This window comes from Parafrankia irregularis, assembly GCF_001536285.1.
Taxonomy (GTDB): domain Bacteria; phylum Actinomycetota; class Actinomycetes; order Frankiales; family Frankiaceae; genus Parafrankia; species Parafrankia irregularis.
This window is the reverse complement of record NZ_FAOZ01000026.1, coordinates 1-115,343: the sequence shown is the minus strand read 5'-3', so window position 1 is coordinate 115,343 and position 115,343 is coordinate 1. Positions and strand designations below refer to the sequence as shown.

Genomic DNA, 115,343 nt, shown 5'->3' with positions numbered 1-115,343 from the left:
TCGTCGACCTGTCGACCTTTCTCGCCGGCCCGCTGATCGGGGCGCTGCTCGCCGACTGGGGCGCCAACGTCATCAAGGTCGAGCCGCCGAAGGGCGAGCCCTATCGCGGATATTCGATCTCGGTGCTCGTCGTGAACCAGTACAAGCGGGCGCTCGCGCTCGACCTCGCCCGCCCGGGCGGCGCGGAGGTCCTGCTCCGGGTGCTGGGCGACGCCGACGTGTTCGTCGAGAACCTGCGGCCCGGGCGCCTGGAGAAGCTGGGCCTGTCCGACGAGCGGATCGCCGCGGCGCGGCCGGGCCTGGTCCGCTGCTCGGTCTCCGCCTACGGCCACGCGGGTGCCTACGCCGACGCCCCCGGGTTCGACCCGGTCTTCCAGGGGCTGTCCGGGCTCGCCGCGGCGCAGGGCGGCGACGGCGAGCCGGTGCTCGCCCCGGTCCCGCTCAACGACATCGGCACCGGGGCACTGGGTGCTCTGGGCGTGCTCACCGCCCTGCTGGCCCGTGACCGCGGTGCGGTCGCCGACGGCGTCGGGCAGCGCCTGTACCTCTCGCTGGCGAACACCGCGACGTACCTGCAGGCCCTCGAGTTCACCGAGTTCGCGGGGCGAACCGCGCCGATCCGCGGGGCCACCGACTTCCAGGGGCCGTCCGCCGGGCATCGCTTCTACCAGGCCGCGGACGGGTGGCTCGCCGTCGCGGCCGACACCGCCGAGCGGTTCGCCGGCCTGCGGGACGCCCTGGGGATACCGGCCGCCGGCGCGGACGGCACGTCGGTCGGGGACCTCGCGCTCGCCTCGGACATCGCGGCTGCCTTGGCTGCTCTGCCGGTGGCGGCAGCGGTCGAGCGGCTGCGCGTCCGGGGCGTGCCGGCGGTGCGCGCGCTGCTGGGCGAGGAGCACGCCGACGACCCGCATCTGCTCGCGAACGGCTTCCAGCACGTGGCCGGCGACCCGCGGTTCGGTCGGGTCAGCATCGTGCGCGGCTACGCCGACTGGGCCGGCGCGGCGCGGGAGCGCACGCCGCGGGCGGTCCTCATCGGGCATGACACCCGGCCGGTGCTCGCCGAGGCCGGCTGCTCCGAGGCCGAGGTCGAGTCCCTTCTCGCGGCCGGGGTCGTCGCCGACATCGATCTGTCCGACGTGGCGGAGGATGCCCTGGCCCGGGTCGCTCCGGCCCGCGAGGTGGCCCGGAGACGGGCGGACTGACGAAAACGGGCGGACTGACGGCAGGCAGACGGGGCGGCCCGGTTCGGGTAACGTCCAGGCGACTCGGAAACATCTGGCTTTTTTCGGTGGCGGGTCCGGCCTCAGCGTCACTCAGGGCGTCCGGGCGGCCGCATGGAGGGCAGACGGATCAGCATCAGGGTCGTGCACTGGGGAACGGGCGCCGCCGGGCGGGAGGCGCTGCGGGGGATCATCAACCACCCGGGGCTGGAGCTGGTGGGCGTGTGCGTGAACGCGGCGGAGAAGGAAGGGCGGGACGCGGCGCAGCTGTGCGGGCTGGCCGAGCCGACCGGGGTCGTCGCCACCCGCGACAGCGCCGCTCTGCTGGCGTTGCGGCCGGACTGCCTGTCCTACTTCGGGCCCGGCCCGGGCCGGGAGAAGGCGGTGGTCGCCGACCTCGTTCCCTTCCTGTCGGCCGGCGCGAACGTGGTGACGACGTCCCTGGCCGGCATGGTCTACCCGCCTGCCGCGGATGCCAGAAGCCGCGAGCCGCTGGCGGCCGCGGCGGCCAGCGGGCAGAGCTCCTTCTTCGCCACCGGCATCGAACCGGGCTTCGGCAGCGACCTGCTGCCGCTGAGCCTGCTGTCGGCCTGCGACGACGTCGAGTCGGTCCGGATCCAGGAGATCGCCGACTACAGCACCTACGGTGTCGAAGAGGCCATGCGGTTCGCGTTCGGCTTCGGTAATCCGCCCGACCAGCCCGGGATCCTGTTCACCGGCGACCTGCTCGTCAACGAGTGGGGGGCGGTGATCAGCCAGCTCGCCGACGCCCTCGGCCTGCGTCTCGACGGCATCGACACTGTGCACGAGGTGGCCACGGTCAACACCGACCTTTCCACGGCGATCGGCACCCTGCGCGCCGGTGAGGTGTCCGGCGTGCGCTTCGAGGTGCGTGGCCTGCTGGACGGCCGGCCGGTGATCATCCTGGAGCATGTGAACCGGATGGGAGCCGCGGTCGCCCCGGACTGGCCGCACGGGAGCACGACGGACACCCTCGTCTACCGGGTCGAGATCGAGGGCCGCCCGGCCATGCGCTGCGAGCTGACCTTCGACCAGGTGGCCGGTTCGGACCACGGTCTCATCGCCACGGCCATGCGTGCCGTCAACGCCATCCCGGCGGTGTGCGCGGCGCCCAGTGGGCTGCTCAGTGCCCTTGACCTGCCGGTGATCGCGGGGCGCAACGTGGTCCGCCGGGCCCCGTAGCGGCGCGCCTCCCGCCTCGTCCATCCGCCGGACCCGGCGGATGGACGAGCCGAGAGCGGGTCTCTCATGATTTGTATGCCGTGGATCCGGCTCGTAGTTCGACGGCGGCGTTGATCTCGTTGCGAAGCGCGGCGCGGCCGGGATCAGTGGTCGGCATGGCTGTTCCCGCTGTGGGGGAGTGTCCTTCCCGCAGAAGACGCTTGGCGACGGCCAGCGCCGGCGCGGGCTGCCGGGCGATCTCGCGGGCGAGGGTGGCGGTGGCGGCGGCGAGGTCCGGCTCGGGGTGGTCGCGCAGGGCCAGGCCGTATTCGACGGCCTGGCCGCCGGTCAGCCAGCGGGCCGTGAACAGTAGCTCGGCGGCGCGCATGGGACCAATCCTGCGCGGTAGCAGCACGCTGCTCATCGCCTCTGGCGCGGTACCGAGCTCGACGAAGGGCAGCCGCAGCCGGGCCGAGTCCGCCACGAGCACCAGGTCGCAGTGCAGGAGAAGCGTCATGCCGAAACCGACCGCGGCTCCGTGCACGCCGGCGATCAGTGGTTTCGTGAAGTCAGCGAGCGTGAGCACCAGTGACTCGAACGCGGCGCCGACCTGGCGCAGGCCGGTCGCGTCGGTCTCCAGACGCTCCCGCAGGTCCGCGCCTGAGGAGAAGGCGCGGCCCGCGCCGGTCAGCACCACCACTTTCACGTCAGAGGCACGGTCCGCCGCACGAAGCGCGCTGTCGAGCCCACGGTAGGACTCGGCGGTGAACGCATTGAGGCGATGCGGACGGTTCAGGGTGAGGGTTCGCACCGGTCCGTCGTCCCGCTGCAGGACCGGCCCAGCCAAGGCATCGGTGGAGGTCATAGGCGGGGTCTCCGGTCCACGAAGGTCCCTTTTCCGGCCCGAACCTGGAAGTCCCGTGCGGGGGACCGTGCCGTCGACGAACTCGGCCGCCTGATCCACAGCCGGGTGTCGTCGCTGCTACTGCTACTGCTCAACGGGCTGCTGGGGCACGGCCCCGCGGTAGACGACCTTGGCCATGATGCGGGTCATCAGCCTGGCCGAGTTGTTCATGCCGGCCAGCCGGAAGAAGCCCATGGTCCTGCGGTTGCCCGCGCCGATGACGCGGACGGGTTGCCTGCCGAAGCTCGCGAGGACCTCAGCTGCGACATCGGCCGGCCGGGCCAGCTTCGTGCCGGAGAGGAAGTCGGGCTGCATCATCTCGCGCAGACCGGGAGTGTCCGTCGCTCCGACGATCGCGGTGAAGACGTCCACGTCATACGGCTTCAGCTCCGCCCACATGCCGAGCCCGAAGTTCGTCACCCATGCCTTCGACGCGGAGTACGCGCTCAGGTAGGGCTGGGCGGTCATCCCCGCGGCCGAGGAGATCAGGATGATGCCGCCCCGGCGCTGCCGCACGAGGCGTGGTGCGAGACGGTGGATGAGTTCGAACGGGGTGAGCATGTTGACCGCGTTGAGGGATCGGTAGTAATCGAGATCCTTGCCCCAGAACGGGCCGGAGAACGCGATGGCTGCGTTGTAGACGAGGAGCCCCACCTCCAGATCCGCGGTCGCTGACTCGATGCGCTCCGCGGCCTCGGGTGTGCTCAGGTCGACCGGAAGCACGACCGCTTCGACTCCGTAACGTGCGCGCACGCTGTCTGCGCGCGGTTCGAGCTCCTCCTTCGTCGGCGCGATCAGGACGAGGTCGAAACCCCTCGCCGCGAGCTGGTCAGCCAGCTCCGCTCCGATTCCTCGCGACGCACCGGCGACGATGGCGTATCGCCCGTATCTCCTCGGTTCCAACCGCTCGCCTCTGGCCATACTGACTCACCCGTCCATCTGTGTTCTGCCCGACGGTCCGTCGGCTCCGTTCGCGCGGCAGGTGCCTATTGCAGCGCACGTATGGTGTTGCGCTGGATCCGCCATGTGCTGCCTGGGTCGTCGCGAACCAGCAGCGCCGTGCTGACGGCGAGCATGACGAACTTCGTCCCGTCGTTCCAGGCCGCGATCTGGTTGTAGAAACGAGCCACCAGCGTTTCCGAATCATCCCCGTACTCGACGAACAGGTTGCTCAGCTGGTGCCGCAGTCGGCCGTCAAAGAAGGCGTTCAGCTCGCCAGGAACCTTGGCGAGTGCCTCGCGACCGATCACAGGCTCCGGGCGAGTGCCCTCGAAGACACCGTCCTTGGTATACAGTTCGGACCATTCCTCGCCCAGATTCTCGTCGACGTACCAGCAGTAGCGGGCGAAGATGTCCTGGACCGTCAGGACGTCTTCGACGGGAACCTTCTTCGCTGTCCCGGAACTGGCCATGTTTTCCCCCTGTAGAATCGCGGATCTTGTTCAGGCGACGTCGAGATGCACGGGAAGGCGCTTGTGCCCGCCGACGAACAGGGTCTGGATGAGTTCAGGCTCGCCCGCGAGCTCGGCGTGCCGCAGGCGTGGGATCAGCTCGCTGAAGAACATCCGTGCCTCGAGCCGAGCCAGCCGGGCGCCGAGACAGAAGTGGGTTCCGTGGCCGAACGCGAGGTGGCGGTTGGGCGTCCGGCCGACGTCGAAACGGTCAGGGTCGCCGAACACATCGTCATCCCGATTGGCGCTCGCATACAGGAGCAGGACCGCTTCACCCTCGGCTATGGTCTGGCCGCCGATCTCGGTGTCCTTCGTCGCCACCCGCATGAAGGACTTGACCGGTGTCACCCAGCGGATCATCTCCTCGACCGCGGTGGGGATGAGCCCAGGCTCGGTCTGCAGGCGCCGCAACTGGTCGGGATGCTCGACAAGAGCCCGCAGGCCGCCGGCGATTGTCGCCGCCGTCGTGTCGTGACCAGCGGTGGAAATGATCACGAGGTAGCCGATCAGGTCCTGCAGCGGTAGCGGCTCGTCCTTCACCTTGGCGTGTACCAGCAGCGACGTGATGTCGTCGGTCGGGGCCGCTTTGCGGTCTTCGATCACCTTGAGGAAGTAGTGGGCGAAGTCCATCACAGCTGCCCGGTCATCAGTGGTCGTGAGCGGCCGGAAGTCGGGATCCTCCGAGCCGAAGTTCTCCAGGGTCAACCGCAGGATCAGCCCGCGGTCCGCCTCGGGGATACCGACCATCGAGCAGATGACGTCGAGCGGGTACAGCATGGCGATCTCGGAGACGAAGTCGTAGGCGGTGTCCCGGCGGGCCATCGAGTCGACCGCAACCAGTGCACGAGCCCGCACTGTCTCCTCGAAGTTTCTCAGGTTGCGCGGATGGAACCATGGAGCTGCCACCGCACGGTACTCGGTGTGCTCGGGTGGGTCCATGCTGACCAGAGACCGCGCCGCGGTGAACCGCTCCTCGTCTCGTCTGCGGTAGAGCTTGTAGCGAGGGCGTGCCTGGAAAAGGTCGGGTCGGCGTTCGACCTCCAGGATGTCCTCGTGTTTGGTCAGAGCGTGGAACGGGAGGAACTCCTCGGCCTCCACCCACGAGACCGGAGCATCTCTTCGGAGCACCGCACAGGCCTGTTCGAGCCGACCATCCGCGTATGCCATGGGGTCGACGAGAACACTCCTCGCCTCAGCCGTGGTCATCGATCGGTTGTCTACAGTATCTCGGGACACGCCAGCTCCCTTCAGTTCTTTGCGTGCCGAACACCTGGTTGGCGCCGACAGCGGGTCTCGACATTTGAAATGGCTCGGGGTACGGTTCCGGCCATGAGCGACTCATTCGAGATGAAGACCATCAAAACCCTTCTGGTCGGCGCGGTCGAGTACACGATCAGCTCGGCGGAAGTCGGCGTCGCAACTGCCCGGTACGTCTCTTCTGGAAGCATGGTCATGGGGGCGGGGACTATTTGCAACGGTCGCGCCGAAGGTGATTTCTCAAATGGATTCGCCGGCCAGCACCTCATCCGGTACTACGACGTCAACGGCGACCTGGGTGGTGAGTATGACTGGCACATCGAGTCGGTTGGTGACTGCTTTTTGATCAAGTGGTACTCGCGTAGCGACGAGGACCGGCTGGCGGCAAAGGGCGAGCTCGTGTTCGAGGGATTCGGTTTCTCGAACAGCGAGCGGTCGATCGTTGCGTCCTACTGGTTCGCCGAGCCGGTGAGTGAGCGAATCGCGCAGGCGTTGCGCTGAGGCGGGCCGGGTGGCCGGTCGGGTCGACCGGCCACCCGGTTCGGTGGGCTTCCGAGGCTCGGCCCGGATCAGGGCTCCGATCAAGTAGTGAACGATCTTTACTTTATTGAAGATCATTCACGAAGTCAATGCCTCGGATGGTGATCTCTGCAAGACTGGACGGCGTGTCAGCAGCCGCGGAAGACGAGGCCCCTCCTGCCCATGTGGCGGTCCGCGTACCACCGGCGGCTCCATCGGCCCAGCCGCTCCCGGTGGCAGGGACCCCAGGGACGGCGTCCGTGCGGGAGGCCCGGCGGGCCCAGCGGCTGGCGGCGCGGCGGGAGGAGATCCTCACGGTCGCCGAACGGCTGTTCGCCTCGCATGGCTATGAAGGAACGAGTGCCGAGAGGATCGCGGCCGGCGCCGGTTACTCCGTCGGCGCGATCTACAAGTTCTTCCCGAGCAAGGACGCGATCTACCTCGCCGTCCTTGAACGCAACGCGCTCTCGCTCGCGGACCGCCTGCGAGAGTGCGTCCAGTCGTCGGGAACCGGCCTGGAGAAGCTGCTCGCGATGGCGTCGACCGTCATTCGGACTGTCCGGGCCCATCCCGACCGGGCGCGCCTCACCTTCGGCTCCCTGGCGCCCGAACGCAACTCGTCCGCCAAGGCGGCGAGCACCGAAGCGCTCCTGGAGGTCTACTCCACGGGCATCCGCGAAGGGCAGCGTGACGGGACGATCCGGGCCGGCGACCCCGACCTGCTGGCGTACTACGTCGGTGGTCTGGTCACCGCGCACCTCGGTGTCGACGCCGAGATCTCCCACCGTCCCGTGGGGGTGCCGCTGGAGGAGTTCCTCGAGATCGTGCGCCAGGCTTTCGAGCCACGTTCGCAGTAGCGCGGCGCCGCACGCCGGCCAGCGGAAACGCTCCGCCGCGCGGAATCCCTCACCGGCTGCCCGGACGGCACCCGCCGCAGGGCGCAGGCGGGGAGCGGCCTACTGGAAGTCGGTGAAGCCACTGGGGCCGTGGCGGCCCAGGGTGCCATGCTCGAACAGCCCCCAGCCCCCAGCCCCCAGCCCCCAGCCCCCAGCCCCCAGCCCTCGGCGCCGTCGCAGACGGCGTGGCAGGCGTGGTCCACGACGCCCCGGCCGATCCCGGCCGCGACCTGAGGGTCCGTGAGGTCGCCGCCGGTGCCAGCTCCGTGCGGACCGGCCGGCCGCTGTCGCCCGCTGCGCCGCGTAACCAATGCCTCATCGCGCTCGTCCTCCGGGTTCCTCTCCCGCGGCTCCCGGCGTGCTCGGCGATTCCTGCGCAGGTGCGGGGCGCCCGGGACGCCTTGTCGACAGCTTGACGCCAGCGCCCTCCGGGCCCAAGGTAAACGAAACCGTGTCGTAAATTTTGGGCGAGGGATGGCGCCCGGAACGTGGCGCGGATCGGTGCGCGGAGGAAGGGAGCAGCTGTGCGGGTGAGTGGCCGTGAGGTGAGTCGGGTGGGGAGTGGCCTGGTATGAGCGAGGGCTACCCCATGACGCTGGAGACGGGAAAGATCCGGGAGTTCGCGCGGGCGACCGGGAGCTCGGCGCCGGAGTACCTGCGGGAACCGGCGCCCACGATTCCGGTGACCTTCCTGCGCACCTCCATCTTCTGGATGCCGCCGGACGGCCCGTCGCTGTTCGGCGACCTGCAGCTGGACCTGCGCCGCATCCTGCACGGCGAGCAGGAGTTCGTCTTCTTCGGGCCGCCGCCGCGCGCGGGTACGGAGCTGACCGTGACCTCGCGTCTCGGCGGGGTGACCGAGAAGGAGGGCGGCCGCGGTGGCCGCATGCGGTTCGTCGAGATCGTCAACGACTTCCTGGACGAGTCCGGGCGCCTCGTCGCGCGCAGCAACCAGACCCTGATCGAAACGGGCAAGGCCCCGTCCTGACCCGTGCGACCGACCGTGATCCGTGTGACCGACCCTGACTCGTGCGGCGGAGGGAGCCCCGTGGCGCAGACGCCGGCGGGTCGAGCGGCCGGAGGGTCACCGCCGGCCGCTCCCGGCTCAGCGGGCCCTGAACCGCGGCTCGCGTCGCTCGGCCGTCGCCTGGATCCCCTCGCGGGCGTCCTCCGTCCGCAGCAGGCGCTTCTGTTCGGACAGTTCGCGGTCGAGTGCCTTGCGGACCCGGCCGGCGAGGTCGCCACGCATCGTCTGGCGGACGGACTCGACGGCGAGCGGCGCCGACGCGGCGATGTCGGCGGCGAGCCCGCGGGCGGCTCCGCGGATCTCGGCGGCTGTCGGGGCCAGCAGGTCCACCAGCCCGAGCCGGGCGGCCTCGGTGCCGTCGATGCGCCGGCCCCGGTAGAGCAGGTCGAGCGCGTGCTGCTGGCCGACGATGCCGGGCAGGGTGACCGACAGGCCGAATCCGTGGTGGAAGCCGAGCCGGGCGAAGTTGGCCGTGAAGCGGGACTCGGGGGAGGCGACCCGGAAGTCCGCCGAGCAGGCGAGCCCGAGGCCGCCGCCGATCGCGCCGCCCTGGACCGCGGCGACCACGGGCTTGCGGGTCTCGAACAGCCGGATCGCCTCGTGGTACAGCGTCTCGTCGCTGTCCTCGCCCGGACCGGTCTTCGTGGTCTGCCCGGTCTGCCCGGTCTGCCCGGTCTGCGGGGTCTGGCCTTCGGCGGGCCGTGGCCGGTTGAAGTCGGCACCGGCGCAGAAGTGCCGGCCCTCGGCGGCCAGGACGATCGCGCGGCAGGACGCATCGAGGTCGAGCGCCTCGTACGCACTGGCCAGAGCCCTGATCAGGTGGATGTCGAAGAAGTTGTTCGGCGGCCGGTGCATCTCGACGACCGCCACATGGTCGTCGCCGATCGTGACCGTGACGTCGCCCCGCGCCCCGAACGTGCGCTGCGGTGACTCGCTCATGGTGCTCCTTGCCCGGTAATGGCGACCGCCTGGCGGCGGCCGGGCCCCCGTGGCCCGCTGGGCCAAAATATCTAGATATTTTACGTAGGCTACGTATCGGATCTGAGAAGGGACACCCACGATGGACGCCTTGAAGGACAGGGTCTGCATCATCACCGGTGCCGGGCGCGGCATCGGGCGTGAGCACGCCCTGCTGTTCGCCGCGGAGGGTGCCAAGGTCGTCGTCAACGACCTCGGTGGCGCCCGCGACGGCGCCGGTGCCGACGCGACGCCGGCGCAGCAGGTCGTCGACGAGATCAGGCAGGCCGGTGGTGAGGCCGTCGCCAACTACGACGACGTCTCGAGCACCGATGGGGCGCAGAACCTGATCGACCAGGCCGTCGAGACCTTCGGCGACCTGCACGTGCTCGTGAACAACGCCGGCATCCTGCGCGACCGCATGCTCGTCTCCCAGTCGGACGACGACTGGGACTCGATCATGAAGGTCCACCTCCGGGGCCACTTCGCCCCGAGCCGGGCCGCGGCCAACTACTGGCGGGCGCAGTCCAAGGCGGGCAAGGATGGCAAGCGGTCGATCATCAGCACCTCGTCGACGTCCGGCCTGTTCGGCAACGTCGGCCAGAGCAACTACGGCGCGGCGAAGAGCGGGATCGCCACCTTCTCGATCATCGCGAACCTGGAGCTGAAGCGGTACGGCGTGCGCGTCAACGCCGTGGCGCCCGCGGCCTCGACCCGGCTGACCGCGACCGTCCAGGGCAAGCTGGACAGCGCCGAGAGCTTCGGGGCGTCGAAGAGCGAGACCTGGACTCCGCTGGATCCGGAGAACATCTCGCCGTTCGTGGCCTACCTCGCGACCCAGGACTGCCCGATCAACGGACGTGCGTTCTTCGTGATGGGCGGGGAGGTCCACCTCTTCCAGCCGTGGGTGATCGTGGACGGCCTCCGCAAGGACGGGAAATGGACGGTCGAGGAGCTGGCGGCCCAGGCGGGGCGGTTCCAGGACTACAAGTTCGACTACGGCCACGCGGCCGGCCAGCGGATCTTCGACCAGTGAGGGCTCAGGCGACCGGCAGCGGCCTTCGGCGGGAGGTGCCATGGATTTCGCGATGACCTACACGCCGGAGCAGGAGGCGTTCCGCGCCGAGGTGCGTGCCTGGCTGGCCGAGAACATCCCCGCGGGCCTCGGCTCCGAGCCGGCGGGCGAGGACGAGGCCGCCCGGCAGTACCAGCTCAAGCGGGAACTCGGCCGGCTGCTCGGCGAGAAGGGGTGGCTCTACCCCGCGGCGCCCCGGGAGTTCGGCGGGGGCGGGCTCGACATCGGGTCGACCCTGATCCTCGACGAGGAGATGCGCCGCCAGCACCTGACCCTGCCGCCGTACTACGACAGCGGCGGCATGATGGGCAGCCACACCATTCTCGTCTGGGGGACCGACGAGCAGAAGCGGCGGATGCTCACCCCGATCTACCGGGGTGAGGTGCGGACCTGGCAGCTGCTGACCGAGCCCGAGGCCGGCTCGGACCTGGCCAGCGCCCGGCTCGCCGCCCGCCGCGACGGCGACCACTACGTCCTGAACGGCCAGAAGATCTTCGTCGGCAGCGCGCACGGCGCCGACCGGTTCTGGATGATCACCTGCACCGACCCCGCCGGCGCCCGCCACCAGAACCTCAGCTGGTTCATGGTGGACGCGCACCTGCCCGGCATCACGGTCGAGCCGCTGCCGGTGCTGGCGGACGTCGCCGAAGGCCACAAGAACACCGTGTACTTCGACGACGTCCGGGTGCCGGCGGACTGCCTGGTGGGCGGCGAGAACAACGGGTGGAAGGTCGCCAACACCCACCTGCAGCTCGAGCACGGCGCCATCGGCAGCCTGCGGCGTGACCCGATCGTCGACAGGCTCGTGGAGTACTGCCGGGCGCACACCGGCGCCGACGGCCGCCCCCTCATCGAGGACCCCGACGTCCGCGACGGGCTGGCCGACATCCACATCCGGATCGAGACGCTGCGGCTGCTGACCACCCGGAACTTCTGGCGTACCTACAACCGGAAGACCGAGCACTACAACGGCCCGCAGCTGACCTACCTGCGCAAGACGACCGGCCTGTGGCTGACCACCGCGATCCTCGACCTGATCGGGCCCGCGGCCCTGACCAGCGACGAGGTGTGGGGCGCGCTCGACGGCCACGCCGAGCGCCAGCAGCGCGACGGAATCGTGGACATCATTCCCGGCGGGACGGTCGACGTCCAGCGGGTGGTCATCGCCCGGGCGCTCGGCGTCGGCGGGCGCAAGCCGAGGGGAGGCTGAGCCGATGGACCTGAGCCTGTCCGACGACGAACTGCTGCTGCGTGACAGCGTGCGGTCGTTCGTCGCACGCGAGGCCAATACGGAGACGCTGGTCGGCCTTCAGCCCAGCCGGCTTGGACTGCGCCCCGAATGGACGGCGCCGATGGCGGACGCCGGCTGGCTGGGCGCGCTCGTCCCCGAGAAGCTGGGCGGGTCGGGTGCCAGCACGCTGGAAGCGGCGATCATCTGCGAGGAGCTGGGCCGTGGCCCGGTCCCCGGCCCGTTCCTGGTCTCCAGCGTGCTGGCAGTCGGGCTGCTGCGGGTCGCGGCGGCCTCTCCGGAGCGGGATCATCTGCTGTCCGCCATCGCGACCGGGAACGCGACGGTCGTCCCGGTGACGGCCGGGTCGGGGCGGGACTGGAACGGCCTGCGCGCTGGCGGCGGCTTCGCGCTCGAACCGTTCGGACCGGTCGGCGAGGGTGGCGAGGGTGGTGGCGTGCTCACCTGCACCGCGCCGTTCGTGCCGTACGCCGCGGCCGCGACGCATCTGCTCGTCCCGGTCACCCGTACCGGCGCGGGAGACGACGCCGGGGCTGCCGGGAATGGCGGAGTCGAACTGGCCGTCGTCCCGGTCGGGGCGGAGGGTGTCTCGGTACGGCGGCTGAAGGGCTTCCTCGCCTGGAACGACGAGGTCACGTTCACGAACGTGACGATCGAGCCGGGAAACCTGCTGCGCCTGGCGGGCGGAGGCGGCAGCCAGAGCGGTGCGGTCGGCCTGGACGGCGAGGACGGCGAGGCGGGCCTGGACGACGTGCTTACCCAGGCCTATGTGCTGTTCGCCGCCTACCAGGTGGGTGGGTGCCAACGGCTGTTGGAGCGCAGCATCGACTACAGCAACACCCGGCAGCAGTTCGGCCAGGCGATCGGCCGCTTCCAGCGGGTTCAGGACCACCTCGTGGAGTTGCTGAACGCCACCGACGCGGCCCGCTGGACGATGTACGAGGCGATCTGGCGGATCGACTCCGGCCAGCCGGCCCGCGCCGCCGCGCACCTGGCCAAGGCGGTCGCGAGCGAGTCCTATCTCACCGCGGCCGACTACGCGCACAAGGTGCACGGCGGCATCGGCGTGGATCCGACATCCGGGATCACGTTGTTCACCCAGATGTCCCGGTCGCTCTACGAGCTGCTCGGGACCCCCAGATGGCACAAGCGGCGGATGGCCGACGCGCTCGAGTGGAGTACCTCATGAGCTATCAGGTGGGTGACGCGCTCCCGGAGCGCACCTTCGGCCCCCTCAGCCGGACCGACATCGTCCGATACCAGGGCGCCAGCGGCGACTTCAACCCGATCCACCACGACGAGAGCTTCGCGAAGTCCGCGGGTTTCCCGACGGTTTTCAGTGTCGGGATGCTGCAGGCCAGCTACCTCGCCACCTACGCGACGGACCTGCTCGGCCCGACGGCCGTCCGTCGTTTCCGGACCAGGTTCCGGGAGCAGGTCTGGCCCGATGACCTGCTGACCTGCACCGGCACGGTCACCGCGCTGCGCACCGACGAGGACAGCGGGGAGAAGGTGGCCGACCTGGAGCTGGTCGTCACCCGCCAGACCGGCGGAGTGGCGATCCAGGGCTGGGCCACCTTCGCACTCTGAACAGGAGCAGGTGCTGCTCGGGGGCGTGATCTCCCGGCCCCGAGCAGCACCTGCCGTCCGCGTCCTAGGTGAAGTTGGTGAGGGTGGGCTCGGACCAGGTCCGTTCCTTGGTCACCGGCCAGCAGATGAAGGGCTTCTTCGGGTCGCCCACGGGCTCGAACCTGCCGTTGTGGACCTTGACCAGGGTGATGCATTCCTGCTTGTAGCCGTGGGTCACCGGGTCCGCCTCGGTGGGTGGCTCGTGCTGGCGGCTCCAGTCGATCGGGTCGATCAGCCCGTCCGCGCTGTAGTTCGTCATCTTGTTGGTCGCGGCGATGACCGACGCACGGGTGAACGACGGGCCGGCGGCCTTGATGCCCTGGAACGCGAGGTCGGCGTCGATCCAGCCGAGCATGGCGTATTCGGTGAGCTCGGACCCCGTCTTCTTCATCCAGGCCGAGAAGGTCTTCAGGCCGGACGAGCCCGCGTCGGCCTCGAACGGGCGGAATCGGGGCAGCACGTAGTCGCCCTCGAAAAGGTCTCCGCCGGCGGCCACGAACTTCTGGTCGTAGGTGTTCTGGTGCACCATCGGGACGTCGCCGATGCCCTGGCGTTCCATCTCCTGGGAGAAGGTCTTCATGGAGTTCAGGTCGATGCATCCGATGACCAGCTGGACACCGGCGTTCTTCATCGCCGTCACCTCGGGGCCGGCGCCGTTGGGCAGGCCGTACGGCAGGCTGTCGTTCATGTAGACGACTTTCTGGCCGAACTTCCCGCCGAAGGTCTCGATCGACCGGACGACCCCGTTCGCGCAGTTCTTCGACGGTGCCGCGACACCGATTCCGAGCGCCGCGATCTTGGTGGCGCCGGCGAGCTTCGCGATATAGGACCAGTAGGTCTGGGTGCACTCGATGCAGAAGGAGCCGGTGCTGGAGAAGGTCGATTCCTTGCCGACCATGTCACTGGCGTTCGCTGGCAGCCCGTAGAGCGGGACCCCGGCCTCGGCGAAGGCGCCGAACCCGGTGGCGAGAAGCGGTGCCGAGAACGCGCCGAAGGTGTCGTTCGCGGAGATGATCTTCAGTGCTTCCTGCTGGTTTTTGCCCAGCTGGTCGTCCACCGTCTGGGAGACCACCAGTTTGCGGCCGTGGACCCCGCCCTCGCTGTTGCGGTAGGCGAAGTACGCGTTCACGCCGCTGGCGAAACAGTCCAGGATGCAGGTGCCCAGCGGATTGTTGCTCTTCGTGCCGAGCATCGCGAACCGGATCTCGCTGTCGGTCACGCCGGGCCCGCTGGCCGTTCCCTGTGCCCCGCCGGACGCCCCGGTGCCAGAGGTGTCCGCGACCTTGCCCGACGAGTTCGAGCACGCCGTCACGGCCAGGAGGATCCCGGCCACCAGGACCGCCAGGCCGCGCAGACGACGGCCCTGCGGGCTCCTGCTACGACGCCTTCCGGGCGCGCCGGGTAACAAGTTGTCAGACCTTTTCACCGTTGTTCCTCCCGGAGGGCGTGCTCGTTCGCGGCTCGTGCAGGCGTTCGCGGCTCCGCGGCGAGGCGCGGCACACGTCCCACCTCCCGCTGATATGGGGCTGCGGGATACTGTGTGACGTCCACCACGCCGTGTCGATCTCCGGCAAAATATATAGAGATTAACGCGTCCGTCAAGGGGTAGCTGCCCGTCGGAGTGGCTCTGCCAGGCCGGACCGGTGAGGCCGTGATCGTGTCAATCCGCAGGCGGCCCCGCGGTCTCGCGGCCAGCGCTCACGCGGGCGGCAGCTGCCTGAGGAAGCTCACGATGGCGTCGTTCACCTCGTTCGGACGCTCCTGTTGGGTCCAGTGGCCGCAGTCCGGCACCTCGATCACGTCGCGTAGGGCAGGGGCGAGCGCACGCATGCGCTCCAGGGTGGGGATGCGGCAGAAGGTACGGACGTTGTCGCGGTCTCCGACGACGTAGAGGGCCGGCGGCGTGATCAACGCGTCCTGCCAGGGCGCCATCAGTTCCCAGTTGCGGTCGATGTTGCGGTACCAGTTGAGCCCGCCGGCGAAGCCCTTTGTGGCGTACTGGTCGACGATGACCGCCAGGTCGGCATCCGTGATCCAGCTGGGCTTCGCGGCCGAGACGCTTCCGGGAGTGACATCCCTGTCGATCGACGGAGCCGCTTCGTGATCCGTCGCCTCGGTGCCCGTGAAGACACCGCGGAAGGTGGTCGCAAGATCCTTGCCCAGCCAGGACTCCGCGAAGCCGGGCTCCTGAAAGTGGAGCACGTAGAAGTCGTCGCCGTGTTCCTCCCGTGCGGCGACCAGGGGCGGGACGGGACCCCGGCGCGCGGGCGGCAGGCTCAGGCCCACCACACCACGGACGAGGTCGGGACGAAGCTGCGCCGTGCACCACGCGATGGGCGCGCCCCAGTCGTGCCCGACGACGACGGCGTTCTTCTCCCCGAGCGCGTCGATCAGGGCGACGACGTCGCCCACCAGATGCATGATCGTGTACTGGTCGACCGCGCTCGGGGCGTCGGTGGCGCAGTAACCGCGCTGATCGGGGGCGACCACGTGGTAGCCCGCCTCGGCGATCGCCGGAATCTGGTGCCGCCACGAGTACCAGCTCTCCGGGAACCCGTGCAGCAGGAGTACCAGAGGCCCCTCGCCCTGCTCGGCGACGTGCATGGTAATGCCGTTCACATGGAGGTGACGGTGCTGCGGAGTCATGATCGCGGGCCTCCCGGTCGCGCTGGGTCGGTTGCCGGCACCGCGTCGGCCGCCGCGAGCGAGGCCCAGGCGTAGTCCGGCTTGCCGTTGGCGTGCCGGGCGACCCGGTCACACAGCAGGACGGCGCGTGGGGCCTTGAACCGGGCGACGGAGCGGGCCGCGAACTCCCGGACGCCGGCCGGCGTGAGCTCGGCGCCGGGCCGCGCCTGCACGAGCGCGACCACCTCCTGCCCGAACCGCTCGTCTGGCCGGCCCACGACCAGGGCATCCACGACGTCGGGATGGCGGCGGATCGCCTCCTCGACCTCCTCGACGAACACCTTCTCGCCGCCGCTGTTGATCACCATGGAGTCGCGGCCGAGCAGGACCAGCCGACCGTCCGGGTCGAGCCGGGCCCGGTCCCCGGGCACCGCCATCCGCCGGCCGCCGACGATCGGGAAGGTCTGCTCGGTCCGCGCCCGGTCCCCGAGGTAGCCCAGTGGGACCCGGCCGGCCCTGGCGGTCCAGCCGATCTCGTCCTCTCCAGGCAGCAGCTGGCGCGACCGGTCGGCTGCCAGCACGACCGTACCCGGCGACAGGGTGAAGCTCGCCGGTGTGGCGGCGGACCGGCTGGAGGCGGCGAAGGCCATGCCGCCGGTCTCGGACGAGCCGTAGCCGTCCACGATCGTGACGTTCGGCAGCGCCTCGAGCAGCTCGCGCTTGACCCGCGGGTTGGTCGCCGCACCGCCGGTGCCGATCTGGCGCAGCGCCGGCAGGTCGTACCCACCGGCGCGCAGCTCGTCGACCATCGGCCGGGCGTAGGCGTCGCCGACGACCGTCATCACACCTACGCCCTCGCGGGCGACCGTCGAGAGGATCTCACGGGCGTCGAAGGGCCTGGCATCATCGTGCAGGACCGCGGTGGCGCCCCTGGTGACGGCGGCGAGGACGGTGCGCTGCCCCGCGGAGTGCATGAGCGGCGACGCGGCGAACCACACGCCCGCGCCGGTCCGCGCGAGCTCGGCGATCTGCTCGGCGGTCCCCCCGTCAAGGCCGCCGATCCCGGACACGTAGAGGTCGGCCTGCCGCCACAGCACGCCCTTCGGCGCGCCGGTCGTGCCGCCCGTGCAGATCAGGTACAGATCGTCGGGTGACGGCTCCGGCAACGCGCTGACGTCCTGGGCGGTCGCTGCGGCTTCCTCGAAGGACACGCTGCCCGGCAGCGCCGGCACGCCGGAGCCGTCGTCGATGTCGAGCAGCAGGCGGCGGCTGCCGCCCGGCGTGCCCGCCGTCAGCGCCAGTGCCTGTGCCAGTGGCGGGCCGAGCCGGCGGTGGTAGACCACCGCCTCGGCGCCGATCGCCTCCAGCAGCGCCGCGACCTCACGCGGGTGGTAGTGGTGGTTGACGTTGAACGGAACGGCCCGCGCCCGGTAGGCACCGAGCATCGTCTCGACGTACTCCGGGCAGTTCGACGCGACGACGGCCACCGGGCTCTGGCCGCACTCCCAGCGTTCCAGCTCCGCGCGTTCACGGCGTACCCCGATCCCGTTCGCGACCAGGAACGCCGCGAGGCGCCGGGAACGGTCCGCGACCTCGGCGAAAGTCCGCCGTACCGTCCGCCGGGCCGTCGTCCAGACCAGCATCTCCCGGTCGGGAACGGCGCCGGTCACAATGTCGAGAACCGCGGGCAGGGACCACTCCCCGCCGGGATCGTCGACCCCTGTCTCCATCAGAGCCTTTCTTGTCGTTTCCGCGTTCACCGGGGTCAGTCCGAGAAAGCGCCGGTGGCGATCATTTCGGACAGGACGTCCCAGTAGGAATGCAGCCCTCGTACGTGCTGGCCGCCGTCGACGGGGATGAAATGGCCGGTGATGCGCTGCGCGGCGGGTGACATGAGGAAGAGGACGACGTCGGCGATGTCGGAGGGCTCCTGGTGGCGGGGCGGGTGCACGAGCGTCCGGTCGAGGAACTCCTGGCCCATGCGGCCCATCCGGGCACCGACGGACATCGGGGTCGCGGTGGTGCCTGGGCCGACGGAGTTGACGCGGATCCCGTACCGGCCGAACTCCGCCGCACACACCTCGCCCAGCACCTTCACCCCGGCCTTCGCCGCGCAGTAATGGGCCATGCCGTCGGTCACGGCGACGGCGTTCAGGGAGGAGATGTTGACGATCGAACGCCCTGCCCCGTTCGGAATGACATGCCGGGCGAACGCCTGTGTGCACAGGAAGGTGCCCTTGAGCAGGGTGTCGATCATGGTGTCCCACGCCGACTCGGTCATGTCCTGTACAAGCGCCATGTCGGCGATTCCGGCGTTGTTCACCAGGTGGTGAATGTCCCCGAAGCGGTCGACGGCCGCGGCGAAGGCGGCTTCCACGTCTGCTTTGACCGCGACCGATCCCTCGTACCAGGCAATCCGGTCTCCGCCGCCGAGTTCCTCGGTCGCCGCCGCGATGTTCTCCGCGTTGATCTCCAGGGAGAAGACGTTGCCTCCCTTCTCCAGCACGGCCGCCGAGATGGTCCTGCCCATCCCGCTGCCCGCACCGGTGACGAAGACCGTCCTGCCGTGCAGATCGGGAACTGGTGAGGAGAGGCCCGCGTTCATCAGGCTCTCCCGTCCGGGTGCCCGCGGCGGACGGTCACGGAATCTGAGGTCATCGACCTTGCCCCTTCGGTGTGGTCCGACGCGGGCCGCCTGACCGCGGCCGCGTCGTTGTCTGTTCGCAACCGCCGTCTGTCCGCGTGTCGGTTCGCGGCGCGGCCGTCACCACCGCTGGGCCGGCGGGCCGCCGCCGTTGATGGCGATGACCTGGCCGCTGACATAGGAGGACTCATCCGAGGCCAGGAACACGACGACGTCGGCGATGTCGCGCGGGATCCCCATCCGGCCCAGTGCCACCCCGGAGGCGAACTGCTGGAACTGCTCCTCGGTGAAGATCCGTTCCATGCCCTCGGTGCGCACCGTGCCGGGCGCGACGGCGTTGCAGCGGATTCCCTGGGGCCCGAACATGCCGGCGGTGTAGAGCGTGAAGGTCTCCAGGGCCGCCTTGCAACTGGCGTAGGCGATGCGGCCGCTCGCATGACGCGAGGCCAGCGAGGAGGTGTTGATGATCGACCCGCCGCCGCGTTCGGCCATGGCCGGAATCGCCACCCGGCACGCGTAGGCGGCGGCCATGATGACCACGTCGAAGGTCCGGTGCCAGGCGTGGTCGGTGGTCGCGACGGCGTCGCTGTCCTCGGGGATGGCCATCACCGCGTTGTTGTGCAGCACGTCGAGGCGGCCGTGCGCGGTCAGCGCCGCCTCGATCAGCGCGCGAACCTCGGCCTCCACCGTCACGTCCGTGTGGACGGCGATCCCACCGGTCTCCCTGGCGACCGATTCGAGCCCGGCGTCGTTCACGTCGCCGAGGACGACCCTGGCGCCCTCGGCGGCCATGCGGCGCGCGGTCTCGGCCCCGATGCCGCTGGCCGCCCCGGTGATGACGGCTACCTTTCCCTGCAGTCGGTTGGTCATCCACGGCTCACTTTCGCTTGACGAGGTTGTCGTAGTACGGGATGACGATCACGTCGGGGTCGTCACTGACGTCGATCACCATGGGTGCGACGGGGTGCATCACGTCGGCGACCGCCACGTTGATGACGGTCGGCCCGTCGACGGCGAACGCGCGGCGTATCGCGGGCGCGAGATCGTCGATCCTCCGGACCCGCTCGCCGTGACCGCCGTAGCCGACGGCGACCTGGTCGTAGTCCGTGTCGGCCAGCCGGCTCGCCACGACCGCCTCGTCGCCGTAGTGCAGCTGCTGGCCGTGGATCGACGAGCCCCACACCTCGTTGGTGAACACGACGATCACGACCGGCAGGTGGTGGCGGACCATCGTGTCGATCTCGGAGGCGTGGAAGCCGAACGCGCCGTCACCGGTCACCAGCACCGGCCGCCTCGACTGGTCGGCGATCCGTCGGCCGATGGCGAATCCGAACCCGATGCCGAGATGGGCGAGGTAGCCCCCGAACCCCGAAGCGCTGCGGAGATCGCCGTCGTGCAGCACGTCGGACAGCCACTGGATGACCTCGCCGCCGTCGGCGATGAGATCGGTACCGGGCGGAAGCGCCCGGACCAGTTCCCGGGCGGCGTGGTACGGGTGGAGTCGGCCAGCGGTCTCGGTCTCGGCCCCGGCGTGCGGGCGTGGGTGGCGGTGCAGGGCGGTGACGGCCCTGGCCCAGCCGCCGCGGTCCGGCCACGGCTGCTCGTCCGCGAGGAAGGCGGCCAGCGTCTCACCCGCGTCGGCCGTGATCCCCACCTCGGCGGGAAGGATTCGCCCGATCTCGGCGGCGTCGGCGTCGACGTGGACGATCGTCGCGTCGTCGGGGATGATCCGCCCGCTGCGCGCGAGGGAGAACGCCCCGGTCCGGGCACCGAGGAGAAGGAGGGCGTCGGGCGGTTCGAGGCCGGTGTGCGCCACCATCGCCAGGGAGCCGGCGCCGCCTCCGCTGAGCGGGTGGCCAGGAGGTATGACCCCGTAGCTGCCCGTCTGGCTGAAGACCGGGATCCCGCTGCGCTCGGCGAACGCGACGAGCCGGTCACCGGCCTGCCGGGCACCGCCGCCAACGATGATCGCCGGGCGTCGGGCGGCCCGCAGGACGCGCAGCGCGTCCGCGACGGCGGCCGGGGCGGGGGCCGGGGGCGCGGCCAGCTTCGGCCCGCCGCCCCAGTGCACGGTGTCCTCGTCGACCGGCGTGAACAGCACGTCGATGGGGATGTCCACCACGACGGGCCCAGGAGCACCGGCCAGGGCCTTGCGGATCGCGAACCCCACCAGCCGCGGGATCTCCTCGACGACGGTCACCCGGTGGGCCCACCTGGCCATCGGAGCGGCGACCGCGACCTGGTTGATGAACCCCTGGGCGGCGTTCATCTCGGCATCCCGCAGCGGCGGGGAACTCGTGAGCACCAGCACCGGCGAGCGGTCGGCATAGGCGACGGCGAGACCACCGAGGGCGTTGGAGAAACCCGCTGCCGCCGTGGCGAAGGCCACTCCCAGCCGACCGGTGGTCCGCGCGAAGCCATCGGCGGCGTTCACGGCAACGGTCTCGTGGCGCGTGTCGACGACCCGGATCCCGTTGCGGGCGAAACCCAGCAGCAGGGAGTTCAGATGGCCGCCATGCAGGCCGAACGCGACCTCCACCCCGAACGAACGCAACGTGCGCGCGACTAACTCGCCGCCGTCAACCTGTTTTCCCATCTGGGTCCCCTCACGTTCTTCTGAGACCGTAGTCTCAGATACTTGTGAGATCGGAGTATCAGTTCCTTGCTTGTGAGAGTCAAGTCTCGATATCGTCCGGTGGCGATGACAGCTGCCGAAGCCATGGACGGTCGGGTCCGCCGCCGGGAGCGCAACGCCGCGCTGCTCTACGACGCCGCCGCGGAACTGCTTGCCACCCGCTCCCTCGACGAGATCAGCGTCGAGGAGATCTGCCGGCGCGCCGGCGTGGGCCGAGCCACCTTCTTCCGCATCTTCGAGACCAAGGAAGGCCTGCTCCGCGAGTTCAACCGCCGGCTGACCGCCGATGCGGCGGCCCGAATCGACGCCGCCGGTGATATCGATCTCCGCGCGGCGCTGGGCCACGTCCGCGACGCGATCATCGAGGCATGGGGTCATGCCGGCCCCGGCCACGCGAGCATGGCCCTCACCTACGCGTACCACGCACCCGAGCGCATCCACGATCCGCACCCCGAGCTCTATGCCCTCGTCCGCCAGCGGATCGAGCGTGCGATGGCCTCCGGCGAGATCCCTGGCGTCGTCCCCGCGTCGCTGGCCGCGTCGCTGGCGGTGATCAACCTCACCGCGCCCGTCGCCTGGACGCTTTCGCACCGTGCCGACGAGCTCGACGAGCTCTCCGGTGTTCTGCTCGACCAGTGGTATGCCGGCATGATCTCGACCCCGAAGCCCGACCGCCGACGAAACGGGCCCCGGCCATAGGCGACGCACGGCGGCCGATCGGTAGTGCGCTCGGTCCGGGTTCTGTCTGGTCAGGCGGGCCGGGCCGGTCCCGCCACCACCACCGAGGGGATGGTCGCCCCGGCGCGGTTGTCCAGGATGTCGTGGACGACCCGGGCCAGCGCGTCGGGCTCCACGAATGATCCGTCGAGATAGCCCTTGGTAGTCCAGGTCGTGATGAGAGGGCCGGAAATGTCCGGATCCCACTCGTCGGCGAACCGGGTGCGGTCGTCGCCCTGCCCACCGGCGCTGATCCCGACGGCGACCCGGGTGAACCCGATGGTCGGGTGCTCGACGCGCCAGGCCTCAGCCAGCTTGTCCAGCGCCGCCTTGCTGACCGCGTAGGCACCGAGGCCCGGCCACGGCGGCGTCTGCGACGCGCTGATGGACGACAGATAGACAACGGTGCCCATCGACTCGGTGAGGTACGGCAGGGCGGCGGAGGTGATCAGAGCCGCGCCGGTCACGTTCGTGGCGAAGACACTGTGCCAGGTCTCGGCATCGACCTCCGCGAGCGGAGCCATCGGGCCGACACCCGGTGCGTATACGAGGGCGTCGATCCCGCCCAGTTCCCCGGCGGCCTTCTCGATCGCGTTCCGGCACGCGGCCGGGTCCGTCACGTCGCAGGCGATCGCGACGGCGCCGGACCCGGCCTCGCTCGCGGCGGCGAGGAGGCGATCGTGACTGCGGGCGAGTAATGCGGTCCGGGCGCCGCGGTGGGTCAGGTAGACCCCCAGGTGGCGGCCCAGCCCGCTGGAGGCGCCCACGACGACGACGCGTCTGTTGGTCTGCATGCGCTTGACGGTAGCCTCGAAACGCTCGATGGTAAACGAAACGGTGTCGTTTTAAGTGCTCGTGAAGGTGCTCGGGCAGCTCTGCAGCGTCACGGCTGGTGCGCCCCGGCAGGCCATCGCGAAGCGTGGCACGAGAGTCGGATGAGGGTAGGTGGGGCGGTGCGGCTGTCGCTGGACGCTGACCAGGTGTTCTTCCGTGACACCACGTCGAAGTTCCTGGCCGATCAGGTGCCGGTGGCGCAGGTGCGCCGGTTGCGGGACGACCCGGCCGGGTTCGACGGCGACTACTGGCGGCGCGGAGCGGAGCTGGGCTGGACGTCGCTGCTGGTCGGTGAGGAGCACGGCGGCGGCACGATCAGTGGTGACGGTGTGTCCGACCTGGTGCTGGTCGCCGACGCGTTCGGCCGGCACGCCGCACCGGGTCCACTCGTCGCCACCAACGTCGTCGCCGCGGCTCTGGCCCGGGCGCTGCCGGCGCAGGACGGCACCGCCACGGCCACAGCGCTGGCGGCGCTGGTGGAGGGTTCGGCGACGGCGGCGTGGTGCGTCGCCGAGCCACGCCCGAACGACCGGCTCGGCTCGGTCACGGCGCAGGCGCGGATCGACGGCGGCTCCATCGTGCTCAGCGGTGTCAAACGGCCCGTCGAATCCGCCGCCACCGCGTCGTACCTGCTCGCTACGGCGCGCACCGACGGCGGGCTGACCCAGGTGCTGGTGCCGGCGGGTACGACCGGGCTGTCGGTCGCGCCGCTGCGCACGGTGGACCTGACCCGCCGGTTCTTCACCGTGACCTTCGACGATGTGCGTCTCCCGCTCGACGCGGTGGTCGGCATGGTCGGCAGCGCGGCCGGCGAGGTGGCCTACCAGCGCCAGCTCGCCGCGGTGCTGGGAACGGCAGAGTCGGTGGGCGCCATGCAGGCCGCGTTCGACCTGACCGTGCAGTGGGCTTTCGACCGCTACTCGTTCGGCCGCCAGTTGGCCTCCTACCAGGCCCTCAAACACCGGTTCGCGGACCTGCGCACCTGGCTCGAGGCCAGCCACGCCATCAGCGACGCCGCCGCCGCGGCCCTCGGCACGGGGGCGCCGGACGCGCCCGCGCTGGTGAGCGCCGCGAAGGCGTTCGTCGGTGACTACGGCAGCCGGCTGCTGCAGGACTGCGTCCAGCTGCACGGCGGGATCGGTCTCACCTTCGAGCACGACCTGCACCTGTTCCTGCGCCGGCACACCGTGAACCGGCTGCTCGACGGCACGCCGGCCGAGCACCGGGCACAGCTCGCCGACCTCGTCGAGAAGGTGGAGGACGAGGCGGCATGACACCCGGGTCGACGACGGACGGTGCGACGACGGAAAGCGCGACAACGGGGGGTGCGATGACCGAGGCGGGCGAGTCGGTGGACCTGGAGGCCTTCCGGGAACGGGTGCGCGCGGTCCTGCGGGCCAACCTGCGGCCGGGGGACCCGAACCTGCTGTCCTGGCGGAACCCGCTGAGTGAGGAGCTGACGCTCCAGGTCGTCGCCCGTGAGCGCGAGGTCCAGCGGATCCTGTACGACGCGGGCCTCGCCGGGCTGTGCGTGCCGCGTGCGTACGGCGGCCAGGGGCTCACCCCCGCCCACCAGCGGGTGCTCAACGAGGAGCTCGCCCCCTACGAGTACCCGATGCGCCTGCAGATCCCGACTTTCGAGCCGTGCCTCGGGGTGATCCTCGAGTTCGGTACCGAGGAGCAGAAGCTCCGGCACATCCCGCGCATCCTCACCGGCGAGGAGGTCTGGGTACAGCTGCTGTCCGAGCCCAGCGGTGGCTCGGACCTCGCCGGCGCCCTCACCACCGCCGTGCGCGAGGGTGACGACTGGATCCTCAACGGCTCCAAGATCTGGACCACGAGTGCCGTGTGGTCCGACTGGGGGCTGTGCCTGGCCCGGACCAACTGGGACGTCCCCAAGCACCGCGGCCTCACCGTCTTCATGCTGCCGCTTCGCCAGCCGGGCATCGAGATCCACCCCATCGAGATGCTCAACGGCAACAAGGAGTTCTGCCAGGAGTTCCTCACCGATGTCGTGGTGCCCGACAGCTGCCGGGTCGGCGAGGTCGACGGCGGCTGGGAGGTGTGCGTCCGCTGGATGTTCCACGAGCGGATGCTGCACAACTCCCCGCTGGTGACCAGCCCGCCCGGGGCGATGCTCGGCGGCAGCGCCGGTCTGACCGCGGCCCGGGACACGGCCCGGGCGGCCGGGCGCCTCACCGACCCGACCGCGCGTGACCTGGTCGGCGAGGCCTACATGCTCGCCCTGGTCAAGGAGGAGCTCGACCTCAGGGTGCGGGACGGCGTCGCCGCCGGCGCCATGTCCGACCAGACGGCCGCCGTCGGTCGTCTGTTCTCCTCGATGGTTGGCACCCGCAGCACGGACATCGCGCTGGAGCTGGTCGGCGTCACCGGGGCGGCCTGGGCGGACGACGACGGCGAGCTGGGCGCGGTCGGGACGAGCTTCCTCATGCGCCAGTCGGGCTCGATCGGCGGCGGCACCGTGGAGATGGCCCGCAACGTCGTGAGCGAGCGAGTCCTCGGTATGCCCAGGGAGCTGGCAGCGGACCGCGGCATCGCGTTCCGGGACGTCCCCCGTGGCCGGCCCGCGCGCGAATGACCGCCGGGGAGATCTGAGGCCCTGACCGGCCCGCGAGCCGGCCGGACCTGTGCGCTGGACGACACACCCCCTGCAGTGACGTGATTGGACGATTCCCATGCCCCCGCGCCCGCGCGCCTCGGAGGAGCTCATCCTCCGCACCACCATCGACCTGATCGCCGAGCATGGGGTGGCCGGGGTCAGCGTGGACGCGGTGGCATCGGTCGCCGGGGTCAGCAAGCCGACGCTCTACCGGCGCTGGCCGTCCCGGGCGAGGCTTCTGCAGGCGGCCTTCACCTATGGGCAGCACGAGGCCGTCGCACCCGACACCGGCTCGCTGCGCGAGGACCTGATCACCCTGCTGGGCGAGCTGGTCAGATATCTCAACCGGCCCGACTTCGGGCGTGCCTACCGGTCCTTCATCGAAGCGGCGAGCCGTGACCCGGAGCTCGCGGCGCTGCGGGGGGCCAGCATGCGTTCCGCGTTCGGCATGTTCCACCGGGCGGTCCGCCGGGGCATCGAGCGGGGTGAGCTGCCGGTCGGCACCGATGTCCGCCTTTTCATCGACATGGTCTCCGCTCCCTTCATGGCGCAGCGGCTGGTCGAGGACCTACCGGTGCGCGGGGCCGACATCGAGCCGGTCGTCGACCTTCTCCTCGCCGCCTTCAACAGGGTCAGAACTCAGAAAGTGGAGGAATTCGGATGACCGCGGTGATGCAGGGCGTTCGGGTGCTGGAGGTCGCCGAGCACACGTTTGTGCCCGCGGCCTCCGCGCTGCTGGCGGACTGGGGCGCCGACGTGATCAAGATCGAGCATGTCGAGCGGGGTGACGCCATGCGCGGCCTCGCCTCCACCGGCGTCGTGTCGGTCTCCGGCGACGTCCATGTCCTCCTCGAGCACTCCAACCGGGGAAAGCGCAGCCTGGGGCTGGACCTGACCTCGCCCGACGGCCTGGACGTCCTGTACCGGATCGCCGCGACGTCGGATGTCTTCCTGACGAACAAGCTTCCGCGGGTGCGGGCCAAGCTGGGGATCGGCGAGGATGACATCCGGGCGCACAACCCGCGGATCATCTACGCCGCGGGGACCGGGCAGGGTGAGCGTGGGCCGGACGCGGATCGGGGCTCGTACGACTCGCTCGCGTTCTGGTCGCGTTCCGGAGTCGCCGTCGGAACCATGCGCCCCGAGTACGAGTACGTGCCGGTCCCGCCGGCGCCCGGCTTCGGCGACTCGCTGGGCGCGAGCGTGATCGCCGGCGGGATCATGGGTGCTCTGTTCCACCGCGAACGTACGGGCGAGGCACCCACGGTGGACGTGTCGTTGCTCGGCACCGGGCTGTGGGCCATGGGCCAGGCGCTCGCGCTCTCGCTGCAGCAGGGCGTCCCCTGGACGGCGCGGCCGGGCAGCGAGCCGCGCCTCAACCCGCTCGTGGAGGAGTACCTGACCTCCGACGGCCACTGGCTGGCCTTCTGCTGCCTGCAGGCCGGGAGGTACTGGCCGCCGATGTGCGAGGTGATCGGCCGGCCCGATCTCGTGACCGACCCCCGGTTCGCCGACCACGCCGCGCTGATCGCGAACAACGCCGACGCCAGGGACATCCTGCGCAAGGCCTTCGCGCAGCGGTCGCTGGCACAGTGGCGGGACCTGCTCGCCGACTTCTCCGGTCAGTGGACGGTGGTCCAGGACACCCTGCAGGTCGCCGACGACCCGCAGACTGTCGCCAACGGCTATGTCCAGGAATGCAGGACAGCCTCCGGGACCCCGTTCCGGCTGGCCGCCGCGCCGGTGCAGTTCGACCACGCGCCCGCGGCGCCCCGGCGGGCGCCGGCCTTCAACGAGCACGGCGACGAGATCCTCGCCGATCTCGGCCTCGACCTGGACGCCGTCCTCGACCTCAAGATCCGCGGTGTCGTGAGCTGACCGCTCCGCCATCCAACGCCGAAGGAGCGCCAGATGTCAGTCAGCCGTGTGATCGAGGAGCTGGGCCACCTCATCGATGGCGAGATCGTTCGCGGCGGCGAGCTCTTCCCCGTCGAGAACCCGGGCACCGGTGAGATCGGCGCGCGGTGCCCGGCGGCGTCCGCCGAGCAGCTCGACGCCGCCTGCAGGGCCGCCGCCGCGGCGCAGCCGGCGTGGGCTCAGGTCGGCGAGGCAGAACGCCGCGAGGTGATCCGTGCGATGGGCGCGGCGCTGACCGAGAACGTCGACGTCCTGAACGAGCTGGCGGAGATCGAGAAGGGCGTTCCGTTCGGCCCCGGCGGCCTGCCGGTCGCGACCGGTGAGGTCTTCCTCGCCCACGTCTTCGCCGAGGAGATCGCGAACACGCCGCTTCCGGTCGACCTCGTCGAGGACTCGGACGCCCGGCGGGTTGAGGTCGTACGCGTGCCGGTCGGTGTGGTCGCGGCCATCTCCGCGTGGAACGGGCCGATCTTCCTCGCCGCGCAGAAGGCCTTCCACGCGCTGCTGGTCGGGAACACCGTCGTGGCCAAGCCGTCACCTTTCACCCCGTTGACCAGCCTGTACATGGGCACCGTCTGGAAGGACATCGTTCCGCCCGGCGTCGTCAACATCGTCGCGGGCGGAAACGACATCGGCGCCGCCCTCGTGTCGCACCCCGCGGTCCGGTTGGTGTCGTTCACCGGCGGCGTCGCCGGCGGGCGGGCCGTCGCCGTGGCCGCGGCGGGCGCGCTGAAGAACGTGGTCCTGGAGCTCGGCGGAAACGACGCGGCGATCGTCCTGCCGGACGTCGATGTGTCAGCGGTGGCCAGGCGTGTGTACGACGCGGCGTTCACGATCGCGGGGCAGGCCTGCCTCGCGATCAAGCGGTTGTTCGTCCATGAGTCGATCTTCGATGCGATGGTCGCCGAGCTGGCCGCACACGCCTCCAGGGAGGTCGCCGCGACGGCCCGGGAGGGTGGCACGTTCCCGCCGATCACCACCCGGGCCCAGTTCGACCGGGTGCGGCTTCTCGTGGAGGACGCGCTGGCACAGGGCGCCGTCGCCGTGACGGGCGGGCGGCCGGTGGGCGGCCGGGGCAACTTCTACCCACCGACCGTTCTCACCGACGTCATGCCGTCAATGTCGGTCGTCGCCGAGGAGCAGTTCGGTCCGGTGCTCCCCGTCATCCGGTACGTCGAGCTCGACGACGCCGTGGCGGCGGCCAACGGCACGGAGTACGGCCTGTGCGGGTCCGTCTGGTCGGCTGATGTGGAGAAGGCGTCGGCCGTCGCCGCGCGGCTGGTGGCCGGGACGGTCTACGTCAACAGCCACGGTGACGTCTCGCCCAGCGCCCCGTTCGGTGGCTGCCGGGCGTCAGGTGTGGGGAGGGAATGCGGCCGGCCCGGCATCGACGCCTACGCGGAGCTGCAGACGCGGGTCGTTCACAAGACCTGAACGACAGTCCGGCTCGTCGGCGGAACGCGAAGGGAGGGGCTCCAGTGCCGTCAGGTCCGAACCCGGCTGTAGGCGGCGATCACGGCGTCGATGACCGGGTCGATGTCGTCCTCCCGGACCGGTGCGTCGGAGATGAGGCGCTGGCAGAGGAACGGCGAGGTCAGGAGCTGGGCGAACATCCGGACATCAACGTCGGCGGGCAGTTCGCCTCGGTCGGTGGCCAGCAGGATCACCCGGCGGAAGGCGTCGAAGGCCTTGTTCATGCTCTCCTGTCGCAGCGCCGCCAGCTCCGGATCGCGGGCGGCGGCCTCCAGGAAGGCGGGGTAGGCACGCCCGTGGTCCGGCTGGTTGTAGGCGTGCACAAGCTCCTGGAGCAGGACCCGGAGATCTCCGCGCAGCGATCCGGTGTCGGGCTGGAGCGCCGGTCGCTCCCCGTAGGTGAAGGCGGCCTGGATGAGGCGGGCACGGGAGGGCCAGCGGCGGTAGATCGTGGGTTTGCTGACCCCGGCGGTGGTCGCGACCTCGTCGACGTTGAACCCGGCGACGCCGTGCTTCGCGATGAGCTCGACGGTGATGCGAAGGATCGTCTCTTCCGAGGCGCGGGGACGCGGCGGCATCAGAGGCGTCCAATCGATCGTCGTCCAGACCTGGGCCCGGCCAAGTGTAGTGCCGTTTCGACCCGGGCACGCGTGGCTGCCGCCGGGGCGCCCGCGGGTGCCGGTCGGCACCTGAGGAATTCGGGTGACAGCCGCCCGGAAAAGAAAACAGGACGTAGCAACGCAGTATGGGGGCACGGATGCGGTCAGGCAGCAGGAGTTCGAGATCAGTGGGATTAGCCGCGGGAGCGGTGGTTCTCCTGGCCGTCGCGGCCAGTTGTTCCGCCACTCCCGAATCGGAGAAGGGGGCGACGGCGTGTGGCGGCCCCGGGGTAGGCGTCGAGCAGGTGAAGCTCGGTCTGGTTCTTTTTGACTCGGGTGCCGCCAGCGCCGCGCTCGCCTCGGCTCGTGCCGGGGTCGATGCGAGGATCGGCCTGGCGAACGCCGCGGGCGGGATCCACGGCCGGAAGGTCGTCTACGAATGGCGTGATGACGCGGGAGACGTCTCGCGGAACGCCGTCGTGGGGGAGCAGCTCGTCGGGCGTGAGGGCGTTTTCGGAGTCCTTATGATGACCGGTGCCTATGCCGGCTCGCGCGACACCATGCTGGCGCACAACATTCCCGTCACCGGTCTCCAGCTGTGGGAATGGGCCGAGGACCAGAACGTGTTCTCGGAGCGGTTCCAGGCCTCCCCGCTGCCCATAGGCCGTTACATCCAGGCCGGCGGCGGCCACAAGGTCGGCATCCTGACCACCGGTTCCGCGGAGGCGACGCTGGCCGCCGGGCGCGTCTACAAGGACGCTCTCACCTCGATCGGGCTCGCCGCCACCGAACCCATCTCCTTCGTGCGCAGCGTCGACAGCCCGGCACAGCTGGCCCAGCGGCTCGCCAATGCTGGCGTCGACTCGCTGCTCGGCCTCACGGCACCCCAGGATCTCGCCGACATCGTGCAGGCGGCACGCGCGGTGGCGCTGCCCCTGACCTCGACGGTCTCGCTCACCGGATATGACCACGGCCTGCTCCCCGGCCTGGGCGCGAAGCTTGCCGGAGTGTCGTTCCCGGTTTACACGATGCCCTTCGAGGCCGGTGGTGCCGCACTCGACACCTACCGCGGCGCGATGGGCCGTTTCGCGCCCGAGGTCGCCGACCCGGATCAGCAGTTCGCCCTGCAGGCCTACATCGAGACCGATCTGTTCCTGAGAGGTCTGGAGGCCGCCGGTGGCTGCCCCACCCGGGAGGGCTTCATCGGCGCCCTGCGGAGGGTGTCCGACTACGACGCCGGCGGACTGATCGAACCGGTCGATCTGGGCACCACCGCCACCGTTCCCCTCGGTTGCTACGCCTTCGTGCAGATCACCGGGACGGGCGACGCGTTCCGGATCGTCCGCCCGCGGGTCTGCGCCGACAGCGCGAGCAGCTGAACAGCGCAACGTTGATCCCCCACCACGGTGAACCGCGCGAGGTGTCGCCGCGGTGGAGGATTCAGCGCGCCGAGACGATGGCGCCGCGACCTGCGGGGCTACTTCAGCAGCGGGTCGCGGGGGAGACCGAGGATGCGCTCGGCGATCTGGTTGCGGGTGATCTCGGACGTCCCGCCGGCGAGCGTCCGGTGCCGCCAGGCGAGCGCGGTACGGCCCGCGGCCGCGCCGAGACCGTCGTCGGTGAACGCGGCGTCGGGGCCGGCGAGATCCAGGTAGAGGGCGGCGGAGGAGCTGCCGTGCTCGGCGAGGACGAGCTTGGTGATGTTCCCCTCGGGCCCGGGCTCGGCGCCCGCCACGGCCCGCAGGGCGCGGCGGAGGTCGAGCAGCGCCACCGCGTGCTCCTGGGCGAGATGGCGGCCGAAGCGCTCGGGCGCCCCCGGCACGCGCTCGGCGTGCCGCCGGTAGAGATCGAAGATGTCGTCGACGAGGTACGCCCCGGCGGTGCCGCCGCCGATGCTGACCCGCTCGTTGCCCAGCGTCGCCCGCGCCACCCTCCAGCCCTGGTTCGGCACCCCGACGACGTCGGTGTCCGGGACGAAGACGTCCGTGAGGAACACCTCGTTGAACTCGGCGGAGCCGGTGACCTGGCGCAGCGGCCGCACCTCGACGCCGGGACGGTGCATGTCAATGATCATCATTGTGATACCGGCGTGCTTCGGCGCCTCGGGATCCGTGCGGACGGTCGCCAGGCCGCGCCGGCAGTCCAGGGCGAGGCTGGTCCACACCTTCTGGCCGTTCACCCGCCAGCCGCCCTCGACCCGCTCGCCCCTGGTGCGGATGCCGGCGGCGTCCGAGCCCGCGTCGGGCTCGCTGAACAGCTGGCACCAGACCTCCTCCTTGGCCAGCGCCCGGTGGACGTAACGGTCGATCTGATCCTGCGTGCCGAGCTGCACCAGGGTCTGGATCACCCAGCCGGTGATCGCGTAGAACGGGCGCCGCACCCCGGCGCGCGAGAACTCCTGGTCGATGACGAGCTGAAGCCCGGCCGGGGCGGCCAGGCCCCACGGGCGCGGCCAGTGCGGCATGACGTAGCCGGTCTCGATGAGACGTGTGCGCTGCTCGGCCTCGGATCGCGCGGCGAGCTCGTCCGCCATTGCACGGATCTCGGCGCGCCGGGCCTCCACCTCCGGTGGCAGCTCCAGGGTGGCCTGGCGCTCCACCCCGGCGAGACCCAGTTCGGTCACGTCGGCGGCACGACGACCATGTCGTCGCCCACCGCCAGCACGAACAGTGTCGCCGCCCCGCCGCCCAGCACGACACCGCCGTCGCCGAAGAGCCGCCCGTCGGTCAGGGTCAGGTCACCGAGCAGGCCGAACGCGGCGACGGTGTCACCGTTCGCGAGTCCCGGCAGCAGCCGGCCCCGCAGCCGCGGCCCGCCGCACGCGTCGACGATCGCCGATGCGGCGACGGTGGGCACGAACGGCCCCGGCGCGAGTGCCCGGCCGAGCTCCTCGACGACGACCACCAGCTCGGGCAGCCCGGCCCCGCCACCGCCGTACTCGGTGGGCAGGTGCAGGCCGAGCAGGCCGAGATCGGCGAACTCCTTCCAGAAGTCCGGGAGGGCCTCGTGCGGGGCCTCCAGGAGCGCGCGGCCGGCGGCTCGGGCGTTCCTCGACGCCAGCAGCGCCCGGGTGGTTCTGGCCAGCTCCTGATGTTCGTCCCCGATGGCGATCGCCATGGCGTCGTCCTTCCCGGTCTGGCCGAGCGATGATGAGGATGCCGTGCCGGCCGGGTGCTCCCAGGCTCGGCCGCCCGCACTCGTGGCCATGGCCGGTCGCGGCATCGGCGGCGACCGTCTTCGGCTTTGTTCCCGCAAACTATCTATATTTTTTCGTCGAAAGTCAACTGTCTTCGGCTTGTCGGTCGAAAAACCTGATCTCGCTGTCGACCAGAGGATTCGCCGCGTCGCCAACGTCGGGCGGGATGTGGATCGGGTAGTGCCGCCTGCTCGGCCAAGCGCTGGCGCTGGCGCGAAGTGCTTATTAATATATAGATGTATTGGTTGGCCCGCGTGGCGCGGGCTGAGGGCCGAGCCTGATGGCTGACCGGCAAAGCATGAGGAGATCGTGTCGTGAGCGAGAGCTTCATCGAGTACGAGGCAGCGGAGCGGATCGCGACGATCACGCTCAACCGGCCGCAGGCGGCGAACGCGCAGACTCTTGAGCTGCTTGACCAGCTCGACGAGGCATGGCGGCGCGCGGCCGAGGATCCGGACGTTCGGGTCATCGTACTGCGCGCCAACGGGAGGCACTTCTCCGCCGGGCACGACATCAAGGGCGTCGGCGGCGGCGGCGGGAACGGCCAGCGGCCGGCGCTGACCCTCGGCGGGATCTACGCCACGGAGGCGAAGCGGTTCCTCGAGTACTCGCTGCGCTGGCGCAACGTGCCGAAGCCGTCGATCGCCGCGGTGCAGGGCGTCTGCATCTCCGGCGGCCTGCTGCTGTGCTGGCCGTGCGATCTGATCATCGCGGCCGACAACGCGAAGTTCTCGGACCCGGTGGTGAACATGGGGATCGGTGGCGTGGAGTACCACGGCCACACCTGGGAGTGGGGCGCCCGCAGGGCGAAGGAGATGCTGTTCACCGGCCGGGCGATGGACGCCTACGAGGCCGAGCGGGTCGGGATGGTCAACCGGGTCGTGCCGCTCGACGAGCTGCGCCCGGCGACCCAGGAGCTGGCCGCGCAGATCGCCCAGATGCACCCGTTCGCGCTGCGACAGGCCAAGCGTGCCGTCAACCAGACGCTGGACGTGCAGGGTTTCTACGCGGCGGTGCAGTCCGTGTTCGACATCCACCAGACCGGTCACGGACATGCCCTCAGCGAGTCGGGCCTGCCGATTCTCATGCTGCTGGACGACATGAAGTCCCAGATCGGCAGGTAGCCGGTCGCCATGTTCCCCGTCATGTGTTCCGGAATCGTGTGGAAGTGGAAGTGGAGCATCCGATGAGTGTCGAGACGGTGTCACCGATCAGCTACGACCCGTTCGACGTCGAGATCGACCGGACTGTGCACGACACGTGGCGGCGGATGCGCGAGGAGCAGCCGGTCTACTGGAACGAGCGGTTCGGCTTCTTCGCGCTGAGCCGTTTCCAGGACGTCTGGGACGCCTATCACGACACGGCCACGTTCAGCTCCTCGCACGGCGTCCAGCTGGAGACCCTGGACGCGCCGACCAGCTTCCCGTCGGTCATCTTCATGGACCCGCCCGAGCACGACGTCATGCGCAAGCTGGTCAGCCGGGCCTTCACGCCTCGGCGGATCAACGACCTGCGGTCGCACATCGAGGAGCTGGTGGCGCGGTACCTCGACCCGCTGGTCGGGTCGTCCGGGTTCGACTACATCGAGCAGTTCGGCGCGCTGCTGCCGCCGATGGTCATCGGCCACATGCTGGGCATCCCCGAGAGCGAGCGGGACATGGTCCGCCGCTGGTTCGACGAGATGCTGCACCGTGAGGAGGGGCAGACCGAGCCGTCGAACCCCACCTCGGCGAACGCCGGGCTCCAGGTGCACGGCTACGCGACCCAGCTGATCAACGAGCGCCGGCAGCGCCCCGGCGAGGACATGGTCAGCACCCTCGTCACCGCCGAGATCGAGGAGAACGGAGTCTCGCGCCGGCTCACCGATCACGAGGTCGCGCTGTTCGTCGTGCTGCTGGCCGGTGCCGGGGTGGAGACGGTCGCCCGGCTGCTGAGCTGGACGGCGGTGACCCTGGCCCGCAACCCGCGGCAGCGCCAGCTGCTGGTCGACGACCCCTCCCTCATCCCCGGAGCGATCGAGGAGGTCCTGCGCTACGAGGCGCCGTCCCCGGTCAACGGGCGCTGGACCCTGCGCGACTTCTCCGCGCACGGCGTCGACATCCCCGCCGGCTCCAAGGTGCTGCTGCTCAACGGAAGCGCCAACCGGGACCCGCGCGAGTTCACCGACCCCGACACGTTCGACGTCCGCCGTGCCATCGGGCGGCACATCACGTTCGGGTTCGGCGCGCACTTCTGCCTGGGCGCGGCGCTGGCCCGGATGGAGGGGCAGGTGGCGCTCGCCGGCACCCTCGCCCGGTTCCCACACTGGGAGATCGACGAGGAGCGACTCGTCGCGGTCCAGACCAGCACGGTCCGCGGCTACTCCTCGGTCCCGATTCACCTGGACGCCCGCTCCGGCGCCTGAGCGCGCTGACGTCGCCGCGTCCCCGGACGGACCGCGAGGCCGGGACGCACGGACACGAAGGGCCGGTCGGTGAGGTGGCAGCCTCACCGACCGGCCCTTCGTGCTGCTCCGGGAAGCCCGGGGCACAGGCTCAGCGGGCGCGCCAGACGGGCTCGCGCTTCTCGACGAAGGCCCGCGGACCCTCCAGTGAGTCCTCGGTGCGCTTGACCCGCTCCCGGAACGACTCGGCGAGCAGCTCGCCCTCGTGCAGTGGCAGGTCGAGGCTCTTGTGGATCGCCAGCCGGGTGCCCCGAACCGCCAGTGGCGCGTTGCGGTTGACGATCGCGGCGACCTCGCGTGCCCGCGCCAGCAGATCGTCGTGCGGCACAACCTCGGTGACGAGGCCCAGGTCGTAGGCCCGCCGGGCGCCCAGGCGCTCATGGCGCCCGGTCAGCGCGATCCGCAGTGCGACCGTGCGCGGCAGCACCCGGGCGAGGCGTACGCACTCCCGGCCGGAGACCACCCCGATGCTGACGTGCGGGTCGAAGAACTCGGCCCGCTCGGACGCGATGACGATGTCGGTGGTGGTGACCAGGTCGAGCCCGGCGCCGCAGCAGATCCCGTTGACGGCCGCGATGATGGGCTTGGCCATCGTGCGGAACGGCGGCGTCGCCTCCTGTGGTGCCTCCCACTGGTCGTAGGTTGACAGGTAGGGCGTGTCGGCCAGGTTGCCGCCGTCGGTGGGGATCTCCGTGACGTCGGCGCCGGTGCAGAACGCCCGCCCGCTGCCGGTGATCAGGACGAGCCACACGTCCTCGTCGGCCTCGGCCGCGTCGTAGGCGACGGCGAGCTCGCGCATCATCGCCTTGTTGATGGCGTTGAGCTGCCGGGGCCGGTTCAGTGTGATGGTCGCGACCCGGTCGGCCACTTCATAGGTGATCGTCTCGAATTCCATTCCTGCGCCTTTCTGCGTCGCGGTCAGGAATCACCCAGGACCGGACCGGGCTGGAAACGGACCGGCAGATGCCGGGGGCCGCTGATGAAGTTCGACTCCAGCCAGGTGACGGTGCCCGCCGGCTCGATGTCGGGCATTCGGACGAGAATCTCGCGCATCAGCGCGATGATCTCCACGCGGGCGAGGTGTGAGCCGAGGCAGAAATGGGGCCCGCCGCCGCCGAAGGCGATGTGTTCGTTGGGGGAGCGGGTGATGTCGAACCGCTGCGGGTCGATGAACACCCGCTCGTCGCGGTTCGCCGCGCCGTAGTAGATGACGACCTTGTCGCCGGCACGGATCCGCTGCCCCCGCAGCTCGGTGTCCCGGGTGGCCGTCCGCCGCATGTAGACGACGGGGCTCACCCAGCGCAGCAGTTCCTCGACCGCGAGGGGAAGCCGGTCGTCGAGGTTCTCCTGGAGCCGGCGGCGTTCGTCGGGGTGCTCGAACAGGGTCTGCACGCCGCCGCCGACGAGCTGGCGGGTGGTGTCACCGCCGGCGTCGATGAGCAGCATGAAGAACAGGTTGAAGTCCATCTCGTCGAGTCGGTGCCCGTCGACCTCGGCGGCCAGCAGATGGCTCGCGAGGTCGTCGCCGGGTTCGGCGCGCTTGCGCGCCTGCAGCTCGCTCGCGTAGGTGAACATCCTGAGCCCGGCCTCCAGCTGGGTGCCCTCCGGCACTGTCTCGGGGGCCGCGTGGACAGCCTCGGTGAGCCGGTAGAGCTCCCGGCCGTCCTCCAGCGGGATGCCGAGCAGGTCGGCGATGACGTAGGAGGGCATCTTCCCCGCGACGTCCTCGACGAGATCGCATTCCCCGCGCTCGATGACGTCGTCGACGATGCGCCGGGCGAGCGCCTCCGTGCGGTCCCGCAGCGACCGGGCCGAGCGGGGGACGAAGAAGGGGCTGACCAGCTTGCGGTACTTGCTGTGCCGCGGCGGGTCCATCATCAGCATCATCTGGTGGTCGCCCAGGCTGCCGCCGTCGTCCACGTCGGGGATCTGCACGGAGGGCGTGGACGAGAAGGTGGCGGGGTCACGGCCCACGCTCCTGACATCCTCATAGCGGGTGACCGCCCAGAAGCCCGGGCCGTCCGGCTCCGCGTGCCGGTGCACCGGGTCGTTCTCCCGCAGCCAGGTGAACTGCTCGTGCGGCTGGCCGTCAGCGAAGGACGCGGCGTCGAGCAGGTCGATCTTCGGCGCGGTCGTGGCGCTCCCCGTCGTCATGGGTCTCCAACCAGGTGAGGTGTGCGGTTCTCAGGCAGGTCATCGGGTGTCATGCAGATGGGCGTCGAGCAGCCGGGCCTTCAGCGCGCGCAGATCGAGCTTGCCGCTCGACATCATCGGCACCTGCTCGTCGAGCAACATCATGATCATCTTCGGGACCTTGTAGGCCGACAGCCGCGAGCGCAGCCCCGCCCGAAGCTCGCCAGGGTCCGGATGCGGCTGGCCGGCGGTAACCCGCACGGCCGCGGCGACGAGCTGGCCGCGCTGGGCGTCCTCGATGCCGACCACATGCGCGACCAGCCCGGTCAGCTCGCGGATCGCCGCCTCCACCTCCCGCGGGGAGACGTTCGCGCCGGCGGTCTTGATCATCTCGCCGCGGCGGCCCCGGAAGTAGAAGAAGCCGTCGGCGTCGACGGAGAACAGATCACCGGTGTGGAACCATCCGTCCGCGTCGAACACCTCGTGGCGCTCGCGGCCGTAGTAGCCCTCCATCAGGTTGGCCGATCGCAACCAGAGCTCGCCCGGCTCGCCGACCGGGCTGTCCGCGCCGCTGTCGGGCTGGACGACCCGGGCCTCGAAGCCCGGTGCCGGCCGGCCGAACGAGCCGCGCCGGTGCGGCGGCTGGTCGGACTCGTCGTCGCTGAGCAGGGCGACGCTGCCGGCCTCGGTCATGCCGAGCATGTTGTGGCGAAGCTCCGGGTCCGCCGGCCGGATCGCGGCGGGCAGGATCGGCCACAGGTTGCCGCGGCGGATCGAGCTCAGGTCACGGTCGGGGAAGGACGGGTCCTTCGCCAGGTGCGCGACGGAGGCGGCGAAGCCGCTGACCATCGTGGGCCGCGTCCGTTCCAGCAGGTCCAGGACGTCGCCGGCGCGCTGGGCGTTGGAGCAGACCAGCGTCGCTCCCGAGACCAGGGTGGCGAGCAGGACGTAGGCGAACCCGCCGATCCAGAAGAACGGCGAGTTCGAGAAGTAGATCTCCTCGTCGTGGTAGCGGCGCAGCGTGTTGAGGTTCGCCACATGGCGGATGAGCTGGCCCTGCCGGTGGATCACCCCCTTGGGGTCGCTGGTCGACCCGGAGGTGTGGATGATCACCATCCGGTCGGCCGCGCTGACAGCGTTCTCGGCCGCCCGCAGCACCTCGTCGCTGATGTGCGCGCCGGCGTCGACGAGCTCCGCCAGCGACCAGCCCGGTGGTGTCGCGCCGTCCGGCCCGTCGAACGCCACCCGCCGCAGGGCCGGCGTCGCCGCGGCGAACAGCGGCGGCCGCGCGGCGAAATCCAGCCCCGGCACGGCCTCGGGCAGGTCGCGGACGAAGTCGCGGGACCGGTAGGAGGTGGCGGCCAGCAGCATCTCGACGTCCGCGTTGCGCAGCAGCGTCCGCAGCTCGGCCGCGGTGGAGAAAGTGCTGAACGGCAGGCTCACGGCACCGATCCGGGCGGCCGCCAGCCAGGCCACCACCAGCCCCGGCCCGTTCGGGTACAGGATCCCGACGTGCGTGCCCTTGCCGGCGCCGGCCGCGAGCAGGCCCTTGGCCAGCCGCGCGGACAGCCGCTCGGCCTGTGCGTAGGTCAGCGTCTCGTCGTCACAGATGAGGAACGTGTGGTCGCCCCGGCGGGCGGCCCGCTCCGCGAGCAGCTCCGGCACCGTGCACGGCACCGGGGCCGGAGCCGCGCCCGATGTCGTCGCAGGCACTGCGGTCGTCGCGGTCGCCGCAGCCGTCGCGGTCGCCGGTGCCGTCGCGGTCGCGGTCGTCGGTGTCGTCATGACGCACTCCGTCGGCCGTCTGCCTTCGAAAGGTGGGAGCCGTCGCCGGCCACGGCCCCCACCTTCGCGGTGCACAGGACCTCACCGGCGCCGGAGAGCAGCCGCGCGTCGGAGGTGCTGCGCCGCCCGACCACGAGCCGGTCGACCTCGAACCGCAGCGGTGTGAGCAGCGGGGTGGGCCGCAGGTACTCCACCATGACGAAGGTCGTCCGTCCGGCCGCCCCACAGGCGCAGCTGTGCTGCTGGACCACCGCGTCGAAGAACTGCGCGAGCAACCCGCCGTGGACGAGCCCCGGCGGGCCCTCGAACACCACCGGGAAGGTGACCATCCCGGTGGCGTGGTCGCCGTCGGCCCGCAGGTCGTACTCGGGAAAGCAGGGGTTGAAGGCGCCGATGTCGGCGGAGTGGTCGAGGTACACCCGGCCGTCGGCCGGCGGCGGCTCGCCCACCCGGGGCGCGAGGTTGCCCGGGACCAGCTCGAGGAGGCTCTTCTCCGCGGCGCGCAGTGCGTCCAGCAGCTCGTCGACGGCCGGCTGCGGCTCCTCGAGCGCGAGGGCCAGCCCGGTGACCCGGCGCAGCAGCGGTGCCAGCTCGAACGTCTGGGGCAGCGGCCGCACGGAGCCTCGCAGCGATGCGCTCACTGAAGTTCTCCGTCCTGTTCAGAGAGCCCGGTGCAGGGTCTGGATGTCGGTGTACGAGGCCAGCCCCCACGGGCCGTTCTCGACCCCGACGCCGCTCCACTTGACGCCGCCGAACGGCGCGAACGGCAGCAGGCCGCCGTGGCTGTTGATCCACGCGGAGCCGCATTCCATCCGCTCGGCGGTGGTCGCGGCGCGCTCCGGGTCGGCCGACCAGACGGAGCCGCCAAGGCCGTACATCGACCCGTTGACGCGGGCCATCACCTCGTCGAGGTCGGTGTACGGGACGACCGGGAGCACGGGCCCGAACTGCTCCTCGTCGACGACCGGCATGCCGTCGGTGACGTCGCGCAGCACGGTCGGCGCCACGAAGTAGCCCGGTCCGTCGAGAGCGCCCCCACCGGCGACGGCGACGGCGCCCCGGCCGAGTGAGTCCTCGATCAGGTCCAGCACCCGCCGGTACTGCGGCGCGTTGCTCACCGGCCCGAGCTGCGTCTGCTCCAGCATCGGGTCGCCGACCACGGCCCGTTTCGCGCGATCCGCGAGCGCCTCCACGACGTCGGCGTGCAGCCGAGCCGGGACGTAGACCCGCTTGATCGAGACGCACACCTGCCCGGAGTTCTGGAAGGCGGAGGCGAAGACCCCGTCGGCGACCTTGTCGACGTCGATGTCGTCGAGCAGGATCGCCGGGTCGTTCCCACCGAGTTCCAGCGTCACCCGCTTGAGGTCGGCCGCGGCGCTGAGGGCGACCTTCCGGCCGGTGGCCACCGACCCGGTGAAGGAGATCTTGCGGGGGACGGGGTGCGTCGACATCCACGCTCCCAGCTCGTCGCCACCGCTGACGACGTTGAGCACGCCCGGGGGCAGCGCCCCGGCCAGCACCTCGCCCATCGCGAGCGTGGACAGCGGCGTGAACGGGGACGGCTTGAGCACCACCGTGTTGCCGGCGCGCAACGCGGGCGCCAGCTTCCACGAGGCGAGGATGAGCGGGTAGTTCCACGGCGCGATCGCGGCGACCACGCCCATCGGGCGCCGGACCACCTCGATGACCTTCGTCGCGTCCGAGTAGATGGTCTCGCGCGGCAGGTCCAGACCGGCGAAGTACCCGATCCAGTGCGCGACCCCGTGGACCTCCTCGACCGCCCGCGCGAGCGGCTTGCCGTTCTCCGACGTCAGGATCGTCCCGATCCGCGTCGCGGCGGCCGTCAGCGCGGCGGCGGCCTCCCGCAGCGCCTGGCGCCGGGCGTCCTCGTCTGCGGCCCAGGACGGGAAGGCCCGCTGGGCCGCGGCCATGGCGTCGTCGAGGTCCGCCCGGGTGCAGTTGGGGGCCTGGCCAGCCAGGCCGCCCGTTGCCGGGTTGACGACGTCCAGCGTGGTCGGGGTCGACCGGCGCTCGCCGCCGATCAGCAGGGCGAAGTCCGTCATCGGGAACCTCGGAGGAGACCCCGGCCTTTAGGCAGGGGAGGTGTCCGGCCTTCCGCGGAGCGGGGCAGGGGGCGGCGGTTCGCTGTCAGGCGTACCGCCGCTGGAGAGCCCGGCGCACCGGGTGGCTGGTCTCGCTGTTCGGTGGGCGACGGTGGTTTGTCGTGGTCTCGGAGAGGCGGGTGTGCGGGTCGCTCTGAGGTCACAGAGAGACCTGCTTCGCGGTCCCGCCGCCAACCTATGATCATTTCATCTCCAGGTTCCGGTTGTATCCCGACGCGGCGCAGGTCGAAGCCCTGCTCGCGCAGTGCGGCCATGCCCGCTATGTGTGGAACCTCGGCCACGAGCAGCGTGCGGCCTACCGGCCCGGGCGTGGGCCGACGCCCGGCTACCACGAGCAGGCCCGGCAGCTGACCGAGGCGCGGGCGGAGCATGCGTGGTTGGCGGCGGGTTCGCAGATCGTGCAGCAGCAGGCGTTGCGTGATCTGGATCAGGCGTGGCGGAACTTCTTCAACGGCACCCACCGCAGGCCGGGGTTTCGCCGGCAGGGGGTGCATGAGGGGTTCCGGATCGTGGGCCCGGCCGCGTCGCGGGTCCGCCAGGACAACGGGAGGTGGGCGTCGGTGCTGGTCCCGAAGGTCGGCTGGGTGCGGTTCCGCCGAAGCCGGCCGGTGCCGGCCGCGAAGTCGTATCGGGTGCGGAGGGACCGGGCGGGCCGCTGGCATATCGCCTTCGCCGCCATACCCGATCCGATCGGCCCGCCCGGCACCGGCAGTGTTGTCGGGGTGGACCGTGGGGTGGCGGTGTCTGCCGCGCTGTCGACCGGGGAACTGCTTTTCTGCCCGGGTCTGCGGCCAGGCGAGGTGAAACGGCTGCGCTGGTTGCAGCGCAGGGCCGCCAGGGCACGGCGGGGCAGCAACCGGCGTGGCCGGATCAAGGGACAGATCGCCCGGTTGAAGGCCCGGGAGGCGGATCGGCGCAGGGACTGGGTGGAGAAGACCTCCACCGGTCTCGCCCGCCGGTACGACGTGATCCGGGTCGAGGAGTTGAACATCCGGGGTATGACCCGTTCCGCCCGGGGCACGGTCGCCGCCCCTGGGCGGAACGTGGCGGGGAAGGCCGGGTTGAACCGGGGCATCCTCGCCCATGGCTGGGGGCTGCTGGTCCGACGGTTGGAGCAGAAGGCTCCGGGCCGGGTGGAGAGGGTCCCGGCCGCGTACACGAGTCAGCGGTGCTCGGCCTGCGGGCATACGGCGCCCGGGAACCGCGAGAGCCAAGCGGTGTTCCGGTGCGTCGCCTGCGGGCACACGGCGCACGCTGATGTGAACGCGGCGGTGAACATCGCGGCCGGGCGGGCCGTGACCGCGCGGGGAGGCATGGCGCTGGCCGTGCCCGCGAACCGCGAACCTCAACAACACGAACTCCTGTTCGGGTAGTTGGAATCCCCCTCGTCCACGAGGGGGAGGACGTCAACGGGCGGCCCCCTGGAACAGTGCCGCGAGGTCCAGCGACCCGGTGGCCCTGGCCCCGTGGAAACCGCCGTCGGCCAGGATGTCCTGCCCCTTGACCCATTCCGAGGCCGGGTCGGCGAGGAAGCAGACGACGGCGGCGATGTCCTCGGGGCGGCCGAACCGGCCCACGAGGCCGCCGATCCGGTCGAGCGCCGGGCCCATCGTCGCCCTGAAGTCGGCGAGGGTCGGCGTCTCGACGGCGCCGGGGCTCACGCTGTTCAGCCGTGGGCCGTCCGGGAGCCAGTCCCAGTTCGTGCGGGCCGTCCAGACGGTCATCGCGGCCTTGGCGAAGCTGTACGCGTCGGCCGGTGGGGCGGCCCTGGCGAACCAGGCGAGCCCGTCGCCGATGGTGGTCGTGGCGAGCAGCTCGTTGATCTCGGGCAGCAGCGCCGGCCAGCCGGCGCCGGCCGCGGAGGCCACGTTGACCACCGCGCCGCCGGCGAGCCGCGGCCGCAGCAGCTGCGTCAGGTGGCGGGGGCCGAGGAGGTTCACAGCGAGCACGGTCTGGTCGGGCGCGGTCCCGGGCACCCCGGCGACGTTGCAGAGCACGTCGATCCGCTCGGGCAGTGCCGCGGCCGCGGCAGCGATGGAGGCCTCGTCGACCAGGTCGACCTGGATCGTGTCGGATGCCGAGGCATCCCGGTCCAGGCCGATCACGGTTGCCCCCCTGGCCCGCGCCATGGCCACGGTCGCCGCGCCGATGCCCGAGGCCGAGCCGGTGACGACGACCGTCCGCCCCGCTAATGAGGTGTCCATGCCTGCTCCCAGTCGTGTCGAGACCTGATCCGCCGCACGTCCGTGCAGCTGGCAGCGGCTGACGGGGCGTGCCTTGACGCTAGCGCTCTTCCGGCCCAAGGTAAACGAAACGGTTTCGTAAAGGTCCTGCTGTCTGACGGTGGGGCCGGGAAGTGGGAGGGGCGGGGTGGCTGAGCTTCCGTTCGACGGCGTGCGCGTCGTCGAGTTATCGCAGTGGGTGCTCGCCCCGGTCGCGGGTGCGCTCCTGGCGGACTGGGGCGCGGACGTGATCCGCGTCGAGCGGCCCGGCGGTGACCCCTACCGAGGGCTGCTCACCCAGGGGATCGGCGCGGACAGCGCCGGCGGGGTGAACCTGTCGGACGCGCTCGCCAACCGCGGCAAGCGCTCCATCACCCTCGACCTGCGCACCGAACGGGGGATGGCGATCCTCCACCAGCTGCTGGGGCGGGCAGAGGTGTTGATCACCAACATGCGCCAGCCCGCGCTGGAGCGACTGAAGCTCGACGCCGACGAGCTGACGCGCCGCTACCCCGGCCTCGTCTACGCGCGGGGCCTCGGGTACGGCGCGCGCGGACCGGAGGCGGGCCAGGCAGGCTACGACGCCTCGGCGTTCTGGGCCCGCGGCGGTCTCGCGCACATCCTCACCCAGCCGCAGAGCGCTTCCCAGCCGCAGAGAGCTGCCCAGTCCCAGCACCCCACCCCGTCGCCGAGCCCGGAGCCGATTCCGCAGCGGGGTGCCATGGGCGACCGCAGCGCCGCCATGGCGCTCGCGTTCGGCATCGCGGCCGCGCTGGTGAAGCGGGGCCGGACGGGCCAGGGTTCGGTCGTCGACGTCTCGCTGCTCGCCACCGCGATGTGGACGCTCTCCTCCGACCTGCTCAGCGCGCTGCAGGGCGTCATCCCCGGCCCGCGGCCGCGCCGGGTGAACCCCGTCTTCGGTGCCTACCGGACCGGCGACGGCCGCTTCATCCAGCTCGTCTTCCTGGAGTCCGACCGTTACTGGGCCGACTTCTGCCGGGTGCTCGGCCGCGAGGACCTTGTCGACGATCCCCGCTTCCGTGACCTGTTCGCACGCCGCGCCAACGCCGACGCCTGCGCGGAGATCCTCGAGGGTGAGTTCTCCCGGCGCACCTTCGCCGAGTGCCGGGAGCTGCTCGGCTCCATCGACGTGCCCTGGGCGCCGGTGCAGGCCGTGGAGGAGCTGCTCGACGACCCCCAGGTCATCGCCAACGACTACATCGGGGAGGTGGCCGTCGAGGGCGGTCCCACCTACCGGATCCCCAACGTGCCGGTCCAGTTCGACGGACGCCCGGCCCAGCTGCGGCGGGCACCGGAGAACGGCGAGCACACCGAGCAGATCCTGTTGGAACTCGGCTACACCTGGGAACAGATCATCGAGCTCAAGGACGCCGGAGCGGCGCCTTGACCGCACCCGACGGCTCCGTGGGCTCCGTGGGACGCGCCGCCCGCCCGGTGCCGGTGCCGGACGACGTCTCGGCGCCCTACTGGGCGGCGGCGGCCAGGCACGTCCTGGCCGTCGCCCGCTGCTCCCGCTGCGACGCCTACGCCATCCCACCGGACGTGGTGTGCCCGCACTGCCACAGCACCGCGCCGGACTTCGTGTTCCAGCAGGTCAGTGGCCGCGGCGAGATCCGCTCCTGGACGGTGATGCGCCAGTCCTTCCTCCCCGGCTTCGCCGCCGACATCCCGTTCGTCCTCGTCGACGTGGAGCTCGTCGAGCAGGCCGGGCTGCGAATGATCGGCCGGCTCCTCGACGGCCCCGGGGCCGCACCGAGCTTCGGAGCCCCGGTGCGGGTGGCGTTCGAGGATCTTCCGCACGCCGCGGCGGTGCCCGCCTTCGTCCTGGACGCGCGCGCGTGAGCGGGCGGCTGCGGGCAGGCAACCAGGTGGCCGTCGTCGGCTACGCGCACAGCGCCCTCGCGCGGCACGCGGCCCGCCCCCTGGGCACACTCGCCGTCGACACCGCGCGGGCGGCCATCGCCGACGCCGGTCTGACCGTGGCGCAGATCGACGGCTTCGTGACCGGCGCCCGCTTCCCGACCGTCGGCGACCATCCGGCCACCGACGGCGTGACCATGGTGTCGTCGGCGTGGCTCGCCGCCCGCCTCGGCGCGCGGCCGCGCCATGTCGCCGGCTTCCAGGGGACCGGCCAGCTGCCGGGCTCGGTGGCCCTCGCCGTCAACGCGATCGCCGCGGGCGCGGCCGACCACGTGCTGGTGCACCGGGCGCTGCACAATCCGGCCGGCGCCTACCACGCCAGCGACGCGCACGAGGCGAGCGGGGCGCGGCAGTGGACGATGCCGCAGGGCTTCTTCGGGCCGGTGGCGACCATCGCGCTCGCCTACAACGAGTACCTGCAGAAATATGGCGCGTCGCGGGAGTCGATGGCCGCGGTGGTGGTGGAGGCCCGCAAGAACGGGGCCCGCATCCCGTGGTCCTACTGGCACGGGAAGCCGCTCACGGCAGGGGACTACCTGGCCGCACCGATGATCAATGACCCGATCCGCAGGCTGGACTGCGACCTGCCGGTCGACGGTGTCGCCGCGTTCGTCCTCACCTCGGCCAGGCGGGCCGCCGACCTCCCGCATCGCCCGGTCTACATCGCCGGCTGTGCGGGCGCCGGCCCGACGCGGCCCGGGCTCGCGCTGCACTGGCCGTTGGACGACATCCGCACCGTGGGCGCCGAAACCGGGCGGCGGCTGTGGGAGAGCGCGGGAATCGGCCCGGCGGACGTGGACCTGCCCCAGCTCTACGACGGGTTCTCGCCGTTCGTGTACTTCTGGCTGGAGGCACTGGGATTCTGCCCCGAGGGGGAGGCCCACCGTTTCGTGCAGGCCGGCGGCATCGACAGTGACAGTCCGAAAGGACTGCCGGTCCTGTCCGGCGGCGGCGCGCTGGGAAACGGGCGGATGCATGGAATACCGCAGATGCTGGAGTGCTATCTGCAGCTTTCCGGGCGGGCCGCGGGCCGGCAACGGGAACAGGCCCGGGTAGGCCTGGCCGCCCATGCCTCGCCGCATCTCGGTGGCGCCGTGGTCTACAGCGCCGAACAGTTCTGAGAAATCTCTCCGACCCCGGAGGCAGTGATATTCCCGGGGTACAGCTGGCGGGCGCCGGAGACGGCCCCACCAAGACCGGAAGGCAGCGCAATGACGGGTGAGCGCAATCTCGACTGGCTTATCTCGGTCGACGACCACGTGCTTGAACCGCCCAACCTGTGGCTGGACCGCATCGCGGCCAAGGACCGGGACCGGGCACCACACCTGGAGCACGACGGCAAGCTCGAGTACTGGGTCTACGACGGCAAGCGGCTGCCCACCACCGGCCTTTCGGCGGTCGCGGGCAAGGCGAAGGAGGAGTTCAGCCCCGAGCCGGTGACCTACGCCGAGATGCGGCCGGGCTGCTACGACGCCAGGTCGCGGCTGGCGGACATGGACCGGGCCGGTGTGCTGGCGTCGATGTGCTTCCCGTCCGTCACCCGGTTCTGCGGCCAGCTCTTCTACGAGGCACAGGACCACGACTTCGCCCTGACCTGCCTGCGCGCCTACAACGACTGGATGCTCGACGACTGGTGCGCCACCGACCGCGGCCGGCTCATCCCGCTGGTCCTCATCCCGCTGTGGGACCCGGCGCTCGCGGCGAAGGAGCTGGCGCGGTGCGCGGCGAAGGGCGCCACGGCGTTCGCGTTCTCGGAGAACCCGGTCCCGCTCGGGCTGCCCAGCATTCACGACCGTGACGGCTACTGGGATCCGGTGATGGCCGCGGCCTCGGAGCTCGGGATGGTCGTGTGCATGCACGTCGGCTCGTCGTCGACCATTCCCAAGATCACCCCGGACGCACCGTTCATGGCCAACCTGACATGGGGGGCGACCCGGACCTCGGGGGCGATGCTCTCGTGGCTTTTCAGTGGCATGTTCAACCGCTATCCGGGGCTGAAGATCGCCCTTTCCGAGGGTGAGATCGGCTGGATGCCCTACTTCCTGGAACGCGCCGAGCAGGTTTTCGACAAGCAGCGGCACTGGGTCAAACGCGGCGTGCAGTTCCACCCCTTCCGGCCCCGCGAGGAGGGCGGAAACACCTCGCGGCACGACTTCGCCGAGGTCGATGTCGACACGATCGATCTGCGGGCCCTTTTCCGCGAGCACATCTACGGCTGCTTCATCGAGGACCGGCACGGAATCGCCAGTATCGACGAGATCGGCGAGGACAACATCATGTGCGAGACCGACTACCCGCATTCCGACTCGACCTGGCCGGACTGCATCGCGGTGGTGAAGGACCAGATCAACCATCTCACGCCGGAGGTCCAGTACAAGATCCTGCGTGGCAACGCGGAGCGCCTGTTCCGCTTCACTCCGGCCGAGCCGCCCGCCCTCGCGCGGTCCTGACCGTACCCAGGAGTTTCTTCCATGACGTCACGAATTCCACTCGTCGACTACCTGGTACTCGACGACGACCCGCATCTGGTCGCCCAGGAGTGCACCGGCTGTAACGCGCGCTATTTCGAGCGCCGCAACGCCTGCGCGTCCTGCGGCCGCCTCGAGTTCCGCATCGTGCCGATTGCCACGACCGGCGAGGTGCGCTCCTTCACCATCGTCTCGCTCGCGCCGTCGGGTGTCCCGGTGCCCTTCGTCGCCGCCGTGGTCGACTGCGACGGGACCAGCGTGCGGGCGAACGTGATCAACACCCCACCCTCTCCCGAGCACGTCAGCCTCGGAATGAAGGTCCGGCTGGCGACCTACGTCGTCGGCACGGACAGCGCCGGCGTGGAAGCGATCGGCTTCGGGTTCGAGCCCCTGGAAGGAGCCCCCGATGGCGTCTGACGATGTCTGGATCCTCGGGATCCACATGACGAAGTTCGGCAAGCAGCCGACCAAGGACACGGTGGACCTGGCGTCCGAGGCCGCGCTCGGCGCGCTCGCCGACGCCGGCGTCACCATGGCGGACATGAACGTCCTGGCGGCCGGCAACCTGACCGCCGGCGGCAAACTCGGCCAGGACCTGCAGAAGCAGATCGGGCAGACGGGCATCCCCGTCTACAACGTGGCGAACGCCTGCGCCACCGGGGCCACCGCGCTGCGCACCGTCATCATGGCGGTGAAGGCGGGGGAGGCCGACTACGGGCTGGCCGTGGGGGCGGAGAAGCTCGCCGGTGCCGGCCTGCTGGGCGCCCGCCCGGCGGCGGACGCCGACACCTGGACCCCGAGCGGCCGCCAGGGCGCGGTCGCCGTCCTCGAGGGCCGGGTCGGCACCGGGACGATGCCCGGGGTGTTCGCCCAGATCGGGATGGAGTACGGGCACAGGTACGGGGGCACCAGCTTCGAACTGTTCGCGCGGATCTCGGAGAAGAACCACGCGCACTCGACGCTGAACCCGCTGGCCGCCTACCAGAAGCGGTTCACTCTTGAGCAGATCATGAGCGATGTCATGATCGCGTACCCGAACACCCGTCCGATGTGCTCGGCGAACTGTGACGGCGCGGCCGCGGCTGTCGTCGTCAGCGGTGCCAAGCTGCGGACACTGTCGCTGGAACAGCGCCGCCGCGCGGTCAAGGTCTCCGCGTCCGTGCTGACCAGCGACCCCTGGCAGGACGCCTGCCAGGTCCTGCCCGACGTCAACACGCTCACCCGGAACGCCGCCGGGCAGGCGTACGAGAAGTCGGGCGTCGGGCCGGACGATCTCAACCTGGTCGAACTGCACGACTGTTTCGCCACGGCCGAGCTCGTCCATTACGACAACCTTGGGCTGTGCGAGGTCGGCGGTGCCGTCGACTTCTTCAACTCCGGTGCGACCTGGCGGGACGGCAGGACCCCGGTGAACGTGTCCGGCGGCCTCGAGTCCAAGGGACACCCGGTCTCCGCGACCGGCATCGCCAACATCTGGGAGGTCGCCACGCACCTTCGCGGTGAGGCGGGTGACCGGCAGATCGAGGGGGCGAGCGTGGGCCTGGCCCATGTGATCGGTCTGGGCTCCGCCTGCGGCGTGCACATTCTCGAAAAGGCCGCGCTCTGACCAGGAGGTCTCAGCCGGAGCTCTGCCCGGGCCGGGCGGTCTCCTGATCGCGCTGGTGCCGTGACGGCGGGATTCACGGCACCAGCCGGGACTCCGAGAGATACAGACGAAACGGAGTTGTTCGGCGTGCATGACAGCAAGATCCGGGTCTTCGACGCGGATAACCACATGTATGAGACGCGGGACGCGCTGACCCGGCATCTTCCCGATTCCCACAAGGGAGCCGTTCGTTACGTCGAGGTCGACGGCCGAACGAAGATCGCGTTCCGGGGCGTGATCAGTGACATGATCCCGAACCCGACCTTCGAGGTGGTGGCCCGCCCCGGTGCCCAGGAAGAGTACTTCCGGATCGGTAACCCTGAGGGGAAGTCGCCCCGGGAGATCATGGGCAGGCCGATCCGCAGCCTTCCAGCCTTCCAGGAGCCCGGTCCGCGGCTTGCCCTGATGGACACCCAGGGCATCGATCGCACGCTCATGTTCCCGACGCTCGCGAGCCTCGTCGAGGACCGACTGCGGGATGACCCGGAGCTCACCCATGTCGTGATCCACGCGCTCAACGAGTGGCTGCACGAGGAATGGTCCTTCAACCACGAGGACCGGATCTTCACGGTGCCGATCATCACGCTGCCGATCGTCGAGAAGGCGATCGAGGAGTTGGAATGGCTGGTGGAGCGAGGCGCCCGGGCAGTCCTGATCCGGCCCGCACCGGTGCCGGGGTTCCGTGGCTCGCGGTCCTTCGGCTTCGAGGAGTTCGACCCGTTCTGGCAGGCGGTCGTGGACGCCGACATCCTCGTCACCCTGCACGCCTCGGACAGCGGTTACGCCCGCTACCAGACGGACTGGACCGGCCCGCGGGAGTACCTGCCCTTCAGGCCGGACCCGTTCCGGGCGATGACGCTGGGCAAACGGGCGATCGAGGACAGCATGGCCGCGCTGGTCTGCCACGGCGTCCTGACCCGTTTCCCCACCCTGCGGATCGCCTCCATCGAGAACGGCGCCGACTGGGTTCCGCTCTTCCTCGAGCACCTCGAGGAGGTTCACCGGAGGATGCCGCAGGAGTTCGACGAGGACCCGATCGAGGCCTTCCGGCGCAACGTCCACGTGAACCCGTTCCACGAGGACGACTTCGCGCGGCTGATCGGCATTCTCGGGGTCGACCGCATTCTCTTCGGCTCCGACTACCCCCATGCCGAGGGCCTGGCCGAGCCGCTCAGCTACCTGGATCGCCTTCCCGCCGGCCTGTCACAGCCGGAGATCGACAAGATCATGGGCGGCAACATCGCGCAGCTGCTTCGCCTGGACGCGCCCGTGTAACCAGGCGGTCTCCCCGGCGGTCGTGATGGCGCGGCCGCCGAGTCCCGACATTCTCCGTCGCCGATGGAAAGCCCTTGTGGAGGAAGAGATGGCCGACGCCCCAACGGCGGGAGCAAGGCTGCGGAATGAGGCGACCGGGGTCGAGGTAATCCTTGTCAAGGCGCCGACCGAACCCGGCCTGGAGATACGTCCAGGCGGACCGGTCGCGATCGGCAAGCGATACACCTGCCCGGCCTGCGCGGCGCAGGCGCTCGTTGTGAAACCCGGAGCCGGTGAACTGGTCTGCCACGACGCTGTGATGGAACTCGCCCAGGCAAGGCCGCTGCCCTCGTCCGACTGATGCCAGGCCGGCGGCGCGGAACCGGCCGCCGGCCTCCGGGGCATGTGCGAGAAGAATTCCGAGATGAGGGGTTGCTGTGAAGGCAGACGACATGATTCTGGTGAGTGTCGACGATCACCTCGTCGAGCCGCCGGACGTGTTCGAGGGCCGGTTGCCGGCCCGGTACGTGGAGCAGGCCCCGAAGGTCATCCGGACCGGCGAGGGCAACGATGTGTGGACGTTCAACGGTTCGGTGATCCCGAACATCGGGCTGAACGCGGTGGCGGGGCGGCCGAAGGCGGAGTACGGCATCGAGCCGACCGCGTTCGAGGAGATGCGGCCCGGCTGTTACGACGTACACGAGCGGGTCAAGGACATGAACGCCGGTGGCGTTCTCGGCTCGATGTGCTTCCCGTCGTTCCCGGGGTTCAGTGGGCGCCTGTTCGCCGCGGCGGCGGACAAGGATCTCGCGTTGGCGGTGCTGCGGGCGTACAACGACTGGCATATCGACGACTGGTGTGGGGCGTACCCGGGGCGGTTCATCCCGATGGCGTTGCCGGTGCTGTGGGATGCGGAGCTGTGCGCGGCGGAGGTGCGGCGGGTGGCGGCGAAGGGCTGCCACTCGTTGACGTTCACGGAGAATCCGGCGACGTTGGGCTACCCGAGCTTCCACGACAGCTCTTGGGACCCGCTGTGGCGGGCGGTGTCGGAGACGGGCACGGTGCTGTCGATCCACCTGGGCTCGTCCGGGAAGCTGTCGGTGACGGCGCCGGACGCTCCGGTCGACGTCATGATCACGTTGCAGCCGATGAACATCTGCCAGGCGGCGGCGGACCTGCTGTGGTCGCGGGTCATCAAGGAGTTCCCGGACCTTCGGATCGCACTGTCCGAGGGTGGCACCGGCTGGATCCCATACTTCCTCGACCGGATCGACCGCACCTACGAGATGCATCATCTGTGGACGGGTCAGGACTTCGGCGGGAAGTTGCCGAGCGAGGTGTTCCGGGAGCGCTTCCTGACCTGTTTCATCGCCGACCCTGTCGGGGTCAGGCTGCGACACGACATCGGTATCGACAACATCTCGTGGGAGTGTGACTACCCGCATTCGGACTCCTCGTGGCCGGCGGCGGCGGAGGAGCTGGAGCGGGTCACGATGGGCGTTCCGGACGACGAGATCAACAAGATGACCTTCGAGAACGCGTGCCGCTGGTACTCGTTCGATCCGTTCGCGCATCTGCCGCGGGAGCAGAGCACGGTGGGTGCGCTGCGCGCGGCAGCGGCCGGGCATGACGTGTCGATCCGCAGTTTCGACCAGGGCCGTTTCGAGCGTCAGATCGGTGTACGCGCCTCCGAGGTCGGAACAAAGGCGACCGCCTGAGACAGCGGTGAAGAGAGCGGGTGAGCAGCCGGACATGGCGCAGGATGGCGGGGGATCGCCCGCGGTCGTGCGGACGGGCGTCAGCCCGGCGCGGGAGAAGCCGCAGCTGATCGCCGACGAGCTGCGCCTGCTCATTGTCGGAGGGCAGGTCGCCGACGGCGACCTGCTGGGCCGGGAGCGGGATCTGGTGGAACGTTTCGGGGTCTCCCGGCCCTCCCTGCGGGAGGCGCTTCGCATCCTCGAGGCCCAGGGTCTGGTTTCGGTGCGGCGGGGCGTCCTCGGCGGGATCTTCGCGCAGAAGCCGGACGAGCGGGTGACGGCGCGCACGGCCGCGCTGCTCCTGCTGGCACGCAACGTGCTGCTGGCGGATGTCTACACGGCCCGCAGCCACCTTGAGCCGATCGCCGCGAGACAGGTGGCGGAGTCGCCGCGGCGGGACGCGGCCGCCGACGAGCTCGGTGCGCTCATCGCGGATCAGGAGGAGGTCATCGCCAGCCCGAAGACGTTCTTCCGCGCGAACTCGGAGTTCCACCAGCGGCTCATGGCGCTGGCCGGGAACCAGACGATGGCCGTCGTCGCGGAGACGCTGCGGGAGGTGATGGCCAACGCGGTCGCGGTAGGCGGCGAGGCCGGCGGTTCCACGCCCGCGATCCGCCGCCAGGCGCTGCGGTCGCAGCGACGGCTGGTCGAGCTCGTCCGGGCCGGCGACGGTGCGGGCGCCGAGGACTTCTGGCGGTCACGCATGCTGGCCGCGAGCAAGCTGATGCTCGGGGACCAGGCGGACCGGGTCGTCGACGTGATCAACTGCTACTGATCGAACCGCCTGCGGGGAGCGGCCCGGTGCCGACAGGCCTGGCTCGTCGGCACCGGGCCGGGCCCGTCAGAACTGGGTGCCGCCGTCGATGTTGATGACCGCTCCGGTCAGGTACCCGGCGCGCGGGGACAGCAGGAAGGCGTAGAGCTCGCCGACCTCGGTCGGCGTGCCGGGGCGGCGCAGGGCGACGTCCATGTGCCACTCGTCGACCATGACCTGCTCCAGCAGGCCCTCCGGTGGCACCCCGCGCTCCTGCGCCAGGTGCTGGCGCAGGCCTGCGAGCGAGTCCGTCTCGATCGCGCCGGGGCAGACGCAGTTGGCTCGCACGCCGGCGGCGCCGTACGCCCGGGCGACGGTCTTGGTGAAGGTGGCGATGCCGCTTTTCAGCGTGATGTAGGGCAGCCGGTCGGGGTGGTAGGCGCGCATTCCGTACGCGGCGGTGGTGACCACGGTGCCGCCGCCGGCCGCGACGAGGTGGGGGACCGCCGCGCGTACCGCACGCACCGTGCCCATGAGGATGTCGTCGAACGCCTCGGCCCACACCTCGTCGGAGGCGGCCGCGAGCCCCCGGTGGGAGCCCTGGCCGGTGCCGGTCGTCACGGCGATGCCGGCCAGCTCGCCGAGGGCGTCGACCGCCTCCGCGAGGATCCGGTCAGCCTCACCCCCGGTGTTGACGTCGCCGACCACCGCCGTCGCGCCCGCACCGAGCTGGCGTACCGCGGCCTCGGCCCGCTCGCGGCTGCGGCCGACGACCGCCACCCGGGCGCCCTCGGCCACCAGCAGCTGTGCGGTGGCCAGCCCCATGCCGGCCGTTCCGCCGACGACAACGTACGCACGGTCGCGTACTCCGAGATCCATCCTCGGCTCCGATTCTGTGAGGGGCGGCAGGTGGGCGGCGGCCGGCCGACGCGGCCGGGCGATGATCCGGTTCGGTTCAGGCCGCGCGCGGCATCCCCAGGATCCGTTCGGCGATCAGGTTGCGCTGGATCTGCGAGGTGCCGGCGGCGATGCTGTACTGCAGCGACCAGAGGTAGGCGCGGGCGGTCTCCACGCCGTCGAGGCCGGCACCCTGCACACCGCCGACCGCGGCGCGGCCGAGCACCCGTACCGCGAGCTCGCTGAGCTCCTGGCTGAGCTCGCTGAAGCGCAGCTTGACGGCGGAGCCGGTGGGCGCGGGCAGCCCGGTGGCCTCCGCCTCGGCGATGCCCTTCTGGGTCATCCGCCACAGGCCGTCGGCGCTCGCCTCCAGCCGGCCGACCTGCGCCCGCAGTGCCGGGTCGTCCCAGGCGGTGCCGCCGCCGGCGGCGGGGACACCCCGGGCCGCCCGGACGAGGTCGCGCAGCTGGGTGCGCAGGGTGATGATGTGCTGGGCGAAGGCGGTGCCGCGCTCGAAGCGCAGCGTCACGTTGGTGACCCGCCAGCCGTCGTTCTCCGCGCCGACGAGGTTCGCCACGGGCACCCGGACGTCGGTGAGGAACACCTCGCAGAAGTGGCTCTCACCGTCGATCGTGCGCATCGGCCGGACCTCGACGCCAGGGGAGCGCATGTCGAGGATGAGCCAGCTGATGCCGCGGTGTTTGCGGGCGTCCGGGTCGGTGCGGACCAGCAGCTCGCAGTAGTCGGCGACGTGCGCGCGGGTGCTCCAGATCTTCTGCCCGTTGATGACGTACTCGTCGCCGACCCGGACCGCGCTGGTGCGCAGGGAGGCGAGGTCGGAGCCGGCGGAGGGCTCGGAGAAGCCCTGGCACCAGATGTCCTCACCGCTCAGGATGCGGGGGAGGTGGTAGGCGCGCTGGGCGTCGGTGCCCTCGGCGATCAGGGTGGGGCCGGCGTGCATCATGCCGACGAAGTTCACGCTGATGTACGGCGCGCCGGCGCGGGCGTACTCCTCCAGGTAGACGAGCTGCTGGGTGACCGGCGCCCCGCGGCCGCCGAACGCGGCCGGCCAGTGCAGGCCGGCGTAGCCGGCGTCGTGGAGCTTGCGCTGCCAGGCCGTGTCGTAGGCGCGGCGCGCCGGCCAGTCGCCGGGAGGCGGCGGCGGTCCGTGTGCGGGAACCTCGGCTTCCAGCCAGGTACGGAGCTCGGCGCGGAACGCCTCGTCCTCCTCGTTGTAGGTCAGGTCCATGTGGTGCTCCTAGGGGTACCTGGGCGATCAGGAAGCATGATGATCAGGGAGCCTGGGTGAACAGCGCGCGTACCGCGGTGAGGTCGACCTTGCCCGACGGCGTGCGCGGCAGGGACTCGACGACGAGCAGCCGCGCCGGCAGCTCGTAGCGGGCCAGCACGCCGGCCGCGTCGGCGAGGAGCTCCTCGGCGGTGACGGTGATCCCGGGTCGGGGCTCGACGGCGGCCACCGGGACGGCGCCGAGGCGGGGGTCGTCGAGCCCGACGACGGAGGCGCCCCGCACCCGCGGGTCACGTTCGAGGGCGGCCCGCACATCGTCGGGAAGGATCTTGAACCCGCCGCGGATGATGGCCTGGTCCGCACGGCCGAGGATCCACAGGAAGCCGTCGGCGTCGAGCCGCGCCAGGTCGGTGGTGCGGGTCCACCCGGCCTGCTCGCCGAGCTGGCGGGCCCGCACCTCCAGCAGCCCTCGTTCGCCGGGAGCGAGCGGGGCCCCGGTCTCGGGGTCGACGACCCGCAGCTCGCAGCCCGCGTGGGCGCGCCCGACGCTGCCGCGCTTGGCCGTCCAGTACCGCTCGTGGTCGGCGAGGTTCCAGCCCGCCACCCCGCCGCCGAACTCGGTCGCGGCGTAGGACGTCAGCACCGGCACGCCGTACCTGAGCTGGAAGGCGTCGGCGTCCTCGGGGGACAGCGGCGCGGTGCCCGAGATCACCGACCGCACGCTCGACAGGTCGTCGCGGTCGAGATCGGCGTCCAGCACCATCCGCAGCGCCGCGGGGACCAGGCTGACGGTCGAGGGCCGGTGGCGGCGTACCGCCTCCGCCCACTGGTCGACCCGGAACTTCTCCAGCAGGCAGAACGCGCGGCCGTCGTTGACGCACTGCAGGACGCGGAACAGCCCGCCGAGGTGGACCAGCGGCGCGTTGACGACGACGACGCCGCGACGCAGCCGCAGGCCGGCGTCCGGGTTGCGCTCGTAGTGCTTCGCCCCGGAGAGCACCAGGGAGAAGGTCTCGTAGGTCAGCGGCACCCGCTTCGGTGGGCCGGTCGTGCCACTGGTGAGCATCTCGACCGCGGTCTGCGGGCGCAGGTCGCCGTCACCCACCGGCGGCCCTTCGCCGGTGACGCGCACGACCCCGAGGTCGTCGCTGACGAACCGGCGTACCGGTGCGTGGGGCGCGAAGGCGGCGAGGTCCGCGGCGGAACCGGCGACGGTCCCGACCGCGAGGGACTCCAGGTCGGCGCGTACCCGTTCCACCCCGCGCCCCGGATTCACCGCGACCACGCAGGCGCCGTGACGCAGCAGTCCCAGCAGCAGGCCGAGCTGCGGGGGGCGGTTGCGCAGCAGCACCGCGACCCGCTCACCCGGCCGCACCTGCGGTGCGAGCGCGTCGGCGGTCGCCGCCAGCTCGCCCCAGGTGTGCCAGCGCTGCTCGAACTCGACCGCGGGGGCGGCCGGGTCGAGCGCGAGGACCTTCCCGAGCCGCTCGCTGAGCGTCGGGAGCTTGGCCGTGTCCTGGGCTGTCATCGGTACCGCCGTTCCGGTCGAGGCCTGACCTGCCAGTGCGCGCTGACGGTCACCCGGTCACCTGCGGGCGGCGCCGTCGGATGCGACCTGGTCATGACGCCGCGACCTCGCTCCCGACTGCGGTGCCGAGCCGCGCGGCGTGGGAGGACACCGTGCCGAACTGGTTCTCCAGGACCCAGGCCCGCTTCAGGAAGTAATGCGGGAGCATGTCCCAGGTGAAGCCCATGCCGCCGAGCACCTGCACGGCGGCGCGCCCGTTCGCGATCCCCGCCTCGCCGGCGAGCAGCTTCGCCGCGCTCGCGGCGCGCCGCGGGTCACCGGCGCGGGGGTCGGTCGCGACCGCGGCGGCGGCGTAGGCGGAGGCACGCGCCAGCTCCACCCGGACGTACATGTCGGCCAGCATGTGCTTGATCGCCTGGAAGGAGCCGATCGCGACGCCGAACTGCTCGCGTTCGAGCGCGTAGTCGCGGGCCACGTCGAGCGCGCCCTGCGCGACACCGACCAGCGCCGCGGCGCTGAGGATCTCGCCGCGCAGCCGCAGCCGGCCCGCCTCGGGCGCACCACCGACCACCCGGCCCGCGGGGACGTCCGGGAGGACGGCGACGGGTGTCAGCGGGTCCAGCGGCGCCCCGGTGACGGACGCCGCCACCTCCGCGCGCGGGCAGACGTCCAGCCGGTCGTCGTACGCCACGAGCAGCACGTCGCACTCGTCACCGTGCTCGACGACCAGCGGGCCGGTCGTCGAGCCGGCCGCCGAGCCGTCGATCGTGACACCGGCGACCCGGACGGTTCCCTCGGCCGCCCCGTCGACGAACGGCGCGGCGAGGGTGGACCAGAGCACCGGTCCGCCGGCGAGGTGCGCGCCGAGCTGCTCGAACGCGATTGCGGCCTCGACGAGGCCCAGCCCCGAACCGGCCTCGGAACCGGGCGCGGCGTCGTCGAGGAGGAGCCCGAGGATGCCGAGCTCGGCCAGTGCCGACCACAGAGTGGCGTCCGTGGGCTTGCCCTCGCGGGCCGCGAGGTCGTCGAGGGAGAAGTGGTCAGCGCAGAACGCCCGGACGGCGTCGCGCATCGCCAGCTGGTCGTCGTCGAGGCGGAACTGCATGGGACGTCGTCACCTATCGTTAGTCGGGCATATATCTAGATATTAAGCCGGTACGTACCCCTGTGTCCCGCACGACACTGTCCCCGCTTTTCGGGCCGGACGCGCGGCGATCGCCCGGGAGGCGCCGTCAGGCGGCCACGGTCCGGCCGATGATCTCGGTACCGAACGCGGCGGCCCCGTCGAGGACCTCGGCGCGGGTGTCGCCGGGCACGCTGACGGTGAGCCAGCTGACGCCGGCGGTGGTCAGGGAGGTGACGCGGTCGAGCCGCTCGTCGACGGACGTCGCCCGGTTGGCGAGCGTCGGCTCGGACCAGCAGATGTCGAAGGGCCCGGTGGTGTCGGCGCGCTGGGAATGGACGTACCGGATGGCAGCCGCGAGATCGTCGACGGTCTCGATCGTGGCGGTGCGGGACGCCGCGGCGAAGCCTCCGGTGTGGAACGGCGCCCAGCCGTCGAAGCGGGCGGCCCGGCGGATGGCCGGCCTGCTGTTGCCACCCACCCACACCGGCGGCCGGCGGCCGGCCGGCGGCACCGGCCGGAACCGGACGCCGCGAGCGGAGAAATCCGACCCCTGCCAGGCGAGATCGTCACCGGTGAACACCGCGTCGAGGACGGCCAGGGCCTCGTCGAGGAGCTCGCCGCGCCGGTCGAAGTCGATGCCCAGAGCTCGGAACTCCGGCCGCAGATAGCCGGCGGCCACGCCCAGGATCAGCCGCCCCCCGGCGAGCAGGTCGAGGCTGTGGACGAGCTTCGCGCCAAGAAACGGGTTGCGGTACGCGGGGACGTAGATGTTGGTCAGCAGCCTCATGCCGGGGTCGGCCGCGGCGGCGAACGACAGGGCGACGAAGGGGTCCAGTGCGTGGTGCCCGCCGTTGTCGAGCCAGCGGGCGTCGGGAGCCGGATGATCGGTGACGTTCACCGCGTCGAAGCCGGCGGCGGCCGCGGCCCGGGTGAGCTCGGCGATCGCCTCGCCGGTGACGAACTCCTCCGGTCGGTGCGCACGATGGGTGGGTAGCTCGAAGGAGAAGCGCACGGGTGGTTGGACGCTCTGCTCGGCCGGCGACGACAGGGCGGAAGCCATTTCGGGAGTTCTCCTTGCCTGACGGAACGGTTGACTGGCGGCGGGACCGGTCCACACGGACACCTGGGGCCGTGCGAGGGTGGAAGCGCGCCGGCCGGGGCGGTCAGGTTGCGGCACGCCACCGGTCGACCGTCCGAGTTCGCGAAATATCTAGATATTCACCGTACGATCGGGTGGCGGTGCAGCGCAACCCCTGCCGGTGCGGCCGCGCGTGTTCGGCTGCGTGTGACCTTCGGTGGATCGCCTGCCACCTGACGTGAGATTAATATATAGATGATTCGGACGGTTGGCGACCTTGCTGTGGGTGGGTGACGGTGCAGGAAAGCGATTTCAGTGAGGTGCTGGCCTCGGTCCGCCGGTTCGTGCGCGAGCGTGTCGTGCCGGCGGAAGCCGAGATCGAGCGGACGGACGCCATCCCGGCGGGCATCCGCACCGAGGCGGCGGACATGGGGCTGTTCGGCTTCGCGATCCCGGAGCTGTACGGAGGCCTGGGCCTGTCGATGAGCGAGGAGGTCCGGCTTGTCTTCGAGCTCGGCTACACCACGCCCGCGTTCCGCTCGATGTTCGGTACGAACAACGGCATCGCCGGCCACGTCCTGTTGGAGGGCGCGACGGAGGAGCAGAAGAAGACCTACCTGCCCCGCATCGCCTCCGGTGAATGGGTGGCCTCGTTCGCGCTGACGGAGGAGAACGCCGGATCGGACCCGGCCGGCCTGGTCACCTCGGCCCGGCGCGACGGTGACGACTGGGTGATCAACGGCGCCAAGCGCTTCATCACCAACGCTCCGCACGCCGATGTCCTCATGGTGTTCGCTCGGACCGACCCCGACGCGACCGGCGGCCGCGGCATCAGCACCTTCATGGTCGAGCGGGGCACACCGGGCGTGCGGGTCGGCCCGAAGGACGCCAAGATGGGCCAGGCCGGCGCCTGGACCGCGGACGTCTACCTGGATGAGGTGAGGGTCGGCGGGCACACGCTGATCGGCGGCCCCGACGGTGTCGGCCGCGGCTACGCGACCGCCATGCGCTGCCTGGCCCACGGCCGCATCCACATCGCCGCGCTCTGCGTGGGCCTGTCGCAGCGGCTGCTCGACGAGTCCGTCGGTTACGCCGCGACCCGGGAGCAGGGTGGCCAGGTCATCGGTGCCCACCAGCTCATCCAGGGCCTGCTCGCCGACTCGGCGACCGACCTGTACGCGTCCCGGGCGCTGGTGAAGGACGTCGCGGCCGCGTTCGACGACGGTACCGACACCCGGACGGGACCGTCCTGCGCGAAGTACTTCGCATCGGAGGCGGTGGGGCGTATCGCTGACCGGGCCGTCCAGATCCACGGCGGCAGCGGCTACATGCGGGGCGTGCCGGTCGAGCGTTTCTACCGCGACGCCCGGCTGTTCCGGATCTACGAGGGCACCAGCCAGATCCAGCAGATCGTCATCGCCCGGCAGCTGCTGGCCGGCGCGGGCTGACGGCTCGCCGGTGCCCCGGGCGCCGGGCCGGCCCGGCGCCCGGCCGGTGGGTGTGCCGACGTCCGCCGGGTGGCCGTCGATTTGCACACCTGCGGGAGTGGCGTCACGATCACAGACAGTGGAGGACTGTGCTGCCGCACCTGGGGGAGGAGCGAGCGTTGGGCGAACGTGGATCACCCGGACCAGAGCTGCGCCAGGACGGCGAGCTGCTGATACTCGATCTCGGTCCTGATCAGAACCTCTTCGACGGGAACCGCGTCGCCTGGATCAACAGTCTTCTGGACGAAGTGGAGCAGGCCCCGACTCCGCGCGCCCTCATCACCACCGCCTCCGGGAAGCACTGGTGCAACGGCGCCGACCTCGGATGGATCTTCGGGGTCGGGGAAAGCGGGCTCGAGTCCTTCGCGGCCGACGTCCTCCGGCTGTACGCCAGATTCGTCGCTCTCCCCATGATCTCGGTCGCGGCCCTTCAGGGGCACGCCTTCGCCAACGGGGTCATGCTCGCGCTGGCGCACGACTACCGCCTCATGCAGTGTGGTCGCGGTCGCATGGGCCTCCCCTACGCCGATGCCGGCTTTTTCTACACCTGGGGTGAGATCAGCTTGCTGCGGGCGAAACTTCCCCCGTTCACGGCGCTGGAGATGACCACGACCAGCCGGACGTACGACGCGGACGCCGCGGCGGAGCGCGGTCTCGTCGACCTGGCTGTCCGTGACGAACCCGTGCTGACGGCCGCGACCGAGTTCGCCCGGCCGATGGCCCACAAGAACGCCGGTGTGATCGAGGCACTCAAGCGGCACCTCTTCGCCGACGCCCTTGAAGCGCTGTGCGGGCCGCGGGCCACGGCCACCGGTCATGGCGGCCACGAGCCGGCCCGCGCCTCACTCGAACGCTGGTAACACCTCGCGCTCGAACAGCCGCAGGCTGGACCAGGCCAGGTCGATCGGCATTCCCCCGCACAACGGGTGCAGCGAGGCGAACGGAAAAGGCGCCGCGCCGAGCTCGGCGATGTACTCCTGCGGAGTCAGGACGCGATAGCGACCGGCCTCCCGCAGCACGTCGACATCCCGGACGGTCTCGTACGGCGACGGCGCGTCGTTCTGTTCCTGCCATCTGCCGTAGGCGTTGTTCTCGTGCAGGAAGTAGGGACCCATCCTCGCCCAGCCCTCGTCGGGGTCGGTGGCCAGCGCGGTGGTGAGGTTGTTCCTGGCGATGAGCGGGGACGCGGGCCCGGGGTCGCGCCGGCCGAGTCGTTGGACCTCGTCGCGGTAGTACTCCCAGACCTCGGGGAGCGCCGGCGTGAAGCCGTCGGCGATCCGCGCCGCCCGGCGGGCCGCCGCCTCACTGGCGCCGCCGAGAACGAGCCGCGGGCCGCCGGGCCGGTAGGGGCCCGGAGTGATCTGCACGGTGCGGCCGCGGAACTCGAACGGCTGGCCGGTGAAGGCGGCCTTCAACGTCTCGACGACCTCCACCACGCGACGGCCGCGCTGGTTCAGGGGGACGTCGAACATCGCGAACTCCTCGCGGACGTACCCGGCACCCACGACAAGCTCGACGCGGCCCCGGCTGAGGTGGTCGAGGACGACCATGTCCTCGGCCAGGCGCAGCGGGTCGTAGAAGGGGGCGAGCAGCGCGGCGATGCTGAACTGGACGTCCCGGGTACGCGCCGCCATGGCCGCCACCATCGTCAGCGGTGACGGCAGGTAGCCGTCGGGGGAGCAGTGATGCTCGGAGAGCACGATCCTGGCGCAGCCGAGCCGGTCGGCCCACGTCGCCATGTCGAGCGCCGCCTGGTACCGGTCGGCGGTGGTGGTGCCGGCGAACGCCGGATTGCGGAAGTCGAAGCGCAGCGAGAACAACGCGCGGGGCTTCGGGGGGCCCGCCGACCTCCCGGACCTCCCGGGCGCTGCGGGCCGCGCGGACTCCATGGGCTGCTCGCTGCTGGGACGCGTCACCGGGCCACCGGTGTTCCCGCGGGCACCCCGGCCAGCGTCATGAGATCGGCGCGGACCTGCCGGCGCAGCAGCTTGCCGGTGGGCGTGTAGGGGAGCTCGGTCAGCAGGGCCACCTGGTCGGGAGTGCGCGACGAGCGCAGCCGGCCGCGCGCCCAGTCCCGCAGGCCGTCCGCCGTGAGCGGTGAGCCCGGCTTGACGACGACGGCCGCCGCGATGCGTTCGCCCCACTCGTCGTCCGGTACGCCGACCACGGCCGCGTCGCGGACCTCGGGGTGCGCGACCAGTACATCCTCGATCTCGGCGGGGGCCACGTTCTCGCCGCCACGGATGATCGTGTCATCACCGCGGCCGGTGATGAAAAGGTAGCCGTCCGGGTCAAGGTGGGCCTGGTCCCGGGTCGGGAACCAGCCGTCCGCGTCCAGGACGGAGCCCAGGCCCGCGTACTCGCCGGACACCTGCCCACCCCGCACCCACAGCTCCCCGAGCTCACCGGGGGCGAGCGGCGTGCCGTCCTCGGCGCGGATCTGCAGCGTGACTCCCGGCACCGCCTGGCCGGCGCTGCCCAGGCGGGCCTGTACGGCCGGATCGGCGGAGCTGACGGCGCTGCGGTGATCCTCGGGTCCCAGCAGCGCGATCGTCGACGACGTCTCGGTCAGGCCGTAGGCGTTGACGAACCCGGTGGTCGGGAAGGCCGCGAGGGCGCGGCGCAGAACCGGGGCGGGCATGCGCGCGCCACCGTAGGCGAGTGAGGTCAGCGTCGGCACGTCCGCGGGCCTGCCAGCCAGGTGCTCGACGATGCGCGCCAGCATCGTCGGGACCAGCATCGCGCTGGAAACCCGTTCCTGCTGGACGAGTTCGAGCCACAGGGCGGGGTCGAAGCCCGCCAGGTGCAGCGTGCGCCGCCCGGCGTAGAGGTTGCTCAGTACCGAGCCGACCCCGGCTACGTGGTAGGGCGGGACGCTGACCAGCGCCGCGTCGTCCTCGCCCGCGCCGGAGAACTCCACCGTGCCGGTGACGTAGGAGAACAGGTGCGAGTTGCGCAGGATCACCGCCTTGGGCGCGGACGTCGTCCCGCTGGTGAACAGCACCACGGCCGGTGAGTCGGCGGCCGGCGGGAGCGGGTCGGGCGCCACCCGAGGCGTGGCCGCCTCCGCCAGCCACGACTGCGTGGTGATCGCGGCGTGGGCGTGCGGTGCCAGCCTGGCCCGCAGATCGCCGTCCGCGATGAGGAACGGCGCGTCCAGCCGGGCGAGCAGGTCGCGCAGTTCCTCGGTGGGCAGGCGGTAGTTCAGCGGGGTGAACGGGAGGTCGGCCACGGCGGCGGCCAGCAGCGCCACCGTGAAGCCGGGGCCGTTGAGCCCGAGATACGCGACCGAGCGGGCGCCGGTGCCGCGCAGGACGAAGGCGCCGCCGGTGGCCTGGTCCTCGAGTTCGGCGAAGGTCAGGCCGTCGGCGCGGGTGCCGATGGCAGTGCGTTCGCCGTGACCGGCCGCGGCCATGGCGAGCAGCGTCGCGACGCTCATGATCGCCTCCGGCGGGGCGGGTGCGAGTAGGGGAGCAGGGGCATCTGGGATCTCCCTGGTTGCACTGTGGTCCGGTTCGCTCTGCGATCCGGCTCCGGCGGCGCGTCCTGGACCACGCTCGGGCGCCGGTTCGCGGGATGGGAGGTCCCGGACGATGCCTGGCGTCGACGGCCGGGGCTAGGGACCGGTACGGATTCGTACGAAACCGTTTCGTTTACTTCGGTGTGCGTGGGGCGTCTCGGTCAAGATTGGACCGCTGACCGCATGGTGGGGGGTGTCCCCGCCGGGTGTGTGCTGGCGGGCGGGTGACATCCGCTCCGCTCGGACCTCGTCGGCAGGCGCAGTCGGTCGACGGACCCGGCCGGTCGGCCGGGGTGCCCCCTCGTGTGAATCCGGGCCTTGACGTGGACACCGTCCGGGTCAATGCTAAACGACACGGTGTCGTAAACATGGCACCCAGACCTCCCCGGGTTGGCCGGTGTCGCCGGGTGTCGCATGGGTGTGGCCGGCATCCGGTGGCCGATCCCGTCGTCCGGGCTTCGGCGTGCCGAGAAATCTTCAATACATATAGATATTTCAGGCCTGGTTGGACTGGTCGCAGGTTCCGCTCGCGCGTGGCGGGGGCGGCGGCCTCCGCGGTCGCGTGCCGATGCCCGGCCGGACACCCAGAACATCGAGACAGAGGTGTGTTCATGAAGAGCGCCGACACGTCGTCCGCAGCGGCGACCGGTTCGAGGCGGGTGCGGATCTTCCACCGGTCGACAGTCTTACGGATGTCCGCGGTGACGGCCGCGGCCGCGAGCCTCGTGCTGGTCGCCGCGTGCGGCGGTGGCGAGGACGAGCCCTCGTCGGGCGAGACCTCCACCGCCGCAGCTGCGGACGTGCTCGGCCCACTGGCGAAGGCCACGGGCGAGCCGGTGAAGATCGGGGTCATCTCGGACGGGCGCGCCGCCCACGGGGACCTGTCCGTCCAGTTCGACGTCGCCGATGCCACCGCCAAGTACCTCAACGATCATCTCTCCGGTATCGGCGGACGGCCGATCGAGATCGTGACCTGCGAGACCGGGGGCGATCCGGCCAAGGGCGGCGACTGTGGCAACCAGATGGTCAAGGAGGGCGTGATCGCGGTCGCGATCGGCGAGACGACGGCCCTGGACGACGCCTGGACCCCGCTGCACGACGCGAAGATCCCGGTGATGCTGTATGGCGGCGGTGGCAAGCGACAGCTCGAGGACGCGCAGTCGACCTTCATGTTGACCGACGCGGTCTTCGCGTCGGTCACCCTGCCCATCCAGCTGGCGGAGGAGAAAGGCGCCAAGAAGGTCACGTCCGTCGTCATCGACGTGCCGGCGGCGATCAGCCTCCTCGAGACCTCCGCGACTCCCGAGTACAAGAGGCTCGGTATCGAGAACAATCTCGTCCGCATTCCTCCGGGTACGCCGGACATGACACCGCAGATGCGCCAGGCCACCAAGGGCGACCCGGGAATCATCTACGTCCTCGGGAACGACCCGTTCTGCATCGCCGCCTTCAACGGCCTGCGCGCGGTCGGTTTCAAGGGGGACATCACCTCGATCGCGCAGTGCGTCACCGATGCGACCCGTGAGGCCGTGCCCGGCGATTTCCTGGAGGGGATGACGGTCTCCGCGTCAGCCCCGCTCGGGACGGACAACCCGTCGAGCCGGCTGTACAACGCGGTTGTCGACGCATACGGCTCCGGTGACATCGACACCAGCACCGTCACCGGGATGACCATGTTCATCACGCTGTCCGGCCTGCAGGCGGCCACCGCGGACATCAGCGGTGACATCACCCCCGCGACCGTGACCGCCGCGATCAAGGCCATGCCGGAGAAGGAACTGCCGGGAACCGGCGGAATGAAGTTCCGGTGCAACGGCAAGGCCTTCACGAACACCCCCGCGGTCTGCGTCCGCGGCGGCCTGGTCACCACGCTGGACGGCAAGGGTCAGCCGGCCGAGTACAAGACGCTCGGGAACACCCCGATCAAGGACTGACCTCGATCGGCCGTCCTGGCGGGCCGGTCCGGCGGCGTTGTCACGCCCCAGAGCCGGCCCGCGCAGCCGCCGAGACAAACCTGCCGCCGCGACCGCGGGTCGGACCGGACACCCGCCTGAAGGTCGACCGTTCGGAGAGGAATTCGGGAGACCGCCATGGAGCACGTAGCGTCGTTACTTCTCGGCCTGGGAAACGGAGGAGTCTTCGCGGCGCTGGCACTGGCGCTCGTCCTCACCTACCGAAGCTCCGGAGTCATCAACTTCGCGACCGGAGCGATGGCACTCTACGTGGCCTACTTCTACGCCTCACTGAGAGAAGGGGAACTGCTCCTGCTGCTGCCGGGCCTGCCGGCCACGGTGGAGATCGGCGGCGAATGGAGCTTCCTGCCCGCGGCGGTGGTGTCTCTGCTGGCCGGTGCCCTGCTGGGAGCGGTGCTCTACCTGGCGCTGTTCCGCCAGCTGCGGGAGGCACCGCCGCTGGCGCGGGCAATGGCGTCGCTGGCCGTGATGGTCGTGCTCCAGTCGCTGATGGCCATCAAGATCGGCACTTCCCCGGTGAGTGTCGCGGAGATCTTCCCTGCCGACACCTGGACGCTCGGCTCGCTGACCGTGCTGTCCGACCGGTTCTACCTGGCCCTCTCGGTGGTCGTGCTGACCGTGCTGCTGGCCGCGGCCTTCCGGTTCACCAGGTTCGGGCTGCTGACCCGGGCTGCCGCGCAGTCGCAGGTCGGCGCCTATGTGAGCGGTGTGTCCCCGGACCGGGTCGCCCTGTACAACTGGATGATCAGTAGTGCGATGGCAGGCCTGGCCGGAATTCTCATCGCCCCGCTCAGCCCGCTCTCGCCAAGCTCGTACACGCTGTTCGTGGTGCCGGCGCTGGCCGCCGTGGTGGTGGGTGGCTTCCAGCATCTGGTCCTCACGGTTGTCGCCGGGCTGGTCATCGGCATGCTCCAGGCAGAGGCGCTCGACCTGTCCGCCGCGCATTCCTGGATGCCACAGTCCGGATCCGCCGAGCTGGTGCCACTGATCGTGATCATGGTTGCGATGCTGGCGACCGGCCGCGCGGTGCCGATCCGCGGCGGGGCCGTGCGCCAGCCGCTGGGCCGGGCGCCCAGGCCGCGGGCGCTGACCCTGCCCACCGTCGCCGGCACGGCGATCGGCCTGATCGCGCTGCTGGCCACTGACGGCACCTGGCGCAGCGCGGTGATCGGCACGTTCATCGCGTCGATCATCGCGCTCTCACTGGTAGTCGTCACCGGGTACGCGGGCCAGGTGTCGCTGGCGCAGCTCGCCCTCGCCGGCGCGGCGGCGTTCGTCCTCAGCGGCCTCACCCAGAGCTGGGGTATCCCGTTCCCGGTCGCTCCACTGCTGGCGGCCGTCGCCGCGACGGTGCTCGGAGTGGTCATCGGGCTCCCCGCCCTTCGGCTGAAGGGCATCACCCTCGGCATCGTCACCCTCGCCCTCGCGTATGCCATCGAGGCCGTGTGGTTCCGCAACACCCAGATCGTCCCCACCGAGGGTGCGCGGGTGGGCCAGCCGTCGCTGTTCGGCCTGGATCTGAGCATCGGCACCGGCAAGGAGTTCCCCCGGATCACCTTCGGTCTGGTCTGCCTGGTGCTGCTCGTCGGCTCGGCCTGGGCGGTCGCCCGGCTGCGGACCAGCACCCTCGGCTCGGCCATGCTGGCCCTGCGCGCCAACGAACGCTCGGCCGCAGGCATCGGCATCGACGTCGTACGGGTCAAGGTCGTGAGCTTCGCGATCGGATCCTTCCTCGCGGGCCTCGGGGGCAGCCTGCTGGCCTACCGCCGTGGCGTCGTCACCTACGACTCCTTCACCGCCATCGGCGGCCTGACCGTCATGCTGACCGCCTACCTGGCCGGCATCACGTCGGTGTACGGAGGCATCCTCGCCGGGGTCATGGCCAGCAGCGGCATCGTGTTCGTCGCGATGGACCGATGGGTTCACCTCGGGGACTGGTTCCCCGTCATCTCCGGCCTCGCCCTGGTGGGGGTCATCCTCGCCCACCCCGAGGGCCTGGCGAGCACCGGGCACGAGCTGGCCGACCGGTTCGCTCGCCTTCGCGCCGCCCGAGCGCGGCCGCGGCTCCCCGGCGAGCAGGCCGTGGTGTCGAACACCGAGACCACCGCGCCGGCCGCCGAATCGCCCACCGCGCCGGGGGCTGATCCGTCCGATGCGCACGTCGCTGATCCAGCCACCGGGCGCGCCGCCGATCCGGTGCCGCGGACGGACGCCCGCACCGAGCTGGAGGTCCGCGATCTCACGGTCCGCTATGGCGGGGTGACGGCGGTCTCCGGGGTCTCGCTCCGGGTCCAGCCCGGGAAGATCGTGGGCCTGATCGGCCCGAACGGCGCCGGCAAGACGAGTGTGATCGAGGCCGTCACCGGCTTCGTGCGCGCTGAGGGCTCGGTGCTGCTCGGCGGCAGGCCACTCGACGGCCTGCCCGTGCACCGACGGGTCCGCGGCGGCCTGACCCGGACGTTCCAGGCGCTCGAGCTCTACGACGACATGACCGTGGAGGAGAACGTCAGCGCGGCGCTGACCAACCTTCGCGGCGAGAGCCATCGACACGCGCTGGCTCGGAGCCTCGACCTCGTCGGGATCACCGACCGTGCCGACCGGCAGGCGGGCGAGCTGAGCCAGGGCGAACGCCAGCTCGTCTCCATCGCCCGAGCGTGCGCGACCGACCCGCGGGTGCTTCTGCTCGACGAGCCTGCGGCCGGGCTGGACACCACCGAGTCCGCCTGGCTCGGCGAACGTATCCGGGCCATCAGCCAGACCGGGGTCGGCGTGCTGCTCGTCGACCATGACGTCGAGCTTGTCCTCGGTGTCTGCGACTACATCTACGTCCTCGACTTCGGCGAGGTCATCGCCGAGGGTGATCCCGCGGCGATCCGCGGCAACCGGGCGGTCGCGGACGCGTACCTCGGTTCCGTTGTGGAGGAGACAGCAGTGGTCGTCGCACAGGAGACGTCAGAGACGTCAGAGACGTCAGAGACGTCAGAGACGTCAGAGACGTCAGAGACGGCTGAGGGCTCGGACGACACGGCGGTGACCGCGTGACGACCCGGCTGGAATGCGCGGGCCTGACCGGCGGGCACGGCTCTGCGACGGCCTTCCGGGACGTCGACCTCACCGTCGAGGAAGGCACGGTCCTGGCCCTGCTCGGGCCGAACGGCGCGGGGAAGACCACCCTGCTGCTGACCCTTGCCGGGCTTCTGCCGGCGAAGGCCGGAACCGTGGCGGTCGACGGCGCGACGCTACGCGGTGGCCGGCCCGCGCTGGCCAACCGGACCGGGGTCGTGCTCGTCCCCGACAACCGGTGCCTGTTCACCACGCTGACCGTAGAGGAGAACCTCCGGACCGCGGCTCGGCGCACCGGCCCGAAGCCGCGGACGATGCTGGAGGTGTTCCCCGAGCTGGATAAGCGCTGGGACGTGCCCGCGGGCGCTCTGTCCGGTGGCGAGCAGCAGATGCTGGTGATGGCCCGGGCGCTGATCCAACGCCCGCGCGTGCTGCTGGTCGACGAGCTCAGCATGGGGCTCGCACCACTGGTGGTCGAGTCGCTGTTCGAGACGGTCGGCCGTATCGCGTCCGACCACGGCTGTGCCGTGGTGCTGGTCGAGCAGCATGTGAGGATCGCACTGGAGGTCGCCGACCAGGCCGTCATCCTCAACCGGGGAAGCATCGTCCTGCGAAGCCCGGCCCGGGAGCTGGCCGCCGCACCGGAACAGCTCGAGGCGGCCTACTTCGGCGGCCACGCCACGCGGACCGATCCGAAAAGCTGAGCCAATGCCACCGGCGAAGACCGAGCCGTGCGCACATACGGAGGTCGGTGACCGGGCGCGACGGTAACACCGATGTGCCGCTGTACCAGGAATGTTCCTTCTTGCCGGCCTCGCGCCGCGTTGACTAGGAAAAGGGCATGCGTCTTGTGGACGGGCTGCGTGCCCTGCTGGACAGCCGAGTTTTCGTGACCGTGTCGACGCTGAATGCCGACGGCGGTCCACACTCCTCGGTGGTCTGTGTTCATCGCGACGGCGACGACGTGTTGTTCTCCACCACAGCCGGGCGGGTCAAGGCCCGAAACCTGGCCCGTGACCCGCGGGTGAGTATCTGCGTGGTCGATCCCGCGAACCCGCTCCGCTACTTCGAGATCCGGGGCACCGCGGAGCTGAGCGAGGACACCGACCGTCAGCTCCAGCAGATCATCAATGACAGGTATCTGGTGGAGGACCCGCCGCCGGACCCGGAAGGCACAGTACGGCTGGTTGTGCGGGTTGTCCCGCGCAAGGTCATCGCCTTCGCGGTCTGACATCGACGTGATCAACGTCCTGCCGCGGTGTCAGGCGTTCGACCGGTGACCAGCCCGACCGCTGGCCAGACGGGTCGGGGGTCGCGCGTCGTCAGTGGAGCGCGGCCTCGAAGGCGAGGAACGTGGCGAGCGCGGCCGTGACGACGGCTTCCGCCCGTGCCTCGTCCGTGCCCACCCACCGGCGCAGGACCATGCGCAGGTCGCGCCAGCGCCGGCCGACCTGGTCCCCGTACGGGGTGAAGTACGAGTAGGCGCCGGCCAGGTCGGCCCGGGCGCCCAGGTAGCGCGCGATCAGCTGGCCGCCGAGGGTCGCGCCTTCGGTGACGTAGAGGGCGCCGAACCCGGCGGCCACGTCGTCCATGGCGGGGACCGCCGCCGCCGGAAGCGCCGTCAGCGTGTCTGGTGTCACGCCGAGGGCGTGCAGGTCCTGGATCAGGCTTCCGAGCTTGTGGCGCCCCGGCCAGTCCAGCAGCGGATCTTCGAACTCGCCGAACAACGCGTCAAGCCGCGGTTCGAGCACGAGGTGGAGGCGGTAGAAGGCGATCATCACGTCGCGGTAACGCGCCTGCGAGATGTCGGGATTGTCCAGCCCGACGCAGGCCTCGACCCTTGCGTGCGCCATCGCTGTGGCACGGCGAAGGCGCAGCATGATGTCGCCGTCACCGAGTGAGGTGGTGGGATCGCCCGCGATCACGGAGTCGGAGTTCGCCGCCGAAGCGTCCACGTGCACCGCCTGAGTGTCCACCTGGTCAGCGTAGCGAGGTGGGCGGGCCGCGCAGCCGGATTCGGACTCTTGCCCACGCTGGTGTACGGCTCTCGGCGCGATGCCGTGCCGACCTGTGCCGAGGTGGCGGCGGGCGTCGCCGGGATCCGTCCCCGACCTGGACTGTCATCCCGGGGGGTGGTCCCGCGGCGGCACCAGCTGGTTCGCCTGCCCGCCGTCGACCTGCCCGACGTCGGCGACGGCCGCGACGACGAGATCGATGACTCGCCGGATCGCCTCGGTCGCCTGCTCGTGGTCCAGGCCCCAGTGGGTGACCAGGCGTCGATACGAGACGGGGTTCCACAGCACGTCCAGGACTCCGGCGACGGCGTCACGTCGGTCGGGAGAGAGGTGCCCGGCCTCGGTCGCGACGGCGGCGCGCAGCGCTCGACGGCGGGTCTGCTCAATGTTCACGAACGTCGGGTCGTCCGCCTCCGCCGGGCCGGACGCGGCGTACGACGACAGCGTTGCGAAGACTCGCCCGGCGACGTCGCCCACCTCGTGCAGACCTATGCCTTCATAGGTGACGCCGGCCTGCTCCTGCAGGCGTTGCATGACGGCGTCGTGCAGGTCGCGTTCGTTCGCGAAGTGGCGGTAGACCGTGCTTTCGCTGACGCCCGCCTCCGCGGCGACCGCGCGGAACGTCAGCTCGTGCCAGTCCCAGGTCTCCACTCTGTGGGCGAGCACGGCTCCCGCGGCGAGGATGCGCTCCCGGGTCTCGGTGGCACGTTGGCGCCGCACCGGGCTTTCGTAGCGGCGCCGTGCCGCCGAACTCGCCGCGTTGTCCACGGCCGTCGACGTGACCGGGGCCGTCGACGTGACCGGGGTAGCCGACGTGACCGGGGTAGCCGACGTGGCAGCGGGGCCTTGGCGGGTCGCGGGGTCTCCGGAGGGCTCAGGTGCTCCGGAAGGTGCCGTGGCGGCAGGGCTTGACGTGGATCCCATATTGGCGGGAGTCTACTCCCACCATTCGGCCGGGTCGCCAAACCCGGGCCCCGCCCAGGGCTTCGTGCTCCGTTTCCTTTTCCGTAAGCCTGTTCGCCGGAGACGAGCCGGCCGGTGGCCTGCTCCGCCCTCGCTCAGGTCACCCTGGCGCTGACAGGCGTCGATTCACCCATGAGGAGAGCACCATGGAAGACGTCGGTGACTTAGTAGCGGCCGCGCGCACCGAAACCGGCCTGGACGACTTCGGCGAAGACACCTTCCGGGAAGGCCTCGAGCGCCTGGTGCGCGCGCTGCGGACCGAGGCGAGACTGAATTCCGTCGGCGAGTACTCCGTGCGGGCCGTGATTGTCCGCCTGCTGAAGAACCGGCTCCGGATCGAGGACTGGTACCGCCGTCATCCGCAGACCGACGAGGAGCCCATCGAGCGCCCGCTTGTCGGGCTGGGGCTTCCCCGCACCGGTTCGACCGCGCTCGCGGCCCTGCTGGGGGAGGACCCGCGCGCCCGCTCGCTGCGTCTCTGGGAGGCGGTCGAGCCGTGCCCGCCGCCCGCCACGGTGATCGGCCCGGACCAGCGGATCGCCGCGGCCGAGGAGACCGTGCGACTGCAGCATGAGGTCGCGCCGAGAATGGCCGCGCTGGTGCCGAGCTCGGCGACCGGGCCCTACGAGTGCCACGATCTGATGGGGCTCGACTTCAAGTCGCATTTCTTCCAGGCCTTCGCACACATCCCGTCGTACTCGACCTGGCTGGTCGGCGCGGACCTGACGCCGACCTACCGCTACGAGCGCCGGGCGCTGAAGCTGCTCCAGTGGGGCGAGGAAAGAAGGCCGTGGCGGCTGAAGTCGCCGACACACCTGCTGTTCCTCGACCACCTGGACCGGGCGTTCCCCGACGCGCGTTTCGTGATGACGCACCGGGACCCGGCCGAGGTGATCGTCTCCGTCGCCGACCTGTACTCAGTACTGGGCGGGATGTTCAGCGACGACGTCGACCCGCGCTATCTCGGCGCCCTCAACATCGAACAGTGGGCGGTCGGGATGCGGCGCGCGCTCGCCTTCCGCGCCGCCGGCAACGAGCATCGGTTCTTCGACCTGGACTTCCGCGCCATCCAACGTGATCCCATCGCGGCGGTGCGCAGCCTCTACGCCTGGCTGGGTGAGCCGGTCACGCCCGAGTTCGAGGCCGGGATGGCGCGCTGGTGGCGGGAGAACGCCGAATCCCGCGAGCCGAACGTGCACCCGGATCCGGCCACGTTCGGCATCGACCCGGAGCAGGTGCGTCCCCTGTTCGCCGACTACAGCGAGCGTGCGGCGCGGTGGATCGCGCGTGACCCCGCCGGGAAGCCGTGAGCAGCCGATCGGCCGAGGCCCGGCCGGGCATCCGGAGAACGTGGACGAGTGGACGAGAGGCGAGAGGAAAACCATGGCCATCGACCTGACCGGCGGGCTCGACGAGGAATGGGAGTTCGTCTTCGCCGAACAGCCCGACAACCCCGAGGCGCGTGAGTCGGTCAACGCCTGGATCTGGGACGACAGTGGGACGTTCGGCATTCCGCGCATCGGCGTCGAAGCCGTCGCCGACCAGTGGGAGACCCACGACATCCAGGTGAACATCGCGTTCGCCGACGGGCGTGTGTACTCGATGGTCGGCTCGCACCCGGTGCATGACCCGGCCGGGGCCGACGGCCGGGCACGCATCCTGGGCGCCGGGCCACTGTCGTTCGAGCTCGTGCAGCCGTACCGGCACCTGCGCCTGCGGCTCGACGGCATGGCGTTCGCGACCACGACCCAGGCCCAGCTGGACGGCTGGATGCCGGGCGCGGGCCCGAGCGAGCAGGTGCGCGTCCAGGCGGAGATCGACATCCGCCCGGCCGCGCCGCCGTGGGAGAACGGCTCGACGAGCGCGGAGGCGAAACGCATCCTGTCAACGCAGGAGGAAGGTGACCTGATCGGTTACCCGTGGCGGTTCGAGCAGCTGTGCCGGGCCAGCGGGACGCTCACCATCGGCGACGAGGCGCACCGGCTCAACGGCGGCGCCGACCGCATCCGCCGGCAGGGAATCCGCCGGCTGGCGAAGTTCTGGGGCCATGTGTGGCAGTCGGCGCTGTTCCCCGGCGGCCGGGGGTTCGGCTGTCAGATCTACCCGCCGCGCAAGGACGGCAAGGCCACCTACAACGAGGCGTACCTGGTCCAGGACGGGCGGATCGTTCCCGCCCGGGTCGTGCGCGCGCCCTTCCTGCACAGCCTCGTGCCGCAGGGCGACGACGTGTCCCTCGTGCTGGAGACCGCCGACGGCACCGTCGAGATCGGCGGGGAGACGCTGACGTCCACGTTCATGGTGATGCCGCTGGAGGTCGGTGGCGGCATGCAGCTGCAGCAGGCCCTCGCCCGCTACACCTGGGACGGCGAGTCGGCCGTCGGCATGATCGAACGATCCAGCCTCCCGGACCAGATCTCCTGACGTACTGGCACCCTGGCGTGTTGACACCCGTGCCGAAGCGCAGGCGGGGCATGGTCCCGCCTGCTCATGTCCTGCCGGCCCATGTCCCGCCAACGCCGCCAACGCCCTCCCGGCAGCCGCCCGCTGTGTAACGATCCTGGGTGTGGCGTTGGTCGGCCTTCGAGATGAGAACGTCCGCACCTTCGCGGGCGGACGGGTCTGGGGCCCGCACGGCGCCTACGAGGCGGTGTCCGCCGTCGCCGACTTCGCCGTCGACCCGCGCGCGGCGGCCAACCACGGGATCGTCGACCTCGAACGGGCGGCCGGCCCCGACGGCCGGGTGCGCTTCGACGCGGACCTGTGCCTGCTCCGCCCGCGCGGGCGGGGTGGCAACGGCCGGCTGCTGTTCGTCGTCGCCAACCGCGGCCTGCTCGGCGGGGTGCCCTTCTCCGCGGGGACGCCGCTGATGCAGATCGCCGCCCTGGACGAGCTTGATCCGGGTGACGGCTTCCTGCTCGCCCAGGGCTGGACGATCGCCTGGTGCGGCTGGCAATGGGACGTCACCCGCGGCGACGGCGGGACCATGGGCAGCACAGGTGTTGCCGGTCCCGCCGGCATCGGCCTGCGCGCCCCGACGGCGGCCGGCGTCGAGCCGGGGCGGATCCGGGTGGAGTTCCGGCCTGACACGGACCAGGACGCCCACGCCCTGTCCGACTCGTCGCTGTTCTTCACCTTCACCGAATACCCGACCGCCGACATCGACGATCCGCAGGCGCTCCTCACCGAACAGCTGGCCCCGGACGCGGCACCGCGCCCCATCGAACGCGAACGCTGGCGGTTCGTCGACAAGCGGACGGTGGCTCTCGACGGCGGCTTCCAGGCCTTCCACTGGTACACGCTGACCTACCGGACGTCGCTGTGCCCGGTCGTCGGCACCGGGCTGCTCGCGGTGCGCGACGCCGTGTCGTGGCTGCGCCGCGACGGCTCGTTCACCCACGCGTTCGGATACGGCGTCTCGCAGTCGGGCCGGTTCCTGCGCCAGTTCCTGCACGAGGGCCGCAACGTCGACGAGGGCGGCGCGGCGGTCTTCGACGGCGTCCTCGCACACATCGCGGGTGCCCGGCGAGGCGAGTTCAACCACCGGTACGCCCAGCCGTCGCTGACCCATCCGCTCGGTTTCGCGAACCTGCCGCCCTACGACACCACCGGCCTGCTCGAACCGCAGCGGGCACTGGGCGCCGTCCCGAAACTGTTCCTGACCAACAGCTCGTGGGAGTACTGGCGGGGTGACGGCGCGCTGGTGCACGTCGACCCCGACACCGGCGACGACCTGCCCGACGACCCCGACGCGCGGGTCTACCTGCTGGCCGGTACCGACCACTTCGGCGCGATGCCGACCGCGTTGAAGGAGCTGATGCCGGCGGCGAACCCGGTCCACGCGAACGACGTCGACCCGATCCTGCGCGCGTTGTTCGTCGCGCTCGTGCAGTGGGCCTGCGTCGGCGTCGAGCCCCCGCCGAGCGAGGTGCCCCGCCACGCCGACGGAACGGCCACCACCCGCGCCGCGGTACTGGAACGTTTCGCCGCCGCCGGCGTGCCGGTGCCCGACCTGGACGCCCTCAACGTCACCCGGGACGTCGACCTGGGCCCGCGGGCCGTGGCCGGTGTCGGGCGGTGGCCGCTGCGGCTCGGCGCCGCGCGACCCGCGACCGTCCCGGCGATCGACGCCGGCGGCAACGAGATCGCCGGGGTGGCGTTGCCGGCTGTCGCGGTACCGGTCGCGGCCTACACCGGGTGGAATCCGCGCCGGCCGGTGCCCGGCCTCCCGACCCCGCTGTACGAGTTCCTCGGCAGCAGACTGCCCCTGCTCACCGGCCCGCCCGCCTTCGCAGGCCGAGACACCTACGAGACAGCCGTGCGGGCTGCGGCGAGAACGCTGGTCGCAGCGCGGTTCCTGCTGGCCGAGGACATCGAATCCACTGTCCGCGAGGCCCTCGCGACCTACGACCGGACCGCCGCTGTCTGATCGCTCGATTGCCCGGACCCGGGGCAGACCTGGCGGCTCACGACCGCCAGCGCGGCCAGCAGTTTCGGGACTGGTCAAGGGGCCGAGGACTGGCCCCTTCAATCCTGTCAGCCGGTATTCGGCCCGATTGAGGGGTTGCGATCTGTCGGTAGTGGCCTCGCCGCCCCGATGAGTTTCCGCCACCGAGACAATAACCGCACTGCCGGCAGCTTCAGCCAGCGCAGGGCCTCCTCGGCCTGCAGAGCAACGGGGTCGTCGGGGCCGAGGATTCGCCGTCGGCGGGTCACGGTGTCCTCGAGAAGCTGTCGTGCCGCTTGGAGTTCGCCCACTGCGGCCAGAACCATGGCGAGGCCGATGGCGGTGAAGAGGGTGTCGGGGTGGGCGGGGCCGAGGGTTCGCCGTCGGCGGGTCAGGGTGTCCTCGAAGAGCTGTCGTGCAGCCTGGCGTTCGCCCAGCGTGGCCAGAACGGTGGCGAGGCCGCTGGCCGTGGACATGGTGTCGAAGTCGTCGGGGCCGAGGGTCTGTCGCTGGCGGGTCAGGGTGTCCTCGTGGAGCTGTCGTGCCGCCTGGAGTTCGCCCATTGCGGCCAGAACGGCGGCGAGGCCGCTGGCCGTGTGCAGGGTGTCGGGGTGGTCGGGGCCGGGGATCTGTCGCTGGCGGGTCAGGGTGTCCTCGTGGAGCTGTCGTGCCGCCTGGTGCTCGCCGATCACGAACAGAACGCCGGCTACGCCGCTGGCCGTGTGCAGGGTGTCGGGGTGGTCGGGGCCGAGGATCTGCTGCTGGCGGGTCAGGGTGTCCTCGTAGATCTGTCGTGCCGTCTGGCGCTCCCCTGCCAGGGCCAGAACCATGGCGAGGCCGCTGGCGGAGCGCAGGGTGTCGGGATCGTCGGGGCCGAGGACTTCGGCCCAGCGGTGGTGCAGGTCGCGGGCCAAGGCCAGGGCGGTGTGGTAATCCGCGCGGATGCGCAGGTAGTCGGTGATGGAGAGCAGCAGAGCGCGGGTGGGTGGGTCGTGGTCGGCCGCGGGGTCGTGGGTGGGGTCCAGACCGGGCGCCGTCAGGGTGTGGGCGGCCAGCTCGGCCCAGTCGGGCCAGCCCGTCGGGTCGCGGTGGTCCGTGGTGGGTCGGGCGTTGGTGAGCAACCGGCGGGTGTGGGCGGCGGCGGGGAAGGTGGTGCGGGCCCGGACGACAGCGGCGACGAGCCGGTGAATCTGGATGTGGTGCTTGTCTCGGCGGATCAGGCTGTACCGGCGGAGATCACCAACCAGCGTGTCGAGATCAGGGCCTAGGGTGCTGTCGGTGCTGGTGGTGGGTCTGGTGAGGAATTCGGGGGTGAGCCAGGCCAGCGGGATCGGGTCCGGGCCGAGGTGCGCGGTGAGCGTCAGCAGCCAGGCGGCATCGGGGTTGTGGGTGTTGAGTCGCTCAAGGGCGAGGGACCAGCAGGTGTCGATCGTGCCGTCGTAGGCGAGGTCCTTGCCCTGGGCGAGCATGGTGGTGCGCCGACTGCGGAACGCGTGCAGGTAGCGGTCGGGGGTGGTGCCGGTGGCTTCCAGGTATGCGGCGGCCTGTTCCAACGCCAGCGGCAGGCCGCCGAGTTCCTCGATCAGACTGGTACCGAGTCGGCGGGCTGGTCCGGGTGTGGTGGCCTCGGTCAGGTCGGGGACCCTGCGGGTGAGGAAGGCGAGAGCGTCGTCGGTGTCGAACACGTCGACATCGACCGGGGTGGCGAGCGCTCCCCACTGCGGGGCGCGAGAGGTGAGCAGCACGTGGCCGGTCGGGGCTGCGGGCAGCCAACGGCGTAGCGCTTCGGCGGATCCGGCGTTGTCGAAGATCAGCAGCCAGTGGTCGCGGCGGGTCAGCGCGGTGAGTACGGCCGCCGCGTCAGCGGGTGTGTTACCGGTGGCCGGCAGTTCCAGGGATGCGGCGAGGGCGGCGAGCTGGTCGGCGATCAGGGCGTGCTGCTCGGCGTTGATCCACCACACCAGCTGGTAGTCACCGGCGTGCCGCCAGGCGTACTCGATGGCCAGCTGGGTTTTCCCGACCCCGCCCAGTCCGCGCAGAGCGGTGACCGCTACCCGTCCCCCGGGGGTGGACAGCCCGGTGTGGACCGCGTCCAGCAGATGCCTGCGTCCGGTGAAGGTCGCCAGCCGGGCCGGGACGTTCCACACCGGCGGCAGGCCCGGGAACCGGGGCCGTTCTCCCGCCTGGCCCGCCATCTGCGGGGGGCCGGGGAATGCCGGTGGCCACGGTGGTTTGGCCCGTTGGCCGGTGACGGCGGCCAGCAGCCGGGTGCGGGCGTCGTCCTCGTCCAGGTCGAACAGGTCCACCCCGGCCAGCGGGCCCAGCAGCCCGGGAGGCGCGCAGTCCTGCACTCGGACGACCAGCAGCCGGCGGTCCCGCCCCGAAGGGTCCGCCGTCCAGGCGGCCTGCCATTCCGCGTTCCCTTCGACCGAGCACAGGTAGGCCTGGGACAGCACCGCCACCGTCCGCCCCGTACTGATGGCCCGGTGCGTTGTGTGCGCGACATGCGAGCCGGCGGTGAAGTCCCAGGCCCCGATCGTCGTCCGGTAGCCGGCCGCCTCGAGCTGCCAGGCGATCCACTCCGCCCACACCCGGTCGGCGGGCGTGTAGGAGACGAAGAAATCCAGCCCCGACGACGTGTCCGCGCCATCCGCTGCCGGGACCCCCGTACCCATGGCCCCACAGCCTGCCAGCACGACCACGAACCGTCACAGACTGCCGCCGGTCAGGCCTGCTCCCACCACGTAGCCGCACCGGACGTGGCAGTAGCCGCAACTGTCGCAATGCTGTCCGGCCGGTGTGAGAGCGGCGCGCTTATGCGCCTGCGTCGACGAGGAGCTTGATGTCGGCGCCGGCGTCCAGTAGCTCGAACGCTTCGGCGACGTCGGCGAGCGGTACCTGGCGCACCCAGCCGTCGATGGGGAAGGCGCCGGCCGCCATCAGGTCGACGACCGGTGGGAAGTCGCCGCGGTAGCCGAGGGAGGCCCGCACGTCGATCTCGCTGAGCATCGTCAGCAGGGGATGCAGGCTCACCGGCTTCAGGTAGGTCGCCACGGTGACGATGGTTCCGCCGGGGCGCAGGGCGGACAGGCCGGACTGGAACGCGGGCTCGACGCCGGCCGCGTCGACGACACAGTCCACGCCCTCGCCCTTGGTCAGCTCCCTGGCCAGCTCCGCCGGGTCGGTCTCGGTCGGGTCGACCACGCTGGCGGTGCCCGCGCCGACGGCGGCCAGCACGGTGCTGACCGCGTCGCGGCGGACCTTCGACGGCTCGGTCACGACCAGCCGCTCGACGCCCCGGGCGACCAGGTCGAGCGCGGCGGCCAGGCCCACCGGGCCGGCGCCGAGCACGAGGGCGCTGCCGCCGGCGATGTCGCCGCACCGGCCCACCGCGTGGTGTGCCACCGCGAGCGGCTCGATGAGCGCGCCCTGGACGGCGTCCAGGCCCTCGGGCAGCACGTGCACCATGCCGGGCCGGACGACGGTCAGCTCGGCGAGCGCGCCGGCCCGGTCGGACAGCCCGTGCCAGACCATGTTGCGGCACAGGTTGTACGAACCGGCGCGGCACGGGCCGCAGTGGCCGCACGTCCACATCGGTTCGACGGACACCAGTGCCCCGGGGCGCAGCTGCCCGGCGGCGACCCGGGGGTCGTCGACGTCCGGGCCGACCTCGACGACCTCGGCGGAGAACTCGTGGCCGAGTGTCAGCGGGCCCGCGGACATCCCGGTGCCGCCGTGCCACATATGCAGGTCGGAGCCGCACAGCCCGGTGAACAGGGGCCGCAGCAGCACCTCACCGGGGCCGGCGGACGGGGCTGGGACGTCGTCGACCCGCAGGTCGCGGGGGCCGTGCAGGCGGGCAGCTCGCATCGCGGGTGGCACGTCCTTCCAGGGGTTGGTCCGGCTTTTCGGTGTTGGTCAGGCCCCCGAGCCGAGCAGGCGGGTGGCGGTGCCGATCACGTCCGGGTAGCGCCTGGTCCGGGCGCCGCCGTCCACGCCGTAGAGGCTCGCGGAGACGAAGCCCGCCTCGTCGGAGGCGAGGAACAGCACGACGCTCGCCACCTCGTCGGGTTCGGCGAACCGGCCGAGCGGGGTGTTGTCGATGTACTCGTCGACGAGCCCGGGCAGGCTCCACATCGGGCCGGTTGCCGAGGTACGCACCAGGCCCGGTGCGACGGAGTTGACGCGTATCCCGGCCGGGCCGAGCTCCATCGCCGCCACCTCGGTCAGCGCCACGACTCCGGCCTTGGCCGCGCAGTACGCCCCCATGCCGCGGCCGGGCTGCACGGCGTTGAGGCTGGCGATCGTCACGATCGAGCCGCCGCCGGGGCCGCTGTCGCCGCTGCCGCCGGCTCCGGCCGCGCGCATCGCCGCCCCCGCGTGCTTCACGGTGAGGAAGACCCCGTGCAGGCACAGGTCGACGACCCGGCGCCATTCCGCGAAGTCGTGGTCGACGATCTCCGCGTTGGTTCCGCCGCCGGCGTTGGCGACGGCGATGTCCAGCCCGCCGAAGCGGCTGGTGGCCAGCTCCACCAGCGCCGCGACGTCGGCCTCGACGGTGACGTCGCAGCGGGCGCCGGCGAAGGAGTCGCCCAGCTCGGCGGCCAGCGCCGCCAGCCCTTCCTCGTTGACATCTCCGCCGACCACCCGGGCACCCTCGGCGACGAACCGCCGGGTCACCGCGCGCCCGATCCCGCTCGCCGCTCCTGTGACGATGGCAACTTTTCCCGCAATCCGGTTCACCACGTCGGACAGCCTGACGGTACGCAGACGCCGAATCAAGAGTCGCATTATGCGAACGCTTCCGGTCGGCCCCGGACGCCGGACGAGTTAGATTCGCGGCACCATGAGCCGACCATCGCCGCAGACCGAGCGGCTTCTCGACCTGTTCGACCTGCTGGCCAGCCGGCCCACCGACGGTTTCACCCTCGCCGAGATCGCCAGGGCGGCCGGCGTCAGCAAGGCCACCGTCCACCCCATGATCGTCGCTTTGGCTCGGCGCGGCTGGCTGTTGCGGCACCCGGAGCTGCGCACCTACCGCCTCGGCCCGGCGCTGATCGCCGCCGGGCGGGCCGCCGCGCAGGGCGGCACCGCGATCGACGCCGCCCGCCCCTTCGCCCGCGACCTCGCCGCCGCGACCGGCATACCCTGCGTCGCCCTGGTGGCCGGCGGCATCCCCGGCGAGGACGACGACCTGCTCGTCGGCGAGATCGGCCTGCCCTATGCCCCCGCCGGTGACACCGCGCCCGGCGGAGTCCGGCACGGCGCCTACTGGCTGCGTCTCGGTGACCGGATCCAGCCGCGTCCACCGCTCGGCGCGGTGTGCGTGGCATGGGCGGACGACGCGGCCGCCGAGGCGTGGCTCGCCCGGTTGGGGCCCGACCGGCCCGCCGACGCGCTGGCCCGGCTGGCACCGGGGCTCGCCGGCATCCGCTCCCGCGGCTGGGCGGTCGAGATCGAGGACCACCTCTACGAACGGCTCAGTTCCCTGGTCGCCGACCTGGACGGGGAGGAGCGGGCGGGTGCCGCCGCGCGCACCGGGGCGGCCGCGGCATCGCCGGCTGCGACCACGTCGGCGACTGCGACCGCGCCGGCTACCACGCACACGCCCAGCCATACCGCCGCGCTGCGGCGGCTGATGGCGGATGTCGGGCGCGCCTTCAACCTGGCCGACACGCTGCCCGCGACCGTCGACCCGGACGCGCAGTACCGGCCGACGTCCATCAACGCCCCGGTCTTCGACGCGGGCGGGTCGGTCGCCGTCGTGCTGTGCCTGATCATCGGGCGGTCCGGCCGGGAAGGTCGGGACGGCAGGGATGGGCGGGGGAACGGGACGACCGGACGTCTGTCCGGCGCCAGGGTCATCGAGCTCGGTGAACAGGTAAGAGCCGCGGCGGACGCCGTCACCGCTGCCACGCACGGCCGCCGCCGGGACGGGTGAGGCGTCCCGGCGACACCTCCGCCCAGCGTTCGCATAATGCGACTCTTGATTCACTTCCTGCGAACTGAGAGTCTGCCGGCCAGTCGAAGCGAGCACAGGAGGACCACATGTCGTTAGCCCGGGAGATCTCCTCCAAGGTGGCCGCGGGCGAGCGGTGGCCGCTGAAGTTCGGTGTCTTCATGGCGCCGTTCCACCGCGCCGGCCGCAACCCCACCCTCCTGCTCGAGCAGGACGTCTCCCTGCTCGAGCACCTGGACCGGCTGGGCTTCGACGAGGCCTGGATCGGCGAGCACCACTCCGGCGGCTGGGAGATCATCGCCTCGCCGGAGGTGTTCATCGCCCACGCCGCCGCACGCACCCGCCACCTGCGGCTCGGCACCGGCGTGGTCTCGCTTCCGTACCACCACCCGCTGAACGTGGCCGACCGGATCGTGCTGCTCGACCACCTGACCCGCGGGCGGATCATGTTCGGCGTCGGCCCCGGGCAGCTCGCCTCCGACGCGCACATGCTCGGTATCGACACCAACCGCCAGCGGGCCATGATGGAGGAGTCGCTCGAGGCGATCACCGCGCTGTTCGACGGCCGGGAACCGGTCACCCGCAAGACGGACTGGTTCACCCTGCAGGACGCGGTGCTGCAGCTCGCGCCCTACACCCGGCCCCGGCCCGAGATCGCCGTGGCGGCCACCTTCTCCCCGGCCGGCCCGCGCACCGCCGGGCGGTTCGGCGCCGGCATGCTGTCGATCGCCGCCAGCCAGGCCGGCGGCTTCGACGTGCTCGGCTCGCACTGGTCGGTGGCGAACGAGGTCGCCGAGAAGCACGGGCAGACCGTCGACCGGCGATCCTGGCGGCTGATGGGCCAGATGCACCTCGCCGAGACCGTGGAACAGGCCGCGAAGGACGTCGAGTACGGCCTCGTCGACGTACAAACCTACCAGTCGAAGGTGCTGCCGATCCCCGGTGACCCGAGCACCCCGCTGGCCGACCGGATCAGGCGGGGCAACGAGACCGGCTCGTTCATCTGCGGCACCCCGGAGATGGCGATCGAACAGATCGAGCGGCTGTGGCAGCAGTCCGGCGGGTTCGGCACCTACCTGATCCTGGCCGCCGACCTCGCCGACCAGGAGGCGACCAGGCGCAGCTACGAGCTGTTCGCCCGTGAGGTCGTCCCGCACTTCACCGGTGCGTCCGCCGGGCCGCTCGGCTCCCAGGACTGGCAGGTCAGCCTCTCCCAGACCTGGAAGGACCAGACCGCGACCGCGATCGGCAAGGCCATCGAGGACCACGCCGCCTCCCAGATCTCCCAGACCTCCCAGGAACCGCGCCCGTGAGCCGGCCGTTGCGCGTGGTCGGCATCGGTGGCACCGGCCGGGCGGGCTCCACGACCGAACGCCTGGTCGCCGCCGCGCTCGACCGGGCTGCCGCGGCCGGGGCGGAGACGACCCTTTTCGCCTCCGCCGACCTCGACCTGCCGATCTACGCGCCGGAGCGGCCGGAGCGGGCACCCGCGGCCCAGCGGCTGATCGCCGCGGTCGCCGCGTGCGACGCCGTCGTGGTGGCCTCGCCCGGCTACCACGGCGGGGTGTCCGGCCTGGTCAAGAACGCCCTGGACTACCTGGAGGACCTGCGCGGCGACACCCGCTCCTACCTGGACGGCCGGGCCGTCGGCCTCATCGTGTGCGCCCACGGCGCACAGGCCGGCGGGACGACCCTGACCTCGCTGCGCTCGATCGTCCACGCGCTGCGGGGCTGGCCGACCCCGCTGGGACTCACGGTCAACTCGGCCGTGCCGGTGGAGCTCGATGCCCCAGGCCCGCCCGGCGAGCCGTCGCTGGGGGAGCGGCTGGACCTGATGGTCGACCAGCTCCTCACCTTCGCCCGGGTCTGGCCCCGGTAAACGCCGCGACTGTTCCGACTGGTCGACCTGACGACCCGCGAGAGCCGCCGACCGTGCCGACCGATGGTCGGAAGGGCTATCCGTGCCACCGCCGAGCACGTTATATTCCCCATCGGGTCCAAGTGAGATATTTTATCCATTTTGCTGGGAGTTGAAGCGGCCTGCTTTGCCCGCTGGTGGCCGTTCGCTCAGCCTGCCGGTTCGTGGGGGCGCCATGCGTGCAGGTGTTTCGGTGAGGCGGTTGGCCGCCATCACCGCGGTTGCGGTGGCCGGTGTGGCTGGTGTGGCTGGCTGCTCGGCAGCGGATTCCAGGTCCGAGGCGTCGGTCGACTGTCACAGCCCCGGGGTCACCGCGAACCAGGTGAATCTCGGCTTCGTCGTGTCCGACTCGGGTATCGGCGCCGACGCGCTGGCCTCCGCCCGCTTCGGTGTGGACGCGCGGATCGGCCTGGCCAACGACGAGGGCGGCGTCCACGGCCGGCGGGTCACCTACGAGTTAGCCGACGACGGGGGCTCCCTCTCGCAGGGCGTCAGTGTCACCCAGGCTCTCGTTCAGAGTAAGTCCGTCTTCGGTCTCATCACGGTCACGGTCGCCCTCAACGACGCGATGGACCAGCTGGACGAGCAACAGGTACCCGTGATCGGGCTGGCAGTCGAGTCCGGTTGGGCCGAACACCCGAACATGTTCTCCGACAGCTACGGAGCCTCCCCCCAGACCGTCAGCCGTTACATCCAGGCCACGGGCGGCACCAGAGTCGCGATCTTCACTACGGGCACGGGACAGGCCACCCTGGACAACGCCGACCAGTACGTGAACGCCATGCGATCGATCGGGCTCACAGTCGCCGGGTCCATTCCCTTCAACGCGGCCACCGAGAGCGCTGCCTGGGCGGCGCAGCAGATCGCGGGCATGGACGCCGACGCGATTCTCGCGCTTTCGACGCCGGACGACCTCGCCGCCATCATGCAGGCCGTGCAGGCCGCCCACCTGAACATCACCGCGAGCGTCGCGTTGAGCGGATACGACCAGCGTCTGCTGACCGCCATGGGACCGCGCCTCGCCGGGGTGTCGTTCCCCGTGTACTTCCGCCCCTTCGAAGCCGGCGGCCCGGCCATGGACCGCTATCGCCGGGCCATGAACACCTTCGCTCCCGCGGCGGGTCAACCGGAACAGCAGTTCGCGATGTTCGCCTACCTCTACACGGACATGTTCCTGCGCGGCCTGGAACTCGCCGGTCCCTGCCCCACCCGCGAAGGCTTCATCGACGCACTACGTGCCGTCACCCGCTACGACGCGGGTGGGCTCATCGCTCCTGTCAGTTTCCGCGACAACATCGGAAAACCCACCACCTGCAATGCCTTCGTCCAGATCAACCCGGCCGGCACCGCGTTCGAGGTGGTCCGGGAAAGCCTCTGCGCGGACGGCTCCGGCACCTGAGCCGGTCCGGTGGCCGTGGCCGGCTCAGGCCGAAAGGCGCAGCGGAAGCTCGCTCAGCCCGCGGACGACGATCTGGGGCCGGTAGGCGAGAGTCTCCGCGGCCAGCGCGAACGACCGGGTGCGGCTCAGCAGCACCCGGAAGGCGATCTCCGCCTCCATCCGGGCGAGCGGCGCGCCGAGACAGTAGTGGATGCCCACGCCGAGCCCGAGATGGCGCCGGGTCCGGACCGAACCCGTGTAGCGCGCCGCGAGGAACCGGTCGGGATCTTCGAAGGCCTCCGGGTCCCGGTTGGCGGCGCCGAGCATCAGAATCGCGCCGTCACCACGGGCGAACGACCGCCCGGCGATCTCGGCGTCGGTGAGGAACGTCCGCGCGACGAACTGCACCGGCGCCTCGTACCGGATCATCTCCTCCACCGCGGAACCGACCAGGCCGGGATCGGCACGCAGAGCCGCGAGCTGGTCGGGATTGCGTACGAGGGCGAGAACTCCGCTGGCGATGAGGTTCGCGGTCGTCTCATAGCCCGCCACCAGCAGCAGGGCGCACAGCTCCAGCAGCTCCCGCTCGGAGAGCACGTCGCCGTCGTCGTGCAGGGCGACGAGACGGCTGAGCAGATCATCCTGGGGCGCCGCGCGGCGGCGGGCGATCAGATCGACGAAGTAGGCGTCGAACGCCTTCCCCGCCCGATGGCAGGCGGCCTGTTCCTCCTCGGTCAGCAGGTAGTAGGGGTCCAGCCCACGGGTCAGCGCGTCGGCCCACCCGCCGAACTCCTCCTCGTCCGCCGCTGGCACCCCGAGCAGCCGGCAGATCGTCCGCAACGGCAGCGGACGGGCGAACGCCGCGACCGCGTCGATCTCGGCCCGCTCGAGTGCCTCGTCGAGCAGCTCGTTCGCCAGCGAGGTGACCTCCGCGGCCAGCGACTCGATGACCGCGGGGGTGAACGCCCGGCCCACCAGCCGGCGCAGCCGGGTGTGGTCGGGCGGGTCGGCCCGCAGCAGCGACCCCAGACCGTCGCGCATCCCGGCCCGGTAGTTGATGCCGTCACTGAAGCCGTGGCCGGCGGCGGAATGGCCGAGCACCGCGGACGCCTCCGCGAGCCGGGTCACCAGCGTGGCACTGCGACCACCGATCTCACCGGTGATGAAGGCCCCGCGCTCGCGGATCTCCCGGTACCGCGGATACGGGTCGGGAAGCCGCGTGGCCGTCACCGCTGCCATGATCGCCGCGGTGCCCTCCTCGGATGCCCCCGCGACGCCCACCGTGGTCACAGACCTTCTCCTCCCGGACGACATCACAGACGTCACAGCAGAACCGCAGCGCCCACGGCGACCGGCCGGCGCCGGGGCACGATCCAGGAAAGCCCGCCCGGCCCGGCCGCGCACGCAAACCATGCAGGCACCGGCCCTGACACGGCGAAGTCGAATCGCCCGATCGAGAATCATGGCACGTGCCCAGCTCCGGCCGCGGTGGCCCGGCCGGGATGATGGCCGTCGAGAGATCCGGGCACGTCGAGAGATCCGGGCACAGGGAGGTGTGGTGGCGCTGCGGCGAGCCGTGCCGGCTGGTGACGACGGGTTCTCGAGCATCCTGCGCCCGGAAAGTGGTCGCTTTGCCCGGCGGATGAGCAGGCGCGGCCCCTGGGCGGCGCTGGCGGCCCATCCGGTCCGTCTCGTGGTGCTGGGGTTCTCCGTCACGGTGGCGGTGACCACGATGCTCCTGCTCGTCCCGGCCGCGACCGAACCCGGCCGGACGACGTCCGTGCTGACGGCGCTGTTCACGGCGACCGGGGCCGCGAGCGGGGCGCTCTCGGTCGTCGACACCGGCACCCACTGGTCGACGTTCGGCGAGCTGGTGGTGATGGGATCCGTCCAGATGGGTGGGCTTGGGTTCATGACCTCGGCGTCGCTGCTGGGGCTGCTCGTGTCGCGCCGGCTGGGCGTGCGCATCCGGCTGCTGGCGGCGGTCGAGACCCAGTCGTTCGGTCTCGGTGACGTGCGCCGGCTGGTGCGCGCGGTGGCACTGGTGACGTTCACGGTCGAGGCCGTGGTCGCCGCGGTCCTGTTCCCGCGGCTGTGGCTGAGCTACGACCGGTCCCCGGCCCGGGCCGCCTACGAGAGCGTGTTTCATGCGGTCACGGCCTTCAACAACGCCGGTTTCTCGCTGTACCCCGACAACCTGATGGGCTTCGCGAGCGACCCCGTCATCATCCTGGCGATCGCCGGCGGGGCGATTCTGGGCGGGCTGGGCTTTCCGGTGCTGTTCGAGCTGCGGCACGAGCTGCGCAGGCCGCGGGCCTGGTCGCTGCACACCCGGGTGACGCTGCTCGGCTACGCGATGCTGACCGTCGCCGGACTGGCCGCCATCGCGGCGGTGGAATGGCGTAACAGCGCGACGCTCGGCGAGCACGGTGTCGGCGGCCGACTGCTCACGGCGTTCTTCGCCAGCGTCACCGCCCGCACCGCCGGCTTCAACTCGATCGACTACGCCCAGGCGGACCCGGCCACGCTGCTCATCACCGACGTGCTGATGTTCATCGGCGGTGGCAGCGCGAGCACCGCCGGCGGCATCAAGATCACAACCTTCATGATTCTCCTGTTCGCGATCCTGGCCGAGGCCCGCGGCGACGAGACAGCGGACGCGTTCGGCCGCCAGATCCCCTCGGCCGCGCTGCGCCAGGCACTCGCGGTCGCACTGCTCGGCGTCGCGCTGGTCGTCGCCGCCACGCTGTGCCTGCTCCTGGCGACCGAGCACACCCTCGACATGGTCCTGTTCGAGGTCATGTCCGCCTTCGGCGCGGTCGGCCTGTCGACGGGGATCACCGGTGAGCTCCCCGCGTTCGGGCAGTGTGTACTCATCGTGCTGATGTTCGTCGGACGGACCGGGCCGATCGCCGTGGCCTCCGCCCTGGCGCTGCGCGAACGGCGCAAGCTGTACCGCCTACCGGAGGAGAGGCCGATCGTTGGCTAGCAGGAACCGCGAGGACGCCGTCCTCGTCATCGGTCTCGGCCGGTTCGGCGGGACGCTGGCCCAGACCCTCCAGGAGCTCGGCCACCGGGTGGTCGCCGTCGACCGCAACCATGACCTGGTCCAGCAGTGGTCCGGCCAGATCACCCATGTGATCGAGGCGGACGCCACCAGCGAGGTGGTGATGCGCCAGCTCGGCGCGCACGAGTTCCGGCGGGCCGTCGTCGCGATCGGCACCGAGATCGAGGCCAGCGTGCTCGCCACCGGCGTGCTGCTCGACCTGGCCGTCCCCGAGGTGTGGTCGAAGGCGATCACCCGCGAGCATGGCCGCATCCTGGAGCGCATCGGCGCCAACCATGTCGTCTACCCCGAACGCGACGCCGGTGAGCGGGTCGCCCACCTGATGACCGGCCGGCTCATCGACTTCCTGGAGTTCGACGACAACTACGCGATCGCGAAGCTGCGCGCCCCCCGCGAGATCTGCGGCCGCGCGCTGGAGAAGACCGCCCTGCGCAGCCGGTTCGGGATCACCATCGTCGGTGTGAAGCATCCCGGCGGCCAGTTCACCCACGCCGAGGCCGGCACGGTCCTCGGGCCGGGCGACCTGATCATGATCGCCGGCGGCACCGACCGGGTCGAGGAGTTCGCGACCGCGGTCGGCACGGCGAACCCTCCGTGAATCCGAACGCGACGCTATCCGGCCGCTGATGCCGGCTCCGGATGCCGGCTCCGGATACCGGCTCCGCGTTCGGGCGTCGATTACGAACCGGAGACGGATGGCCCGTCGCGTGGGAGACCGCCGCGTTCCGTCGGTAGCTTCCGCCCGGAGCGGGTGTTCCGATCGCGGATTGCGGATCGCGGATCGCGGATCGCGGACGACGGGAGATGAGTGTGACCGGCGCGGAGATCGGTGTGATCGGCGGGAGCGGCTTCTACTCGCTGCTCGACGGGATGACGGACGTCGCCGTGACCACACCGTACGGAGATCCCAGCGACGCGGTCGCGGTCGGTGAGATCGGTGGCCGGGCCGTGGCGTTCCTGCCCCGGCACGGCCGGGGTCATCGCCTGCCGGCGCACGAGGTCAACTACCGGGCGAACATGTGGGCGCTGCGCAGCCTCGGAGTCCGGCAGGTGATCGCCCCGGTCGCGGTGGGGAGCCTGCGCCCCGAGCTCGGGCCCGGCGCGGTCGTCGTGCCGGACCAGCTGGTGGACCGGACGTCGGGGCGTGCGCAGACCTACTACGACTCCGGTGCGGCGCATGTTCAGTTCGCCGACCCGTACTGCCCGGCCGGGCGTGCGGCGGTGCTGAAGGCCGGGGCCGAGGCCGGCCAGGCTCCGGTCGACGGCGCGACGATGGTCGTGGTGCAGGGACCGCGCTTCTCCACCCGGGCCGAATCCCGCTGGTTCGCCGGGCAGGGCTGGTCGCTGGTCAACATGACCGGTCATCCGGAGGCTGTCCTGGCCCGGGAGCTCGCGGTCTGCTACACGGCGCTCGCGCTGGTGACGGACTATGACGCGGGCGTGGACGCGGCCTCGGCCGTCAGCCAGGCCGAGGTCTTCGAGGTGTTCGCGCGCAACATCGAATCGTTGCGTGACCTGGTGTGCCGGGTCGTTCCGACCCTGCCGGTGCCGTCCGCGCGGTCATGCCCCTGCCCGGCCGCCCTGGACGGCATGACGCTCCCCTTCGACCTTCCCTGATCCGAGCCCCTGCCCGTTCTGGTCTTCCGTGGCCCAGGCGGAGCTGCTCCTGGCCGCGTTCCCGGAACGAACCGCGACCCGGACGACGGCGGCGACGAGGACGACGACGGCCCCGACGGCGTAACCGCCGGGGCGGGTGATCCGATCATCGAGCGCGAGATGCCCGGTGAACAGCGACATGTACAGGACGTAGGGCGCCGCGGCGACGGCCAGCCACTCGGGGCGCCGAGCGAGCACGGCGAGCGCCACCAGCGGTATCCCGTACCAGGGCTGGGCCGGAGTGGCGAGCAGGAATGCCGCCCCCAGCAGCCGGAGCGCGCCGAGCTCCGTGCCGATCCTGGCCGGATCGGCGCGCCAGACCGCCACGGCGACCCCGGCCAGGACGACGCCCGCGGCGAGCTTGGCGGACGTCCCGGAAAAGCCCAGCAGCCCGAGCAGCAGGAACCGGTGGCCGTCCTGGTAGCCCTCGACGGAGAGATACTTCGGCAGGAAGCCGACCACGTCCGGGCCGACGGCGGCCACGTGCGGCAGGTACGACAGCGCGACGACGGCCGCGGCGGTGCCTGCGACCGCCAGGACCCGGCGGCGGGCGGCGGCGACCAGCAGCAACGCCGGATAGAGCTTCACCGCGACGGCGGCCCCGATCAGGGCACCGGCCGCGACCGCGACCCTGGTGGACGGGCGCGACCGCGGCCCGCCCTGCCCAGCTGGCCGGCCGGCCCGGCCCGACCAGCCCCACCGGCCCGACCAGCCCCACCGGCCGCCCCGGTCGGGTCCGGGTTCGTCGGGTCGGCCCGGCACGGGCTCACGTCGGGTCAGCAACGCGCAGGCCCCGACGGCGAACAGCGCCGCCAGCACGTCGACATGGGCGTCCATGCCCGCGTCGAGGCCGGCGGCGGGCGCCCAGGCGTAGGCGGCGGCGTACCCGATCGGCTGCCCGCGCGCGGCGAGGACCGAGGCCAGCAGGCCGGTCAGCGCCAACGAGGTCAGCGCCGCGTAGAGCTGGACCTTGTTCTCCCGCGGCGGCCCCGGCAGGAAGTGCACGGCGGTGAAGTACGCCTGCGCGACGGGCGGGTAGATCGTGTGCGCCTGCGGATAGTTGATCCTCGTGCAGCCCGGGCCGCGGTCACGCGCGGCGCAGCCGGCGTCGTCCGGCCAGAGCCAGCCGTCGCGCAGCTGTGCCAGCTCGGGGGAGCTGGTCGGGTAGCGGTACGGGTCGATGCCGGCCGCCTGGACGCGACCATCCCAGATGTAGCGGTAAAGGTCGTCGCTCATCCGGGGGCCCGCGGCGATCGCGAGCACATGCACCGCGACGGCTCCCGTCAGCAGCAGCCAGACCGTGGCCCGCCGCGAGCCCGCGCGGATCAACAGCCACGTCCCGAGCGCGGCCACCGCCCACCAGCCGAGCACCAGGTAGAGCACCGCCGGCGGGCCGGGCAGCGGGCCCGGCTGCGCGATGACCGCGAACTCCAGACCGAGAGCCCCGGCGAGGGCCCCGGCGGCGGCGACGAGAGCCCGTCGACGACGGCTGGCTCCCGACGCGGTCCGCGGATCGGTGGCCGGTCGGGCGGGGCTCGTCGGCGTGGGCGCCTCGGACGGCGGACGGATCACCATGACGCGACAGCCTGACGGCGCCCGCCGGGAATGGCACCCTGCCAGGCGGACGCTTCCGCGGACCGTAATGCGCCGGGCCGGCCATCACGGGCCAGACGCTGCCTACGTTGCGTGCATGAAACTGCTCGACCGCATCGTCGCGCCGCCGCCCGGTCGGCTGCGGCGCGGTCCGCTGCGTGCTGACGCCTTCTCCAGCCGCCTGCACGACCCACGGGTCGCGTCGCTGCTGGGGCTCTGGCTGGGAGCCGCCTTCGCCACGGCGTTCCTGACCGGACTCGTGTCGCATTTCATGCAGCATCCGCCGGGCTGGTGGACCTGGCCGTCCAGGCCGGTGTGGTTCTACCGGCTCACCCAGGGCGTTCACGTGGCGACGGGGCTCGCCTGCGTGCCGCTGCTGCTGGCGAAGCTGTGGACGGTCTACCCCCGGCTGTGGGAGTGGCCGCCGGTGCGGACGGTCGGGCACGCACTGGAGCGGATCTCGATCCTCCCGCTGATCGCCGGGGCGCTGTTCCAGCTCGCGACCGGGATCGCCAACATCGCCCAGTGGTACCGGTTCCGGTTCTTCTTCACGGTCACCCACTACTGGGTCGCCTGGGTCACCATCGGCGCGCTGGTGGTGCACGTGGCCGCCAAGCTGGCCGTCGTCCGGGCGAACGTGGGACGTCGCAGGGCCGACCGGTCGCAGCTGACCGACCGGGTCAGCGTGCCCGAGCCGCCGGGCGGCGGACTGTCCCGGCGCGGCTTCGGCATCGCGGTCGGCACCGCCGCCGGTGTGATCATGGTGTCGACGGCGGGCCAGTTCGTGCCCGGACTCGCCGAGACCGCGCTGCTCACGCCGCGTCAGCCGAACCTCGGGCCGCAGGGGCTGCCGGTGAACCGCACCGCCGCCGCGGCCGGCGTCCTGCGGGTGGCCCGGGACGCCGGCTACCGGCTCGAGGTCGTCGGCCCGCGCCCGTTCACCCTGACCCTGACCGAGCTGCACGACCTGGGCCGCGCGACGTCCCGGCTGCCGATCACCTGTGTCGAGGGCTGGTCGGCCGACGCCACCTGGGGCGGGGTGCGGCTGCGCGATCTGCTGGACCGGGCCGGCATCCCGGCCGAGGCGACCGTCCGGGCGGAGTCGCTGGAGGCCCGCGGCGGTTACCGCACAAGCGAGGTCGCCCCGCCGCACGCCCGCGATCCGCTGACGCTGCTCGCGACCCGGCTGGACGGGGCCCTCCTCGACATCGAGCACGGCTACCCGGCCCGGCTGATCGCGCCGAACCGGCCAGGTGTCCTGCAGACAAAGTGGGTGCACCGGGTGGTGATGGTGTGACCGGCAACCATCCGTGGGTCGTGCGGGTCGTGCGGGCCGTGCTCGTCGCCGCCGGCCTCGCGGCGCTCGGCTACGGGCTCGCCGGCCTGTTCACCCATCCGCGACCGGCCAACCCGCCGAACTCGCTGTCGTGGCTGGCGGGTGGGGTCATCGTGCACGACCTCGTGCTGGTGCCGGCGACCGCGCTTGTCGGGTTCGCCCTCAGCCGGTTCGTCCCGGCGCCATACCGGGCCGTGGTGCAGGGTGCCCTGATCATCTCGGCCTCGGTGGCGCTGATGTGCCTGCCGCTGTGGCTCGGCTACGGGGGCACGCCCGGGAACCCGACCACGAATCCGCTGCCCTACCGGCGCAACCTCGCCCTCGTGCTCGGGGCGGTGTGGGCCGGCGCCGTCGCCATCATGGCCGTCCGGGCAGCGAGACGTCGTACCGCGCGCAGGCAGCGGGCGGTTGACGGGTAGCGGGCGGTTGACGGGTACCGAGAGGTGTGACGGGTGATCGGTGGGAGGCGGCTGGCAGCCGCCGTTCGGCGGGCGGTGCGGATCTCAGGCGGCGAGCGGGAGCTCGACGACGAACCGGCAGCCACCGTCGACGTTGTGGACGGTCACACCGCCACCGTGGGCCTCGACGATGCCGCGCACGATCGCCAGGCCGAGTCCCGACTGGCTTCCCTCGGGGGCGGTGGCCGCGGGCGGGCCGTCGTCGCCCGCGCCACCTGTGCTGGGCGTGCGCGCGGGCTCGCCGCGGAAACCGGTCTCGAAGATCCGGTCGATGTCCGCCTCGGGAATCCCGCCGCAGGTGTCCGCGACGGACACCACGGCATGTGCCGCCGACACGTTCGCCGTCACCGCGACCGTTCCGTCGCTGGGGGTGTGCCGGATCGCGTTGGCCAGCAGGTTGCCCAGCACCCGGCCGACCTCGGCGACGTCGACGTCGACCTTCGCGGTGTCGTCGGCCTCGCCGTGAAGGAGCACGCCCTTCGCCCGGGCGAGCGGGTCCGCCGCGGCCACCGCGTCCGACACGACGTCGCGCAGCGCCACCGTCTCCAACGTGAGCTCCAACGAGCCCGCATGCAGCCTCGACAGCTCGAACAGGTCGTCGACGAGGCTGGACAGCCGTTCCGAGCTGCGCACCATGGCCCGGTGGTAGCGGGCGACGGTGGCGGCGTCGGTGACCACCCCGTCGTCGAGAGCCTCGGCGGTCGCACGGATGCCGGCGATCGGCGTCCGCAGGTCGTGGCTGACCCAGGAGACCAGTTCCCGGCGGCTCGCTTCCAGCGCCCGTTCCCGTTCTCGTGCGGCCACCAGCCGCCGGTGCGACTCGTCGAGCGCCCGGGTGATCGCCGCCAGCTCGGCTGTCGGCGGCGGCCGGCGGACCGGATCGTAGGTGGGTTCGCCCAGGTGCCCGGCCGCCTGGGTGACCATGATGGACGCCCGGGCGAGCGGGCGGCCGAGCCAGAGCGTCGTCACGGTCGCGGCCACGGCGGACACCGCCAGCACGACGAGAACCACATCGAGGTCGTGGTCGGAGAGGAACATCGCCTGGGCCGTTCCGGCGACGCCGGCCGCCATGGCGACGACCCCGGCGAGGACGAGCACCGCGCCCCAGACGCGGATCGAGGCGCGCCGCAGCCAGCGCAGCAACGGAGCGACGAGCAGCGGGGCGATCAGCGAGCAGGCCAGCGCGATCCCGACGATGTGCAGCAGGTCCGTCATGACGGGGCCACGCCCGTGCCGAGACCGAGACCGAGACCGGCCCGGGCTCCAGCCCCGGTCTCGGCCCCGAGACCGGCCCCGGTCTCGACGCCGGCGTCGAACCGGTACCCGATGCCCCAGACCGTCAGCAGCAGCGCCGGGCTCGTCGGGTCGGCCTCGACCTTCTCGCGCAGCCGGCGGATGTGGACGGTCACGGTCGAGGCGTCGCCGTAGGTCCAGCCCCACACCCGCTCCAGCAGCGTCACGCGGGAGAACGCCTCACCCGGATGCGCCATCAGGAACGCGAGCAGGTCGAACTCGCGCACGGTCAGCGCGAGGGACCCGCCGTCGCGGGTCGCCACCCGGGCGGCGACGTCGACGACCAGGGAGCCGGCCCTCAGCACGCCGCGGCCGGCCGGCGGCGGCGCCAACGTCCGGCGCAGCACCGACTGGACCCGCAAAACCAGCTCACGAGGGGAGAAGGGCTTGGTGATGTAGTCGTCAGCACCCGTCTCCAGCCCGGTGACCCGGTCGGACTCCTCACCGAGGGCCGTCAGCATCACGATCGGCACGGAGCTTCGTTCCCGCAACTGGCGACACACCTGCAGCCCACCCACGCCAGGCAGCATCAGGTCCAGGACGACGAGATCGGGACGGCGCTCGGCGGCGAGCGCCAACGCCGCGTTGCCGTCACCGGCCCTGTCCACCTGGAAACCGGCGTGGGAGAGGTAGCGGTCGACGACGTCCGCCACGGTCGGGTCATCATCGACGAGCAGCACCCGGGCCATCGGCCAACAGTAGACGGCCGGGTGGCTTCTGCCGCGTGCCGACGGAGCGTCTTCCGCGCTTCGTAACAACCAGGCGTCGCCGTCGGCGCCTTCTGCGTTCTGTAAGAATCAGCGTCGCGTTCCGTTACTAGCCTGCCGAGCATGGTCACTGAACGTCAGTCGCCGACGATTTCCGGCGCCGTCCACACGGTGGACGTCGTGCTGCCATGCCTGGACGAGGCCGCCGCCCTGCCCTGGGTGCTGGAGCGGATCCCGGTCGGCTACCGGGCGATCATCGCGGACAACGGCTCCACCGACGGCTCCGCCGAGCTGGCGCGGGCGTTGGGCGCGCAGGTCGTGGACGTGCCGATGCGGGGCTACGGGGCGGCCGTGCACGCCGGCCTGCTCGCCGCCCGCGCCCCCGTCGTCTGCGTCTGCGACGCGGACGCCTCGCTCGACCCGACGGAACTGCCGCGGCTGGTCGCGCCGGTCGCCGCCGGCGAGGCGGATCTCGTCGTCGGCCGGCGCCGGGCGGTGCGGCGCGAGGTGTGGCCGCTGCACGCGCGCACCGGCAACGCGATCGTCGCCCACCAGCTCCGCCGGCGCGGCGGAGTACCGGTCCGCGACATCGGCCCGATGCGCGCCGCCCGCCGGGAGGCACTGCTGGCGCTGGGCGTGGTCGACCGCCGCTTCGGCTATCCACTGGAACTGCTCGCCCGAGCCGCGGCGGCCGACTGGCGCATCGCCGAGGTCGACGTCGCCTATCTGCCCCGCCGGGGCCGGTCGAAGGTCACCGGGACCGCGCTGGGCACCGCCCGCGCGGTGCGGGACATGTCGGCCGTGCTGCGGAGCATGCCGTGAGACTGATCGTCATCGCCAAGCAGCCGCGGCCGGGCCGGGTGAAGACCCGGCTGACGCCGCCCTACCTGCCCGAACAGGCATCGGCATTGGCAGCGGCCGCACTCGCCGACACCCTGGACACCGTCGTGTCCGCCTGCGCGAGCCGCCACCTCGCCTGGCCCGTGCGCCCCCTGGTGGTACTCGACGGAGCACCCGGTGACTGGCTGCCGGCAGGTGTGCCGGTCGTCGCCCAGGCGAGCGGGCCGTTCGACGAGCGGCTCGCCGCCGCCTTCGACGCCGTCCGCGGAGAACCGGCCCTGCTGATCGGGATGGACACCCCCCAGGTAGGCGTCCGAACCCTGGTCGAGGCCTGTCGGGCGCTGCGACGGACGGACGCGGTCCTCGGCGCGGCGCTCGACGGCGGCTGGTGGGCGCTCGGCCTGCGCTCGGCCGACGGTGCCATGGTTCGCGGGGTCGCGACCTCACGCCCCGACACCGGCGCCGTGCAGCACGCCCGGCTCGAGGCGGCCGATCTGAGAGTGGCGGACCTGCCCATGCTGCGGGACGTCGACACGGCCGCCGACGTCGAGCCGGTCGCGGCCCAGGCACCGGGCGGAAGGTTTGCCGCCCTGGCCCGCTCCTTCCGGGGCATGGGCGAGACACGTCTGACGCAGCCGGGATGAGACCTGACACCGACAGCCCGGGCACCGACAGCCCAGGTACCGGGGCCGCACGGGCCGCGGTGGGTGTCCCGTCGCCGCGCGCCGTCTACGACGCCGCGCTGCGCGCTCCGGGCAGCCCGCTGCTGGCAAGGCGGAACGGGCAGTGGCGGGCTCTTCGCGTCGACCGGTGGCTGGGCCCGGCCTCGGACGCCGACGAGTCCCTCCTCTCCCGCTGCCGCGGCCCGGCCCTCGACGTGGGCTGCGGTCCCGGACGTCTCGCGGCCGCCCTCGCCGCCCGCGGGATAACCGTCCTCGGCATCGACATCGCCCCCTTCGCCGTCGTGCTGGCGCGGCAGTCGGGTGCCTCGGCCCTGTGCCGTGACGTCTTCGGCCCGCTGCCGGGTGCCGGGCGGTGGCGCGAGACGCTGCTCGTCGACGGCAACATCGGGATCGGCGGCGATCCCGGCCGGCTGCTGCGCCGGATCGCCCTGCTGCTCGCCCCGGACGGAACCGTGCTGGTCGAACTCGACCCGCCCGGAGCGCCGACCGGCTCCTACTGGACGCGCCTGGCGGTGGAGGGCCTGGTGAGCGCCCCGCTGCGCTGGGCCGGCGTCGGAGTCGACGGGATCGCCGGCCTCGCCGCCGTCAGCGGGTTCGAGGTGGCGGAGACCTGGCAGAGTGCTGGCCGGCACTTCGCCCGTCTCCTCTCCTCGACTCGTCCTTCCTCGTCCTGTAAGGAGCCGTGAGGTGCCGCGGCACCTCACGGGCGCCTAGCGTCGCCATCGTGCGAATCCTCGTCACCGGCGGTGCCGGTTTCATCGGGTCCCATCTCGTCGAGGCGCTGGTGGCGGCAGGGGAGCGGGTCCGGGTGCTGGACGCGCTGGATCCCGCCGTCCACCGGGCCCGGCCCAGCCGAGAGGACCTGCCGGCCGACCTCGTCGTCGGGGACGTCCGCAGCGCGGCCACCGTCGAGTCCGCTCTCGACGGAGTGGACGCGGTGTGCCATCTGGCCGCGAAGGTCGGGCACGGCGTCGACCTCGACGACCTGCCCGCCTACGCCGGCCACAACGATCTCGGCACAGCCGTGCTGCTCGCCGCGATGGCCCGCCGCGGTGTGCGCCGGCTGGTGCTGGCGAGCTCGATGGTCGTCTACGGCGAGGGCGCGTACCGATGTGAGACCCATGGCCGGGTCAGACCGGACCCCCGCGACGACGCCGACCTGCGGGCCGGGCGCTACGAGCCGGCCTGCCCCGGCTGCGGGCTGCCGCTGGAGCCGACGCTTGTGCACGAGGACGCGCCGCTGGACCCGCGCAGCGTCTACGCCGCCACCAAGGTCGCGCAGGAACATCTCGCCGCGGTCTGGGCGGCCGCCAGCGGCGGATCGGTGGTCGCGCTGCGCTACCACAACGTCTACGGCCCGCGGATGCCGAGGGACACCCCCTACGCGGGGGTCGCCTCGATCTTCCGCAGCGCCCTGGAGCGGGGAGAGGCCCCGCAGGTGCACGAGGACGGAGCCCAGCTCAGGGACTTCGTACACGTACGGGACGTCGCCCGGGCCACCGCCCTGGCGCTGTCCCCGCGGGCCGGTGAGCCCGGGCGGCTGCGGGCGCTCAACATCGGCAGCGGCGAGCCGCGCACCGTCGGTGAGATGGCCTGGGCACTGTCCCGCGCGTACGGCGGCCCTGATCCCGTCGTCACCGGCCGCTACCGGGCGGCCGACGTCCGCCACGTGACCGCCTCCTCGGGCCTCGCCCGCGATGTTCTCGGCTACCAGCCGACGGTCGGTTTCACCGACGGCCTGACGGACTTCGCCCGGGCTCCGCTGCGGGTGTGAGAACAAGGTCAGGCTCGGGTCAGTGTTCGCATGGTCCGGCGGTGCACCCGGCGGGCGAGGCCCGCGACGAGCGGCCGGGCGACCGATGGCAGCTCGGAGGTCATCCGTGCCAGTCCCTGCGGCCCGGCACCGTCCTCGATCATCCCGAGCGAGAGCAGCAGCTGGCGTGGGGACAGCTTCAACGAGCCGTCCCGGCCGAGCGCCGCCCACTCGGTCGCGGTGAGCAGGGTGGCTGCCAGCGGGACGATCTCGCGTTCCTCGGCGTCGAGGTGGTCCTCCAGGGCCACGCCGAGATCCTCCAGCAGGCCGGCCAGCCGGTCCCGGTCCGCCAGGGCGGCCCCGCGGCGCCAGGCCTGCGCAGCCTGGCGGACGGCGTCGGCCAGCTGGTCGACACCGTCATGCTGGCGCCCGACCAGGACGAGCGTCGCCGCCGCCGTGAGCGTCGGCGCCCGTTCGACCAGCAGGGGCCACAGCACCCTGTCCTCGCCGCTGTGGTGCTCGCGCAGCAGGGCCAGCAGCAGGTCCAGATGGTCCGCGACCGCTGTCGCCTGGCCGCTGTCCCCCGGCCGGCTGGCACGGACGAGATCGGGCAGGAGGCCGAACTGCCGGCGGAACATGGCATGCACGACCTGCATGTCCGAGGTGTCGATGGGCTCGCTGGCCCGTGCCGGGCCGCCGACCTGTGCCGGGGCTGCCTGCTTCGGCGTGGCCTGCGTCGAGGCGGCCGACGGGGTTGCCGTGATGTCCACGGCGTCCACGGCGTTCGCGATGTCCGCGATGTCCGCGACGACCGCGCCGGCTGCGGAGGGGCGCAGCGGCGCGCGCCGCGACCAGCAGACCGCCGCGACGACCGAGGCCACCGCGAGCAGCAGGCCGGTCTCCGTTCCGAACCAGCCGGTGTGGGCCCGGTCAGTCGTGGCCGGCTCGACGACCGTGTAGAGCGTCGCGTTCACCGCGGCATGGGTGACCACCGCCGGCCACAGGCCGTGGCGCAGCCGCTGCCAGGCCAGCGTCGCGCCCAGCGCGGTCAGCGCGACCGTGAAGCAGACGGCGGCGACCGGCGTCGGCACGCCGTCCGGAGTCCCGCCCAGGGCGACGATGATCGGAAGGTGGAACGCCGACCAGATCAGGCCGCCGAGCAGCACGACCCTGGCCGGCGAGTTCCCTTCCGCCAGATGTGGGACGAGCACGCCGCGCCAGCCGACCTCCTCCCCGATCGCCAGCAGGACGTAGGGCGCGCAGCCCACGGTCAGACCCAGCACCACGGCCAGCGCCGTGCCGACGGCAGTGGGTAGGCCGCCGAGCGCGAAGGTGTCGGCGAGTCCGGCACCGTCGAAGCCGCCGAGCCCGGTCATCCACAACACGAGTCCGCCCAGCAGCGGGTAGCTCACCCCGTAGAGCCAGGCCAGGCCCAGAACGCGCGCGGACGGCCGCCGCCACCCCCATCCGTCCCGGGCGGCAGCGCCGTCGGCACCGCCGGGGGCAGCAGCTGCTCTGGTGGCGGCAGGACCAGCCTGGTCGGCGCCAGTACCGGGACGGTGGGGGCGCCGCACCGCCAGCCGGGCTGCCACCGCGCCGAGCAGCGGCCAGAGCGCCTGCGCGTACATGGCGGTCTGCCCGAGGCCGGAGGCGTCGCCGATATGGCGGACATCGACGGACTGGCCCAGCGCCACCGCCGTGCTCAGAGCCGTCAGCCCGAAGGTCACGGCGAGGAACACCACAAGCTCGCGACGCGGTCGTCGCCCGTCAGCGGTCCGGCTGGCGGCGGCAGAACCGAGTGCGGAAACAGCGGAGGAAGAGGGAGAGGGACCGCAGGGCGCGCCGGTGGCCGCGGGTCCAGGTCGGTTCGAGCGTGATCCGCCGTGGGCGGGGATTTCCGTGGAGGTCATGGGACGACCTTCACCAGGGCGGCTGGTACGGCCCTGGTGGACGCCTGGTACGAGCCGCTGGTACGGAGATCCCTGAGGGCACAGGCCGCGAAGGCGCCGGTCGGCCACGTACCGGTCGGCCACGTACCGGTCGGGAAGCCGACCACGGCAGGCAGGTGCGCCTGGCCCGACGGCAGCCCTATTGTGGCCCGATGCGTCTCGGGGTGTTGGGCGCGGTGACGGCGTGGGACGTCCAGGGGCGCGATCTCGACCTCGGTGTCGGGCGGGCCGCCACCCTGCTCGCGCTGCTGGTGGCCCAGTGCCAGGCACCGCTGTCACCGGCCCGGCTGGCCGACCAGCTGTGGTCGGGGCAGCCACCGGCCACAGCCGCCACCACCCTGCAGGGGTGGATCTCCCGGCTGCGGCGTCGCCTCGAGCCTGACGTTCCGGCGGCGCAGGCACGTCTGCTGGTCACCAGGGCCACCGGCTACCAGCTGATCCTCACCGACCCGGTCCGTCAGCTGGACTCCGCCGCCTTCCGCCACGACGCGGCGCGGCTCGAGGCGCATCTCCGTGACGGCCACCCGGAGCTGGCCGCCGCGGCCGGGCGGGCCGCCCTGGGCCGCTGGCGCGGCGACGAGCCCTACGGAGGCCTGCTCGACGACGCCCTTCCCGAACAGCCCAGCCGGCTGCGGGAGGAGCGGCTGCTCGCCGTCGAGCGCCACACGCTGGCCCGCCTCGACCTGGGTGACCATCGGGGACTGCTGGGGGAGCTCGCGGCCGTCGTCGCCGCCCAGCCGACCCGCGAGAGCCTGGTGGCGATGCGGGCGCTTGCCCTCTACCGCGCCGACCGCCAGGTCGAGGCACTGTCCGAGCTCGCCCGGGCTCGCGCCCTGCTGCGCGACGAGCTGGGCCTGGACCCGGGCCCGACGCTGCGCGCGGTCGAGGCCGCCGTGCACCAGGCGGACCCGGCCGCGGCACGTCCCGGCTGGTGGCCTGGACGCCGCTCCACGGTGTCCGCGCCCTCGGCCCGGACCGATGTCCCGCCCCGGTCGCAGCCTGCACCGCCTGCACCTTCGTCGCTGGTACTTTCGCCGCCGCCGCCGCTGGCGTCGGCGCGACAGCCAGCCCTCGCAGCGCCACCGACTGCCCTGGCACGGGCGTCGTCGCCGTTCGTCGGCCGTGCCGCCGAGCTGGAACGGGCGCGGGCCGTCGTCGATCTACCGGCAGGCGGCGCGCGGGCGCTGGTGGTGTCCGGCCCCGCCGGAGTCGGCAAGACACGCCTGGTCACGGAGGTCCTGGCGACGCTTCCCGCTGCCGACGGGACGGTTCGGGGCGCAGCGCCGAGCGCAGTGCATGGCCGGGCACGCTGCCTTCCAGGCGACGACGCCGCCCCGTACGACCTGTGCCGGGCACTGTTTCCGGCGCTGGCACCGCCGGCGGAGGCATCCGTTCGTTCGTGGGCGCTCCTGCTCGCGGCGGCGCTCGGTGCCGAGCCGGGGCCTGTCCCGGCAGCCGGTCAGGTCCTCGGGCAGGCCCCCGGCCAGGGCCCGGACCCGGCGGCCGGCGCCGGGCTGTCCAAGATCGTGGTCGACGACCTGCAGTGGGCTGACGCGGCGTCACTTCGGGTGCTGGCCGCTCTCGTCCGGGGCCGCACCGACGCCGACCGGCCCCTGCTGATCAGCGTCACGGTCCGCGACGAGTATCTGGGTGGCGCCGCCGATGCCGGTGGTGGCAGCGGCGCTGATCGCGGTGATCGCGGTGATCCGGCCGGCCCCGCGGACTCCGCGGGGGCCTCGGATGCCCTGGAGGCGTTCCTGGCCGAGCTCGGTCGGCTGCCGGGCGACCACCTTCGGCTTCGGCCGCTTGCCTCCACCGCGGTCGCCGAATACGTCGCCGCGATCATGCCGCGGGTGGGCGCGATTCCCGCCCGAGGGCCCGGGTCACCCGTCGCGCCAGGGAATACCACGGCTACGGACATCACGGCTTCGGACATCACGGCTTCGGAGGCCGCGGCGGCGGACGTCGCCGCGGTCGCCGCGGTGGTGGCCGAGCGCAGCGCCGGCAACGCGTTCTTCATGACCGAGCTCACCCGGCTGGTCGCCGCCGGACGTCCCGCGCGTGACCTGCCCGACCGGGTCATCGACGTGATCAGCTCGCGGGTCGCCGCGCTCGGCGAGCCCGCGCGCGGACTGCTGCGCGTGGCCGCCGTGCTCGGCGACGATGTCGCCTGGGATGTCATCGCCCAGGTCGCCGACGACGGATCGTCGAGCGGTTCGTCTCGCGGCGGTCGTGATCAGGTAACGACGTCCGCCGCCCTCGACGAGGCGTTCGACAACGCCGTGCGCGCGGGACTGATCGCCGATGAGCCGGGCGTCGTGCGGTTCGCGCATGCGCTGGTCCGGGAGAGCCTGGTCGCCCGCACGACCCGGCGGCTGCAGGCCGACTGGCATCGACGCTGCGCCGACGTGCTGCTGGCGGGCGGCGCCGGGGTGCAGGCGGTCGCGGACCATCTGCTGCGCGGCGATGATCCGCGGGCCGCGGGCGCCGCTCTCGCCGCGGCCGAGGCAGCCCTCGTCGTCGCGGACTTCGACGGCGCGGTCAGCTGGGCCCGCCGCGGCCTGGACCGGACTCCCACCACGGCAGGTCCACAACCGCCGCATTTCTCGCGGCCGCAGACGCCACCACCGACACAGCTGTCACCCCCACAGCTGTCACCCAAACAGCTGTCACCGACACGGCAGCGGGCGCGGCTGGGCCTGGCTGCCGGTCGGGCCCTGTACCGCGCCGGGCGCCTGTCCGAGTCCGCCGAGCTGCTGGCGACCACCTACGACGAGGCGACGCTCGCCGGCGAGTCCGATCTCGCGGCCCAGGCCGCGCTCGAAGCCGCGGGCGGTCCCGTCACCGGCTACTGGTCGATGGCCGGCGAGACCGCACCGGACGTTCTCGCCCGCCTCCTCGAAGCACGCCGCCTGCCCGGACTGACCCCGGCCACGGCGGGAGCCGTCGAGGCGGCCTGCGCGGCACGCTTCGCGCTCGCCGGCGATCTCCGGCGCGCCGAGCAACACCTGACCGCGGCGCAGGCGGTGTTCGAGGCGACCGAGGATGCCTCGGCCGACCTGGAGCGGATGGTGCTGCTGGCCCGCTTCGTGACCTGGTGGCGCCCCGACCTGGCAGCCCGGCGCCTGGCCGTGCTCGACCGCCTCGGCGCACTGGCCGCCGGTGACGTCGGTGCCCGCCTCACCGTGGCGCAGCTGCGCGCCCTGACCCTGCTCGAACTGGGTGAGCTCGCCGAGGCGGACGGGCAGGCCCAGTTGCTCGCCGCCACCGCCCGCCGGCTGCGCTACGACGATTTCACCCTCGTCGCCTGCTGGTGGAAGGCGATGCGTGACCTGATGTCGGGACGTCTCGACGACGCCCGCCGGCAGGCGGAGTCGGTCTTCTCCCCGCTGCTCACCGCCTCCGCCCAGGCCGCCGCGGTGGCCCGGGCGTCCGTCGAGGCGATCGGTGGCATGGTCGCCTGGGAGCTTGGGGCGCTGGCGGCGGCGCTGCCCGAAGCGGCGGCTCCGGCACCGACGGACCATCCCGGCTGGCTGATCGTGCGGGCCCTCGGCCTGGCACAGGCCGGTGACGCGGATGCCTCCCTCGCCGTCCTGGCGCCGCTGCTGCGCCCGGGGCTGCCCGCGATCGGCTCCGGCCCGCCGGCGACCGCTTCGCTGATCCTGCTGACCGAGTGGTGCTGGCATGCCCGCACCCGATCCGACGCCCGAGACTGGGCCCGGCCGTTGCTGGAACGGGTGGAACCCTGGGCCGACGCCGTGATCGTGTTCGCCCCGGGCGGCGTCTGCATGGGCTCCGGGCAGCTGTACGTCGGCACGCTCGCCGCCATCGTCGGCGACCACGAGCGGGCCCGCCGCGCACTCGACGCCGCCCAGGCGGTCAACGAACGTCTCGGCATGCCGCTCTTCGCCGCCCGCGCCGCCGCCCGCCGCCTGTCGCCCGGCACCTGAGCCGGCCTGTCGACGACTGGCACACCGGCTCACTTCTGGGTCGGGGGAGGGGTGGCGTCTCGGATGCAGGCGAAGTCCGACCACGCCCCTTCGACGCCGCTCTCCCTGGTCACTCCGAGAATGGCGCCGACGGTGAAGCAGTACCGCGCCTCGGGATCCACGTCCTTCAGCTCGTGCACGGTCGCGCCGGCGGGCAGGACGATGGCGGCGATCGCGGTGGCCGGGTCGAACACTCGTAGCACCAGGTCCCCAGGAGCGGATCCGTTCGTCCAGGTCAGCCTGATGACGGTGCCGTTGTCGACGGCCCGCAGCCCGGAGGGCCGGGCGGAGCTGGGATCCGTTGGGTCCGGGGCCCCGGAGGCAGTCAACGTCGAGGACGCCGACCCCGGTCCTGGCGGACTGTCGCCGTCCGGCACGAGCAGCCCGATCACCAGCAGCATCGCCACGGCCAGCCCCACGGCCACCGGCACGGTGATCCGGATCCACCGGCGCCAGGCGGACATCGGGCGGTCGTCGTCCAGGTCCGGATCCCGCTGCCCGGACACCTCGTCGGCGGGCGGTCCCGGCGGGCGCGCTCCGGCGAGCCCCGCGGCACTCAGATCCTCCAGACCGTGATGAAGCTGGTGACCGGGTTGGTGGGCCGGTGCTCCCGCGTCTTCCTCCGGATCCTCCGGAATATGCGCGGGCGCCGCCGCGGGGGCGGGGCCTGGTGCGGTCGTGTGCTCCGACAGCGGGGCGGACGCCGCGGCGGCGCGGTCGGGCGCGACGGAGCGCGCTGCCGGGGGAGCGTCGTCCGAAGTGCGGGAGCGGTCGGGGGCGCCGGGGTTGCCCGGGCCGAGGGTGCTCGGCGGAACGATCTCTTCTGGAGCGGGGGCCGGGCGTGCGGCCCCGGGTGATGGATCGGCTGGAGCAGGTGGCGGGTCGGCGGGAGGGCGCGGGGCGGGGCGCCGGGTCAGCCCCTCGAGCGAGTGCAGCCGGCGCAGCTCGTCCGCGGCCGTGGCGGCGTCACGCGGCCGCGCCGACGGATCGCGGGCGAGCAGCGCGCGCAGCAGGCCGTCGACATCGGAGTGGACGTCCCCACGACGGATCGGGGCGAGCTCCTCGGTGAGCGCCCGCAGCATCATCGTGGCCAGGCTGTCGCCGGGGCGGACCCCGAACGGCGGGGTTCCGGCCAGCATCGCGTACATCGTCGCGCCCAGCCCGTACAGATCGGAGGCGACGCTGGGCTCGTCACCGCGCAGGACCTCCGGTGCCGCGAACGACGGGGTGAACGCGTCCTGGCTGGCCGACATGTCGGCGCCGAACCCGCGGCTGGCGATCCCGAAGTCGCTCAGTACCGGGTCGCCGCGTTCGGACAGCAGGATGTTGCCGGGTTTCACATCACGGTGGAGGATCTTCGCCTTGTGCGCCGCCTGCAGGGCGTCCGCGATGGCGGCCCCGATGCGCAGGGTGTCGGCGACGCCGAGCGGCCCGTTCCGCCGCAGCAGGTCGGCGACGGAACCGCCGGGCAGGTACTGCATCGCGATGAACGGGCGGCGGTCGGCCGTGGAACCGGCCTCGAAGACCGTGATGATGTTCGGGTGCCCGGTGAGCTTGCCGACGACCCGGCACTCGCGGGTGAACCGGCGTGCCGCCGCGGAGTCCCGCAGGTCCGAGCTGATGACCTTGACGGCCACGGTGCGGTCGAACCTGTCCTGGTAGGCGGTGTAGACGATGCTGAAACCGCCCTGCCCGATCGGTGTGAAGGACCGGTAGCCGTTGATGAGCGGATCATGTCCGCCGGTGGCTGACAGGCCTCCGTCGATCGCCCCCTGCCCCGTTGGGTCATGCTCCGGGGAGGGGTCGGTCGCCCCCTCCCCGCTGCTTCCAGTCACCGGCCGTTCCCTCTTTCACCCGATTGCGCGGCATTCGACCGGTGGGATGAACCCGGCGGGCGGGACAGCGTCGACCGGCGGTGAGCCAGCCGGCCGGGTGCCAGCGCCCGGCGGACGCGCCCGGTCCGCGAGGTCGACGCCCGCAGCTCGGCACGCACCCGGTCGGCGTGGCGCCAGGCGGCGTCGGCGTCGGCCTCATGCACCTCGCCGCCGGCGAACAGCGCCGCCGTGACGAGCGCCGCGAGGTCGGCGATCGCCGCGGAACCGGCCTGAGCCTCGGAGCCCATCGCGGCCGCGGAACCGGCCGGGGCCGTCAGGCCGGTCCTGACCGCGGAACCGGTCTCGATGCCGGCCGCGACTCGGACTCCGGCCCCGGCCCCGGCCATCGTGACGATCTCGGTCGACGTCGCCGAGGCCGGCACGGGGACTCCCGCGAGGTCGAGTGCGTCCAGAGTGTCCTGCCAGGCACCGACAACTCGCTCCCGGGCGCGCGCCGCCCGCGCACGGCGCCGCCGTCGCAGCCTCGGTGCCGCCGCCGCGGCGGTGAGGTAGCCCACCGCGGCGATGACGAGCAGCGCGGCGGCGCCCAGGCCGGCGAGGAGGAGCACGGACCGGTTCGAGTCCGTCCTGGCCGGGGGCACCTCGTTCGGCGCCGTCGGTGGCGCCGGCACCGCGGCGGCCTCCGCGACCCGCTGCGCGCGCTCCGACGGCTCGCCCTGGGCCGTGGTGGCGACCTGGCCGCCGTTGTCCGCCGCCGCGGCCGGAGTCGGGTAGAACGGCACCCAGCCGAGCCCTTCGAACCTGATCTCCGGCCAGACCAGGACATCACCCGCCCTGACATCACCCGACCCGACATCACCCGCCCTGACATCGCCGGTGGCGGTGTCGCCGCCGGCCCGGTCCGGCTTCGGGCTGAACCCGACGACCACCCGGCTGGGTAGCCCGACGACCCGGGCGAACACGGCGTAGGCGGCGGCGAACTGCTCGGAGGTTCCGGCGCGGCTGGTGCCGAGGAAGTACGCGAGGTGTCCGTAGGTGTGCCCGGCCGGAGCGGACGGATCGTAGACGAGGGTCCGCAGATACTGCTCGAGCTGGCGGGCCTGTTGGAACGGGGTGATCGCCCCGCCGGTGGCGGCTCGGGCCGCATCGCGCACGACCTTCGGCAGGCCCGGCGGGAGGGCCAGCGTCTCGCTGACATCCGCGCCGGTAGGCAGCTGTGCGGACGCCAGTTCCGCCGGGGTCGGTTCACGGGGGGCGACGGAGACGACGGTGTAGCGGCGGTCAGCCGGGTCCGTCTCGCCTTCCGTGTCACCTCCCGTGTGGTCTTCCGCCGCGGTCAGCGTCCCGTCCCGGACGTCAACGGCCAGGCCGGATCCGGAGAGCGCGGTCGGCCGGTCGAGATGCGGCAGGAACGGCCCGTCCAGGGCGACGATCTGCAGCCGCGACGTCACCGAAGGCGCGTCGCCTGCGGGCTTTCGTGCACCGTCCGCAGCGGTTCCCGGCGGTACCCGGCCACCCGCCGGCAGGTAGCGCGCCGACGACGTCCACCGCTGGCCGTCGAAGCGATCCAGCACCGCCAGCCGGATGTTGCCCGCGACCGGCGGGCTGACCCGGAACAGCACGTCGTCGGGATGCCCGAGCCAGGCCGAGACGTGGTCGAGGGGGCTCTGCGCCGTCCGCTGATCGAGCGTCACCTGCCGCAGATCCCGGACGTCGTACCGCTCGCCGTCACCCGGACCGGCGGCGGCGAGCAGCGGTCCGGCCAGGGGCGCGATTCCCGCGGTCACCACCAGCACGGCGACAGCGGGCACCGCCGCCGTCACTCGCATCCGGCCCGTCCGCCGGCCTCGACCGGCACCGAAACCGCCAGCATCGGAGCCGGTGCCAGCACCGGTGCTGGCACCGGCGGCCGCGGTGCCGGTGAGCTCCGCGGTGCCGGTGAGCTCCGCGCGGCGGCACATCACCAGTACCAGCACGGCGGCCACCAGACCGGCCGCGACGCCGAGATTCGACCCGGCACCCGGCACGGTGAGCAGCACGCCTGCGATGAACACCGCGATCGCCGGCAGCGCCGGGACGAGCGGCGCCCGGGTCCTGGCCACCAGCTCCGCGCCGGCGAGGGCGGCGAGCCAGGTGAGGGCCTGCGGGACGACCAGCAGGTCGGGCGATCCCTGGACGGGCAGCGTCGTCTCGAGCAGGCGGGCGCCCCCGTTGAGCACTCCGTCCCACACCGCCGGCAGCGCGCCCTCCACCCGCGGAGAACCATTCCGGAACAGGGTGAACCGGACGACAGCGAGCCAGATCAGCGCCGACACCCCCACAGACACCGACACCGGCCGCGGCGGCCGTGGCGAGGAGCCGGCCCCGCGGCGGAGCGGGCGCAGCGGGGGGAGGAAGACGACCAACGCGGTGACGACGACCGGCACGACGGCCGCCACGACGAGCGGGGGAAACAGATCGGAGGCCGGGAAGCCACGGTGGAACGCGGCACCGGCGAGGCCCGCCGCGAGCGCCACCGCGACGAGGCTGGCGAGCGGTACTCCGCGGCGTGGGCCGCCTGCGCGCTGGGAGCTCATGAGGACCGCCTCGTGCCGGCGGTCTGTGCCCCCGCCACGCTCGGCCACACCGAGGTCAGCTGCGCCGTGTCGGTGATGTCCAGGACGCGAAGCCGGCCGTCGGCGACCGACTCGAACCGCTGGGACGCACCGGGTGATGTCTGGTCCGGCCCGGGTCCGGCTGGTGCGCCCGGCACGCTCACGTCCAAGCTCACACCGCTGTCCAAGCTCACACCGCTGTCCACGCTCACGCCGCCGACTCGCAGCACCACGACCTGCTCGAACTGGCCGGCCAGAGCGCCGGCCACGGCCAGCTGGCCGATCTCGCGGCGGCCGGTGACGATCACCAGCGAGCCCACTCCGCGGCGGCCCCGGCTCCGCGCGGCCTCGGCCAGGGGATCGCGCGGCACATCGGCGTCCGTGGCGTCCGTCCAGGCGGCTCCGGCCAGTGCGTCGAGCGCCGCGGTGCCGTCGGCACGGCGGTCCCGGCAGTCCAGCCGCAGGCCGCCGGTGGTGTGCAACCGCACCGGGAACCTGCTCCGGGTCGACGCGAGGACGACGGAGGCCGCCGTGTCGACCGCGGTGTCGAACGCCCGTGCCGCCTGTCCCTGCCCCTGTTCCTGCGTGGTGCCGCCACCGCCCGCGTCGGGGTCCACAACGGCGTCCGGGTAGGCCTGCCGCCGGATGTCGAGCACGACGGTCGTGACGGGTTCACTCGGGTCGACGTGCCGGCGGACGAGCAGCGTTCCGGCCCGGGCGCTGCTGCGCCAGTGAACATGCCGCAGGTCGTCACCGGGCGTGTACTCGCGCAGCGCGTGGAACGTCACCCCGCCCTCGACGCGGCTGTCCACCGGCAGGCCGTCCGGGCTGCTGGAGCGGGCGGAGGGCAGCGGCGCCAGCGGCACTGCCGCCGGATGGACGGGGAGCTGCGCCTGCCCACCGAGCGACTCGTACCGGGAGAACAGGCCGAGCGGGTCGGTGGTCACCAGGCCCACCGGCCCGATCCGCAGCACGCCGCGGCGGTCCGTCGGCAGCGGGACCGCGACGGTTCGGCGGCTGCCCGCCGGCAGCGGACGCAGCACGACCCGCGAACCCTGACCGCTGTTGCCCCGACCGCCGTGAGCCGAGCGGCCGGGGGGAGGGCCGCCGTCAGCCCGGCCGCCGTCAGCCCGGTCGCTGTAGGGGACCACCAACCGGGCTGACGAGCTGGCCCGCCGTCCCGCGTTGCGGACCGTCACGCTGGCGACCGCCGGCTCGCCGCGGGCGACCCGGGAGGGGGCGACCTCGATACCGACCTCGATGCGTGCCGGGCGTGCCATGAAGGCCGCGCCGACGCCGAACGCGGTCAGGCAGCCGACCGCCAGCATCCCGATCTCCGGGGCCCGCAGCGCGACCGCGGCCACGCCGAACCCGAGCGCGCCGGTGAGAGCACCCCACCCCGTCCGGGTGACCTGGCCGAGCGCCCGCGACAACGGCCCGCCGCCGGCCCGCGGACCCGGCCGCGCCTCCGACCCCGATCCTGCTGCAGTGCCAGCCCTCGGCATGGTGCCCGGCCCCGGCACCGCGTCAGACCCCGGCAAGTGTTCGGGGCACCGGGACGCTTTCCAGGACCTCGGCGACGGCACGCTCAGCCGTGTAGCCACGGAGTTCGGCGTCCGGTGCCAGCAGCAGACGGTGCGCGAGGGTCGGCTCGGCGAGCGCCTTGACGTCCTCCGGGGTGACGAACCGCCGGCCGGTGGCCGCCGCCCGCACCTGGGCCGCCCGCAGCAGCGCGATGCTGCCCCGCGGGCTCGCCCCGAGCCGCAGCCCCGGCAGCTCCCGGGTCGCCGCGACCAGATCGACGACATATTCGTGGATGGTTTCCGCGACATGGACGCTGGCCGTCTGGGCGGTCATCGCGAGAATGTCGTCGGTGCCGAGCACCGGCTGGAGGTCCTCGACGCGCAGGCCACCGCGGCGGTCACGCAGAATCGCCATCTCGGCGGCACGGCTCGGGTAACCGACCCGCAGCCGCATCAGGAACCGGTCGAGCTGCGCCTCCGGCAGCGGGTAGGTGCCGTCCATATCGACCGGGTTCTGCGTCGCGACGACGAGAAACGGCCGCGGCACCGGATGTGTCACGCCGTCGACGGTGACCCGTCCCTCCTCCATCACCTCCAGCAGTGCCGACTGCGTCTTCGGCGACGCCCGGTTGACCTCGTCGGCGACCACGACATGGGCGAACACCGGCCCCTGGTGGAACCGGAACTCTCCGCTGCCCTGGTGGTAGACGGTCACACCGGTCACGTCCGAGGGCAGCAGGTCCGGGGTGAACTGGATGCGGTGGCACGTCGCCTCCACCGAGGCCGCCAGACACCGCGCCAGGGACGTCTTGCCGAGGCCGGGGACGTCCTCGACCAGCAGGTGGCCGCCGGCAAGCAGGCAGGTCAGCGCCTGCCGCACCACCTCGGTCTTGCCCCGGACCACCAGCTCGACATTGTCGACCACACGCTGGAAGGCCGCGGCGAACTCCCGCCCCGCACCTTCATCCCGGCTGTCCGACACGTTCCTCCCATTCACTGTTCCTGCTTGATCCCGATGTACGGACCAATCACGGCGGAACATACGAATCGTAGTATCGATACGAGGTGTAGTTCTCCGAGTTGATCGTCGTGCTCGGCCCCGAGCCGGCCTCGTTCCTGGGGGTGATTACAACGCTCCTATAACCTGGATTCCCCAGGAAGTTGCTCACGGTCCGAGTGGTTGTCGTATACGTGCGAGGCGGCATGCTGCCCGAACTGTATTCCGACTCGGTAACCACGTATTCGACCGTGCCGCCCCCGGCGTTCGCGGGTGGCTCCCAGGTGATGTCCGTGTACCAGCCGCCGCCGCCCGGTCCGTGACCGGTGATCAGGACGTCCTGGATCTGGCCCGGTGGAACACAGCTGATCGCCTGTGCGGGTGCGGAGGCCACGGACGTACCACCCGGGCCGGTCGCCGTGGCGGTCGCCAGCACCTGCTGGCAGCCGGCCGCCTCGACCGTCGTGCTGACCGGGCCCGGACCGGGCAGAACGGCGGTGCCGCCGGCGTCCGTCGTCAGCGCGAACTGCGTGGCGGGGCCACCGGCTCCGGCCGTCACGGTGACGACCACCGCGCCGGAACCGGAGACGAGACTCACCGACGGCGCGCCCGGCGGTGCCGGAGGCGGTGTCGTGGTGGTGGGTGGCGGGGCCACGGGCGATCGGGTCACCGTCTGCTGCGGCCGCCGCGACTGTGTGGCCGTTGGGTTCGGCACCGGTATGGGAGCGGTCCGCTGGTCGGGGACAGTCGGCGTGTCCGGGCCGGGCGGCTGGCTCCTCCGCTCGGGCGGGGGAAGCTGACGCTGTGACGCGGACGGCACGGTGACCGGAGGCGGCGGGGCCTTGGCGCTGGTGTCGACCACGGGCACCACCGCGTCCGGCGCGTACTTGTCAACGCGGCGGCGCTGGCCGTCGGGATCCACCGCGACGGCGTTCGTTCCGTCCACGTCGTTCACCCATACCGTGCCGTTGCGAACGGACAGCGTCAGCATCCCGGGGCCGCCGGAGAGGTGGATCGGCTCGTCGAACCGCCCGGCCACCTGGTCATAGACGAGTACCTGGCCAGACCCGTTGTCAGGCACGTACACCCGTCCCGCCGCGATCAGTGGCGCGCCCAGCTCGGTGGACGGCCGCTGACCGGCCAGCTCGATCTGCCGCACCGAGCCGCGGCCGTCGTCCGCTGCCAGGTCGATGAGCAGCACCGTCGAGGTCCCGGCGACCAGTACGGGCACGACCCGGCCTTCGACCGCCGGTGCGACGACAAGCAGGCGACCCGGTCCGGCTGGCGGCGGGAGAGCCACGGGTCGCTCCGCCGCCTGGTCCTCGTCTGCCTGGCCCGAGGTCCTGCCCAGGCCCTGCGACGCGACCGGTACCAGGGCGGGCCTGTCGGCATCCACGGCGACCGGACGCCCGGCAGCCACCGTCATCGTCAGCCCGGCGCCCGGTGCGGCCACCGAAACGGTCGTCGCCACCCGCCCGTCCCGGATCGCGACGAGGTCTCCGCGGCTGGCAAGGGAAACCCACAGAACTCCGTCGGCGTCGAGACCGGACCCGGTGACCGGCGTGCCGAGCAGGACCTGCTCACCGATGATGTCGAGTGTCCGCGGATCGATCCGGGTCACTGTGCCGGTAGTGGTCTCGATGACATAGGCGAGCTCGCCCAGCGCCACCACCCGCACCGGCCCGGACTGCCCGAACGATCTCGACACCAGCTCCATCGTCGCCGGGTCGATGCGGCTCACCACGCCCGTCTCCAGGTCGGTGACCAGCACGGAAACGCCGTCCTGCGTGAGCTCGACCCGATGGCCCCGGGAAGCCGCCAGCTCCACATTGAAATCAGGTGCGCCGGAGGGACCGTTGACGTGGGTTACCCAGCCCTTCGCCGTGCTCCACAGCCAGGAGCCACCGTCGGTGAGCTGGACGACCGCCGTGCCCGGACTCGCTCCAAGAAAGCCGAGCAACGTCACTGCCGCTACCGACGCGACCACCGCGGCTGACAGGGCACGAAGCGAGCGCCCCCGCCGAAGACTGCGCATTCCCCCACACCCCCGTGCCGGGCCCGGGCCCCATCCGTTCACGGCACCTGTGGAGAAGAGGCTAGCGACAGCGCATCCGACCCGAATGGCACCCTATCGGGCCGGTCATGTCGCCTTACCGACAAAGATCGTGGATGACGAGACCCCGCGTGGTCGCGGGTTGGCCTCGTTTCGTGCGATGGTCCTGGTCGGAGGCCTCACGGATCTCTCATGGCGGTCTCCTCCGGAGGCTCGACGCTCGACAGCGGAGTCCGCGACCGACGCCGGATGCCCAGCACTCACCTGCATCGGCATTCCCTCTCCAACCACGGTGCGGGCGGTCACACGTTGGACGCACCGCGCTGGGTCGATCGGCTGCGCGGCTGCGGGCCCGGTCGTCGGGAGTGAGTAACGAGATCGAAAGGTCGAGTACGGAGAAGCTCGGCATCCCACCGGTGGCGCCTGCTACCGGTGGTGGCCCGCGTAGACCCGGACGTGACGCTCATCGCGACATGACGCTGACATCGCGACATGACGCTGAATCTCCGCGCGAGGTCGCCGACGAAGGTGACGCCTGAGCCGACGTACGCGGGCGCCCCCCTCCGATCGTCCGCAGTGCCTGCGACCGGAGCCCGACCCGCAAGCCCGACTGCCGTCCCCGGCTCTCCTCAGTCCTCCGTCAGCGGCGCGTGGCCCGAGATCGGAGACAGGTCGTGGACCCTGGCTGCGGCCGATCCGGGGCACGGGCAGCGTCGACGCGGCCTGGTCGACGGGACCGGCTGTGCCAGTAACCCTTCATCCCATGTGCCGTCGGCGGCACGCGCCAGGACGAGGGCAGTGTCGGATGAGTCCTGCCTGTGGCCTCTTCAGAGCACCTGCGAGCAAGGCCACGACGCGCCCACCGAGCGAGACCGGAGGGGGCTCCGACCACCCCCGGCGTCCTCGTGTATAGTCCTGTCTCACCGCGTGATCGGGACCAATCGGGCCTGAGATGTAGACGGGCCCAGGATCCTCCGAGGGGGCGCAGACCCCCCGAGGACAGAGCCCGAAAACAGTGCGGTAAGGTTGGAAAGAGTGGCAGTCGCCGGCGAGTCCGGAGCGATTTGACACAAACCCGAAAGCATCGGTAACTTCACCGAGTCGCCGCAGCCGGGGCCGAAAGGCCGAACCGGATGAGGCAAAGGCAAAGTGGCAGAATCGCAAAACACGGCGATTTGACACAAGCCCGAAACACCCGGTACTTTAACCGAGTCGCCGCAGCCGGGGCCGAAAGGCCGGACCGGATGAGGCAAAGGCAGGGCGGA

The 115,343-nt window shown here is 71.7% G+C and carries 95 protein-coding genes (1 of these 95 running past the window's edge); 52 read left to right on the top strand and 43 right to left on the bottom strand.

What is annotated here, in order from left to right:
- On the top strand, positions 1 to 1,205 hold the end of the coding sequence (locus AWX74_RS28970; RefSeq protein ID WP_242666466.1) for a CaiB/BaiF CoA-transferase family protein. The gene continues 1,294 nt to the left of window position 1, outside the view; the window shows 1,205 of its 2,499 coding nt (coding positions 1,295–2,499); its start codon lies beyond the left edge, outside the window; it ends in the stop codon at positions 1,203 to 1,205.
- A gap of 132 nt (positions 1,206 to 1,337) precedes the next feature.
- The gene (locus AWX74_RS28965; RefSeq protein ID WP_131799559.1) at positions 1,338 to 2,426 is read left to right on the top strand and encodes an NAD(P)H-dependent amine dehydrogenase family protein; all 1,089 of its coding nucleotides are present in this window, start codon (positions 1,338 to 1,340) and stop codon (positions 2,424 to 2,426) included.
- Between the two features lie 64 nt (positions 2,427 to 2,490).
- Here the strand turns inward: AWX74_RS28965 and AWX74_RS28960 are convergent, their stop codons facing one another.
- From AWX74_RS28960 to AWX74_RS28945, 4 genes are all read right to left on the bottom strand, one after another.
- Positions 2,491 to 3,270, bottom strand: a complete 780-nt coding sequence (locus AWX74_RS28960; RefSeq protein WP_091283308.1) for an enoyl-CoA hydratase/isomerase family protein — start codon at positions 3,268 to 3,270, stop codon at positions 2,491 to 2,493.
- A gap of 123 nt (positions 3,271 to 3,393) precedes the next feature.
- Positions 3,394 to 4,230, bottom strand: coding sequence for an SDR family NAD(P)-dependent oxidoreductase (locus tag AWX74_RS28955; RefSeq protein WP_091283305.1), 837 nt, complete (start codon positions 4,228 to 4,230; stop codon positions 3,394 to 3,396).
- A gap of 65 nt (positions 4,231 to 4,295) precedes the next feature.
- On the bottom strand, positions 4,296 to 4,721 hold the full coding sequence (locus AWX74_RS28950; RefSeq protein ID WP_091283303.1) for a nuclear transport factor 2 family protein: 426 nt from the start codon (positions 4,719 to 4,721) through the stop codon (positions 4,296 to 4,298).
- Positions 4,722 to 4,751: 30 nt separating this feature from the next.
- A complete protein-coding gene (locus tag AWX74_RS28945) occupies positions 4,752 to 5,966 on the bottom strand; it encodes a cytochrome P450 (RefSeq protein WP_091283301.1) in 1,215 nt (404 codons plus the stop codon).
- A gap of 123 nt (positions 5,967 to 6,089) precedes the next feature.
- Between AWX74_RS28945 and AWX74_RS28940 the strand changes: the two genes are divergently transcribed.
- The 3 genes from AWX74_RS28940 to AWX74_RS28930 all read left to right on the top strand — a co-directional run bounded on the left by AWX74_RS28940 (position 6,090) and on the right by AWX74_RS28930 (position 8,420).
- The gene (locus tag AWX74_RS28940) at positions 6,090 to 6,518 is read left to right on the top strand and encodes a hypothetical protein (protein ID WP_091283299.1); all 429 of its coding nucleotides are present in this window, start codon (positions 6,090 to 6,092) and stop codon (positions 6,516 to 6,518) included.
- Positions 6,519 to 6,796: 278 nt separating this feature from the next.
- Entirely contained in the window at positions 6,797 to 7,393 is a 597-nt protein-coding gene (locus AWX74_RS28935; RefSeq protein ID WP_165615814.1) for a TetR/AcrR family transcriptional regulator, read from the top strand.
- Positions 7,394 to 8,003: 610 nt separating this feature from the next.
- Entirely contained in the window at positions 8,004 to 8,420 is a 417-nt protein-coding gene (locus AWX74_RS28930) for an FAS1-like dehydratase domain-containing protein (protein WP_091283295.1), read from the top strand.
- A gap of 117 nt (positions 8,421 to 8,537) precedes the next feature.
- On the opposite strand, the gene AWX74_RS28925 is transcribed toward AWX74_RS28930, so the two are convergent.
- Positions 8,538 to 9,398 (bottom strand): enoyl-CoA hydratase/isomerase family protein, encoded by an 861-nt coding sequence (locus AWX74_RS28925; RefSeq protein ID WP_091283292.1) that lies wholly within the window; start codon positions 9,396 to 9,398, stop codon positions 8,538 to 8,540.
- Between the two features lie 121 nt (positions 9,399 to 9,519).
- On the opposite strand from AWX74_RS28925, the gene AWX74_RS28920 reads away from it, so the two are divergent.
- From AWX74_RS28920 to AWX74_RS28905, 4 genes are read left to right on the top strand one after another with little or no spacing between them, the layout of a single operon-like run.
- Entirely contained in the window at positions 9,520 to 10,452 is a 933-nt protein-coding gene (locus AWX74_RS28920; protein WP_091283290.1) for an SDR family oxidoreductase, read from the top strand.
- Between the two features lie 52 nt (positions 10,453 to 10,504).
- Positions 10,505 to 11,701 (top strand): acyl-CoA dehydrogenase family protein, encoded by a 1,197-nt coding sequence (locus AWX74_RS28915; protein WP_193209629.1) that lies wholly within the window; start codon positions 10,505 to 10,507, stop codon positions 11,699 to 11,701.
- A 4-nt stretch (positions 11,702 to 11,705) separates the two neighbouring features.
- Entirely contained in the window at positions 11,706 to 12,929 is a 1,224-nt protein-coding gene (locus AWX74_RS28910) for an acyl-CoA dehydrogenase family protein (protein ID WP_091283286.1), read from the top strand.
- Entirely contained in the window at positions 12,926 to 13,330 is a 405-nt protein-coding gene (locus AWX74_RS28905; RefSeq protein WP_091283284.1) for a MaoC/PaaZ C-terminal domain-containing protein, read from the top strand. The genes AWX74_RS28910 and AWX74_RS28905 overlap by 4 nt, the downstream gene beginning before the upstream one ends.
- Positions 13,331 to 13,394: 64 nt before the next feature.
- Here AWX74_RS28905 and AWX74_RS28900 read toward each other — a convergent pair whose 3' ends face one another.
- The 6 genes from AWX74_RS28900 to AWX74_RS28875 form a co-directional block, all read right to left on the bottom strand.
- Positions 13,395 to 14,702, bottom strand: a complete 1,308-nt coding sequence (locus AWX74_RS28900; RefSeq protein WP_311983218.1) for an ABC transporter substrate-binding protein — start codon at positions 14,700 to 14,702, stop codon at positions 13,395 to 13,397.
- Positions 14,703 to 15,067: 365 nt separating this feature from the next.
- On the bottom strand, positions 15,068 to 16,015 hold the full coding sequence (locus AWX74_RS28895; protein ID WP_091283280.1) for an alpha/beta fold hydrolase: 948 nt from the start codon (positions 16,013 to 16,015) through the stop codon (positions 15,068 to 15,070).
- The gene (locus tag AWX74_RS28890) at positions 16,012 to 17,724 is read right to left on the bottom strand and encodes an AMP-binding protein (protein ID WP_091283279.1); all 1,713 of its coding nucleotides are present in this window, start codon (positions 17,722 to 17,724) and stop codon (positions 16,012 to 16,014) included. The genes AWX74_RS28895 and AWX74_RS28890 overlap by 4 nt, the downstream gene beginning before the upstream one ends.
- A 35-nt stretch (positions 17,725 to 17,759) precedes the next feature.
- Positions 17,760 to 18,599, bottom strand: a complete 840-nt coding sequence (locus tag AWX74_RS28885) for an SDR family NAD(P)-dependent oxidoreductase (protein ID WP_091283277.1) — start codon at positions 18,597 to 18,599, stop codon at positions 17,760 to 17,762.
- A gap of 159 nt (positions 18,600 to 18,758) precedes the next feature.
- A complete protein-coding gene (locus tag AWX74_RS28880; protein ID WP_091283275.1) occupies positions 18,759 to 19,508 on the bottom strand; it encodes an SDR family NAD(P)-dependent oxidoreductase in 750 nt (249 codons plus the stop codon).
- 7 nt (positions 19,509 to 19,515) lie between these two features.
- Positions 19,516 to 21,234, bottom strand: a complete 1,719-nt coding sequence (locus AWX74_RS28875; RefSeq protein WP_091283272.1) for a thiamine pyrophosphate-binding protein — start codon at positions 21,232 to 21,234, stop codon at positions 19,516 to 19,518.
- Positions 21,235 to 21,339: 105 nt separating this feature from the next.
- On the opposite strand from AWX74_RS28875, the gene AWX74_RS28870 reads away from it, so the two are divergent.
- Positions 21,340 to 21,972 (top strand): TetR/AcrR family transcriptional regulator, encoded by a 633-nt coding sequence (locus AWX74_RS28870; RefSeq protein WP_131799558.1) that lies wholly within the window; start codon positions 21,340 to 21,342, stop codon positions 21,970 to 21,972.
- A 50-nt stretch (positions 21,973 to 22,022) separates the two neighbouring features.
- On the opposite strand, the gene AWX74_RS28865 is transcribed toward AWX74_RS28870, so the two are convergent.
- Positions 22,023 to 22,784 carry an SDR family oxidoreductase gene (locus tag AWX74_RS28865; RefSeq protein ID WP_091283269.1) on the bottom strand — a complete coding sequence of 254 codons (762 nt, stop codon included), beginning with the start codon at positions 22,782 to 22,784 and terminating at the stop codon, positions 22,023 to 22,025.
- A 159-nt stretch (positions 22,785 to 22,943) separates the two neighbouring features.
- On the opposite strand from AWX74_RS28865, the gene AWX74_RS28860 reads away from it, so the two are divergent.
- The 5 genes from AWX74_RS28860 (at position 22,944) to AWX74_RS28840 (ending at position 28,795) form a co-directional block, all read left to right on the top strand.
- Positions 22,944 to 24,098 (top strand): acyl-CoA dehydrogenase family protein, encoded by a 1,155-nt coding sequence (locus tag AWX74_RS28860; protein ID WP_091283267.1) that lies wholly within the window; start codon positions 22,944 to 22,946, stop codon positions 24,096 to 24,098.
- 56 nt (positions 24,099 to 24,154) lie between these two features.
- Complete coding sequence (locus AWX74_RS28855) at positions 24,155 to 25,423, top strand: acyl-CoA dehydrogenase family protein (RefSeq protein ID WP_091283265.1); 1,269 nt, start codon at positions 24,155 to 24,157, stop codon at positions 25,421 to 25,423.
- Between the two features lie 97 nt (positions 25,424 to 25,520).
- The gene (locus tag AWX74_RS28850) at positions 25,521 to 26,108 is read left to right on the top strand and encodes a TetR/AcrR family transcriptional regulator (protein WP_091283263.1); all 588 of its coding nucleotides are present in this window, start codon (positions 25,521 to 25,523) and stop codon (positions 26,106 to 26,108) included.
- Positions 26,105 to 27,322 carry a CaiB/BaiF CoA transferase family protein gene (locus tag AWX74_RS28845; RefSeq protein ID WP_091283261.1) on the top strand — a complete coding sequence of 406 codons (1,218 nt, stop codon included), beginning with the start codon at positions 26,105 to 26,107 and terminating at the stop codon, positions 27,320 to 27,322. Before AWX74_RS28850 ends, AWX74_RS28845 begins: the two co-directional genes overlap by 4 nt.
- Before the next feature lie 33 nt (positions 27,323 to 27,355).
- Positions 27,356 to 28,795: an aldehyde dehydrogenase family protein gene (locus AWX74_RS28840; RefSeq protein WP_091283259.1), complete on the top strand. Its 1,440-nt coding sequence runs from the start codon at positions 27,356 to 27,358 to the stop codon at positions 28,793 to 28,795.
- Between the two features lie 50 nt (positions 28,796 to 28,845).
- Here the strand turns inward: AWX74_RS28840 and AWX74_RS28835 are convergent, their stop codons facing one another.
- The gene (locus AWX74_RS28835; RefSeq protein WP_091283257.1) at positions 28,846 to 29,412 is read right to left on the bottom strand and encodes a TetR/AcrR family transcriptional regulator; all 567 of its coding nucleotides are present in this window, start codon (positions 29,410 to 29,412) and stop codon (positions 28,846 to 28,848) included.
- 209 nt (positions 29,413 to 29,621) lie between these two features.
- Here AWX74_RS28835 and AWX74_RS28830 point away from each other — a divergent pair, with 209 nt between their 5' ends.
- Positions 29,622 to 30,812, top strand: coding sequence for an ABC transporter substrate-binding protein (locus AWX74_RS28830; protein ID WP_311983223.1), 1,191 nt, complete (start codon positions 29,622 to 29,624; stop codon positions 30,810 to 30,812).
- Between the two features lie 98 nt (positions 30,813 to 30,910).
- Here AWX74_RS28830 and AWX74_RS28825 read toward each other — a convergent pair whose 3' ends face one another.
- Positions 30,911 to 32,056: an acyl-CoA dehydrogenase family protein gene (locus AWX74_RS28825; RefSeq protein ID WP_242666465.1), complete on the bottom strand. Its 1,146-nt coding sequence runs from the start codon at positions 32,054 to 32,056 to the stop codon at positions 30,911 to 30,913.
- A complete protein-coding gene (locus AWX74_RS42885; protein WP_226930762.1) occupies positions 32,053 to 32,550 on the bottom strand; it encodes an acyl-CoA dehydrogenase family protein in 498 nt (165 codons plus the stop codon). Before AWX74_RS42885 ends, AWX74_RS28825 begins: the two co-directional genes overlap by 4 nt.
- 393 nt (positions 32,551 to 32,943) lie before the next feature.
- On the opposite strand from AWX74_RS42885, the gene AWX74_RS28820 reads away from it, so the two are divergent.
- Positions 32,944 to 33,753, top strand: coding sequence for an enoyl-CoA hydratase (locus AWX74_RS28820; RefSeq protein ID WP_091283253.1), 810 nt, complete (start codon positions 32,944 to 32,946; stop codon positions 33,751 to 33,753).
- 62 nt (positions 33,754 to 33,815) lie between these two features.
- Positions 33,816 to 35,033 carry a cytochrome P450 gene (locus tag AWX74_RS28815; RefSeq protein WP_091283339.1) on the top strand — a complete coding sequence of 406 codons (1,218 nt, stop codon included), beginning with the start codon at positions 33,816 to 33,818 and terminating at the stop codon, positions 35,031 to 35,033.
- A gap of 130 nt (positions 35,034 to 35,163) precedes the next feature.
- Here AWX74_RS28815 and AWX74_RS28810 read toward each other — a convergent pair whose 3' ends face one another.
- From AWX74_RS28810 to AWX74_RS28790, 5 genes are read right to left on the bottom strand one after another with little or no spacing between them, the layout of a single operon-like run.
- On the bottom strand, positions 35,164 to 35,967 hold the full coding sequence (locus tag AWX74_RS28810; protein WP_091283251.1) for an enoyl-CoA hydratase/isomerase family protein: 804 nt from the start codon (positions 35,965 to 35,967) through the stop codon (positions 35,164 to 35,166).
- 23 nt (positions 35,968 to 35,990) lie between these two features.
- Positions 35,991 to 37,226, bottom strand: coding sequence for a cytochrome P450 (locus tag AWX74_RS28805; RefSeq protein WP_091283249.1), 1,236 nt, complete (start codon positions 37,224 to 37,226; stop codon positions 35,991 to 35,993).
- Positions 37,227 to 37,265: 39 nt separating this feature from the next.
- Positions 37,266 to 38,990: a class I adenylate-forming enzyme family protein gene (locus AWX74_RS28800; RefSeq protein WP_091283247.1), complete on the bottom strand. Its 1,725-nt coding sequence runs from the start codon at positions 38,988 to 38,990 to the stop codon at positions 37,266 to 37,268.
- Positions 38,987 to 39,631, bottom strand: coding sequence for a hotdog family protein (locus AWX74_RS28795; RefSeq protein WP_091283245.1), 645 nt, complete (start codon positions 39,629 to 39,631; stop codon positions 38,987 to 38,989). The genes AWX74_RS28800 and AWX74_RS28795 overlap by 4 nt, the downstream gene beginning before the upstream one ends.
- Positions 39,632 to 39,649: 18 nt before the next feature.
- Positions 39,650 to 41,053: an aldehyde dehydrogenase family protein gene (locus AWX74_RS28790; RefSeq protein ID WP_091283242.1), complete on the bottom strand. Its 1,404-nt coding sequence runs from the start codon at positions 41,051 to 41,053 to the stop codon at positions 39,650 to 39,652.
- 248 nt (positions 41,054 to 41,301) lie between these two features.
- Between AWX74_RS28790 and AWX74_RS28785 the strand changes: the two genes are divergently transcribed.
- Positions 41,302 to 42,486 carry an RNA-guided endonuclease InsQ/TnpB family protein gene (locus AWX74_RS28785; RefSeq protein ID WP_091283240.1) on the top strand — a complete coding sequence of 395 codons (1,185 nt, stop codon included), beginning with the start codon at positions 41,302 to 41,304 and terminating at the stop codon, positions 42,484 to 42,486.
- 33 nt (positions 42,487 to 42,519) lie between these two features.
- Here AWX74_RS28785 and AWX74_RS28780 read toward each other — a convergent pair whose 3' ends face one another.
- Entirely contained in the window at positions 42,520 to 43,317 is a 798-nt protein-coding gene (locus AWX74_RS28780) for a coniferyl-alcohol dehydrogenase (protein ID WP_091283238.1), read from the bottom strand.
- Between the two features lie 166 nt (positions 43,318 to 43,483).
- Between AWX74_RS28780 and AWX74_RS28775 the strand changes: the two genes are divergently transcribed.
- The 10 genes from AWX74_RS28775 (at position 43,484) to AWX74_RS28730 (ending at position 53,175) form a co-directional block, all read left to right on the top strand.
- The gene (locus AWX74_RS28775) at positions 43,484 to 44,743 is read left to right on the top strand and encodes a CaiB/BaiF CoA transferase family protein (RefSeq protein ID WP_091283236.1); all 1,260 of its coding nucleotides are present in this window, start codon (positions 43,484 to 43,486) and stop codon (positions 44,741 to 44,743) included.
- Positions 44,740 to 45,198, top strand: a complete 459-nt coding sequence (locus tag AWX74_RS28770; RefSeq protein ID WP_226930764.1) for a Zn-ribbon domain-containing OB-fold protein — start codon at positions 44,740 to 44,742, stop codon at positions 45,196 to 45,198. Before AWX74_RS28775 ends, AWX74_RS28770 begins: the two co-directional genes overlap by 4 nt.
- Entirely contained in the window at positions 45,195 to 46,397 is a 1,203-nt protein-coding gene (locus tag AWX74_RS28765) for a thiolase family protein (protein WP_091283234.1), read from the top strand. Before AWX74_RS28770 ends, AWX74_RS28765 begins: the two co-directional genes overlap by 4 nt.
- Before the next feature lie 90 nt (positions 46,398 to 46,487).
- Complete coding sequence (locus AWX74_RS28760) at positions 46,488 to 47,726, top strand: amidohydrolase family protein (protein ID WP_091283232.1); 1,239 nt, start codon at positions 46,488 to 46,490, stop codon at positions 47,724 to 47,726.
- A 21-nt stretch (positions 47,727 to 47,747) separates the two neighbouring features.
- Positions 47,748 to 48,161, top strand: a complete 414-nt coding sequence (locus AWX74_RS28755; RefSeq protein WP_091283230.1) for a Zn-ribbon domain-containing OB-fold protein — start codon at positions 47,748 to 47,750, stop codon at positions 48,159 to 48,161.
- Entirely contained in the window at positions 48,151 to 49,350 is a 1,200-nt protein-coding gene (locus AWX74_RS28750; RefSeq protein ID WP_091283228.1) for a thiolase family protein, read from the top strand. The genes AWX74_RS28755 and AWX74_RS28750 overlap by 11 nt, the downstream gene beginning before the upstream one ends.
- A gap of 168 nt (positions 49,351 to 49,518) precedes the next feature.
- On the top strand, positions 49,519 to 50,664 hold the full coding sequence (locus tag AWX74_RS28745; RefSeq protein WP_091283334.1) for an amidohydrolase family protein: 1,146 nt from the start codon (positions 49,519 to 49,521) through the stop codon (positions 50,662 to 50,664).
- 88 nt (positions 50,665 to 50,752) lie between these two features.
- Positions 50,753 to 51,004, top strand: coding sequence for a desulfoferrodoxin (locus AWX74_RS28740; protein WP_091283332.1), 252 nt, complete (start codon positions 50,753 to 50,755; stop codon positions 51,002 to 51,004).
- A gap of 76 nt (positions 51,005 to 51,080) precedes the next feature.
- A complete protein-coding gene (locus tag AWX74_RS28735) occupies positions 51,081 to 52,361 on the top strand; it encodes an amidohydrolase family protein (protein ID WP_091283226.1) in 1,281 nt (426 codons plus the stop codon).
- Positions 52,362 to 52,395: 34 nt separating this feature from the next.
- Complete coding sequence (locus AWX74_RS28730; RefSeq protein WP_091283224.1) at positions 52,396 to 53,175, top strand: FadR/GntR family transcriptional regulator; 780 nt, start codon at positions 52,396 to 52,398, stop codon at positions 53,173 to 53,175.
- 66 nt (positions 53,176 to 53,241) lie between these two features.
- On the opposite strand, the gene AWX74_RS28725 is transcribed toward AWX74_RS28730, so the two are convergent.
- From AWX74_RS28725 to AWX74_RS28705, 5 genes are all read right to left on the bottom strand, one after another.
- On the bottom strand, positions 53,242 to 54,033 hold the full coding sequence (locus AWX74_RS28725; protein ID WP_091283221.1) for an SDR family oxidoreductase: 792 nt from the start codon (positions 54,031 to 54,033) through the stop codon (positions 53,242 to 53,244).
- A 76-nt stretch (positions 54,034 to 54,109) separates the two neighbouring features.
- On the bottom strand, positions 54,110 to 55,300 hold the full coding sequence (locus tag AWX74_RS28720) for an acyl-CoA dehydrogenase family protein (protein WP_091283220.1): 1,191 nt from the start codon (positions 55,298 to 55,300) through the stop codon (positions 54,110 to 54,112).
- Positions 55,301 to 55,343: 43 nt separating this feature from the next.
- A complete protein-coding gene (locus AWX74_RS28715) occupies positions 55,344 to 56,828 on the bottom strand; it encodes a class I adenylate-forming enzyme family protein (protein WP_091283218.1) in 1,485 nt (494 codons plus the stop codon).
- Between the two features lie 91 nt (positions 56,829 to 56,919).
- Positions 56,920 to 57,933, bottom strand: a complete 1,014-nt coding sequence (locus tag AWX74_RS28710) for an acyl-CoA dehydrogenase family protein (protein ID WP_091283216.1) — start codon at positions 57,931 to 57,933, stop codon at positions 56,920 to 56,922.
- Positions 57,934 to 58,060: 127 nt separating this feature from the next.
- Entirely contained in the window at positions 58,061 to 59,014 is a 954-nt protein-coding gene (locus AWX74_RS28705; RefSeq protein ID WP_091283214.1) for a TIGR03619 family F420-dependent LLM class oxidoreductase, read from the bottom strand.
- A gap of 314 nt (positions 59,015 to 59,328) precedes the next feature.
- Here AWX74_RS28705 and AWX74_RS28700 point away from each other — a divergent pair, with 314 nt between their 5' ends.
- Together AWX74_RS28700 and AWX74_RS28695 are read left to right on the top strand one after the other, a co-directional pair.
- Positions 59,329 to 60,480, top strand: coding sequence for an acyl-CoA dehydrogenase family protein (locus AWX74_RS28700; RefSeq protein WP_091283330.1), 1,152 nt, complete (start codon positions 59,329 to 59,331; stop codon positions 60,478 to 60,480).
- Between the two features lie 158 nt (positions 60,481 to 60,638).
- Complete coding sequence (locus AWX74_RS28695) at positions 60,639 to 61,379, top strand: enoyl-CoA hydratase/isomerase family protein (protein ID WP_165615813.1); 741 nt, start codon at positions 60,639 to 60,641, stop codon at positions 61,377 to 61,379.
- On the opposite strand, the gene AWX74_RS28690 is transcribed toward AWX74_RS28695, so the two are convergent.
- Together AWX74_RS28690 and AWX74_RS28685 are read right to left on the bottom strand one after the other, a co-directional pair.
- Entirely contained in the window at positions 61,362 to 62,435 is a 1,074-nt protein-coding gene (locus AWX74_RS28690; RefSeq protein WP_242666464.1) for an LLM class flavin-dependent oxidoreductase, read from the bottom strand. The genes AWX74_RS28695 and AWX74_RS28690 overlap by 18 nt on opposite strands.
- The gene (locus AWX74_RS28685; protein WP_091283209.1) at positions 62,432 to 63,958 is read right to left on the bottom strand and encodes a class I adenylate-forming enzyme family protein; all 1,527 of its coding nucleotides are present in this window, start codon (positions 63,956 to 63,958) and stop codon (positions 62,432 to 62,434) included. Before AWX74_RS28685 ends, AWX74_RS28690 begins: the two co-directional genes overlap by 4 nt.
- 692 nt (positions 63,959 to 64,650) lie before the next feature.
- On the opposite strand from AWX74_RS28685, the gene AWX74_RS28680 reads away from it, so the two are divergent.
- From AWX74_RS28680 to AWX74_RS28665, 4 genes are all read left to right on the top strand, one after another.
- A complete protein-coding gene (locus tag AWX74_RS28680) occupies positions 64,651 to 65,973 on the top strand; it encodes an ABC transporter substrate-binding protein (protein WP_091283328.1) in 1,323 nt (440 codons plus the stop codon).
- 156 nt (positions 65,974 to 66,129) lie between these two features.
- On the top strand, positions 66,130 to 69,054 hold the full coding sequence (locus AWX74_RS28675) for a branched-chain amino acid ABC transporter permease/ATP-binding protein (protein ID WP_091283206.1): 2,925 nt from the start codon (positions 66,130 to 66,132) through the stop codon (positions 69,052 to 69,054).
- On the top strand, positions 69,051 to 69,779 hold the full coding sequence (locus AWX74_RS28670; protein ID WP_091283204.1) for an ABC transporter ATP-binding protein: 729 nt from the start codon (positions 69,051 to 69,053) through the stop codon (positions 69,777 to 69,779). The genes AWX74_RS28675 and AWX74_RS28670 overlap by 4 nt, the downstream gene beginning before the upstream one ends.
- Positions 69,780 to 69,916: 137 nt before the next feature.
- Positions 69,917 to 70,306 (top strand): PPOX class F420-dependent oxidoreductase, encoded by a 390-nt coding sequence (locus tag AWX74_RS28665; RefSeq protein ID WP_091283203.1) that lies wholly within the window; start codon positions 69,917 to 69,919, stop codon positions 70,304 to 70,306.
- 91 nt (positions 70,307 to 70,397) lie between these two features.
- Here AWX74_RS28665 and AWX74_RS28660 read toward each other — a convergent pair whose 3' ends face one another.
- Both AWX74_RS28660 and AWX74_RS28655 read right to left on the bottom strand, forming a co-directional pair.
- Positions 70,398 to 71,051: a biliverdin-producing heme oxygenase gene (locus AWX74_RS28660; protein WP_242666463.1), complete on the bottom strand. Its 654-nt coding sequence runs from the start codon at positions 71,049 to 71,051 to the stop codon at positions 70,398 to 70,400.
- 144 nt (positions 71,052 to 71,195) lie between these two features.
- On the bottom strand, positions 71,196 to 71,858 hold the full coding sequence (locus AWX74_RS28655) for a TetR/AcrR family transcriptional regulator (protein WP_242666462.1): 663 nt from the start codon (positions 71,856 to 71,858) through the stop codon (positions 71,196 to 71,198).
- A gap of 341 nt (positions 71,859 to 72,199) precedes the next feature.
- Here AWX74_RS28655 and AWX74_RS28650 point away from each other — a divergent pair, with 341 nt between their 5' ends.
- The 3 genes from AWX74_RS28650 (at position 72,200) to AWX74_RS28640 (ending at position 76,479) form a co-directional block, all read left to right on the top strand.
- On the top strand, positions 72,200 to 73,363 hold the full coding sequence (locus AWX74_RS28650; RefSeq protein WP_091283199.1) for a sulfotransferase family protein: 1,164 nt from the start codon (positions 72,200 to 72,202) through the stop codon (positions 73,361 to 73,363).
- Positions 73,341 to 74,474, top strand: a complete 1,134-nt coding sequence (locus tag AWX74_RS28645) for a hypothetical protein (protein ID WP_242666461.1) — start codon at positions 73,341 to 73,343, stop codon at positions 74,472 to 74,474. Before AWX74_RS28650 ends, AWX74_RS28645 begins: the two co-directional genes overlap by 23 nt.
- Before the next feature lie 142 nt (positions 74,475 to 74,616).
- Entirely contained in the window at positions 74,617 to 76,479 is a 1,863-nt protein-coding gene (locus AWX74_RS28640) for an alpha/beta hydrolase domain-containing protein (protein ID WP_091283197.1), read from the top strand.
- Between the two features lie 107 nt (positions 76,480 to 76,586).
- Here the strand turns inward: AWX74_RS28640 and fxsT are convergent, their stop codons facing one another.
- The 3 genes from fxsT to AWX74_RS28625 all read right to left on the bottom strand — a co-directional run bounded on the left by fxsT (position 76,587) and on the right by AWX74_RS28625 (position 81,243).
- A complete protein-coding gene (gene fxsT / locus AWX74_RS28635) occupies positions 76,587 to 79,172 on the bottom strand; it encodes an FxSxx-COOH system tetratricopeptide repeat protein (RefSeq protein WP_091283195.1) in 2,586 nt (861 codons plus the stop codon).
- A 139-nt stretch (positions 79,173 to 79,311) separates the two neighbouring features.
- On the bottom strand, positions 79,312 to 80,367 hold the full coding sequence (locus tag AWX74_RS28630; protein WP_091283192.1) for an alcohol dehydrogenase catalytic domain-containing protein: 1,056 nt from the start codon (positions 80,365 to 80,367) through the stop codon (positions 79,312 to 79,314).
- A 48-nt stretch (positions 80,368 to 80,415) separates the two neighbouring features.
- Complete coding sequence (locus AWX74_RS28625) at positions 80,416 to 81,243, bottom strand: SDR family NAD(P)-dependent oxidoreductase (protein ID WP_091283322.1); 828 nt, start codon at positions 81,241 to 81,243, stop codon at positions 80,416 to 80,418.
- A gap of 100 nt (positions 81,244 to 81,343) precedes the next feature.
- Here AWX74_RS28625 and AWX74_RS28620 point away from each other — a divergent pair, with 100 nt between their 5' ends.
- The 4 genes from AWX74_RS28620 (at position 81,344) to AWX74_RS28605 (ending at position 85,773) form a co-directional block, all read left to right on the top strand.
- Complete coding sequence (locus AWX74_RS28620) at positions 81,344 to 82,438, top strand: helix-turn-helix domain-containing protein (RefSeq protein ID WP_091283189.1); 1,095 nt, start codon at positions 81,344 to 81,346, stop codon at positions 82,436 to 82,438.
- Positions 82,439 to 82,545: 107 nt separating this feature from the next.
- Positions 82,546 to 83,769 carry an LLM class flavin-dependent oxidoreductase gene (locus AWX74_RS28615; RefSeq protein WP_091283187.1) on the top strand — a complete coding sequence of 408 codons (1,224 nt, stop codon included), beginning with the start codon at positions 82,546 to 82,548 and terminating at the stop codon, positions 83,767 to 83,769.
- The gene (locus tag AWX74_RS28610; protein ID WP_054569954.1) at positions 83,766 to 84,335 is read left to right on the top strand and encodes an NADPH-dependent FMN reductase; all 570 of its coding nucleotides are present in this window, start codon (positions 83,766 to 83,768) and stop codon (positions 84,333 to 84,335) included. The genes AWX74_RS28615 and AWX74_RS28610 overlap by 4 nt, the downstream gene beginning before the upstream one ends.
- 232 nt (positions 84,336 to 84,567) lie before the next feature.
- On the top strand, positions 84,568 to 85,773 hold the full coding sequence (locus AWX74_RS28605; RefSeq protein ID WP_242666460.1) for an ABC transporter substrate-binding protein: 1,206 nt from the start codon (positions 84,568 to 84,570) through the stop codon (positions 85,771 to 85,773).
- A 24-nt stretch (positions 85,774 to 85,797) separates the two neighbouring features.
- Here AWX74_RS28605 and AWX74_RS28600 read toward each other — a convergent pair whose 3' ends face one another.
- Complete coding sequence (locus AWX74_RS28600) at positions 85,798 to 87,042, bottom strand: cytochrome P450 (RefSeq protein WP_091283183.1); 1,245 nt, start codon at positions 87,040 to 87,042, stop codon at positions 85,798 to 85,800.
- Between the two features lie 268 nt (positions 87,043 to 87,310).
- On the opposite strand from AWX74_RS28600, the gene AWX74_RS28595 reads away from it, so the two are divergent.
- From AWX74_RS28595 to AWX74_RS28585, 3 genes are all read left to right on the top strand, one after another.
- Positions 87,311 to 88,741 carry a TrkH family potassium uptake protein gene (locus AWX74_RS28595; protein ID WP_242666459.1) on the top strand — a complete coding sequence of 477 codons (1,431 nt, stop codon included), beginning with the start codon at positions 87,311 to 87,313 and terminating at the stop codon, positions 88,739 to 88,741.
- The gene (locus tag AWX74_RS28590) at positions 88,734 to 89,417 is read left to right on the top strand and encodes a potassium channel family protein (protein ID WP_054569951.1); all 684 of its coding nucleotides are present in this window, start codon (positions 88,734 to 88,736) and stop codon (positions 89,415 to 89,417) included. The genes AWX74_RS28595 and AWX74_RS28590 overlap by 8 nt, the downstream gene beginning before the upstream one ends.
- 206 nt (positions 89,418 to 89,623) lie before the next feature.
- Positions 89,624 to 90,436 carry an S-methyl-5'-thioadenosine phosphorylase gene (locus AWX74_RS28585; protein WP_091283180.1) on the top strand — a complete coding sequence of 271 codons (813 nt, stop codon included), beginning with the start codon at positions 89,624 to 89,626 and terminating at the stop codon, positions 90,434 to 90,436.
- On the opposite strand, the gene AWX74_RS28580 is transcribed toward AWX74_RS28585, so the two are convergent.
- Positions 90,380 to 92,050: a glycosyltransferase 87 family protein gene (locus AWX74_RS28580; RefSeq protein ID WP_091283178.1), complete on the bottom strand. Its 1,671-nt coding sequence runs from the start codon at positions 92,048 to 92,050 to the stop codon at positions 90,380 to 90,382. The genes AWX74_RS28585 and AWX74_RS28580 overlap by 57 nt on opposite strands.
- Before the next feature lie 115 nt (positions 92,051 to 92,165).
- On the opposite strand from AWX74_RS28580, the gene AWX74_RS28575 reads away from it, so the two are divergent.
- Positions 92,166 to 93,365, top strand: coding sequence for a molybdopterin-dependent oxidoreductase (locus AWX74_RS28575; RefSeq protein WP_091283176.1), 1,200 nt, complete (start codon positions 92,166 to 92,168; stop codon positions 93,363 to 93,365).
- Positions 93,362 to 93,823, top strand: coding sequence for a hypothetical protein (locus AWX74_RS28570; RefSeq protein WP_091283173.1), 462 nt, complete (start codon positions 93,362 to 93,364; stop codon positions 93,821 to 93,823). Before AWX74_RS28575 ends, AWX74_RS28570 begins: the two co-directional genes overlap by 4 nt.
- An 84-nt stretch (positions 93,824 to 93,907) precedes the next feature.
- Here AWX74_RS28570 and AWX74_RS28565 read toward each other — a convergent pair whose 3' ends face one another.
- Both AWX74_RS28565 and AWX74_RS28560 read right to left on the bottom strand, forming a co-directional pair.
- Positions 93,908 to 95,077 (bottom strand): sensor histidine kinase, encoded by a 1,170-nt coding sequence (locus AWX74_RS28565; protein WP_091283171.1) that lies wholly within the window; start codon positions 95,075 to 95,077, stop codon positions 93,908 to 93,910.
- Positions 95,074 to 95,844, bottom strand: a complete 771-nt coding sequence (locus AWX74_RS28560; protein WP_091283169.1) for a response regulator transcription factor — start codon at positions 95,842 to 95,844, stop codon at positions 95,074 to 95,076. The genes AWX74_RS28565 and AWX74_RS28560 overlap by 4 nt, the downstream gene beginning before the upstream one ends.
- Positions 95,845 to 95,985: 141 nt before the next feature.
- On the opposite strand from AWX74_RS28560, the gene AWX74_RS28555 reads away from it, so the two are divergent.
- From AWX74_RS28555 to AWX74_RS28540, 4 genes are read left to right on the top strand one after another with little or no spacing between them, the layout of a single operon-like run.
- Entirely contained in the window at positions 95,986 to 96,684 is a 699-nt protein-coding gene (locus AWX74_RS28555; RefSeq protein ID WP_091283167.1) for a glycosyltransferase family 2 protein, read from the top strand.
- Positions 96,681 to 97,346, top strand: coding sequence for a TIGR04282 family arsenosugar biosynthesis glycosyltransferase (locus AWX74_RS28550; protein WP_242666458.1), 666 nt, complete (start codon positions 96,681 to 96,683; stop codon positions 97,344 to 97,346). Before AWX74_RS28555 ends, AWX74_RS28550 begins: the two co-directional genes overlap by 4 nt.
- A complete protein-coding gene (locus AWX74_RS28545) occupies positions 97,343 to 98,071 on the top strand; it encodes a methyltransferase domain-containing protein (protein ID WP_091283164.1) in 729 nt (242 codons plus the stop codon). Before AWX74_RS28550 ends, AWX74_RS28545 begins: the two co-directional genes overlap by 4 nt.
- Positions 98,072 to 98,109: 38 nt before the next feature.
- Positions 98,110 to 99,159: an NAD-dependent epimerase/dehydratase family protein gene (locus tag AWX74_RS28540; RefSeq protein ID WP_091283162.1), complete on the top strand. Its 1,050-nt coding sequence runs from the start codon at positions 98,110 to 98,112 to the stop codon at positions 99,157 to 99,159.
- Between the two features lie 8 nt (positions 99,160 to 99,167).
- Here the strand turns inward: AWX74_RS28540 and AWX74_RS28535 are convergent, their stop codons facing one another.
- Positions 99,168 to 100,877 carry a CPBP family glutamic-type intramembrane protease gene (locus tag AWX74_RS28535; protein ID WP_242666457.1) on the bottom strand — a complete coding sequence of 570 codons (1,710 nt, stop codon included), beginning with the start codon at positions 100,875 to 100,877 and terminating at the stop codon, positions 99,168 to 99,170.
- 362 nt (positions 100,878 to 101,239) lie between these two features.
- On the opposite strand from AWX74_RS28535, the gene AWX74_RS28530 reads away from it, so the two are divergent.
- Positions 101,240 to 105,037: an ATP-binding protein gene (locus AWX74_RS28530; protein ID WP_091283159.1), complete on the top strand. Its 3,798-nt coding sequence runs from the start codon at positions 101,240 to 101,242 to the stop codon at positions 105,035 to 105,037.
- 29 nt (positions 105,038 to 105,066) lie between these two features.
- On the opposite strand, the gene AWX74_RS28525 is transcribed toward AWX74_RS28530, so the two are convergent.
- The 5 genes from AWX74_RS28525 to AWX74_RS28505 form a co-directional block, all read right to left on the bottom strand.
- Positions 105,067 to 106,911, bottom strand: a complete 1,845-nt coding sequence (locus AWX74_RS28525; protein ID WP_091283157.1) for a serine/threonine-protein kinase — start codon at positions 106,909 to 106,911, stop codon at positions 105,067 to 105,069.
- Positions 106,908 to 109,487 carry a transglutaminase domain-containing protein gene (locus AWX74_RS28520; RefSeq protein WP_131799557.1) on the bottom strand — a complete coding sequence of 860 codons (2,580 nt, stop codon included), beginning with the start codon at positions 109,485 to 109,487 and terminating at the stop codon, positions 106,908 to 106,910. The genes AWX74_RS28525 and AWX74_RS28520 overlap by 4 nt, the downstream gene beginning before the upstream one ends.
- Positions 109,484 to 110,938 (bottom strand): DUF58 domain-containing protein, encoded by a 1,455-nt coding sequence (locus AWX74_RS28515; protein ID WP_131799556.1) that lies wholly within the window; start codon positions 110,936 to 110,938, stop codon positions 109,484 to 109,486. Before AWX74_RS28515 ends, AWX74_RS28520 begins: the two co-directional genes overlap by 4 nt.
- 94 nt (positions 110,939 to 111,032) lie before the next feature.
- Positions 111,033 to 112,010, bottom strand: coding sequence for an AAA family ATPase (locus AWX74_RS28510; protein WP_397311276.1), 978 nt, complete (start codon positions 112,008 to 112,010; stop codon positions 111,033 to 111,035).
- 46 nt (positions 112,011 to 112,056) lie between these two features.
- On the bottom strand, positions 112,057 to 114,060 hold the full coding sequence (locus AWX74_RS28505) for an NHL repeat-containing protein (protein ID WP_091283151.1): 2,004 nt from the start codon (positions 114,058 to 114,060) through the stop codon (positions 112,057 to 112,059).
- Between the last annotated feature and the right edge of the window lie 1,283 nt (positions 114,061 to 115,343).

Excerpts from the sequence above, each read along its gene's own strand:
- AWX74_RS28910 (WP_091283286.1), top strand. The coding sequence starts at position 11,706 with ATGGACCTGAGCCTGTCCGACGACGAACTGCTGCTGCGTGACAGCGTG.
- AWX74_RS28870 (WP_131799558.1), top strand. The coding sequence starts at position 21,340 with ATGACAGCTGCCGAAGCCATGGACGGTCGGGTCCGCCGCCGGGAGCGC.
- AWX74_RS28680 (WP_091283328.1), top strand. The coding sequence starts at position 64,651 with ATGAAGAGCGCCGACACGTCGTCCGCAGCGGCGACCGGTTCGAGGCGG.
- AWX74_RS28925 (WP_091283292.1), bottom strand. The coding sequence starts at position 9,398 with ATGAGCGAGTCACCGCAGCGCACGTTCGGGGCGCGGGGCGACGTCACG.
- AWX74_RS28850 (WP_091283263.1), top strand. The coding sequence starts at position 25,521 with ATGCCCCCGCGCCCGCGCGCCTCGGAGGAGCTCATCCTCCGCACCACC.
- AWX74_RS28950 (WP_091283303.1), bottom strand. The coding sequence starts at position 4,721 with ATGGCCAGTTCCGGGACAGCGAAGAAGGTTCCCGTCGAAGACGTCCTG.
- AWX74_RS28685 (WP_091283209.1), bottom strand. The coding sequence starts at position 63,958 with ATGAGCGTCGCGACGCTGCTCGCCATGGCCGCGGCCGGTCACGGCGAA.
- AWX74_RS28965 (WP_131799559.1), top strand. The coding sequence starts at position 1,338 with ATGGAGGGCAGACGGATCAGCATCAGGGTCGTGCACTGGGGAACGGGC.
- AWX74_RS28945 (WP_091283301.1), bottom strand. The coding sequence starts at position 5,966 with ATGACCACGGCTGAGGCGAGGAGTGTTCTCGTCGACCCCATGGCATAC.
- AWX74_RS42885 (WP_226930762.1), bottom strand. The coding sequence starts at position 32,550 with ATGGCGATCGCCATCGGGGACGAACATCAGGAGCTGGCCAGAACCACC.
- AWX74_RS28810 (WP_091283251.1), bottom strand. The coding sequence starts at position 35,967 with ATGGAATTCGAGACGATCACCTATGAAGTGGCCGACCGGGTCGCGACC.
- AWX74_RS28865 (WP_091283269.1), bottom strand. The coding sequence starts at position 22,784 with ATGCAGACCAACAGACGCGTCGTCGTCGTGGGCGCCTCCAGCGGGCTG.
- AWX74_RS28585 (WP_091283180.1), top strand. The coding sequence starts at position 89,624 with ATGAGTGTGACCGGCGCGGAGATCGGTGTGATCGGCGGGAGCGGCTTC.
- AWX74_RS28560 (WP_091283169.1), bottom strand. The coding sequence starts at position 95,844 with ATGGCCCGGGTGCTGCTCGTCGATGATGACCCGACCGTGGCGGACGTC.
- AWX74_RS28705 (WP_091283214.1), bottom strand. The coding sequence starts at position 59,014 with ATGGCTTCCGCCCTGTCGTCGCCGGCCGAGCAGAGCGTCCAACCACCC.
- fxsT (WP_091283195.1), bottom strand. The coding sequence starts at position 79,172 with ATGGGTACGGGGGTCCCGGCAGCGGATGGCGCGGACACGTCGTCGGGG.
- AWX74_RS28930 (WP_091283295.1), top strand. The coding sequence starts at position 8,004 with ATGAGCGAGGGCTACCCCATGACGCTGGAGACGGGAAAGATCCGGGAG.
- AWX74_RS28800 (WP_091283247.1), bottom strand. The coding sequence starts at position 38,990 with ATGACGACACCGACGACCGCGACCGCGACGGCACCGGCGACCGCGACG.
- AWX74_RS28665 (WP_091283203.1), top strand. The coding sequence starts at position 69,917 with ATGCGTCTTGTGGACGGGCTGCGTGCCCTGCTGGACAGCCGAGTTTTC.
- AWX74_RS28960 (WP_091283308.1), bottom strand. The coding sequence starts at position 3,270 with ATGACCTCCACCGATGCCTTGGCTGGGCCGGTCCTGCAGCGGGACGAC.
- AWX74_RS28885 (WP_091283277.1), bottom strand. The coding sequence starts at position 18,599 with ATGAACGCGGGCCTCTCCTCACCAGTTCCCGATCTGCACGGCAGGACG.
- AWX74_RS28520 (WP_131799557.1), bottom strand. The coding sequence starts at position 109,487 with ATGAGCTCCCAGCGCGCAGGCGGCCCACGCCGCGGAGTACCGCTCGCC.
- AWX74_RS28815 (WP_091283339.1), top strand. The coding sequence starts at position 33,816 with ATGAGTGTCGAGACGGTGTCACCGATCAGCTACGACCCGTTCGACGTC.
- AWX74_RS28955 (WP_091283305.1), bottom strand. The coding sequence starts at position 4,230 with ATGGCCAGAGGCGAGCGGTTGGAACCGAGGAGATACGGGCGATACGCC.
- AWX74_RS28545 (WP_091283164.1), top strand. The coding sequence starts at position 97,343 with ATGAGACCTGACACCGACAGCCCGGGCACCGACAGCCCAGGTACCGGG.
- AWX74_RS28575 (WP_091283176.1), top strand. The coding sequence starts at position 92,166 with ATGAAACTGCTCGACCGCATCGTCGCGCCGCCGCCCGGTCGGCTGCGG.
- AWX74_RS28895 (WP_091283280.1), bottom strand. The coding sequence starts at position 16,015 with ATGACTCCGCAGCACCGTCACCTCCATGTGAACGGCATTACCATGCAC.
- AWX74_RS28745 (WP_091283334.1), top strand. The coding sequence starts at position 49,519 with ATGTATGAGACGCGGGACGCGCTGACCCGGCATCTTCCCGATTCCCAC.
- AWX74_RS28790 (WP_091283242.1), bottom strand. The coding sequence starts at position 41,053 with ATGACGGACTTCGCCCTGCTGATCGGCGGCGAGCGCCGGTCGACCCCG.
- AWX74_RS28555 (WP_091283167.1), top strand. The coding sequence starts at position 95,986 with ATGGTCACTGAACGTCAGTCGCCGACGATTTCCGGCGCCGTCCACACG.
- AWX74_RS28580 (WP_091283178.1), bottom strand. The coding sequence starts at position 92,050 with ATGGTGATCCGTCCGCCGTCCGAGGCGCCCACGCCGACGAGCCCCGCC.
- AWX74_RS28855 (WP_091283265.1), top strand. The coding sequence starts at position 24,155 with ATGACCGAGGCGGGCGAGTCGGTGGACCTGGAGGCCTTCCGGGAACGG.
- AWX74_RS28530 (WP_091283159.1), top strand. The coding sequence starts at position 101,240 with ATGCGTCTCGGGGTGTTGGGCGCGGTGACGGCGTGGGACGTCCAGGGG.
- AWX74_RS28710 (WP_091283216.1), bottom strand. The coding sequence starts at position 57,933 with ATGCAGTTCCGCCTCGACGACGACCAGCTGGCGATGCGCGACGCCGTC.
- AWX74_RS28730 (WP_091283224.1), top strand. The coding sequence starts at position 52,396 with ATGGCGCAGGATGGCGGGGGATCGCCCGCGGTCGTGCGGACGGGCGTC.
- AWX74_RS28630 (WP_091283192.1), bottom strand. The coding sequence starts at position 80,367 with ATGCGAGCTGCCCGCCTGCACGGCCCCCGCGACCTGCGGGTCGACGAC.
- AWX74_RS28890 (WP_091283279.1), bottom strand. The coding sequence starts at position 17,724 with ATGGAGACAGGGGTCGACGATCCCGGCGGGGAGTGGTCCCTGCCCGCG.
- AWX74_RS28920 (WP_091283290.1), top strand. The coding sequence starts at position 9,520 with ATGGACGCCTTGAAGGACAGGGTCTGCATCATCACCGGTGCCGGGCGC.
- AWX74_RS28565 (WP_091283171.1), bottom strand. The coding sequence starts at position 95,077 with ATGACGGACCTGCTGCACATCGTCGGGATCGCGCTGGCCTGCTCGCTG.
- AWX74_RS28760 (WP_091283232.1), top strand. The coding sequence starts at position 46,488 with ATGACGGGTGAGCGCAATCTCGACTGGCTTATCTCGGTCGACGACCAC.
- AWX74_RS28835 (WP_091283257.1), bottom strand. The coding sequence starts at position 29,412 with ATGCCGCCGCGTCCCCGCGCCTCGGAAGAGACGATCCTTCGCATCACC.
- AWX74_RS28880 (WP_091283275.1), bottom strand. The coding sequence starts at position 19,508 with ATGACCAACCGACTGCAGGGAAAGGTAGCCGTCATCACCGGGGCGGCC.
- AWX74_RS28940 (WP_091283299.1), top strand. The coding sequence starts at position 6,090 with ATGAGCGACTCATTCGAGATGAAGACCATCAAAACCCTTCTGGTCGGC.
- AWX74_RS28620 (WP_091283189.1), top strand. The coding sequence starts at position 81,344 with ATGAGCCGACCATCGCCGCAGACCGAGCGGCTTCTCGACCTGTTCGAC.
- AWX74_RS28845 (WP_091283261.1), top strand. The coding sequence starts at position 26,105 with ATGACCGCGGTGATGCAGGGCGTTCGGGTGCTGGAGGTCGCCGAGCAC.
- AWX74_RS28805 (WP_091283249.1), bottom strand. The coding sequence starts at position 37,226 with ATGACGACGGGGAGCGCCACGACCGCGCCGAAGATCGACCTGCTCGAC.
- AWX74_RS28755 (WP_091283230.1), top strand. The coding sequence starts at position 47,748 with ATGACGTCACGAATTCCACTCGTCGACTACCTGGTACTCGACGACGAC.
- AWX74_RS28840 (WP_091283259.1), top strand. The coding sequence starts at position 27,356 with ATGTCAGTCAGCCGTGTGATCGAGGAGCTGGGCCACCTCATCGATGGC.
- AWX74_RS28720 (WP_091283220.1), bottom strand. The coding sequence starts at position 55,300 with ATGGACCTGACCTACAACGAGGAGGACGAGGCGTTCCGCGCCGAGCTC.
- AWX74_RS28875 (WP_091283272.1), bottom strand. The coding sequence starts at position 21,234 with ATGGGAAAACAGGTTGACGGCGGCGAGTTAGTCGCGCGCACGTTGCGT.
- AWX74_RS28750 (WP_091283228.1), top strand. The coding sequence starts at position 48,151 with ATGGCGTCTGACGATGTCTGGATCCTCGGGATCCACATGACGAAGTTC.
- AWX74_RS28505 (WP_091283151.1), bottom strand. The coding sequence starts at position 114,060 with ATGCGCAGTCTTCGGCGGGGGCGCTCGCTTCGTGCCCTGTCAGCCGCG.
- AWX74_RS28740 (WP_091283332.1), top strand. The coding sequence starts at position 50,753 with ATGGCCGACGCCCCAACGGCGGGAGCAAGGCTGCGGAATGAGGCGACC.
- AWX74_RS28780 (WP_091283238.1), bottom strand. The coding sequence starts at position 43,317 with ATGGACACCTCATTAGCGGGGCGGACGGTCGTCGTCACCGGCTCGGCC.
- AWX74_RS28650 (WP_091283199.1), top strand. The coding sequence starts at position 72,200 with ATGGAAGACGTCGGTGACTTAGTAGCGGCCGCGCGCACCGAAACCGGC.
- AWX74_RS28675 (WP_091283206.1), top strand. The coding sequence starts at position 66,130 with ATGGAGCACGTAGCGTCGTTACTTCTCGGCCTGGGAAACGGAGGAGTC.
- AWX74_RS28715 (WP_091283218.1), bottom strand. The coding sequence starts at position 56,828 with ATGACAGCCCAGGACACGGCCAAGCTCCCGACGCTCAGCGAGCGGCTC.
- AWX74_RS28915 (WP_193209629.1), top strand. The coding sequence starts at position 10,505 with ATGACCTACACGCCGGAGCAGGAGGCGTTCCGCGCCGAGGTGCGTGCC.
- AWX74_RS28905 (WP_091283284.1), top strand. The coding sequence starts at position 12,926 with ATGAGCTATCAGGTGGGTGACGCGCTCCCGGAGCGCACCTTCGGCCCC.
- AWX74_RS28615 (WP_091283187.1), top strand. The coding sequence starts at position 82,546 with ATGTCGTTAGCCCGGGAGATCTCCTCCAAGGTGGCCGCGGGCGAGCGG.
- AWX74_RS28725 (WP_091283221.1), bottom strand. The coding sequence starts at position 54,033 with ATGGATCTCGGAGTACGCGACCGTGCGTACGTTGTCGTCGGCGGAACG.